Origin of the sequence: Erwinia sp. 198, from assembly GCF_003937915.1 — a bacterium.
Lineage (GTDB): Bacteria > Pseudomonadota > Gammaproteobacteria > Enterobacterales > Enterobacteriaceae > Erwinia > Erwinia aeris.
Genome location: NZ_RHUM01000011.1, coordinates 57,672 through 172,218 on the forward strand (window position 1 = coordinate 57,672; position 114,547 = coordinate 172,218).

The window sequence follows — 114,547 nt, forward strand, 5'->3', positions numbered from 1 at the left end:
CGTCGCACCCGGCCATGCGGTGATGACCGTCATCTGTTTAACGGTAAACGGCGGATCCTCGGCCCGACCCAGCTCAAAAAAAGACAGGATGCCCGCAACCGTGATCAGGATGATCAGGAACAACGTAATCGAGTGTTCACGGACGGCGAGCGCAGAGAGATTAAAACGGGGGTTACTCATGCGGCTGGCCTCCGGCAATGCTGCCATCGCCCTGGCGCGCCACGCGGACAGTTTCACCGTCATGCAGCAGATGAGCACCAAGCGCAACCACTTCCTCGCCGGCACTGAGTCCGCTGGTGACTTTAGCCTTGTCGTCACTGACGCCTTCTACCTGCACAGCCCGCCAGGCTACTCGTGCAGGCTGACCGGTAATCACCCATACCCCGGCGCCTTTACCCGGGTCAAAGAGTGCGGCTATCGGTACTTCCAACACTTTGCGGGTAGCTTTTCCGTCAGCGATGTGCAGCGTGACGGTAGCACCCAGTGGCGCACTGGCCAGATCGCCCTCCAGCACATATCGCGCTTCAAAAGTACGCGTCAAAGAATCGGCTGCATCAGAAAGCACGCGAAGCCGGACACTGACGGACTGGTTTTTATCGCCATACAACGTTGCTTCAGCCTGACTTCCGGGTGCCGGCCTGAGCGTTTCAGGCAGCTGAACAAGCGCCTCGCGCTGTCCAGCCCGGGCCAGCCTGATCACCGGCTGGCCTGCGCTGACCACCTGACCCGGCTCAGCGAGCGTTTCCATAACGACGCCATCAGCATCAGCCAGCAGGACAGCATAGCCTTTTGCATTCTGCGCCACGTCAGCCTGCGCCTGCGCAGCGCTGAGGTCGGCTTTTGCAGTATCCGCGGCGGCCTTGATCCCATCATAAGCCGAGGCTGAAACGGCGCCTGCTGCCACCAGACCCCGATAACGTGCCTCATCCAGAGAAGTTTGCCTGGCGCGGGCGCGCGCAGCACTAACAGCCTGCTGCTGAGCCTGGGCCTGGAGGCCAAGATCGACAGGATCGAGGCGCATCAGCGGCTGTCCACGTTTAACCGTCTGACCCGTATCTACGAGCCGCTCCAGGATTTTACCCTGCACCCTGAATCCAAGGTCGCTTTGTGTGCGTGCAACAACCACGCCGGTGAAGGAGCGTACAGCATTATCAGCATCGGCCACGTTTACAGCCCTTACCAGTGGCGGCTGCGTGCGCGGGTCATCGGTGCCGGAGTTATCGCCGCAGGCCACCAGAGCTAACGGCAACAGGCAGACAGCTATATTGACAGGTTTGATCCTGAGCATGGGTTACCTGATTACAGTGAAAAGAAAGTAACCGCATTCTTATACCTGTGACCAAAGTTGTCAATAGTCACAATGTCAGGGTGCCAGACTTCGTAATATGAGCGATGAAAGAAGAACTGCAGCGGACTCGGCTGTTTCAAGGTTGTACTGAAGCTGAACCGGGATGATGTAAGGCCTCATGACAAGAAACACCGCTTTTGTAGCCTCATCAAGAGGCGTTTTTCGTTCAAATTCTCCGGCGCTCCGCCCTTCAAGAATAATACTTTCAATGACTTGCCTGAGACGCTCCTCATGCTGAGCTGCCGATGGCCATTTATCCCGGGCTGCGACGAAAGCCATGTCATAAAGCTTGCGGTCGTGAAAGAACAGCTCGCTTCCGGACTGCGTCAACGCCTTCAGCATCTGCCTCATTTTTTCAGAAGCCGTCGGGGAACTGCCAATAGCTGAGTTGACAATGTCCATGATCATATGCAGGCGTTTAGAGCAGATCTCCTCGCCAATTGCCTGTTTAGAATGAAAAAATTTGTATATGTATGCCTTAGAGAACCCTATCGACTTTGCCAGATCGGATACGGTGGTTTTCTCATAACCAAAATGGGCAAAATGTTCTGTTGCGGCGGCAACCACCTGGTCACGGATAGTTTGTTCTGCAGACCCCCTGCCGGGGTAAGTGGTGATTTGTTTGTTCATATTTCCAGCTTAGCGTAGCAGTCGGCGATTGACAACGAGTGACCATTTGGTAATTTAGTCACACTTTAAGCGCGTCTCAAGGAATCTTCATGCTTCCCCTACGTCCCTTTGCTCTGATGATAAGCATTAGTTCGGTAGCGGGCTGTGCCGTCGGACCGGATTATCATCGACCGGATGCACCGCTTGCAGAACGCTACATCACAAATTCTGTCGTTTTGCAGAGAAGCGCTTTCCGCCCCGCCAGTTTTACAGTGTGGTGGGAAGGATTCAACGATCCGCTTTTAAGCAAGCTCGTGACAGACGCGCTGGCGCAGAATCTCGACCTCGCGCAGGCTACCGCCCGCATAACACAGTCAGGCGCCGGACTGGAGGCAGCCACAGCAGCACTTTTGCCATCAGCAAATGTCAGCGGCCAGGCGGGTCGGGCATATCAGTCAACCGAAACCCCGCTGGGACAGGTCCTTAGCACCACGCCGGATTTCAATCGATATGGCAACAGCTATGAAACCGATCTTAATGCGGGCTGGGAGATGGATATTTTTGGTGGCCTGCGTCGCGGCCGCGAGGCGGCTCTTGCTGACTATCAGGCTTCTGAAATGGGGATGATTGCTACCCGCCTTGCAGTGGCCGCCCGGACTGCCGATATCTATATCACCCTGCGCGGGTTACAAACCCGGCTGGACATTGCTGAGAAACAGATCCGGACGCAACAGGCGCTGCTGGAAAAGGTAGAACTTCTTCAGACAAAAGGGCTGGCTCGCGGGTATCAGGTCCGTCAGGCCGAAGGAGCTCTTGCGCAGGTGCAGGCAACCGTTCCTGTTCTCCATACAGGGCTTGATGCCGCAATGAATGCGTTAGACGTTATGCTTGGCACACCTCCGGGTACTCATCGTAAGCAATTAGCGTTGCCAGGAGCCATTCCTCAGGCCCCACCAATAGGCTCTACAGGAACGCCTGCCGATCTCTTACGCCGCAGACCGGACATTATCCTGGCAGAGCGCAATCTCGCGGCCGCAAATGCGCGTATCGGCGTAGCTGTGGGCGAGTTTTATCCGAAGTTTTCCCTCAGTGCCCTACTCGGCAGCGCAACGTCTGTATCGGGTGGAAACCTTTTCTCGGGCGGAGCCAGTCAGGCAGCAGGCGTGATGGGGCTGCGCTGGCGGCTGTTCGATTTCGGCCGTATTAACGCGCAGATAGATCAGGCTAAGGGGCAGGAAGCCGAAGCTCTTGCTGCTTATCGCCTGTCAGTATTGCGTGCGAGTGAGGACGTTGAAAACGCTTTTTCGACGTTAATCAACAGTGAAATACAGGCGGAAACGCTGACGAGTGAAGTTACCGCCCTGTCCGGTGCCCGTGAGTCGTCTTTTATCGCCTGGAAAAAGGGTGCTGCAAGCCTGATCGATGTTTTACACGATGATGAGAATCTTTTGCAGGCTGCAGACGCAAGAGCGCAGGCCCGGACCGAAAACGCGCGCGCAGCGGTAGCCGCTTTTCGCGCACTTGGCGGAGGCTGGCAGCCACCTGAGATTAGCGCTGATAAAACTTAATAGTTTCAGGGATCTTGATCCGGTTATGTCCGCCTTAAAGACACAACCTTTTGTCACCACTGAAGCAAAGCTGTTTGTGGCCTGAAGCCCGGAGGATATATGAGCAGGACAGGATTCATAGGACTCAATGGTTTGTCTGAAAGCATAATAACGGCAATTTTTCGTACCGTGCCTGAAATGCAGGTATTCCTTTACCCCTTTGACTGCGATCGGGTTCAAAAACTTGCAACGGCATATCCCTGCTGGACGCTGGATGACTGCCAGTCTGTTTCAGACGAATCAGAGATTATTATCCTCAGCACGCCTCTCATCGACCTGGATTCTATCGCGAAAAGCATGAAACTTCGTAATACGCATACCGTTGTTTCGCTGATCCCGGACGCGTCGGTTCAGCAATTACGTCTCTTTTTTCCTCATGCAGATTGCGTGAGAATGACGATGATTAGCCATGGAAAAAATATTAAACCGATGATGATTCTCACTGGCAACAATCAGAAACTTGAGCATTTTCTTTGTCAGGCAGAATTCCTTTTTACAGCAATAAGCGAAAATCAGTTCAATTTGATACTTACCTTGACGGGTTAAATCCGCAACAAATCTTAAGCAGTTAAATCAATTTAAAATCCTCAGGCAGAACATAGCCATCAGAGAGCTTCTGATTTGCCGGGGATTAACCGCTGTTGTATTAAAATCAATCCTGGAGACATTACTATGAAAAATACAGGTGCTGGATGGGTACTGATTACCGGAGCCTCCGGGGGATTTGGCGAAGAATTTGCCCGCCAGTTCGCAGCTCAGGGAAGGCCGACCATTCTGGTAGCAAGGCGGCTTGATAAACTTGACTCCCTGGCTCAGGAAATACGTGAGCGTTACAAAACTGACGTCATTGTTGAGCAGGTTGATCTTGCCGTCATGGACGCAGTCAGCGATCTTCACAGACGCCTGAAGGCACGGGATATTCAGGTTGAAACACTGGTAAATAATGCGGGCTACGGACTACAGGGGCCTTTTCTTGATCGTTCTCTCGCTGAAACGCTGGAAATGATTAATCTCGACATCGCCAGTCTGACCGCGGTCACCCGGCTTTTTGCAGAGGATATGAAGCACGCCGGGAAAGGCCGTATTCTTATGGTTGCAAGCCTGTTGTCTTATCAGGGCGTGAAAAATTTTTCAGTTTACTCAGCAGCAAAATCTTACGTGCTGAGATTCTCTGATGCCCTTCACCGCGAATTAAAATCTGAGGGCATAACCGTCACAGCCCTGTGTCCGGGTATGTCTGACACAGGGTTTGCTGAAGCCGCTCAGCAAAAGCTTACTCCCATGCTGAAAAGAGTCATGATGAAGCCAGCCCCCGTCGTTAAAGTGGGTATTCGTGCGCTAGAGAGCGGTAAGATGAGCGTTATCCCTGGCATCGGAAATAAGGCTATTGCTTTTATGACGTGGGCTACGCCACGATGGCTTCATCAGTCGGTCATGTCATATGTAATGGGTGTGTAAGATATATCAATCAAGAATTCGTTGCTGGCTTTTTATAAGTAAACAATACCCTCAGGATTTTTCCTGCAGCGGCAAGGCTGGACAGAGGGGGCGCTTTCACAATTTTTCCACCAGCGTTTTTAACCGGGCAATCACAGCCCCCTTCTCATCCTCGTTTTCCCGGCCGCAAGGCCAGGTTGACTGCCGGACAATTAAACGCGTTGGCAACAGCTCACGGATACGCATCTGTGGTGCGGACATCTTCTGCACTAACAGCTCGACGGCTTTTTTACCTAACTTATCGAAATCCTGCGCAACGGTTGTTAACGGCGGCTGGAAATAGAGGCTGTCCGCCGTATCGTCATAGCCGGTAACGGAGACCGCCCGGCTGCCGGTGCGATTGAGCTGTGCCAGTGCGCTCAGCACGCCGAGTGCCATTTGATCGTTCGCGACGACGATCGCGCTAATCCGCGGCTGCTGATGCAACAGCTCAAAGGCTTTGTGCCAGCCGCTGGCCGCACTCCAGTCGCCAAAAACCGTCACCGCGTTGCTCACCCCAAGCCGGTGCAAAGCTTCGCGCCAGCTGCTTAATCGCATTCGCGCCGAGACGGAACTCTCTGGCCCGGCAAGCAGACCGAACTCCCGATGCCCCAGCGTCCAGAGATGGTTGACGCAGGCACCACAGCCGTCCAGATGATTAAACCGCACCGAGCAAACATCGGTTTCCGGCGAAATATCTAAAAACAGACAGCTAATATCCGGGTTCTCACTGACCAACTTTTCCGCCAGGCTGCTCTCCAGAGGAAGGTTGATGATGGCACCACGGATATTCTGCGCGCGAAACTCATGCAGCCGCGCCTGAAGAGAAGCGTAATCGGCCGTTACCGGCATGGCGATAGCAACCTCCAGCTGATGTGCGCCCGCGTGACTCTTTATCGCGGCGGCGATTTGCGAAGGAGCATGCAGCGTTAACGACGCGGTAATCAGCCCGACCGACGGCGCCGATTTCCCCGCCAGCAACTGTGCCGAACGGTTAGGCACGTAGTGCAACGCCTGCATGGCGTGGATGACTTTATCGCGGGTTCGTTCAGAAACCACATCAGGCCTGTTCAACACGCGCGAAACCGTCTGTTGTGATACTCCGGCCTCACGAGCCACATCTTCCAGGGTTGCCATACGCCGCTGCATCGTCCTCTCCGTTGTCCTCATACCTGAATGTCGTACGCTAACATTTACTGTCTAAAATACGACAAGAAACAGCTGTTTTTATGCTGTTTCGTGATCGCCGATGAGTTTCAATCTCAGCAATATTGCGGCTACCAACAAAATATCTGATAACACACTCCATCTTGTCTGGCGAATGACATTTAATTTTAGCTATCAGGTAGGCCTATGCGCGATCACGATGACCATGTCCCCTCCAGCGTTTCGTTTCATGACGTGCTTGCACGTGAAGACTGGCAAAACCAGACCATTACGCACCTGAACCGTTTACCGGCCCATGCGCCTTTTGCCAGCTGGCGCGATCTTCGCGCTGCAAGGGAAAATCAGACCTCATCACACCGCCGTCAGCTGGATGGCAAGTGGCAATTCGCTTATGCACGCAGCCCGTTTGAGGTTGATGCCAGCTGGCTGGAAAGCGATCTGGCGGACAGCCGTCCTACGCCGGTGCCTTCAAACTGGCAAATGGAGGGTTACGACGCGCCAATCTATACCAACGTACGCTATCCCATCGACACCACGCCGCCGCGCGTGCCGGAAGAGAATCCGACCGGCTGCTACTCGCTGGCGTTTAACGTGGAGGAGAGCTGGCGGGACGAAGGTGAAACGCAGATTATTTTCGATGGCGTAAACTCTGCCTTCCATCTCTGGTGTAACGGCAAATGGATCGGTTACTCGCAGGACAGTCGCCTGCCTGCGGCCTTCGATCTCAGCGCCGCGCTACAGCCGGGTGAGAACCGCCTTTGCGTCATGGTGATGCGCTGGAGCGCGGGCACCTGGCTTGAAGATCAGGACATGTGGCGGATGAGCGGGATCTTCCGTTCAGTGTGGTTGCTCAACAAGCCGTCGCTGCACCTGAGTGATGTTCAGCTCACGCCGCAGCTTGATGCGCTTTATCGTGACGCAGAGCTGGAGGTCAGGGTCAGCGTCGCGGCTCCGGCACGGTTGCTTGAAAAACTGACGGTCAACGTGGAGCTGTGGCATGACGCGCAGCGGGTCGCCAGCCACCAGCAGCAGCCCGGATCGCCAGCTATTGATGAACGGGGCAACTATGCTGAACGCGCCATGATGCGCGTTCCCGTGGCGCGGCCAGCGCTGTGGAGCGCGGAAACGCCGAACTGCTATCGGGCCGTCGTCTCACTGTGGCACGGCGATAAGCTGATCGAGGCCGAAGCCTGGGATATTGGTTTTCGTCGGGTTGAAATCGACAATGGCCTGCTGAAGCTGAACGGTAAACCGCTTTTGATCCGTGGGGTTAACCGTCACGAGCATCATCCGCAGCGCGGCCAGGTGGTCACGGAAGAGGATATGGTGCAGGACATCCTGCTGATGAAGCAGAACAATTTCAACGCCGTTCGCTGCTCCCACTATCCTAACGCGTCGCGCTGGTATGAACTCTGTAACCGCTATGGCCTGTACGTGGTTGACGAGGCCAATATCGAGACCCACGGTATGGTGCCGATGAATCGCCTTTCCGACGATCCGGCTTGGTTAGCCGCCTGGAGCGCCCGCGTCACGCGGATGGTGCAAAGTAATCGTCACCACCCGTCGATCGTTATCTGGTCGCTGGGCAATGAATCCGGCGGCGGCGGCAATCACGAAGCCATGTATCACTGGCTCAAGCGTAACGATCCGTCACGCCCGGTACAGTATGAAGGCGGCGGCGCGGACAGTACGACCACCGATATTATCTGCCCGATGTATGCCCGCGTGGAAAACGATCAGCTCATTCCGGCCGTGCCGAAATGGGGCATCAAAAAGTGGATCGGTCTGCCCGGCGAGCAGCGCCCGTTAATCCTTTGCGAATACGCTCATGCCATGGGCAACAGCCTGGGCAACTATGCCGACTATTGGCAGGCGTTCCGTGATTATCCGCGCCTGCAGGGCGGTTTTGTCTGGGACTGGGCCGATCAGGCAATTACCAAAACTTTTGATGACGGCAGCATCGGCTGGGCCTACGGCGGTGATTTTGGCGATAAGCCCAACGATCGCCAGTTCTGCATGAACGGGCTGGTTTTCCCTGACCGCCGCCCTCACCCGTCATTAATTGAGGCCAGCCACGCGCAGCAATTCTTCCAGTTTGCCCTGCTGTCGCAACATCCGCTGCGCATCAGCATCGTCAGCGAGTATCTGTTCCGCCCGACGGATAACGAGGAGCTGCACTGGCAGGTTCAGGCAGCCGGTGAAACCATTAGCAAAGGCAGCACAACGCTTGCGCTGCAGCCTGAAGGTCAGAGCGAGCTGACGCTCCTGAAGGAACTAACGTTGCCCGCCGGGGCCGAAGAGGTCTGGCTGACGCTGGAGGTTATCCAGCCGCAGGCCACCGGCTGGTCCGCTGCCGGGCATCGCGTTGCCTGGCAGCAGTTTGCGCTCGCCGCTCCGCTGGTGTTGCGTGCGCCTGAGACAGGCGACGCGCCCGAGCTTGAGCGCAGCGACAGTGCCTGGACGGTGCGCAGCGGCTTACAGCAGTGGGTGATTGACCGTCAAAGCGGACTATTGACGCACTGGGAAGTGAATGGCATGGAGCAGCTGTTGACTCCGCTGCGCGACCAGTTCGTGCGCGCGCCTTTGGATAACGATATTGGCGTAAGCGAAGTGGAGCGTATCGATCCCAACGCCTGGGTTGAACGCTGGAAAAGCGCTGGTCTGTTCGATCTCACCGCTCGCTGCGTGCGCTGTGACGCGCAGCGTCTGGCCCATGAGGTGGTCATCGACAGCTGCTGGCACTATCTGAGTGGGGACGAGGTGGTGATTATCAGCCACTGGCGGATGACCTTTGATGCGCAGGGCAAGCTGCATCTGGCTATTGATGGCGAACGTGCCGCCACCCTGCCGCCGCTGCCGCGCGTCGGGCTGACTTTTCAGGTGCCGGATCAGGATAAACCGGTTTCATGGCTGGGATTCGGCCCGCATGAGAACTACCCGGATCGTCGTACCAGCGCCTGCTTCTCCCGCTGGGAGCTGCCGCTGGAAGAGATGAGCACGCCGTACATTTTCCCGACCGAAAACGGACTGCGCTGCGACACCAAAGCTCTGGACTGGGGGCGCTGGCATGTGGCGGGCGATTTTCACTTCTCCGTACAGCCCTACAGCACCGCGCAATTAATGAAGACCGATCACTGGCACCGGATGCAGCCCGAAAACGGCGTCTGGATAACCCTTGACGGCCGGCATATGGGCGTGGGCGGCGATGACTCCTGGACGCCCAGCGTACTGCAGCAGTGGCTGTTGCTTGAAACGAAATGGCACTACCAGTTAACGATGCATTTCCAATAATAATCGGGGGCGCATGCCCCCGGCTTATCGGCATAACCAGATGGAAAAGTCGCCATGAAACTCTCTGCACTCGCCCCAAGAGAACGCCATAATTTTATTTACTTTATGCTGTTCTTTTTCTTTTATTATTTCATTATGTCCGCGTATTTCCCGTTTTTTCCGGTCTGGCTGGCGGAAGTTAACCATCTGACCAAAACAGAAACGGGCATTGTTTTTTCCTCTATTTCACTGTTTTCGATCGTCTTCCAACCACTATTTGGGCTGATTTCCGATAAGCTGGGGTTGCGTAAACACCTGTTGTGGACGATCACGGTCCTACTGGTGTTGTTTGCGCCCTTCTTTATTTTTGTTTTGTCGCCTCTGCTGCAGATGAATATCTTCGCCGGCGCGCTGGCTGGCGGGATCTATTTGGGAGCCGTTTTCTCCAGTGGCTCCGGCGCGGTAGAAGCCTATATTGAACGCGTCAGCCGCGCTAACCGGTTCGAGTACGGTAAAGTTCGCGTTTCCGGCTGTATCGGCTGGGCGCTGTGCGCCTCTGTCACCGGCATTCTTTTTGGCATAGACCCCAATATAACTTTCTGGATCGCCTCCGGTTTTGCCCTGGTGCTTGGCATACTGCTCTGGGTGTCACGCCCGGAAGGCAGTAACAGCGAGCGGGTAATTGATGCCCTGGGCGCTAACCGTCAGGCCTTCTCGCTGCGCACCGCCGCCGAGCTACTGCGGATGCCGCGCTTCTGGGGTTTTATTGTTTACGTCGTTGGCGTCGCCAGCGTCTATGACGTTTTCGACCAGCAGTTCGCCAATTTTTTCAAAGGCTTTTTCTCCAGTCCCCAACGCGGCACCGAAGTGTTTGGCTTCGTTACTACCGGTGGAGAATTGCTCAACGCCTTGATTATGTTCTTCGCCCCCGCCATTGTGAACCGCATTGGCGCGAAGAATGCCCTGCTGATCGCAGGCGTTATTATGTCGGCACGTATTCTGGGATCGTCTTTTGCTTCATCGGCCGTGGAAGTTGTTATCTTAAAAATGCTGCATATGTTTGAACTGCCGTTCCTGCTGGTGGGCACCTTTAAATATATTTCCTCAGCATTTAACCCAAAGCTTTCGGCAACGCTGTTCCTGATAGGCTTTAATTTATCGAAACAGCTGTCGGGCGTGGTGCTGTCGGCATGGGTAGGCCGGATGTATGACACCGTTGGTTTCCATCAGGCTTACCTTGTGCTGGGCTGCCTCACCTTAAGTTTTACCGTCATTTCCCTGTTTACGCTGAAGGGAAGTAGAACCCTGCTCCCCTCCACCAGCTATAACAACGCCGCCTGACAGGAAGCGCCCGTGTTGTTTATCGGGCTTTTATTGGTTTGGCGCTGGCCCGGGCGATCCGTTTTCCGACGAAGCGCGTATGCTGATAAAACCCTGGCGTGCGTAACGAGGGTAATCGGCGCGCCGTTCGTTGGCAAACAATGGAGAAGACAAAATGGCTGATCGCTCTGGCGTTGCCCTGCTTGGCCCTGGCGCTATCGGTACTACTCTCGCGGCGGTGCTGCACGAGGCTGACCGCACGCCGGTACTTTGCGGCCGCAGCGCGCATGCGCAATTAATGCTGCGTGACGATGAAAGAGAAACTGTCGTACCGGGGCCGGTATTAACCGATCCCGCCTGCGTCCATCAACCGTTCGATTTGGTGTTCGTGGCGGTAAAAACTACCCAGGTAGCCGACTGTGCTGACTGGCTGGCCGCGCTCTGTGATAAAAACACGGTGGTGTGCGCATTGCAAAACGGTGTGGAACAGAAAACCCTTCTGGAGCCCTGGGTCAAAGGTGCCAGCGTGGTGCCTGCGGTAGTATGGTTCCCGGCCCAGCGAGAGCCGGACTTTTCCGTCTGGCTGCGAGCCAAACCGCGCCTGACGCTGCCGGACAGCCCACAGGCAAAAAAAGTAGCGGCCAGCCTGAGCGCAACGCGCTGCGCGGTTGATCTGTCGAACGATTTTATTTCCATCGCCTGGCGTAAGCTACTGCAGAACGCGGTAGCAGGTCTTATGGTGCTTGCTAATCGTCGTGCCGGGATGTTTTCGCGCGAAGATATCAGCGAACTGGCGCTGGCTTATCTGCATGAGTGTCTGAAGGTAGCTCGTGCGGAAGGGGTCATTCTGGATGACAGCGTTCCCCGGGAAATTGTGGACGGCTTTCAGCACGCTCCTGCGGATTTAGGCACCTCAATCCTTGCGGACCGACAGGCTAACCGCCCGCTGGAATGGGAAATCCGCAACGGCGTGATAACGCGCTATGGCCGCCGCCATGGTATTCCTACACCGATCGGCGACGTGCTGGTGCCGCTACTGGCAGCGGGAAGTGAGGGGCCGGGTTGAATTCGCTGCAGCATAAAGAGGAGATTCTGGCTGGTCGAACCAGAAAAGACAATAACGGTTGTTGCTGGCTTTCCGGCCCTGCCCTCTGTCCGTGCTGCTGATTGTGCCGCCCGGGCCAGTCAGGCCGTTGTGACATCGTTCTGTATTAATTAACGATGGGCACCGACCGCTGGCAGAAGAAAAAGCTGCAAACGGTCGTGACATTATCTGAAGAAAGAGGCTTTACCGGTAGGGTAATTATCTTGTTTCGGCAGCGCTAATTTTATCATCGGCTTTCCAGATACGATATTTAACCTCAATATTGTCTGGCGTATAAACCACGATGGGAAGTTGACTGTTATACCTCAACATGGCGACCGCCCCGAGGTTGGCGGTCACAAATTTCTTTTCTTTTTTACCTGCCGGACAGGCCATGCGGGTCGAGATGTGCATTGCGCCAGAGTCTGGCGATTTCGCTGCCTCAAAGACATAATAATCATAGCCCCAGCCATCAACTGTCTTGCTCTGCAGCTGGCCGAGGAGAAGATGCTGGTTACAGTCGACTTCCAGAGTCTGGCCAATCATCAGCTCTACTTTATATAACTCCTCATGTTTACGTTCTGGCAGCCGTATGGTTTGTTGGCTTATGCCCTTTTCCGGTTTGGGATAAGGGGCAAGATTTTTTGAAGGCGGATGCTGAGCGAAGGGGCCTGTTGAAAGGCAGCCGGCGGTTATTAGCACACATACAGCCAGCGTCGGGGTTCTGATCATTATACAAGTCCTTGGCAGCGTTTAATCCAGATTAATAATCTTACAATAAAACCAATTATTAGCATTAACAACTGCTATTTTATTTAATATCAGTATTTACTGTCACCTCTCGGCGAAAGATTGACGGGTAGATCCCGTAAAAAATAATTTACAACGCGTAGCCGCAGGCGCGCGTAAAAGGTGAACGTGGTCAAAATACCCCGTGGCTCCAGAGCAAAATATAAAATGATGCTATATTCCGATCAGCGCTCAATTAACACATTTTATGTATCCGGATAAGAAACAGCGCTTTTACCCCTCACATACCGCATCAGAGCAAACAAGCTCACCGTGGTTTGCGGACATGACGAATCCGCCAGCCGTAAAGAGTTTACGCTCACTGCCGAACGATTAGCGCGCCCGCACGTTCCGCACGTCGGCGTATCCAATCAGAGCGACCAGGACGCAGGCAAAGTGCCTGCCGACGACCGCTCCGCACTGCGCATCTATGAGTTATTTGTAGGCGAAGCGCCTGTTGCGGCCCAGCCTGAACTGGCTCAACAGCTTGACGCCGGGCTGGGCAAGCTGTTGCAGGACTACCGGAGCGGTGCCATCGCCCTCTGGTGCTGTCAGGCTTGTTCTGAACGACATCTCTGCCCGCATCAAAGCGGTGGAAGACGCCGACGCCCGCTATGCCTTAAACGTCAAGACGGCAGCCGTTAAAGCCCGGCTTAAATAGAAAGCCGCCTGAGACCGTACGCTGCTTCTGTTTTACGCCAGAAGCAGACGCTCGCGCCAGGGATAGCAGGTTTGCTTGACTATCAGCCCCGAAAAAGCGCCTTGTGCCCTGCGCCTGCCTGTCATGCAGATCCTGGTACATCATGACCGCGCCCTGTTCAAAAAGCCGCTATCATAACTGGCTTGATACATTCTCGCTTTTAGAAAGGAAACTGAAGTCGGGACTGTAAAGAAACAGGGCCGTCGGCTCTGTTGCGCCGTTCAGGGTTTTTCGATCCGGGATACTTTCATAAAGGCGTTATCCGCTCTGCCATAAACGCGACCGCTGACGCGAACCTTGTCATCAGCCTGATAGGTTTTGCCGAGAAAGGCATCGGCAGGAGCCTGTAGCCGAACCTCGTCGCTGGCGTCACGAAAAAGATAGCTGCCCGGCCTTTGCTCTCTGACAATATATCCCTCAAGCGTTGTATAGCCGCCCTGTCTGAAATCACGGATCAGGTTTGCTTTCGTGGCGCGCGTGTCCTCTGTGCCTTTCTGCGCCGCATCTTCTTTTTCAGGCGGCGGGGCCTTTTCTCCTGCCCTGAATCCGCCTTCAGCGGCCGCAACGCCGCTGCTTAGTGCGACAAGCAAAGCCGTGAGCATCAATTTTTTCTTCATCTGTTCTCTCCATTCAGGTGGATGGTTTCATCTTAAACGTGAGTTCATCTGGCTTATCAGCACCGCCCGGCGTGCGATAAGGGCAAAACCGGCAAAGATTAACTGTAGCGCGGATATTTTATTCTGCAACCGATTGACTTATATGCGTATTATTCGCAAACCCATTTTTAATGGTTAATACGGCATCTTCTGTTAACGGCTGAATGCGGGCATTGCCGGTGTTCGCGTGCCCTGCGCGCTCTGCTGCCGGGACATACGCCTGGGCCAGCCCCGGGCGGTCGCGGTGCGCCAGATGACAATATGGTCATCTTTCTGACAGGGAATAACGACAGCCACACAGGTATAACAGCAGGGTGATTAACACCGGAGAATTAACATGAAAAGGTCCGTCGCTGCCCTGCCCCTCGCCATGCCGCTGGCTGCCAATAAAAACCCGCTGAGCGATATCGGGGGAGCCGAGCACAAATGAAACATCTTATGATTGCCCTTGCGCTCGCTACGGCGCCGGGTATGGCCCTGGCTACCGGGCCAGCAGCCGTCTATGACATGACGCAGGAACTCAGCAATAAGCTGGCCACGGAAGCGCTGTCCGTGTGTCACGGCATGAACCGTCAGGGCGTGGTGGCCGTCGTGGATCGCGGCGGAAACCTGGTTTCGCTGATGAGGGATGACAACGTGGGGCCGCATAATACGCAGGCCGCCTGGCGCAAAGCCTTCACGGCGCTGTCTACCAAAACGCCAACGAAACAGTTTACCCGTAAGGCGCAATCCTCGCCGGATACCGTTAACCTGAATACCGTTAACGAGCTATTGCTGCTGGGCGGCGGCGTGCCGATAAAATATCGCGGCCAGTGGATTGGCGCTATCGGCATGGCGGGAACCGGCGGCGCCGAGTCCGACGATCGGTGTGGAACCGAAGCCATTAACAAAATCATTGGCGAAAGCGAACAGCAAAAATAATGTAAAGCATGAGCAGTCAGCAACGGCGGGGAAAAGTGCTTTCTTCCGTCGTTGCTGGCTGTTGTGATTTGCTGGTGGCCGCGCGTCGGGCCTGCCCCGCTTAACGGCACTACAGCATCCCTTTATTGCGCAAAGCAGACCGGCGTCGCGTATAGCGGCCGCCCTGGGCCAGAAGCGAGTATTTCTGGCGCTATTTTTTCTTGTTAAGCAACGATTTTAAATCGGCGAAAGGGCTATAGGTGGCTGTCCCCACATCGTCCTGCGCGTCTTCCCCCGCCACAACGCTGGTACCGTACTGGTCAGCCTCAGTGTATTTTGAGTGTTCGTGATCGTGACAATACAGGCACAATAATTCCCAGTTGCTGCCGTCTGCCGGATTATTGGTATGGTCATGATCGATATGGTGGACGGTGAGTTCACGCAGGTTTGAGTAAACAAATTCTCGCGAGCAGCGTCCACATACCCACGGATAAATTTTTAATGCTTTCTCGCGGTAGCCGCTTTCCAGCCGCGCGTAGTTTTTGGGGATCAAAGCCATTGTCGATATTACCTGTCATAAAAAGAGATTTATATTCGATGCAGGCAGGCTACCGCGCCTGGCAGGCTACTTCAAGCTGTCTGTTGCGGCCGTTTTCACTCTGCGCGAACGCGCTTAAAAGCGCGCGATAAGGCTCAGGAAGCCTGCGGTTCCAGCAAACTTTTCAGCAGCGCCAACACCTGCTGATTTTCGGCGGGCGTCAGCGCGCCCTCGCGGGCAAAACGTACCCGCCCCTCGCTGTCCAGCACTATGACAGCCGAACCGCCCGCTTTCAGCTGCCAGGCTCGCCTGACCGCGCCGTTAGCGTCAACAATAAACTGCGACCAGGGCGACGCCTCCTTCGCGGACTTCAGGCTGGCGCGCACAAATACCGCGCTGCCAGGAATGGCATCGTCGGTGTTAACAATGGTGGTGGTCTGGTAGCGGTCGTGCGGCAGGTTCGCCTTGCTCAGCGCGTCAATCAATGCGGCATTCTGATCTTTAGCCGAAATTCTTCCGGCCATATGCAGCAGCACCCGCACCTTGCCGCCGAGCTGGGCGCTGTTCCAGGGTCGCGCAGAAATTTGCTGCTGCTGCCAGATTAGCTCGCCCTGTACGGCCACGCCGGCAGCGGGAACTCGCTGATTGATTGCTATATTGCTGGCCGAGGCGCTGGCGGCGACAATCGTCAAAAGAGCAAACAGAACTGGCTTCATTTTTTCTCCGCAAAAAAGCGTATAAAGGAACGGATCGGCCTGCACCTGCGTTCTGTGACCTGCAGCCGGCGATCCAGACTGCTGACAAAGCTATGCTCAGCCATCAGTTCGCTACCCATTTGGTGATCAACGATCGTGTTGCTGTAAAAAACGGCAGTGTATCCGCAGGCTTTTATGTTTATCAACCACCCCGATCTACAGCCTGCGGCCAGGGATTTTAACCCTGGTCCGTTCTCAGCCAAGCGAATGCCTTAACGCCGCCAGAAAGGCGGTCACCCTGCGCGGCGTGTAGCGGCGCGTCGGCAGCAGCGCCCAGACGGCAAGCGCGGGCATCGCCATATCCTCAAGCATCAGCGGCACCAGCTCGCCTCGCGCCGCTTCTTGCCGAATGTCCAGCGCGGTCAGCTGCGCAATGCCCGCCCCGGCCATGCACATCTCCCTCACGCCTTCCACGCTGCTACAGCTGAAACGGGCATCCGGCGTGTAGCTGATCGCGCCACCCTGATTTTCAAACAGCCACCACGGCAGCGCGGACAGCCGGAGGCAGGCGTGGTTTTTCAGATCCGCCAGCAGCTTTGGCGCGCCTTTGCGCTGCAGGTAGGCCGGAGAGGCGCAAAGGACTCTGGGATTATCCGCCAGCCTGTGCGCCACCAGCCGGGAATCCCGCAGCGGCGCGATGCGGATGGCAATATCATAGCCCTGCGCCACGATATCGACGGCATCCTCGCTTAAATTCAGCTCGACCTTCATTTGCGGATTAGTGGCCATCAGATCGGGCAGCAGCGGCAAAACGTTACGCCTGCCAAAGCCGGACGGCGCGGTCACGCGCAGCAGCCCAAAGGCACCCGTCGCCCCGGCGCTGAACATATTTTTAGCTGTCTGCTCTGCTTCTACCATCGCCCGCGCATAGGGTAAAAACTCTTCGCCCTCGCTGGTCAACGAAACGGCGCGCGTGGTGCGTTGCAGCAGCCTGACGCCCAGCTCGCTTTCCAACAGCGCCAGGCGGCGGGAAACGGTCATGGCGGTCGATCCCAGCGTGCGGGCGGCCCTGGTCAGGTTGCCCGCTGCTACGATCGCGCAGAAAACCTCAACGTCTTTCAGGTTCATTATAACGGTTTCCGTTATTCATCCAGTCAATTTACGGCGGTTCTGCCGTGGCATCGCGTTCATTATACTGGATCCTGTATTCATTTATCTTCAGGAACTATCATGCATCCTTTACTGTTTAAAACGGGTCAGATCAACCGCATCGATTTTAAAAACCGGGTGCTGGTCGCGCCGATGACGCGTATCTCTGCTTCGGAAGCGGGCGTACCCGGCGAGATTGTACAGCGCTACTACGCCAGCTTCGCACAGGGCGGCTTCGGCGGCGTCATCACCGAAGGCCTCTATATCGATCGAGCCTGGTCGCAGACCTATGCTTACCAGCCCGGTATCGTCAGCGATGAGCAGGTAGCCGGATGGCGCAAGGTTACGGAGGCGGTAAAAGCAGCGGGTTCGGTGGTTATCGCTCAGCTGATCCACGGCGGCGCGCTTTCCCAGGCGAATATTCACCGCACCACCACCATCGGCCCTTCCGCCACCAAACCGCGCGGCCAGCAGCTGGCTTTTTATCACGGAAAAGGCGATTACGCCGTACCGGAAGCGATGACCGCACAGCAAATTGACGAGGTCATCGCCAGCTTTGCCGACAGCGCGGAACGTGCCATCACGCGGGCCGGCTTCGACGGCGTAGAAATTCATGCCGCCAACGGCTACCTGCTCGATCAGTTTTTTACCGACTATCAGAATCAGCGTGAAGATGCCTGGGGCGGTGCAATCGAAAACCGCCTGCGCCTGACGCTGGAAGTTATCCGCGCGGTACGCAACAAAATTGGCCGCGAGGCGATGCTGGGCGTGCGTATTTCTCAGGGAAAGGTCAACGACTTCCAGCACAAATGGCAGGAGGGCGAAGCAGGCGCGCTGAAAGTATTTGCCCTGTTGCAGGAGGCAGGCGTCGATTATATCCATATCACCGAATACCAGGCCTGGCTGCCTGCATTTGAAAACAACGATCGCTCGCTGGTTGAGCTGGCACGCGTCGGCGCACCGGATACGGTCATTATCGCCAACGGCGGGCTGGACGACGGCGAACGGGCTGAAGAGCAGCTGCTCGCTAATGCGGATTTTGTCGCCATTGGCAAGGCCGCGCTGGCTAACCACGACTGGCCGCAGCGCGTCCAGCAGGGCCAGGCGCTGCGGCCGCTGGCGGAAACGGTTCTGGCGCCCGTCGCCAATATCAAGGAAGACGAATACTAACGGTCGCCCTTTCCCATCAGGAAAGAGAAAGCTACACTCACCGACACCCTGCGCGTCGGTGAGTCCGGCCTGTCGCGCGCCCTCTTTTTTTGCCGAGCGACAAGCCGCCATGTCAGATAGCCTTCTGCAACACCCCGTTGTCCGCCAGCTGCAGACGCTGGAAGCCACCACCTGGTTTAATCCCCATCTTGCCCGCGTGGAAGAAGGCCTGAAGCAGGTCGGCCTGACCAGGCAGGATGCGCAAGAGGCCGAAGCTAGGCTCCAGCGCTTTGCGCCGCTTTTAGCGCAGGCCTTTCCGGAAACCGCTACGGCGGGCGGCATTATCGAATCGCCGGTCATCGCTATCCCCGCCATGCAGCAATGGCTGGCGGCCGAAAACGGCGCTATCCCTGGCGCACTGTGGCTGAAAAAAGACAGCCACCTGCCCGTTTCCGGCTCCATTAAGGCGCGCGGCGGTATTTATGAAGTGCTTGCCCACGCGGAACGGCTGGCGATAACCGCAGGCCTGCTGACAACAGAGGCGGATTACCGCATCCTGCTGTCGCCGCGCCTGCGGGCATTCTTCAGCCAGCAGCGTATTGCCGTAGGCTCAACCGGCAACCTCGGCCTTTCTATCGGCATTATCAGCGCCGCGCTGGGTTTTGACGTCACGGTGCATATGTCTGCCGACGCCCGCGCGTGGAAAAAAGAGAAGTTGCGCTCGCACGGCGTAAAAGTGGTGGAGTACGCGCAAGACTATGGCGTGGCCGTGGCGCAGGGACGTCGCGAGGCGGAACAGGATCCGCACTGTTTTTTTATCGATGATGAAAACTCCCGCACACTGTTTCTGGGCTACGCCGTGGCGGGGCTGCGCCTGCGCGCGCAGCTTGAGGCGGCAGACAGAACGGTGGATGCCGCGCACCCGCTGTTTGTTTATCTGCCCTGCGGCGTGGGCGGCGGGCCGGGCGGCGTGGCCTTTGGCCTGAAACTTGCCTTTGGCGATGACGTGCACTGCTTCTTTGCCGAACCGACGCATTCGCCCTGCATGTTGCTGGGGATGAGCACCGGGCTGCACGAGGCCGTCGCCGTCGCGGATATCGGGATTGATAATAAAACGGCGGCGGATGGCCTGGCGGTCGGCCGTCCTTCTGGTTTTGTCGGCCGGGCGATGGCGCAGCTGATCGACGGCTGCTATACGCTCAGCGATAAAAGGATGTATCAGCTGCTGGCCGCGCTGGCCGCCACGGAAAATCTTCGCCTTGAACCGTCCGCGCTGGCCGGAATAGCCGGGCCGCAACGCCTGAACGCCGACTATCTGGTACAGCATCGCCTTAATGCAGAGACGATGGCCTGCGCAACGCATCTGGCCTGGGCCACGGGCGGCGGCATGGTGCCGGAAGAAGAAATGCAGGCTTATCTGGCGGCGGGCCAGCGCGCGCTCAGCGCCGGATAGTTTTCAATAAGGCGATATCGGGCCAGCGCTGACCCGGAAAAAGCGACAGGCGAACGTTAAACAGATAAAACAGCGGCGCGAAGACGGCCTCGTCTTTGCCCGCCAGCGCTTCCAGCTTCAGCAACAGCAGATCCAACTCCTCCAGCAAATGCTGGTGCGGCTGCGTCTGTAACGATTTCATGCGCCGCTTTAAAAATAGCGCCAGCTCGTGAAACATCTGGCCGCTGTCAATGCGATAGCTTTCCAGCAGCTCGCGATGGCGGGCATAGTAGTCATAGCAGTTAGCGCCCAGCCAGGCTTCCGTCAGCAGATTACCGCCAGAAACCAGATCGGGATGCGGATCCAGACGCATACGCGGCAGGATAATATTGACCCGATCCAGCATCCGCACCACAAAGTGCTGCCGCGCCAGCAGCGAAGATCCGTTGCGCTCAATCTCTTTCACCAGCCGCAGCAAATCGCTCAACCCTTTGCGCAGCGTGCGTTTGGCGGTCCATGAAGGCCGCTTGTTGCGGATCATCGCCGTAATAGTCACCGCCACGATAATGCCGACCATCGAGGAGATGGCCGTATTGATCAGGCCGGTAAGATTTGGCGTAAAGTGGTGAGTCATGCCCAAAAACGCCGGGATCTGCGTCGCCACGCTGATGCCGATCAGATTGGTCGAGGGACGGGCAATAACCAGCCCCAGCAGCAGCAGCCCTGGCGTCAGGATCAGCAGCAGCGCCTCGAAGGTGGTTGCCTGCGGGATCAAAAAGGCCACGTAGAACAGGCTGATCGCCAGCGCGATAAACACGCCTTTGATAAACCTTTTCATCGGTACCAACGGCGTATCCATGCTGGCGAAGAACGAGGCTACAATTGCCGCCATCATCGGCGCCGTCGCGCCGTCGGCCCAGCCGCTGCCGATCCAGAACAGGCTGGAAATAAAGGTCGCCAGAAAAGCCGTGGCGGCCGAAAGCAGCAGCAGGCCGTTATCAATATGGCGCTCCGCTCGCGTCTCCTTCGCCAGGCTGGTGTCGCCGGAGAGATCGCTGACCAGCACGCTGACGCTCTGATAGGCGCCTGCGATGCGTACAAAATCCGCCAGCCGCTCCAGCAGGCCCATCAGCAAAATGCTCTCCTCCGTGGCGAGCGCCCCGCTCCGCCACTGCTGTTTCAGCGCCGTCTGGGTCGCGGCAAGCTGCTGCTGCATTTGCGCCGTCTCTGCAATCTCGCCACGATTAAGCCAGCCGACAAAATCGGCAAAGACGTCCGTGACCTCCTGCGGAAAGCGGATTTGCTGTTCGGCCAGAATGCTCAGCCGCGCTTCGATAGCGGTCAGCGTAGGGATCAGGTACGACAGGTGCTGGTACTGCACGCTGACCAGCCGGATTAGTTTGCGTGCCGCATCGCCTTCATAGACGCAATGTACAATCAGCGTTTCCACATTGGTCGGATAGTTTGCCATCTGGATCAGAATATCCTCCCGCTCCAGCGACTTATCTTTTGGCCTGACCGTAATCAGCTCGTGGCACAGCTTCTGCGCGTTCAGATACCAGACGCTGACGCTCTGCTCCAGCAGGCTGCGCATGGAAACCGGCAGGATCAGCTGGTGCACCAGGCTGCTACAGATAATCGCCAGCGTAATCTCCTCAATGCGCGAAATAACGATATCGCTGATGGAGAGCGGCGACACCACGCCGGGAAATCCCATAATGGCGGCGCTGTAGCCTGCCAGCATAAAGATATAGCTTTTTGGCGTGCGGTCGTGCAGCGAGAGATAGAGGCAGACGGCGACCCACAGCGAGACGCACAGGCTGAACAGCAGCGGATACTGCACGGTTTCCGGGTAAATCAGGAAAATAAACAGCCCGCCCAGCAGCGTGCCCAACAGGCGAAAGATCGACTTGGAGATAGTGGCAGCGGAATAGAGCTGTGAAGCCACAAAGACCGTCGTTAACGACCAGGCTGGTTTTTCAAAATTAAGTTCAAGCGAAATATAAAGTGCCAGAAAGGCGGCCAGACAGGTTTTAGCGGAGAAGAGTACCGCGTTTTGGGTAAACCACTTCATGGAAATTATTGAACCGGATGCACATTGCGTGGATGCGTATCCTGCCAGAAGGCGGATGCCGCTGCCCGTCAATTAGTACTACAAATTATTAATGACTTAACTAAATGATTTAGCAGGTAAACCTGTTAAAAAACAGCTTAAATTACCTGAAAAAAACGGGAAAGTGACGAAATTATCGCCGGATTAATTATCGCCTTTTGTGCGGTTTTACTGTTTGTGCGGTTACCCGGCAACCGCTTCGATAAGGATTGCGTCTTACTGCGGCCACCTTGCGCCGCGGCTGGCGTGGATGCTAGTTTACTCGCCTGAATTATTTAGCCGCTAAGCGGTGTACAGGCGAAAAAGCATCCATGTCAAACTCTCTTACCGGCGACTGGCTGACTTTGCGCCGGGATAATGAAACCGGCATCGAAAGCGTTCACGCCCATTTTTGCGGGCACGCCTACGATCCGCACGATCATGACGAGATGCTGGTCGGCGTAACGCATATGGGCGTACAGCGTTTTAACTGTCACCGCAGGCTGCATACCAGCACGCCGGGACAGATTATGCTGATTGAGCCGGGCGCGGTACATGACGGCCACGCCCCAAATCCGGAAGGCTTTACCTACAGCATGCTTTATCTGCCGCAAAGCTGGCTGAATACTCAGCTCCAGCGGCGCGGCCTGGGCGAGATTTCCGCGCTGGAAGCGGCTTTTCGCTCAACCCTGATGCAGGACGATCGGCTCAACCTGACGATCCAGCAGGCTTTCAGCACTATTCATGGCGCCGAAGGCAGGCTCGCCCGCGATCAAAATCTCGATCGGCTGGTGGATCTTCTGTCGCGTCATCTGCACGGCCGCCCTTCTGCGGCGCAGGATCTGTGCGGCATGCTGCGCGTCAGGGATTTTCTGCATGAGTCAATGACCAGCGATATTGGACTGGACGATGTAGCGCTTGCCGTTGGCCTGGATCGTTTTCGCCTGACGCGCCAGTTTAAGCAGGCGTTCGGCCAGTCGCCGCACGCTTATCTGGTCAGGCTACGGCTGAAAACCGCACGCGCGCTGCTGGCGCAGGGATGCCACCCGGCGCAGGCGGCCGCGCAGGTGGGCTTCGCCGATCAAAGTCATCTTGGCCGCTGGTTCCGTCGCGCTTACCGCATTACGCCTGCGGCTTACCAGCAGCAGTGCACAAATGTTCTATACCGCCAGTCCTCTCTCCGCTGAAGATAAAAGCTGACTTACTCAGCGGAGAGCAGCATGTTTGACAGTAAAATCGCACTGATTGTGCGCGAGGATCTTGCCATCTGGCAGCGACTGAACGTAACGGCCTTTTTAGCCAGCGGTATCGCTTACGCCGCGCCGGAAATTCGGGGCGAACCTTATATAGACGCTAAAGGCCAGCGCTACGGTTGTATGGCCGGGCAGCCGATGCTGGTGTTTGCCGCCGATCTCGCCGGTTTACAGGCTGCGCATTGCAAAGGACTGGCGCGCGAGCTGACGCTGATCCCTTACGTCCAGGCGATGTTTTCGACCGGTCACGACGAGGCCAACCGACAAGCTTTTCAGGCAGAAGACCCGGACAATCTTAATTTAGTGGGGCTGGCGATTCGCGGCCCTAAGAAAGCGGTCGATAAAGCGATTAAAGGCCTTGCGATGCATAGCTAAACGGCGTTTCTTGTTGGGCGGCATGGCGCAGGCTGTTCCGCCCTTGATGCCGCACTGTTTTAAGAAGAGCCTTTTTGCTTTGGCTTATTTTAAGCGAGGTACTGTTACCTTATAAACCTCTCATAATAAAGGATTATATGGCATCCCAATTTACGTTTTACCCTACAGACTATAGTAATGACAAAACGCTATAGGCCAGATCGCTGTAACGTACTAAAAAAGCCTCTTAATGGTTCAGCTGATGGAACATTTCTTGCGCTGTAGCAGGTTATTTTCTGCGTAGCGCTGAACACTTTGCCCAACGATTTTGATTATTCAGAGCATTTATTTATCCCACCCGTCAGCGTTTTTAAAAAATAATATTGAGGTTGGAAACCATAGTTACCTTTAACTTCTCGTGGCAAATAACTGCAAAAATCAGCATCTGGCTTTACGATAAAGATCAGGACAAGAATAAAGCCTTAATAATTAATTGATTATTTCTATTCATGAGCGCCACTCATTAGCTTATTCGGTTCAGTCAGCTTATTCTCGTCTTAGTTTTGCGCTACGCTTATCGTTAATTTCTTTTCGTCCGCCCTCTTCGATTCTACTGCGACGCAGTCGGACTTTTATCTGCAAGGAACAAATAATGACTGATATCTATCAATGCGGTTCTCAGGCTTCTTATGCAGGCCCTGAAGATTGGTTTACCGGCACCGTGCGCGTCGACCCGCTTTTCCCTGCCAACGAACCCACCCGCGCCAGCGGCGGCAGCGTCACCTTTGAACCGGGCGCCCGTACCGCCTGGCATACGCACCCGCTGGGCCAGACGCTGATTGTAACCGCAGGCTTTGGCTATGTGCAGACCTGGGGCGAACCGGCGCGTGAAATCCGTCCCGGCGACGTAGTATGGATCCCACCGTTTGAGAAGCACTGGCATGGCGCCAGCGCAAAAACCGCGCTGACCCATATCGCGATTCAGGAAGCGCAGGATGGTAAAGTTGTGGAGTGGCTCGAAAAAGTCACCGATGAGCAATATAACGGTCAGGCATAGATCATACGTGACCGCGTCTTACTCGCGAATAAATGCCTGAAAACGCGCTTTGTTGGCCACCAGCCAGTCCGGCAAATGCTCGTTATCGACCGGCACTATCTTCATTTTGCGCGGGCGGTTCCAGATGTCGATATTATTCTCGACGCAGCGACGAATATGGTCGGGATTATTAAATTCCGGCCGATCGTGCTCGGTATGAGAAATAGTCGACATCTTTTCGCTGATGCGTTCATCCGTCATCACCCAGGAGAAATGCCAGCCACCCTGTTGAACAATTTTGGTGCGTAATTTCAGCAGATTCCAGCGTAGCCAGCTGTCCCGAATCGGCGTACCTTTACGCTTCACGTTGCGCAGCAGCTCGGGCTGGCCGTGAAAAAAGCCTTTCAGGTTTTTATACGTTACCATTTTAGGCAGTTTGCACAGACGAGGCGTATCATCTTCGTTCATGACCTGCAAATTAAACTTAAAATTATAAAAGTGCTGATAGAGCGTGGTGCAAAGGTGCCTGTGGCTGAACTGCGCCAGCGCCTGAGGATGGGGGACCTCATCCACATCGGATATGATAATGATATCTTCATCCCGCGCGTCCGTCAGGCCTTGCATAATAGCATTACGCGCATGGCTTTCGTTTTGCCAGGGATCGGTCTCCCCTGCCTTGACCAGAGAACTGTTGGAATAAAAAGCCTGCTGATAAATAACCGGCACGCGATCGTTAACAACATAAATAATTTGATCCCTGAAGGCCGCAAATTTTTCGATATCAAAATGCAGGCGTTCACGTTTTTTGCCCGTAAACGTATAAAGCGACTCAACGACGACAAACTTATCTACGTGTTTATGGAGCGTATTGAGCCGGATTTCCAGCAGCATATCTTCGTCATAGTATAAAAAGCAGTCGTAAATCACGGTAATAATGCCTGTATCGTAAAAAGCAGTGTCACAAATTAACAGAAATCGACACGGTGCTACAGCATTTTGTCAGATTTGCGTAATTCCCTGTAAGCAGATGTACACCTGTCTTCTTCTTTACCCCGGCCCTCATCGCCCCACTCGTCAGTCCAGCGTTTTCGAGTGCCAGCCACCTGCCAACACAAACGACACGCTGTCGTCAGAGGCGATGGCCGATCCCGTATAAATTCCCAGCAGCTGCTGTTTTTCGGCGTTATAAAACAAAATTCCGGTCAGCGCCAGGCTGGCGGCCAGGTAAAAATGGGCCGTTTCCCGGAACAGTAAAGCATAGTCCGCGCTGCTGAGCGTGCCGGTGCTGGCAAGCTGCAAGGGAAAAATAGGCGGAGCGGCCTTGCCGGTGCAAATGTTGCTATAGCCTTCGATGATCTGACAGTGAACAAGATGCCCTTCACCCTGACCTGAAAGCGTGACCTCGGCATTGACCTCCTGAGGGGGCTCGGTGACCAAAATCGCGCTAACGCTGCTCTCCATATTCTCCGGCAGATCCGGAAAATGTTTGCGAAAAAGGGTAATAATCTCCTCAGCGTTGATATTTAACAGATTACTCATTTCCGCACTCCCGTTTCAAATTGTAAGCCCGCGTTATTTAATTTGAGTACAGCCTATGTTTTAGCTCAGAGCGAGAAAATTGTTTCATTATCGCGCAGGCTTTGCATGCTCTATAATTAAAAACAGCAGGTTAAGCCGCCTCCTTTTATTTTGTTTAAGAATTTCCTCAGGGCATTTATAAGCGAAGCGGCATATTACGGCCGCTGCGCTTAATAATCCCGGCAGTAAGCGGCGTTTTATTGCCGCTGCGCTTATTAAGCACGCGGGTAAATGTAAGATTGTTGGCCGTTAAAACGCCCGTTGCCGCTGTAGAGCAACGCTTTGCTGGCCTTTTGCACGCCATAAAAGCGTTTAAAAGGGCCTTTTTTGTGCTTTGTTGTAAAGATGTTAATAAAGCACCAGGCTGATAATGGGTCAGAAAACCAACAACATATTGATTACTATAGTAAAAACTTAAACTAATCTTAACAAAATTAATGATTGAGTCGGGGGCTGAAAAGTCCTATATTGGCCGCGCTTTTTTACAGCGCTCACACTTTTAATTTATTTTTCAACCACGGCGTTATTTATAACCCTGGTTGTAGGAGAGATATGATGACGGATAAAGTCCGTATTGATAATTTTGGTGCGAATTCATCAGGAAACAATGAAGCGTTTTTAGCCCGTCAGGCTGAATATGAATCGAACGTGCGGAGCTATCCGCGCAAGCTGCCGTTCGCCATTGCTAAAGCACAGGGAGTCTGGATTACAGATGTTGAGAATAATCAATATCTTGACTGTCTTGCCGGTGCAGGTACGCTGGCGCTTGGCCACAACCACCCTGATATGCTGCAGAGCATCCAAAATGTCATTACCAGTGGCTTGCCGTTACATACGCTTGATTTGACGACGCCGTTGAAAGATGAATTTTCTGCCTACCTGCTCTCTTTACTGCCGGGCCAGGGCAAAGAGTACTGCCTGCAGTTCACCGGCCCTTCCGGCGCTGACGCCGTAGAAGCCGCGCTGAAGCTGGCGAAAAAATACACCGGCCGTACCGGTGTGATCAGCTTCTCCGGCGGCTATCACGGCATGACCCACGGCGCGCTGGCGGTAACGGGCAACCTGTCGCCAAAAGAAGCCGTTAACGGCATGATGCCGGAAGTGCAGTTTATGCCTTATCCGCACCTGTACCGCTGCCCGCTGGGTATCGGCGGCAAGGCGGGCGAGCAGGCGCTGGCCTACTACTTTGAAAACCTGATTAACGACGTGGAAAGCGGCGTGCGTAAACCTGCGGCGGTGATCCTGGAAGCGGTTCAGGGCGAAGGCGGCGTGAACCCGGCTCCGGTCGAGTGGCTGCAGCGCATCCGTAAAGTGACCCAGGAACACGGCATTCTGCTGATCCTGGACGAAGTGCAGGCCGGCTTCGCGCGTACCGGTAAGTTCTTCGCCTTCGAGCACGCGGGCATCGAGCCGGACATCATCGTAATGTCCAAAGCCGTAGGCGGCGGTCTGCCGCTGGCCGTACTGGGCATCAAAAAGCAGTTCGACGCCTGGGCGCCGGGCCACCATACCGGTACCTTCCGCGGCAACCAGCTGGCGATGGCAACCGGTCTGACCACCCTGCGTCACCTGAAAGACAACAATATCGCTGATAAAGTTGCCGAACAGGGTGAATGGCTGAAAGCGAAACTGGCAGAGATGCAGAAGCGTTATCCGGTCATCGGCCACGTGCGCGGCCTGGGCCTGATGCTGGGCATTGAGATCGTCAAGCCGAACGAGCCTCAGGATCATATGGGTTGCTACCCAGCCGACGGCGAGCTTTCCGCGCTGTTGCAGAAAAAATGCTTTGAAGCCGGCCTGATTCTGGAGCGCGGCGGCCGTCACGGCTGCGTGCTGCGCCTGCTGCCTTCGCTGCTGATCAGCAATGAAGAGCTGGGTGTTTTCCTGGATAAATTTGAAGTCGCCCTGGTTGCCGCCGGCGTTAAACCTGTTTCTGCGGAGTGAAGTTAATGTCCCGGTCCAACCCTATTCTGGCAGCTTCGGCGCAGAGCACCGAAGCCTACCAGCAGGCTATTGCCCAGACCAGCCAGGCCGTCGTGCAGTGGCTGCAGCAGCCTGAGATGTATCAGGGCAAAAGCGTAGCCGAGCTGCGTGAGCGTATCGCGCTGGATTTCACTACGGAAGGCCTGGGCAACCAGGCCGCCATTGAGCGTGCGATCGAGTATTTTCTGAAAGACAGTTTGTCTGTGCATCATCCGCAGTGCGTGGCGCACCTGCACTGCCCTAGCCTGGTGATTAGCCAGGCGGCGGAAGTGCTGATCAACGCCACCAACCAGAGCATGGACTCCTGGGATCAAAGCCCTTCAGCCACCATTATTGAGATGAAGCTGATCGAATGGCTGCGCGCTCGGGTCGGCTATCAGGCCGGCGACGCGGGGGTCTTCACCAGCGGCGGCACCCAGAGCAACCTGATGGGGTTGATGCTGGCGCGCGACGCATTCTTTGCGCGTCTGGGCCACTCTGTCCAGCAGGATGGTCTGCCGGGCGATCTCAGCAAGATCAAAGTGTTTTGCTCTGAAAACGCCCACTTCTCCGTGCAGAAGAATATGGCGCTGATGGGTCTGGGCTATCGCTCCGTGACGCTGGTGAAAACCGATCGCTTTGCGCGTATGGATACGGCGGATCTGGCTGATAAACTGGCGCTGGCGAAAGCCAACGGCGAGAAAGTGCTGGCTATCGTCGCAACGGCGGGCACCACCGACGCGGGCGCTATCGATCCTTTGCGTGAAATCGCGCAGATCGCGGCAGAAAACGAAACCTGGCTGCACGTTGATGCGGCATGGGGCGGCGCGCTGCTGCTTTCTGAAAAGTATCGTCATTATCTGGACGGCATCGAGCTGGTGGACTCCATCACCCTGGACTTCCACAAGCAGTTCTTCCAGACTATCAGCTGCGGTGCGTTCCTGCTGAAAGAAGCGCGTCACTACGAGCTGATGCGTTACCAGGCGGCCTACCTGAACTCTGAGTTCGACGAAGCTCAGGGCGTACCGAACCTGGTTTCCAAATCTCTGCAAACCACGCGTCGTTTCGACGCGCTGAAAATGTGGATGGGTCTGGAAGCGCTGGGTCAGAAGCAGTATGCCGAAATCATCGATCACGGCGTAACGCTGGCGCAGCAGGTTGCGGCCTGGGTTGCCGAACAGCCTGCGCTGGAGCTGGTGATGGAGCCGCAGCTGGCCAGCGTGCTGTTCCGCTTCCGTCCGCAACAGGGCGACGATACGGCAATCGCCCTGCTTAATCAGAAAATCGGCGATGCGCTGCTGGATTCCGGACGCGCCAACGTAGGCGTGACCGAACACAATGGCGTAACCTGCCTGAAAATGACGCTGCTGAACCCAACCGTGACGCTGGAAGATATCAAGCTTCTGCTGGCGCTGGTAGAGCGCACTGCGGCTTCTCTCGCATAAGTCGTCCCGTACAGGTCAAAGCCGGTAACGCCCGTTACCGGCTTTTTTTTAACCTTGATTCATCCAGTCAGGCTGTTTTCAACAACAGGACAACGCACCCTCATGCGAACGGCTCTTTTCAGGCCATCAGCGTTTTCCGGTTAGCTGTTGCCGCTGGTCGCATCTGTTTCTGCTTTTATACCTTGAAGGCCATATATCTTCCGGGGACATTTCCACAGCCTTTGCAATCAGGCGCTCTCCTTTGGGCCAGGGCCGTCTTAAGGCATTAGCCAAAGTCGAGGCGGCCAGCCCCGCTTCTCGTGATACAGCGGACAGGTTGGTGCCCCTCTTTTTCAATAAGGCAATAATATCTGCCGGGTGCATATCATTTTTGTTCATCGGTTTCCCTTATAGTGAGCAAGCTGGATTACTTTCCCTGACGCTAAATGAGCCGTGTAATCTGGATTGCGTTACGGCTCAGGCTTTAAATTTTATCAATCGATGTTGTTAATAGTATTTCTACTATTGCCACTCCAGCCTGTTTTACGTTATTTATGCCAAGTGAAAAAAGGTCTGTTTGATGTAAGGTTTTTTTAATGTAGGGTTCTTTTTATGTAGGGTTCTTTTTATGTAGGGTTACCGCTATGAAAATTCACTCGCTTCCAGAAAAACTTATTAATATGTTTGAAAACGATCCAATTGTTGGATGGGCAGTAAAAGACATTGATTCCAACTTTGTTTACGTAAATAATGCTTTTAAGATATGGCAAACCATTTCCACCCGCTTCGATTACGAAGGGCTAAATATACGCGACGTCCCAGTCCCCGTAGCTGAATTTGCCGATATATTTGCCCGGCAGGAAAAAGAAATTGAGCAAACCGGAAAAGCGGTACGCGCTATTACCACGCATATTCAGGGTAAAGAGAAAATTCTGCAGCCCGCTTATAATATTCAGGAGCCGTTATTTAACGAACAGCATCAGTGCATCGGCACGGTGATCAGCGTCAGGCATATCAATATTATCACGCCAGGATCCCTGCTCAAGGGCAAACTCTGTCAGCATGCCACTCTTCAGCCGCCCTCGTCTGTCTTTACGGAAAAAGAGTGGGAAGTGGTTTATTTGTTACAGTGCAATTTAAGCCTGAAAGAAGTAGCCTGTGTGCTGGGCATCTCTATCCATGCCGTCAGTGGACGCCTGAGAAGCTGCTATCGTAAAGCGGAAGTGAGCTCATCTTCCATGCTGATTGAATTTTGTCGGGAGAAAAATATAGATAACTATGTTCCTGCCTTCTTTTTAAAAAAAGGGCACATTATCATTTCCGGATAATAATAATGGACTATTACTTTAACCGTTCTTTGTTTGGATGGGCGATAAAAGACGCCTTTTCACGCTACGTTTACGCCAACCATGAAGCCTGTCTTTATTTTAATATGCCTTCCGAAAAAATAAAAGGCCATACGGACAAGGACTTATTCCCCGACCTCGTTGATTTTTACGAAACAATCATAAAGGATGACAAAAAGATTATAAATACAGGCGCTATGAGCATAGTTTTGAAGATTTTTAATCAAGAAGGAAATAACAGAAAACAGGCTTATTTGGTTGAAAAGCGTCTTTGGCAACTGCCTGACGGCTCACCTGGCATAATTTGTAATTATATTGAGATTACAAACATCTACTTTTCAACATTTCTGTATCAGCGCTCTCGTCAACCTCTTACTTTTACTGCGCCTTCCCCACTTTTTACCGATCGGGAATGGGAGGTTATTCTGCTACTTTTATGTGGGATGAAAAAGGGGCGCATGTCCGCTATGCTCAACCTTAGCAAGCTGACGTTAAGAAACAGAATAGCCCGCTGCTGTGAAAAAGCTAACGTAATGAACGAAATTGCGCTTGCTCATTATTGCCAGCATAAAGGGTGGGATAATTATATTCCGCCGTTTTTTCTTAAAAAAGGATATATCACTTTTTCTGGCAAATTCGGCTGAGAAGTTATCAGGCGTGAAAGAAAGGCGTCCCGCAGGACGCCTTTACGCTTACATCTGCACCAGATTTTTGATTTTCACATCCGGGTTGACGTCGGCGTCGTAATCCACGCCGTCCAGGCCAAAGCCGAACAGGTGCATAAACTCTGTTTTGTAGCCAACGAAGTCGGTCAGTTCGTTCAGGTTTTCGTTAGTGACGGTCGGCCACAGCTTCACCACTTCATCCTGCACTTCTGGCTGCAGCTCTTTGTAGTCGGCGCGCAGGCGGCCAACATCATCAAGAATTGGCGAAGTGTTGTACAGACTGTCTTTGAACAGGCCGTAAACCTGCTCGATGCAGCCTTCGTGAGTGCCTTTTTCCTTCATCACCTTAAACAGCAGCGACAGGTAAAGCGGCATTACCGGAATAGCAGAGCTGGCCTGGGTAACCACGGCTTTCAGTACGGAAACGCGCGCATCGCCGCCCTTTTCCGCCAGCGTGTCGCGAATAGTCAGGACGCGCTTGTCCAGGTCTTTCTTGGCTTCGCCAATAGAGCCGTTCCAGTAGATATCGTGAGTGATCTGCTCGCCAAGATAGGTAAAGGCGGTGGTTTTCGCGCCTTCAGCCAACACGCCGGCCGCATTCAGATCGTCAATCCACATCTGCCAGTCTTCGCCGCCCATCACCGCTACGGTGCCGTCGATCTCTTCCTGAGAAGCCGGTTCCAGCGTGATATCGGTAATGGTTTCTTTATCGGTGTTCAGACCGCGCGTGTGCAGCGTTTTGCCAACCGGTTTCAGCGTAGAGTTAAAGACTTCGCCGGTTTTTGGATGGGTGCGACGCGGCGCAGCCAGGCTGTATACCACCAGATCGACCTGCCCCAGATCCTGTTTAATCAGTTCAATGGTCTTTTGCTTTACTTCGTCTGAGTAAGCGTCGCCGTTGATGCTTTTTGCATACAGGCCCTTCGCCTCCGCCAGCTCTTCAAAAGCCGCAGAGTTATACCAGCCAGCGGTAGCCGGTTTGTTTTCTTCGCCCGGACGCTCGAAGAACACGCCCAGCGTATCGGCTTCGCAGCCAAAGGCGGCAGAGATGCGGGCAGCAAGGCCATAACCCGTAGAAGCGCCGATCACCAGCACCTTTTTAGGGCCGTTGGCGATTTTGCCCTGGCGGGTCACGTAATCAATTTGTTTTTCAACGTTAGCTTTGCAACCCGCCGGATGGGCGGTAACACAGATGAAGCCACGAATGCGTGGTTTAATAATCATGTCGACCTCAATAACCGTCTCAGTAAATATGGCCCGTAGAATACCTGCTTGTGGCGTTTCAGGCAAAGTTGACGGTAGCTTATTGTCTACGGTCGCTTTTAACACGAGCGCTTTGCATATTATTTATTCAGTCTTTATACAACCGGTCGTGCCTGGGCTGGCGAAAAGCAGTAGCGGAACACGGAAACGCCGTGAACTCATTCGTAGGGGCTTGCTTATTGGTTCAGCCTCTGCCGCAGTGGAGCGATAGCGCTGCTGGCAAACACGCCAGCGTGCCGCCAGACCATTGAGTTTACCGTCAATCTCAAGGGAGGCCGCAGCCTCCCTTTACTTACCGCCTGACTCAGGGTACGCGACACCAGTTACGCAACTGATTAATTCCGCCGTCCGGCGAGGTAAAACCCGCGCAGCCTAACAGGCTGTCGTACAGCTTTTCATGGAATACCGGCGTTTTATCGCGCGCCATTTTTTTCAGCTGATTAAAGGCTGCAGCATGCTCGGGATGCTGTAAAAATTTGTCGGATGCCCAAACCATGATCGGCACGGTGCGCTGCGCCATCGGCGCCTGATTACGCGGCGTGCCGTGGAAATGCATATTTTGCGAAATCGACTCGCCGTGATCGGAAGCGTAAAACACAATAGCGTTACGATCGCGCAGCTGGTTAAAAACCTGCTCCAGCACGTAATCAGTATAAAGCAGGCTGTTATCGTAAGAGTTAACCATCTGCTGCGTGGTGCAGTCGTCGTCAATGCCCAGGCACTCCGGCTGGTAGCGTGCAAAGCTACGCGGATAACGCTCGGTATAAAGATAGTGCGACCCTTTGGTATGCAGAATAACCAGGTGTTTACCCTGCGGATGACGCTCGATAGAATCCTTCAGCTCGCTGACCAGCGCCATATCATCAATAGGCTTGCCGACGTTGCGCTTTTCGGACTGAATGGTTTCCCGCAGCGCATAGTCATCCGCCAGCGCTTTGTTGTAGAACCAGGCTTCGCTCTGCATGGCGAACAGCTCGGAGGAGAAGCCCTGCTTTTTCAACACGGAAAACACGTTCATCTCTTTTAGCGTGCGTTCTGGCGCTTCCGACGCCCCGCCCTCGCGCACAAACATGCAGCGCAGCGAGAGTTTGGTCGAAGTGTCGCAGGAGTAACCCTGTAGCGCAGCCAGATTAGGCTCTTTATCCAGATAAGGCGTGTTGTCGCGCTGGTAACCGTAAACCCCCATATGATCGCGCCGCGCGCTTTCGCCAATCACAAACACGATATAGAGGCTATCCGCATCTTTTGGCGGCGTATAGGTAAAGTGCGCGGCGGGATCGAACAGTTTGCGGCTGTCTTCTGCCTGGCTCCAGCTGCTGTAGGCCAGCAGGCCCATGCCTGATAGCCAGTTGGATGGCGAATAGGTGCCGGCAACCACGCCGCCGTAGCTGGCCATCATGCGGTTATGCTGGCGATCCAGATTGTCCTGGTGCTCGCCCATCACCTTCAGCGGCAGCCAGCAGCAGAGGCCGGCGGCCAGCATGACGCCGACGCGCCGGGCGATAGCGCCACCGTTACGCCGCCGCAGGGCCGCTTCCGGCAGCGGCGCGAGCCACAGGATCAGCAGCGGCAGCAGGCTTACCAGGCCCAACCAGACGCCAAAATCCCAGCCCACCGACTCTCTGGACAGATCGAAGCTGTCGGTGGTCATCACCGCCGCAATAATGCCGTAGCCAATATCGACGTTGAAAAAGATCATGTAATAGCTGGCGGCCACGGAAAACACCACCAGCAGCGAAGTCAGAATGCGGAACAGCAGTCGTCCGGCCAGCGAGGCCAGCAGCGTGGTAAACAGTACCAGCGTGAAAGCCGCGACCACTTCAATGGTGATCGACAGCAGAGCGTCGTAATGAAGCTGATGAAAGCGGCGGAGGAAAATCGGCAGGTTCAATAAAATGCCCGTGTAAAAGGCAATAAAGCAGCAGACCCTGTATTGAGTCAAAAAAAGCAATTTTTTCATCTGTCCCGTCATTGTTATGGCAGTGAATGGCATGACCAAAGCGGCTTTGGTATTGAAAACGTTATTATTCTAACGATACGGCGTAAGACAAGGTAAACGCAGGTGAGTTTACCGCTGGTACTGAAAAACTGAGTGTTATAATGTAACAAAAGATGTGACAGACGTTAACCTTTTCGTGCAGCGCGCGCGCCTTGCTGGCTTTTGATAAAGTTTGAAGCGGCTCAAAGTTCTGATAAATAAAGGCATAACGGACTACATGCACTGCATATGCATAATTATTCCCAAAGCCTGATATAAAGGCTGACTACGGGTGAATGCACTAATTAATTATTCGTCTGCCGCCAGGCGATCCACCTTTACCCGCCCTAATTAACATTAATTTAATGAATTAAAAACAACTCATTAATGTTAGATTATGCCGCGTTCAGGTCAGAAGCACTGGCTCCCTCATCATTTCGTAGCATTTATAACTGTCAGGAAAGCATTGTTATGGATAAGCTATCTTACGCGTCAGAAAACCCCAACACCGCCTGGTCTACCTACCTGCAGCAGATCGATCGCGTCGCGCCCTATCTGGGCGAGCTGAGTCGCTGGGTCGATACGCTACGCCATCCTAAACGCGCGCTGATCGTTGATATTCCTCTTCAGATGGACGATGGCTCCATTCGTCACTTTGAAGGCTTTCGCGTGCAGCACAATCTGTCGCGCGGGCCGGGCAAAGGCGGCGTTCGCTATCATCCCAACGTCGATTTAAATGAGGTCATGGCGCTTTCCGCCTGGATGACCATCAAGTGTGCCGCGGTGAATCTGCCTTACGGCGGTGCCAAAGGCGGTATCCGCGTCGATCCCTTTAAGCTTTCCGAAGGCGAACTGGAACGACTGACACGTCGCTATACCAGCGAAATCGGCCTGGTGATCGGCCCGCAAAAGGATATTCCGGCGCCGGACGTCGGCACCAATGCCAAAGTGATGGCGTGGATGATGGATACCTATTCCATGAACCAGGGCACCACCATTACCGGCGTGGTTACCGGCAAGCCGGTGCATCTCGGCGGATCGCTGGGACGTGAAAAGGCCACCGGCCGGGGCGTATTCGTTACCGGTCGTGAAGTCGCGCGTCGTCTGAATATTGAAACGGACGGCGCGCGTCTTGCCGTTCAGGGCTTCGGCAACGTTGGCAGCGAAGCGGCTCGTCTGTTTGTCGCCGCTGGCGCGCGGGTGGTGGCCGTTCAGGATCACTCCGCCACGCTTTACAATGCCGAAGGCATCGATCTGACCGCGCTGACCGACTGGCAGGCAACGCATAAAAACATCGCCGGGTTTAGCGGCGCGCAGACGATTGACGCCGAAGCGTTCTGGCAGCTGCCGATAGATATTCTGATCCCGGCGGCGCTGGAAGGGCAAATCACCCGCGAGCGCGCGGAAAAGCTGAGCTGCAAGCTGATTCTGGAAGGCGCTAACGGCCCGACCTACCCGGACGCAGACGATATGCTGGCGTCGCGCGGCATTACCGTAGTGCCGGACGTTATCTGTAATGCGGGCGGCGTAACGGTCAGTTACTTCGAGTGGGTGCAGGATATGGCCAGCTTCTTCTGGAGCGAGAGCGAGATCAACGAACGCATGGACAAAATCATGTCCGAAGCGATGATCCATATCTGGGACAAAGCGCGGGAAAAAGAGTGCAGTCTGCGTACTGCCGCCTATATCGTCGCCTGTGAGCGTATTTTGATGGCAAGGAAAGATCGCGGCATTTATCCGGGCTAAGCGACCTGCAAAAGCAGAGCGCCGCCCCTCGCGGGCGGCGTTCCATTTTACGGCTTACCCCAGCGGCTGCGCAGGTAGTTAACCGCCTGCTGCGTCTGCGGCTGGTCAAGAAAAGCGTCGCGAAACAGAATGGTTCCGGCCACGCCGGCTTGCGTCTCGTTCAGCTCAATCTGCCTTTTCAGCTCGGCCACGCCCTGCTCCTCGCCCCACTGCGGCTCGGTAGCCGTAGGTTTGCCGACTTTATACAGCGCCACGCCAATATAGAGTTTGACGGGGCCGCTGCCGACCACGTCAGCCCACCATTTCGCCAGCGTGGGATAACGCACGATTTTCCGATCGAACGGCCAGTAAAGCTGGGGCGCAATATAATCCAGCAGTCCTTCTTTAACCCACAGGCGGGTATCGGCAAAGGCCTGATCGTAAGCCTCGCCACCACGGGTATCGGAACCGCGGTCGTCTCTGTCCGCATTGCGCCAGACGCCTGCCGGACTGATGCCAAACGCCACCTCAGGCTTCAGGGACTTGATGGTCGCCGCCACCTCTTTAACCAGCAGCAGCGTATTGTTGCGCCGCCAGCTGGCCTTATCGGCAAAGCCTGTGCCGTAATGCTGCCAGCTGCGACTGTCATCCAGCGGCGACGAGGGCGTTTCATAATAGAAATAGTCATCGAACTGCACACCATCGATTGCATAGTTTTTTACCAGCTCGGCGACCACGCTGTTGATCCACTGGCGAACCTGCGGCAGCCCTGGATCCAGCACGTAACGATCGCTGGCGACACGTACCCAGTCGCGATGCAGCATGAAAACGCTGGCCGGCGACTGACGCAGCGTCTTTTGCAGCGCGCTGACCGTGGCTGGCGAAGTGTTCATCGTGATCCGGTAAGGATTAAGCCACGCGTGTACCTTGAGTCCTCTTTTATGCGCTTCGGTCAGCAAAAACTGCAGTGGATCGTAACCGGGATCCCGGCCGATTGTTCCGGTCAGCTCGGCAGACCAGGGCAAAATTGCGGAGCGATAAAGCGCGGTGCCATCAGGCTTCACCTGGAAAAAGACCGTATTGATACCCAACGCCACGTACTTATCCAGCCGCTGAACGAGCGCCTGCTGCTGCCGCGCGATGCGCAGCTCGGGATCGGCAAGCGTTAAGGAAGCGGGCGGCGGCCAGTCGAGGTGGTTCACCGTCGCCAGCCAGATGCCGCGCACAGGCTGAGGCTTTATCACGGGGCTGGTCGGCACATAAGGCGTGACCAGCGATTTGACCTCAGACTTATGGCTACAGCCTGTTATAAGCAGCACCAGCAGCGCCCCAGGCCAGCCTAATCCCCTTTTTTTTAACATCTTGCCTGCTCCCTGGTTATTGGCGTCAGATATTTCCCACCAGCGCTTAGGCAATGGCCTCCGTCTCTGCATCGGCCTTGCCGCTGATATCGGCCGGGCGGAAATGCATTTGAAAGGCGCTGATAGTCATTTGGGTTTCCTCATCCGGAACGCCCGTAAACGCTATTTTATCATAACCATACTGGTAAAGGGCCTGCTGTAAGCTCAACAGATCGGCAGGCGCGGAGGGGAAACGTCCCGCCAGATATTTATCGACAGTAACGGCATCGGGCCAGGCCCGTCTGTTTTCCGGCACCGGCTGCGTGATAACAGGTTTATGTCTTCGTACTCTGGGATGATCGATAACGAGGTAGCGTGCGCTGACTTTACCTGTCGCCAGCATTTTAAACGCGTTTTACTTGCTACCGTGTAGTGCACGATAACAAACCCGGCGCGGCAAGATCCTGCTACGTCTTCAACAAGAAGCGGCGGCAAATATTATTTCAGAGGGCGTCGCTCCAGGCAGGTATTTGCTATGAGTACCAGGTTTATTCACGGTACGGCACGATCGGCGGGATAAAGGGATGCGGTCCCCTTTTATCCCACCATGACCCCGTGCCTGCGCCTGCCGTTTTAGCCGCGTGCCGCCTGATAATGCGTTTTAAAAGCTTCGTTTTCTTCGCTCAGGCGAATAGCCGCTTCAATCAGCTCGTTCTGGTTCAGCGAGGTCGCGCCTTCGCTGGTGCGCCAGTGGATGTAGAGTACGCAAAGCGCGGCAACCTGCAGCATCTCGTTTTCCGCGCTGTCGCCGTCAAAGCCATATTCCTCGTCGCACCAGCGGTAAACGTCGCCGACAAAAGGCATATCGCCCTGCTCGTCCAGCGGCGGCAGGCTGGCGAACAGCTCGATCATTTCGGGTGTGGCGACGTAGCTGCTGCGGCCGACCGCATCCAGCTGTTTGCCACGCGCGCGGGCGTTGTTGGCCTGCCTGGCTTTGAGTTTGGCGCGCTTGCTGCGCTTGTCCTGCTTGCTCACCGGTTTCTCCTGGCGAAAAAAAAGAGCGCTATCATAGCAGAGAACGCTTTCTGCGGACGGCTACATTTTACCGATAAACAGCGAAACCAGTCCGGCGGCGATCAGCGGCCCGACCGGCACGCCGCGAAACAGCGACACGCCGATAATCGTGCCGATCAGCAGGCCGCCGACGATGGTAGGCTGCGATCCCATCAGGCTGACGCCGCGCCCGCCTACCCAGGAGACGAAAATACCTACCGCGATCGCCAGCAGGGATTTCCAGTTCAGAAAGGAGTGCATCAGCGTGCTGGTCGGCAGCGCGCCGCTGGCAATGGGCGCCATTACGCCAATGGTCAGGATCACAATCCCGACGGTGACGCCCTGTTTTTCAATCCACGGAAACAGCGCGTTCAGCGGCGTCATGCGCACCACGATCAGCACCAGCAAAGCGATAGCGACGGTCAGGTTGTGGCTGAAGTAGCTGAGCCCCGCCAGAAACAGCAGAATAAACAGCGTTAAATCGAACATAGTGGTTTCCTGTCAAAGCGTGGGGCTACACCTTAAAACGCTTTGCCGCTGCGCTCTAGCTCTTTTTAACGCCTTAAAAATTAAAGGATAGCTTCGAGCGCGGCCTGCAGACTGGTTTCCGGGCCCGTCAGCACCGCCAGCGTGGTATTGATCTGCCTGGCCGCGCCAGCCATCGAACTTTGCGCCAGCACGATACAGCCCAGCGCGCACTCATGGCGATCGCGAATATAGTGCGCGATCTCACGGTGGTAGCCATCCATATCCCCCTGGTTGAAAAAGGCCCAGGCGCGCGGGATCAGCTCTACGGCCAGACGGCTGCCGGGAATAAATGCCTCAAACAGCCACGTGGTGGCCGCAAGCGTAGAATGAGCGGTACAGAGCACCAGCACCGCGCCTTGATAGTGCGAGGCCGCCTTTGCCAGCGCCGCGTCCACGCGAATAACAGGCTTACTGAAACGTTTAGGATCCAGTGCCACAACGCCCAGCGTGGTACAGGTGACGATCACCGCATCGGCCTGCTGACACAGCTCGTCGAGAATATGGCTGACGGCCGCCTCGATGTCGGGGGTCACTTCGCCCGCCTCTGCCGCCTGAGTTAACAGCTCGCTTTGCACGCAGTGCAGTAGCTGAACCTCATCATAATCCAGCGCTTGCAGCGCCTCTTCAAACAGCGCGATGTTGCTTCTTGCCGCATGCAGACAGGCTATGGTTGCCATCTTGCTTTCTCCAAAAAAAGGTCTTTTGCCACTGTGGCAAATTCTGTAGCGCTTTGCCAACACTTCGGCCCTTTCCGCCACTTTTGTTTCACTGATGGATCACCATGCTGGTGCAATGCGCCAGCATGATGCGGGAATTTAACGAAACGATCGTTTCAATCCGCGCGCACACAGGGCGACATGCCTGGTACAAAAGTTGCAACGTCAGTGGCAAAGCCTGAAGGAGAAACAGATGAAAGCATTGATTATGGGCGCGGGGATCGGCGGCATGTGCACCGCAATTGCGCTGCGGCGTTTTGGTATCGAAACCGCAGTATTTGAAGCGGTAAAAGAAATTAAGCCCGTCGGCGCGGCTATCTCCGTCTGGCCCAACGGCGTAAAGTGCCTGAACTATCTGGGTATGAAAGAGCCGCTGCGGGCATTGGGCGGCATAATGCAGACCATGGCCTATCACGATGCGCTGTCAGGCAATCCTCTGACGCAGTTCAGCCTGGCGCCGCTGATTGCCGAATCCGGCGAGCGCCCTTACCCGGTCGCGCGCGCGGAATTACAGTCCATGCTGCTGGAACACTATGGCCTTAACCGGGTACAGTTTGGCAAACGCGTGGTCAGCGTGGAACAGCACGATCGCGGCGTAACGGCGTATTTTACCGACGGCAGCGAGGCGCAGGGCGATTTGCTGATTGCCTGCGATGGCGCGCACTCCGCCGTTCGTCCTTACGTGCTGGGACAAACCGTGCCGCGGCGCTACGCGGGCTATGTTAACTGGAACGGGCTGGTGGCGCTGGACGAAAGCATCGCGCCAGCCCGGCAGTGGACGACCTTTGTCGGCGAAGGCAAGCGCGTTTCGCTGATGCCGGTAGCGAACAACCGCTTTTACTTTTTCTTTGACGTGCCGCTGCCGCCGGGGCTGGCGGAAGATCGCAGCACGCTGCGCGCCGATTTGCAGCGCTATTTTCACGGCTGGGCCGCGCCGGTGCAGAAGCTGATCGCGCAGATCGATCCGGCCACCACCAACCGCGTGGAAATCCATGATATCGAACCGTTTCCTCAGCTGGTAAAAGGCCGCGTGGCATTGCTGGGCGATGCGGCGCACAGCACCACGCCCGATATTGGTCAGGGCGGCTGCGCGGCGATGGAGGATGCGGTGGTGCTGGCAAACTGTCTGCAAACCCATTCGATGGGTATTGAAGACGCGCTGCTGCGCTATCAGGCCCGGCGCGCCGGGCGGGTGAAGGATCTGGTATTGAAAGCCCGCAAACGCTGCGACGTTACGCACGGCAAGGATATGGCCGTCACGGAGCAGTGGTATCAGGAACTGCAAAGCGAAACCGGCGAGCGCATCCTTCAGGGCATGTGCGACACCATTCAGGGCGGGCCTTTCGCCTGACCTGAGCCAGCGCGACGGTGGCTACCGTCGCGCTGAAGACGCCGTCAGCCTTGCTCCTTTAATCCCCGGTTAATCAGCATCGCTTCGATTTCCGGCTCCCTGCCGCGCCACTGCGCATACAGCGCTTTCAGATCCCCGCTGTTACCGCGCGACAGAATGGCTTCGCGGAACCGCTGGCCGTTTTCCCGCGTCAGGCCACCGTGCTCGCTGAACCAGACAAAACCATCGTCGGCCAGCATCTGCGTCCACAGATAGGCATAGTAGCCTGCCGCATAGCCGCCGCCCCAGATGTGCTGAAAATAGCTGGAGCGATAGCGTGGCGGCACGGCGGCGAGCGCAACTTGCTCGGCTTCCAGCGCCTGCTGTTCAAAAGTGGCAACGTCCTGCTCCTGCTGGTCGGCGGCCAGGCTGTGCCAGTGCATATCCAGCAGCGCCGCGGCCAGCAGCTCGGTCATGTCGTAGCCTTTATTAAACTTGCTGGCGTTAATAATTTTCTCATGCAGCGCCGTGGGCATCGGCTCGCCCGTTTGATAGTGGCGGGCGAAATGGCTGAATACCTGCGGATCGCTGGCCCAGTGTTCGTTAAGCTGTGAGGGGAACTCAACGAAATCCCTGGGCGTGGCGGTGCCGGAAAGCGAGGGATAACGCTGCCTGGCGAAAAGACCGTGCAGCGTGTGGCCGAACTCGTGGAACAGCGTAATAACGTCATCCCAGGCGAGCAGCGCGGGCTGCCCTTCAAGCGGTTTCGGATAGTTGCAGACGTTATAAATAACGGGCTTAGTGCCGAGCAGCGTGGACTGATCGACAAAATTACCCATCCACGCGCCGCCGCCCTTGTTATCGCGCTTGAAATAGTCGGTATAGAACAGCGCCATTGGTTCGCCATCGACGTCCAGAATTTCATAGACGCGCACGTCGGGATGGTAAACCGGGATATCGCTGCGTGCCTTAAAGGTAATGCCATAGAGCCGGGTCGCTGCCCAAAATACGCCATTTTCCAGTACGTTATTCAGCTCAAGGTAAGGTTTGATCTGGTTTTCATCCAGATCGTAATTCGCCTTGCGCACCTGTTCGGCATAGAACAGCCAGTCCCAGGGCTGAAGGCGGAAACCGCCCTGCTGCTGGTCAATCACCGCCTGAATATCCGCCGCCTCGCGTTTAGCACGCGCGGTGGCGGCCGGCACGATTGCGCGCATAAAATCGAGTGCGGCCTGGGGACCTGAGGCCGTCTGATCCTGAAGCTTCCAGTCGGCATAGCTGGCAAACCCCAACAGCTGCGCCTGACGTGCGCGGATGCTTGCCAGGTTAGCGATCGGCGCGCGCGTATCGTTGCCGTCGCCTTTTTCAGCCCGTTGCCTGGCGGCCGAAAACAGCGCCTCGCGCGTGTCGCGGTTGCTGAGGCTTTGCAAAGCCGGCTGCTGCGTGGTGTTTTGCAGCACCAGCAGCCACTGCCGCTGCAATCCCTTCTCCTGCGCCGCTGCGGCGGCCGCGCTCAGTTCAGCCTCGCTTAACCCTGCCAGCGCCGCCGCATCGTTGACGGCAAGCCCGCCCGCTTTGGTCGCCGCCAGCAGCTTATTGGTGAACTGCGTGGTCAGCGTGGCCGCCTGCTGATTCAGCACCTTCAGCTGCGCTTTTCTGTCGTCGCTGAGGCTGGCCCCGGCGAGCTGAAACGCCTGCCAGGTCACTTCCACCAGGCGCAGCGATTCGCCGTCGAGTCCCAGCGTCTGGCGCTGCTGGTAGACGCGATCAAGACGCGCAAACAGCTGGCTGTTTAGCCGGATATCATCCTCCAGCGCCGTGAGCCGAGGCGACATCTCCTCGTCAAGCTGCTGTAGCAGATCGCTGGTATTGGCTGACGTCATGGCGTTAAACACGCTCTCCACCCGCCGCAGCAGCTGTCCGCACTGCTCCAGCGCCTGATAAGTATTGGCGAAGGTCGGCGGCTCGGCGCTGTTGGCGATACGCTCGACCTCTTCCCGTTTTTGCCGCATTCCCTCTTCCAGCGCCGGACGATAGTCGGCTTCGGTAATGCGATCGAAAGGCGGTGCCTGAAACGGCAGCGGGCTGGGCTGGCTGAACGGATTAGCTGGCATGGCATGACTCCTTATCGACTCTCCGGATAGGCGAAACGGGCGGCATCAGGCAGACGCGCTGAACAGCCTGGTCAGCGTCTGGATTTGCCGATCGTCGGATGATAAATCTTTAACAATCAGATGTAAGGGTGTAGCACGTCTGCTGCCGTGCGTCATGGGAAGAATTTTCAGCGTGCCGGCAGCCAGCTGCGGGGCGATGCGCTCTTCCGGCAGCCAGCCGTAGCCGACCTGCGCCATCACGGCCTCCGCTGCGGCATCAATGGTGGAGAAAGTCCAGCATTCGGCCGCATCGAGGCTGTCGTCCTGGCCGCCGGATCCCCGCTCCGCGATGCGAATAAGCGGGTAAGCCACCAGATCCTCGCCGCTCAGCGGAGGCGCCTGCTGATGCAGTGGATGATCGCGGTGCGCTACCGCGACAAAATCAATATTCATCAGCCATTCTCCCCGGCCCGTCAGATCCTGACGACGCGTCAGCACCATCACGTCCGCTTCCGGCCTTTCTGCCGCGTTGCTTTCCAGCACCTCTGTAAGGTTTACCTGCGTATGCGGATGCTGCTGCTGGAACTGCCGCAGAATGGTAAACAGGCGACCGCGCGGAAAAATGGCGTCCACCACTAAATCCAGGCGCGTCCGCACGCCCGTGGTTAACAGAGCGGCATGGGCTTCCACATAACAGAACGCTTTCAGCAACGGCCTGACCCGCGCCAGCAGCTGCTCGCCCGCCGCCGTCAGTACGGTTCGCCGCCCTTCAGGTCGCAGCAGCGCCACACCCAGTCTTTCCTGCAGCAGCGCGAGGTTATAGCTGACCGAAGACTGGCTGCGGCAGGTCGCTTCCGCCGCTTTCGCAAAGCTGCCCGACTCCACCACTTTCTCCAGCAGCGCCCACTGCTCCAGCGTCGTTTTATGCATGATTGATTCAATTATAAGATGAATTTAACTTAAAATTAGCGTTATTAATTCAGAAAATAAACCGATAAAGTGTCAAAAAACACAGGAGGATAAGATGAAATTCGATCGAAATGACCTGAGCGGCTTTATCGGTAAACACCTGGTTTATACCTACGACAACGGCTGGAATTACGAAATTTACGTCAAGAACGAGCAGACGCTGGATTATCGTATTCACAGCGGCATGGTCGGCAACCGCTGGGTGAAAGACCAGCGGGCTTATATCGTGCGTGTCGGCGAGGAGAGCTATAAAATTTCCTGGACGGAGCCGACCGGCACCGACGTCAGCCTGATAGCTAACCTGGGCGACCGCCTGTTTCACGGCACCATCTTCTTCCCGCGCTGGGTCATGAATGACCCGCAAAAAACCGTTTGTTTCCAGAACGAGCATATTGCGGAAATGGAACGCTATCGCGAAGCCGGCCCGGCTTATCCAACGGAAATTATCGATGAGTTCGCGACGATCACGTTTATCCGCGACTGCGGACCCGATAACGACAGCGTGATTGACTGTGCGGCCAGCGAGCTGCCTGCGAATTTTCCTGATAACCTCAAATAATCAGTCAATCAGATTTTATCGCGTGACCTGACGCGCTTCTCCTTTTCCCGGCCAGCCATGCTGGCCGTTTTATTGCCCATAGCAGGCAATAATCTCACCCGCTACCGCTACCGCAATCTCGGCGGGCAGCTTGCCTTTCACGTCAGGCAGGCCAATCGGGCAGCGCAGGGTATCCAGCTGCTGGCGACTGAAGCCCTTGCCCTCCAGCCGATAATCAAACCGCTGACGTTTGGTCGCCGAGCCAATCACCCCGAAGTAACGATAGTCGCCGCGCGTCAGGATCGCCTCGCAGAGCGCCAGATCGGTGGGATGATGGTGGGTCATCACCACGTAATAGCTTTCCGGCGGCATCTGTTTCACCGCGTCGCGCGGATCTTCCGGGCAGCAGATCGTCACCCCTTCCGGCACCTGAACGAACTGCTCTTTACGCTCGTCTACCCAACAGACATGACAGGGCAGCGTCGCCAGAATGGTGACCAGCGCCCGGCCTACGTGGCCTGCGCCAAACACCGCTATCTGCGGCTGCGGCTGGATCAACGGCTCAAACAGCACGGAGGTCATGCCGCCGCAGCACTGCCCAAGCCGGGCGCCCAGGTTGAAATGCTCGCTGCGCGGTTCGCTGCTGCGCGTCGTCAGCATCTCTCTGGCAAGGGCGATGCACTGATATTCCAGATGGCCGCCGCCGATGGTCAGAAAAGATTGCCCGGCGGTGACAATCATTTTGCTGCCGCTGTCGCGCGGCACCGAGCCTTTTTCCTCCAGCACCGTCAGCAGCACGCAGGGCTCACGCTTTTCGTGTAGCGAGGCCAGTATTTTAATCCAGTCGTCAGGTCGCATTATGTTCCCTCATTTTTTCTGCCCCCCAGAAGACCCTTTCCGGCGTGGCGGGCGCATCCAGCAGCGGGTGCTGACGGTAGTCGCCAACGCTGGCTACGGCATCCTGGAGCGCGCACCAGGCGGCAATCCCCAGCATAAACGGCGGCTCGCCCACCGCTTTGGAATGAAACACCGTGTCTTTGGGGTTTTTACGGTTTTCCACCAGCGTAACCCGCAGATCCGCAGGCACGTCGCCAATCGCCGGAATTTTGTAGCTGGCGGGGCCGTCGGTCATCAGGCGGCCCTGCTCGTTCCACACCAGCTCCTCGCTGGTCAGCCAGCCCACGCCCTGCACGAAGCCGCCCTCAACCTGGCCAATATCGATCGCCGGGTTCAGCGAGGCGCCGACGTCATGCAGAATATCCGCCCGCAGCAGCCGATATTCGCCGGTCAGCGTATCGACAATGACCTCCACGCAGGCCGCGCCAAAGGCGTAGTAGTAAAAAGGCGTGCCGCGCCCTGCTTCACGATCGTAATGAATGCCGGGCACTTTGTAGTAGCCGGTCGCGGCAAGCGGCACCTGGTTCAGCCAGGCCAGCTGCGCCACGTCCGCAAAGGTGAAATGTTTTTCGCCTGCCTTGACGATGCCGTTGCTGAAGCTGACCTGCTCAGCGCTACAGTTATGCAGGCTGCACAGCATAGCCGTTAATCGGTCGCGCAGGATCTGCGCCGCGTTCTGGGCGGCCTTACCGTTAAGATCGGTGCCGCTTGAGGCGGCCGTCGGCGAGGTATTAGGCACTTTGCCGGTATCCGTTGCGGTGATCTGGATGCGATCGACGTCGATTTGCAGCACTTCCGCCACGATCTGCGCAACTTTGGTATTAAGGCCCTGGCCCATTTCCGTGCCGCCGTGGTTAAGCTGTACGGTGCCGTCGGTGTAGATCAGGATCAGCGCGCCTGCCTGGTTAAGAAAACTGGAGGTAAAAGAGATGCCGAACTTCACCGGCGTCAGCGCCAGGCCACGTTTCAGATAAGCGCTGCCGTGATTAAAGGCGGTGATTTCGCGGCGGCGGGCCGCATAGTCCGCGCTGGCCTCCAGCTGCGCGGTCATCTCCTCCAGCAAATTGCCTTCCACCTGCTGGTGGTAGTGCGTGACGTTACGCGTTTCTTTGCCGTAATAATTGCGTTTGCGTACCTCAAGCGGATCGAGGTTCAGCTCGCGGGCGATATGATCCATGATCTGCTCAATCGCCACCATGCCCTGCGGGCCGCCAAAGCCGCGATAGGCCGTGTTGGACGCCGTATTGGTACGGCAGCGATAGCCGGTGATCAGCGCGTCGCCAAGATAGTAGGCGTTGTCGGCATGAAACATGGCGCGATCGACGATCGAACCAGAGAGATCCAGCGAATAGCCGCAGTTGCCGGCCAGATCGATTTTTACGCCGCAGAAGCGCCCATCGTTATCCACCCCTACGTCATAGCGCACGTAGAAGGGATGCCGCTTGCCGGTTATGTGCATATCGTCACGTCGCGCCAGCCGCATTTTCACCGGTCTGCCCGTCTGCCGCGCCGCTACCGCGCACAGGCAGGCGACGCCGGCGGCCTGCGTCTCTTTACCGCCAAAGCCGCCGCCCATCCGCCGCATATCTATCGTCACCTTGTTCATGGTGATCCCCATCACCGACGCTACCAGCTTCTGCACTTCCGTCGGATTTTGCGTGGAGGAAAAAACCTGGAGCGACTGGTCTTCGCCCGGCACCACCAGCGCAATCTGCGTTTCCAGGTAAAAATGCTCCTGGCCGCCGATGTGGAACTCGCCCTGAAGCCGATGGCTGGCGCGAGCGAGCGCGGCTTCCGCGTCGCCCCGCTGGTGCACATGCGGCTGCTGCACAAAATGCGCTTTCGCCAGCGCCTCTTTGACGTCCAGCACCGGCGTCAGCGGCTCGTACTCAATAATGGCCGCTTCCGCCGCCCGGCGGGCCGCCTGCGGGCTTGACGCCGCCACCGCCAGCACGATCTGTCCAGCATACTCTACGACGTCTTTTGCCAGCAGCGGATCGCCCGGCTCCAGCGGCCCGATATCCCCTTCGCCCGGCACGCTTTGCCAGGTCAGCACGCTGACCACGCCGGGAATGGCGTAGCAGGGATCGGTATCTATGCTGAGGATGCGGGCGTGCGCATGCTCGCTAAGGCGGGGACAGAGATGCAGCATGCCCGGCAGCTCCAGCCTGTCGTCGATGTAGATCGCCTCGCCGGAGACGTGCTTATCCGCGCTCTCGTGCTTATTGCTTTTACCGACGCCGCTCTGAATGCCTGCCTGATACTGCCGGGCGATAACGTCAGCCGCCACTAAGGGACGATTATTGGACATAGTCTGTTACCTCCAGCAGGGTTAGCTCTTCCGTAAGCGAAGCGTGGTAGCGACGCAGCAGGTTTTTCGCTACCTGTAAGCGGTAGGCCGCGCTGGCGCGAAAGTCGCTCAGCGGCGTAAAGTCCTGCTCCAGCGCGTGGCAGGCCAGCACCAGCGATTGCTGCGTCAGCGGTTTACCCACCAGCGCGCTTTCGCAATGCACGGCGCGTTTTGGCGTTGCCGCCATGCCGCCAAAGGCGATACGCGCGGCGGTCACCCGGCCGTCTGCGTCGCGCTCCAGCATAAATGCGCCGAACACGGCGGAAATATCATCCTCCAGCCGTTTTGACACCTTCCACGCGCGGAAATGTTGTGACGCGGTCACTTTTGGCACGCTGATTGACAGGATAAATTCGCCGGGCCGTAGCGCAGTTTTGCGATAGTCCACGAAAAATTCATCCAGCGGCAGCGTGCGGATTTGCGAGCCGCGCTGAAGCGTCAGCGTTGCGTTGAGCGCCAGCAGCATCGGCGGGGTATCGCCGATAGGAGAGCCGTTGGCTACATTGCCACCCAGCGTGCCGCGATTGCGGATCTGCAACGAAGCGAAACGCTCCAGCACCTGCGCGAAGGCAGGAATATGGGGCCGCAACAGCGTGGCGCAGGATTGAAGGGAAGCGCCCGCCCCCAGCACAATCGCCTGCTCCTCTTCCCGACAGGCTTTCAGTGCTGCTATCTGATCCAGGGCGATAACCAAAGGCAGCGGTTTATAGCTTTGCGTCACCTGGAGCGCTAAATCCGTACCGCCCGCCAGCAGCTTCGCCTCCGGATGCGCCAGCAGCAGTTCCGCCAGGCGATCGAGGCTTTTCGGCAGCAGGCAGCGGTTGCCGTTGAACGCCAGCTCCTGCTCTTCGCCGTTGTGGATCGCCATCAGTTTTGCCACCGTCTGCGCCTCGCGCTGCGCAAAGCTGTCCGGCTGCGGCCGTTCGCAGACCTGCCGCGCCGCATCAATAATCGGCCGATAGCCGGTGCAGCGGCACAGGTTGCCCGCCAGCGCCTGCTCCGCCTCTTGCCGCCGCCAGCCTTCACTGTTTTTTTGCAGCGTAAACAGCGACATCGCAAAACCCGGCGTGCAAAAGCCGCACTGCGAGGCGTGGCACGTCGCCAGCGCTTTTTGCACCTCGTGCAGCTCGTCGCCCTGGCGGAGATCCTCAACGGCGATCAGCTGTTTGCCCTGAAGGCTGCTGACAAAGGTGATGCAGCTGTTGACGGTTTCATACACCATTTTGCCCGCCTCGACGCGCCCCAACGTGACCGTACAGGCACCGCAGTCGCCCGAAGCGCAGCCCTCTTTGGTGCCGCAGCGGCGCTGGTTCTGGCGTAAATAGTTCAGTACGGTGGTTTCAGGATCGAGACTTTGCTCGGTGACCAGCGTCTGGTTCAGTAAAAACTGGATCATGCGGCTTTCTCCTCGCTCTGCGGCTGCCAGACCAGTTTGCCGTTGACCCAGGTACAGGCGATATTGCGATCGTCGCCCAGCGTCATCAGCACAAAAAGTTTCTCCCAGATATCGCGGCTGTTGGCGCAGCGCAGCTTTTGCAGCGCCGAGACGGCCGGATCGAGCACCACAAAGTCCGCCTCTTTGCCGGGCTGGAAGTTGCCGATCTTATGATGCAGATCCAGCGCCTGCGCGCCACCGAGCGTGGCGTGGTAGAACGCCTCGCAGGCGGCCATTTTATACTGCTGTAGCTGCCCGACCTTGTAGGCTTCACCCAGCGTTTGCAGCATATTAAAGGTAGTACCCGCGCCGACGTCCGTACCGATGCCCAGCCTGACGTTTTTTTGCCAGCAGGTTTGCAGCTTAAACAGGCCGCTGCCGAGAAACAGGTTGGAAGTAGGACAGAATGCGACCGCCGAATCAGTCTGATGCAGACAATCCCACTCGCTATCCTCCAGATGGATACAGTGCGCGAAAACGCTGCGGCGCCCCGTCAGCTGATAATGATGATACACATCCAGATAGCCGTCGCGCTCGGGGAAAAGCGCGTTGACCCAGGCGACTTCCTGCGGGTTTTCGCTCAGATGTGTGTGCAGCCAGATATCGGGATAGGCCTCCTTCAGCTGCCTGACCTTTTCCAGCAGCGCCGGCGAAGAGGTTGGCGCAAAGCGCGGCGTCAGCGCATAGCTCAGGCGCCCGCGATTGTGCCAGCGCTCAATCAGCTCGCGGGTTTGCCGGTAGCTCTGCTCGGGGGTTTCGGTAAGATAGTCCGGCGCATGACGATCCATCATGACTTTTCCGGCGATCAGACGCATTCCCAGCCCTTCGGCCGCGCTGAACAGCGCATCCACCGACTCCGGATGCACGGTGCCAAAAACCAGCGCCGTGGTGGTGCCGTTACTCAGCAGCTGGTGCAGAAAAAAGGCCGACATCTTCGCCGCGTGCTGCGGACAGTGATACTGGCTCTCTACCGGGAAAGTGTACTGTTGCAGCCACTCCAGCAGCTGCTCGCCGAAAGCACCGATCATTTCCGTTTGCGGATAGTGAATATGGCTGTCGACAAAACCTGGTACAATAAGCTTGCCGCGGTAGTCGGTTATTGGCTGCCCGGCGGCGAGCTGATGCCGCCCCGCTTCCCACGCCTGAAGCGAAAGAATTTCGCCTTCGCTCAGCAGCAGCAGGCCGTCTTCAATGTAGCGGGCGCAGGTCGGCAGCTCTTCAGGCTGGCTGACCGGTGCGGTGATATCAAAAAAACTGCCGCGAATGGCGGTGATGGATGACATAGCGCTTCCTTCTGAACAAGTCTTCGGCAATCAGTGACCGGCCTGCATTTGAGGTTGCAATTGCTGTGCCATATTAATAAAAGCAATTTATATTTTATTTATCAGTAACTTAAATACAGATACATCGGGAAACCCCACCTGAACCTGGGCAATCGTGTGCGCAACCGATTGCAGAAAGCAGCAAACGATTGCCTGTCTTTTTTTTTTCTTGTGCAGCGAGCCGTTCCCCCTGCGCCATTGCACCGTTTTCTGGCGTTTTCAGGCATAACGCACCTCAATTGTGCAGCATGGCTTATCAGCCATAACCAATCCTTCTTATCAGAATCGATCTGAAGTGTTATCGTGTTGAGAATCCAAAATGCGTTGAGGAACAGTCAGATGATCGTATTTGTTACGGGTGCCACTGCCGGATTCGGCGAAAGCATTACCCGACGCTTTATCCGTGAAGGACACAAGGTAATCGCCACCGGCCGTCGTCAGGAGCGTCTGCAAACCTTGAAACAGGAGCTGGGCGATAACCTTTATACGCTACAGCTTGACGTCCGCAACCGCGCGGCCATTGAACAGGCGCTGGAGCAGCTTCCTGCCGAATGGCGCAATATCGACGTGCTGGTCAATAATGCCGGGCTGGCATTAGGCATCGAACCTGCGCATAAAGCGAGCCTGGACGACTGGGAAGCAATGATTGACACCAACAACAAGGGGCTGGTCTATATGACCCGCGCCGTGCTGCCGGCGATGGTAGAACGCAACGTGGGCCATATTATCAATCTGGGCTCGATTGCCGGCAGCTGGCCTTATGCAGGCGGCAACGTTTATGGCGCAACTAAAGCTTTCGTGCGGCAGTTCAGCCTTAATCTGCGCACCGATCTGCACGGCACCGCCCTGCGCGTGACCGATATCGAGCCGGGACTGGTGGGCGGCACCGAGTTCTCCAACGTGCGCTTTAAGGGTGATGATGCCAAAGCCGACAGCGTCTACGACGGCACCGAGCCGCTGACTGCCGAAGACGTGACCGAAGCGGTCTGGTGGGTCGCCACGCTGCCGAAGCATGTCAATATCAACACGCTGGAAATGATGCCGGTCGCGCAAACCCTGGCCGGACTGAAAGTGCATAAAGCGTAATGCGCTATCTGGCCTGGCGGCTAACTTCTGCCGGGCCTGTTCTGGTTAACTACCCTTTACCCCAACCAGCCACGATAATCAGCATCCCGCCCAGGGCAATTGCCGCGCCCGCCCAGTCGTAATGACTGAGCTTTACGCCATCCACAAAACGCAGCCACAGCAGTGCCGTCGCCACATATACGCCACCGTAGGCTGCATAGACGCGCCCGCTCGCCGCCGGATGCAGCGTCAGCAGCCAGACAAACAGCGCCAGGCTGGCTGCCGCAGGCAGCAATAGCCAGACGGCGCCCCCCCTGCGCAGCCATAGCCAGGGCAGAAAGCAGCCGACGATTTCGGCCAGCGCGGTCAGAAAAAAAAGCAGGACGGTTTTCAGCAGCATGTTTCCTCACTACAGGCTAAACGGATGCGCAAGTCGGCTGGTTAGCCTGCGCGCGCAGATGATATACTATCCGCAGCGTTCGATGCAGCCGCGCGGCTGTAAAACAGGAATAAGGAATTGATGATGACAAAAATGACTTTCTGGCAATTTACGCTGGCCCGGGCTGTGCTGCCGCTGGTTCTGTTTGGCGCGCTGGCCTCTTTTCAGCAGACAGCGGAAGCAAGAACGGACAGGCTGATTATTCAGGACGGCGACAGCTCGCTGACTAAAGAGCAGGCTCGCCAGGAGAAGGAGCAGTGGGATGAAACTCATCGGCTGCGCAGCAAAGTGAATCAGCGTGTGGAAAAGAATTTTGATAAGGCTGACCGCGCCATTGATACTCGCGACGCCTGCGAGCAGAGCCTGAACGTCAATGCTTACTGGGAGCCGAGCACATTGCGCTGCCTGGATCGCCGCAGCGGACGTCCCGTCGCGCCCTGATAGCGGATTGCTGCTATAGTTAGCGTAATTTTCAGGCAAAAGGAAAGGACGATGAAAGCGATAAAATGGCTGTTACCGGCGCTGATGATCGCCGCTCCGCTGGCTGTACAGGCTTCCTGTGAGACGGTTAAAGCGGACATTAATCAGAAAATTATCAATAACGGCGTGCCTGCTTCCGGCTTTACGCTGGACGTGGTGCCCAGCGACCAGGCCGATCAGGCTGGCGGTCAGGTGGTAGGCCATTGTGAAAACGATTCGCAAAAAATAGTCTACAAGCGTGAACGCAACGGCGATAGCGACGCCGCCGTGCCGGCCAGCGCCGGCACCTCTCAGGATGCCCCTTCTTCCTGATTGATAAGGGCCGCCTGCGCGGCCCTTTCTTTATTCCGGTTTCTTTGCCGGGATAAACCGCGCTACTGCGAGACTGGCGAAGGCGATCGCCAACGAAACGGCAAACACCCAGTGCAGCGAGCTGGCCACCTCGCCAATAACGTGCTGCAAACTCCCTTGCGATAAAGCTTCTCTCTGCGCCTGCGCCATAATCTGCTGCACCGGATCGTCGTGCTGCGGGAGCCGCTGCGCCAGGTTATAGTTCAGTACCGCACCCATAACCGCCGTGCCTGCCGCCGATCCCAGCAGGCGACTGAACATCACCGAGGCGGTACAAATGCCGCGCACTGAAAACTCCGCGCTGTTTTGCACGGCGATCAGGAAGGTGGTGCTGGTCATGCCCATACCGGTGCCAATAACGAACGCGGCGAACCCCGCGTAGCTCATGCCGCCGTCCACGTGCAGCGTCAGCAGCAGCGCCGTACCGGCAATCAGCAGCAGCGAGCCAAGCTGCGCGGTAAAACGGTAAGAGGTGCGCAGCATCAGCCTGCCGCTGAGCGTACTGGCCAGCGGCCAGCCGATCGACATCATTGCCAGCGCGCTGCCAGCCTGTAGCGGGGTGCCGCCGTTAACGCCCTGGATCCACGTGGGCAAAAATGCGCTGATGCCCATCATTGCCGCGCCGATAATCAGGTTGCCAAGGTTGCCCGCCACGATTGTCCGGCTGCGCCATATTACCAACGGGAATAGCGGCGCTGACGCCCTTTTTTCATGCCGTACCAGCATAAAAGCCGACAGTACGGCGACGCCAGACAACACAAAGGCCCAGTTGCCGAGCAGCTGTGCCTGCAGCAGCGCCGTCAGCAGCGCGCTGACCGTCAGCATCAGCCAGCCGCTGCCCGCCAGGTTAAGCTTCTGTCGTGTTTCGCCTCGCGATTCCGGAAACCAGCGCGCCAGCATCAGCATCGAAACGATCCCTACCGGCACGTTAACCCAGAACACCAGCGACCAGCTGAAATGCGCCACTATCCAGGCACCGGTCAGCGGCCCAACCACCGCCGCCACGCCCCAGACGCTGGAGAGCCAGCCCTGGATACCCGCCCGCTCTTTTGGCGAGTAGACGTCGGCGATAATAGTCGCGGTCAGCGGCATAATTGCGCCCGCGCCCAGCCCCTGGACGGCACGAAACAGGATCAGCCAGCTCATGGCAGGTGCAAAACCACACAGCACCGAGCCGAGAAGAAACAACGACGTGCCGATAAAGAAGACGCGTTTCCTTCCCCACAGATCGGCAAGCCTGCCGTAAAGGGGCACGCTGACTGCCTGAGTCAGCAGATAAACGGAAAAAACCCAGCCAAATTGTGAAAATCCGCCCAGCTCCGCCACGATGGTGGGCATGGCCGTGGCGACGATGGTCACCTCAATGGCCGCCATAAACATCGCCAGCATCGCGGCGATCAGTATCCAGTGGCGATGGCTCACCCCGGTGTGTGCTGTTTCAGTCATACCGCTCCTTAGTGTTATCCGTTCTTATTCTGGCCTGGATTGCCGCCGGATGTTTCCTGTTTGTGCGCTGGCGCGATAAAAAAACCGCCACAGCGGATGCTGCAGCGGCAGGCAGAAAAGAAAACGTAAGGGGAACGGCGGCTGTTGCTACGGCTGACGTAGCACGCTCAAATCCAGATAGCGGGCCAGCTCACGCTGTTCCGGTTTCGGCAGGTAAGGCAGCTCGCCCAGCAGCGGCGCCTGAATTTTTTGGCTCAGCACGTCGATAATTTCCGCATAGTGCGCCAGACCGGGATTGATACGGTTGGCGACCCAGCCCAACAGCGGCAGACCGTCATTCGCTATCGCCTGCGCCGTCAGCAGCGCATGGCTGATGCAGCCCAGCTTGATGCCGACCACCATCACTACCGGCAGCCGCTCGTCAACCGCCCAGGCGGAAAGCGGACGCAGATCGTTCATCAGGCTGTGCCAGCCGCCGGTGCCTTCCACGACTACGGAATCAACCTGGGCTGACAGCGCGTGCAGGCTTTCGCTCAGCTTCTGGTAATTGATAACGGCATCGCGGCTGGTGCTGATCTCATCATCCAGCAGGGTCAGCGGATTAATGGCGGAATAAGGAAGCGTAACGGAGGAGGAAGCCTGTAGCACGAGCGCATCCTTGTTGCGCGGCCCCTCACCGGTTTGCTGACTGCCTTTGGCGACGGGCTTGTAGCCAGCCACCCGCCGGCCCCCTTCGGACAGCGTCTGCAAGAGTGCGCGGCTGACCACTGTTTTACCCACTTCTGTATCGGTGCCAGTGACAAATAAACGCTTTAACATGCTCTCTCTATGCTCCGATCCTGTCGATAATTTATAAACAATAATTAACAATTAAGACGCAACATCTTAGGGTAGCGAACAGGAGTGAGGCTTGCGTTAGCGCAATCTTTTGCGTAATAAAAGGCGCGGCGTCAGCCCTGAAGAAGTTTCACCAGCAGCGTGCCGTTATAGAGCGCATCCTTAACCAGCGCGGCCCCTGGCATGGTGCCCTGGTTGTAAAACTGAGTGGGTTCGATGGCGATATGCTGGCCGTAAACCGGCAGGGACTGACGGCGTACGCAATCAGCGATGGCGGGATAAAGAATTTCGCTGGCGCGATTAAGCGGCGATCCTATTACTATTTTTTCAGGGTTAAAGAGGTTGACCATAATTGCCAGGATACGACCTACGTGGTGCCCGACGCCGGTAACAATCCCTTTCGCCAGCGGATCGCCTGCCAGCGCGGCATCGCAAAGCGACGCGGCGGTCAGCGGCTGCTGATGCAGCAGGCAGTCCGGCGCGGCCTGCATTTTTTGCGCGGCCAGCTCCAGCACGCTTTCCAGACTCGCGACCGTTTCCAGACAGCCATGATTGCCGCAGTAACACTGTTTGCCCCAGGGCTCGACCTGGGTATGACCTATCTCTACCAGCGTGCTGCTGCCGCTGTGCAGAAGGCGGCCACCGGTAATCACGCCCGCGCCGACGTTGTGATCGATAACGACCTGGATAACGTTATTAAGATCGCGTGAGGCGCCAAACAGCGCTTCCGCCATGGTCCAGGCGCAGATATCATGCTGGATATAAACCGGCAGGCCGGTACGCGCCGACAGCGCCTCGCCCAGCGGCATATCACTGACGCGGTAAAAAGGCATGCGATGCACGATGCCCTTTTGCGCATTGAGAATGCCCGGCAGCGTGATGGCGATAGCGGTTAGCCTTTCCAGTTTCTGCTGGTGGCGAATAAAGAAGGCGTCGATTTCATTAATAATACGTGACAGCAGCGGCTGCGGATCGTCAACGGGCAGCGGCCGCACCTCTTCCACCACCAGCAGGCTGCTTAAATCCCGCAGCGCCAACGTAAACTCGCCGTTGCCGATGCGGGCGGAAAGATAGTGCCAGGCCGGCGTGTCCACCACCAGGCCCACAGCCGGGCGACCGCGGCTGCCCGCTTCCTGAAACTCCGTTTCCTGCACCAGATGCGCTTCCAGCATCTCGCGCACGATTTTTGTGATGCTTGCCGGCGCCAGCTGCGCTTTTTTTGACAGGGCAATACGTGATATCGGGCCGTAGCGGTCGATCAGGCGATACACCACGCCCGCATTGGTTTGCTTGATCTGATCGATATGGCCAGGCTGACTATCGGCTATCACTTTATTTTCGCGCCTCAAAATAAATCTCTGCTCATGGTGAAACAGTTCCGCTGACTCGTCAACGCTTTGATTTTTATTGTGATTAACAGCACAAAATAATGCTTAGCCACTTGATCATTACAAATCATCGTTTCTCAACATCAGGCTCAGCATATGCTGCGTAGCGGCACTGACTTCGCCCTGCTTTTGCCACACCAGCCAGACCTCCGACAGCGCATCTTCCTCTTGCAGCTTCAGCCAGCTGAGCTGCTCCAGCCGCGCCCGGCGAAACGACGCGGGCAGGATCGAGACGCCCAGTCCGGTGGCGACCAGCCCGAGAATGGTCATCGCTTCGCCCACTTCCTGGGCAATATTGGGCCGAACGGCATAGCGCTCCAGCAGCGTCAGGGTTTCGCTGTACAGCGCTGTGCCTACCTGAGGATCAAAAAATACAAAGGGTTCAGCCGCCAGTTCGCGCAGCGAGACAGTGCCGCACCCGGCCAGACGATGCGCACAATGCACTACGGCGCAAAGCGGTTCCCGCAGCAGCAGCCGATGCTCCAGCGTGTCCGGCAGCGGCGTATTGCGCATCACGCCCAGATCCAGCCGTCCTTCATGCAGCGGGGCCAGCTGCTGGCGTGTATTAATCTCCTGCATCTGTAAATGCACGTCCGGGTAGCGCTGGCGAAAGCTGAACAGCGCGTCGGAAACCGCAGAAATAAACGGCGCGGATGAGGTAAAGCCGATCCGCAGCGTGCCCTCTTCTCCGCGATGCAGCCTGGCGGCCTTATCGGCAGCAACGGTCACGTTTTGCAGGATTTGCCGGGCGCTGACCAGAAACTGGGCGCCAGCAGGCGTAAGCCGTACGCTACGGTTGGTGCGGGCCAGCAGCCTGGCGCCAATCTGCTGCTCCAGCTGCTGGATCTGCTGGCTGAGCGGCGGCTGGGAAAGAGCAAGCCGCTGAGCGGCGCGACCGAAATGCAGCTCCTCCGCGACGGCAATAAAATAGCGTAGGTGACGAAGCTCAATATTCATATTTTAAACGTATCAATCGAGAGGATTAATAGATTATACAACCTGCTCAATGTTACATAAAATTAACATCAACTTTTCTACGTTTAAGGACAGGCAGTGAATGTTATGACCCGGCTCGTTACCGCAGAAAAAAACGTTACCCGACCCGCCGAAATTTATATTAAACGGGGCACGCCGCAGTTTATGCACGTAACGCTGGCGCTGTTTTCAGCGGGTTTAGCCACGTTTGCGCTGCTGTATTGCGTGCAGCCCATCTTGCCCATTCTGTCGCAGGCATTCGGCGTTTCGCCTGCCGCCAGCAGTATTTCCTTGTCTGTTTCTACCGGTCTGCTGGCGCTTGGCCTGCTGGTTACCGGCCCGCTTTCCGATGCGATCGGCCGTAAAAACGTTATGGTGACGGCGCTGATGCTGGCCGCGCTGTTTACGCTGCTTTCGGCAACCATGGCCAGCTGGCACGGCATTCTGCTGATGCGCGCGCTGACGGGCCTGGCGCTGAGCGGCGTGGCGGCGGTGGGAATGACCTATTTGAGCGAAGAAATCCACCCCAGCGCCATCGCCTTTTCGATGGGCCTGTATATTAGCGGTAACTCCATCGGCGGCATGAGCGGCCGCCTGTTAAGCGGCGTGATCGCCGATTTTACCAGTTGGCGGGTCGCGGTCGCGGCTATCGGCTGCTTTGCGCTGGTGGCAGCGCTGATGTTCTGGAAAATTCTGCCGCCCTCGCGCCATTTCCGCCCCGCCTCGCTAAGGCCGCGCAGCCTGCTGATCAATTTTCGGCTGCACTGGCGCGACAGTGGCCTGCCGCTGCTGTTTGCGGAAGGTTTTTTGCTGATGGGCGCGTTCGTCACGCTGTTTAACTATATCGGCTACCGGCTGCTGTCACCGCCGTGGTCGCTGAGCCAGGCGGTGGTAGGATTGCTTTCCGTGGTCTATCTCACCGGCTCCTGGAGCTCGCCGAAAGCGGGCGCAATGACCGCTAAATACGGCCGGGCCATGGTGCTGCTGGCGTCGGTGGCCATGATGCTGGCTGGCGTGCTGATTACCCTGGCGAATACCTTATGGCTGATTTTTCCTGGCATGATGCTGTTTACGGCCGGCTTTTTTGCGGCGCATTCCGTCGCCAGCGGCTGGATAGGCCCGCGCGCCAGGCGTGCCAAAGGCCAGGCCTCTTCGCTTTATCTTTTTAGCTACTACCTGGGATCGAGCCTGGCGGGTACGCTCGGCGGCGTATTCTGGCATCATTTCGGTTGGCCGGGCATTGCCGGTTTTATCACGCTGCTGCTGCTGCTGGCGCTGATAACCGGTTTCCGTCTGCACCGTAAAAAGCTGTAAAAAAAAGCGGGCTGGCTGCCCGCTTTCAGAAGTAACGCCTTATTTATTCTGGCTGGCGTAGTGCTTGCGCAGCTTCTGCAGTTTTGGCGGGATCACGGCCAGGCAATAACGGTTTTCCTGCCCTTCGCCTTCCCAATAGTTCTGATGATAATCTTCCGCCGGATACCATTCGCTGGCGCCCTCGATGGTCGTTACCACCGGCTCGGCCAGCTCCGCCTGCGCGCGCGCGATAGCCGCTTTGGCCTCCACCGCCTGAGTTTCATTCAGCGGGAAAATCGCCGAGCGGTATTGGGTTCCGATATCGTTACCCTGGCGGTTTAGCTGGGTTGGATCGTGGGTAGCGAAGCTAATATCCAGCAGCTCGCCGTAGCTGATTTTTTCCGGATCGAACCCCAGACGGATAGCTTCCGCATGGCCGGTTTCGCCCGTGCAGACCTGCTTGTATGTCGGGTTGGCAACGTGGCCGCCAATATAGCCGCTCTCTACCGATTCCACGCCGTTAATCTGTTTAAATACGGCTTCGGTACACCAGAAACAGCCACCCGCGATAATTGCATATTCAGTCATCATAATTCCTTATTTGCTCTTGCAAGCCTCGTTGATCATTGCAGCATAAGTTTTTAATTATTGCTACGCACTTCCATGCGGTCATGGTTATTAGAGTAAAAGTCAAAACCAATAACGCACAGAAACTATAAGGTCTGACGCAGTGAATTTACCGCTCGGTTATTTTTAATTGAATGCTCAATCAATAAAAACTATCATGTGGAGCTTACTTTTTAACAATTGAAGGAAGGAGACGTGGCAAACAGCTAAATAATCCAAGAAGATCAACCTGATAAACTACCTCCCCGGGCGGTTCCCCAGTGTAATTAGCGGATATGCGGCGGATGTTTCCCAGTATGCGCTAAGGCACGCTTTGTGAAAACCGGGTTTATTCTTGAGCATTTTTTCGGAGAATCTATGCCGACGACTGAAATACCCAGGAAAGATCAGCAAGACCGCATTAACCCCGTGGTCTTTTATACCTCAGCAGCGTTAATTTTGCTGTTCTCGCTTGCCACTATCTTTTTCACCGATTTATCCGATCGCTGGATAAATAATACCCTGCAGTGGGTCTCCAATACGTTCGGCTGGTATTACCTGCTGGCGGCCACCGTTTATATCGTCTTTGTGGTGCTGATCGCCGCTTCCCGTTTTGGTTCTATCAAGCTCGGCCCGGAACAGTCCAAGCCGGAATTCAGCCTGATGAGCTGGGCGGCGATGCTGTTTGCCGCCGGCATTGGTATCGATCTGATGTTCTTCTCCGTAGCGGAACCGGTCACGCAATATATGATGCCGCCGGAAGGCCAGGGGCAGACGCTGGAGGCGGCGCGACAGGCGATGGTCTGGACGCTGTTCCACTATGGTTTAACCGGTTGGGCGATGTATGCGCTGATGGGCATCGCGCTGGGCTACTTCAGCTATCGTTACGGCCTGCCGCTGACTATCCGCTCTGCGCTCTATCCTATCTTCGGTAAGCGGATCAATGGCCCTATCGGCCATTCGGTCGATATCGCGGCGGTTATCGGGACTATTTTCGGTATCGCCACCACGTTGGGGATTGGCGTGGTGCAGCTCAACTACGGTCTGAAGGTGCTGTTTGACGTGCCGGAAGGGCTGACCGCCCAGGCAGCGCTGATTGCGCTATCGGTAATTATGGCGACTATTTCCGTCACTTCCGGCGTGAATAAAGGCATCCGTTTGCTGTCGGAACTTAACGTGCTGCTGGCGCTTGGTCTGATCCTGTTCGTGCTGTGCATGGGGAACACCAGCTTCCTGCTTAATGCGCTGGTGCTCAACGTTGGCGACTACATCAACCGCTTTATGGGTATGACGCTGAACAGTTTTGCCTTCGACCGCCCTACCGAATGGATGAACAACTGGACGCTGTTCTTCTGGGCGTGGTGGGTTGCCTGGTCGCCGTTTGTCGGCCTGTTCCTGGCGCGAATTTCACGCGGCCGTACCATCCGTCAGTTTGTGGTGGGCACGCTGACCATTCCGTTTATCTTTACCCTGCTGTGGCTGTCGATTTTCGGCAACAGCGCGCTGTATGAAATTATTCACGGCAACGCCGCGCTGGCGCAGGAAACGCTGGCTCACCCGGAACGCGGCTTCTACAGCCTGCTGGCACAGTATCCTGCCTTTACCTTCAGCGCCTCTGTAGCCACCATCACTGGCCTGCTCTTTTACGTCACCTCGGCGGACTCCGGCTCGCTGGTGCTGGGCAACTTCACCTCGAAGCTGAGCGACATCAATAACGATGCGCCTAACTGGCTGCGTATTTTCTGGTCGCTGGCGATTGGCCTGTTGACGCTGGGCATGCTGATGGTTAACGGCGTGACCGCGCTACAGAAAACCACGGTGATTATGGGTCTGCCCTTCAGCTTTGTGATTTTCTTTGTGATGGCCGGTCTCTATAAGTCGCTGCGCGTGGAAGATCACCGCCGCGCCAGTACTATCGTCAGCACGCCGCCAGCGCCGGTTTCTCGCGAGGATCGCCTGAACTGGAAACAGCGTATCTCACGCGTAATGAACTATCCAGGCAGTACGCATACTAAAAAGATGCTGGATAACGTCTGTCGACCGGCGATGGAAGAAGTCGCGCTGGAGCTGGAGCGACGCGGCGCTAAGGTGCAGGTCAACGAGCTGCCGCCGCTGGAGGATGAACGCCTCAATCATCTGGAAATGGTGGTCAACCTGGGCGACGAGCAGAGCTTCCTGTATCAGATCTGGCCGCAGCGCTACTCGGTGCCGGCGTTTACCTATCGTGCCCGCAGCGGCAAGTCGGACTATTTCCGTCTGGAAACCTTCCTGCTTGAGGGGACCCAGGGCAACGATCTGATGGACTATACCAAAGAGCAGATCATCAATGACATTCTCGACCAGTACGAGCGTCATCTGACCTTCCTGCATATTCATCGGGAAGCGCCGGGCAGCACCATGCCTTTCCCGGAAGCCTGATAAAAGACCAGGGCCGGACTTTTAGTCCGGCTTTTTTTTGCCCGTCATTTGCCGCGCACCTGCCCGCTTCGCTAACCATTTAGCTAAAAGCGGCCCGGTAAGCAGCACCACCATAAAACGCCCGGTTTGCATGGCCATAACAAAGGAAAGATCGACATGGCTGGACGCGGCAATAATGGCTACGGAGTCGGCGCCGCCGGGACTGGTTGCCAGGTAAGCGGTTAAAGGATCGATACCGGCGAAACGTACCAGTAAAAAAGCCAGCCCGCAGCAAACGGCCACCAGGCTAAATATCGCCAGCAGCAGACGCGGCAGCGCCTTCGCCGCATAGATAAGGATAGCGCGATTGAAGCGCAGACCGATGCTCCAGCCAATCAAAGCATATGCCGTCATCAGTAAAACAGGCGGTAATTCCAGTTTTACCCAGTGGGTATTTTGCACCAGTAATCCGCCAGCCAGCGAAATTAATAAAGCGCCCGCTGGCAGTTTTAACAGGCGGCTAATTCCCACGCAGGCCGCAATCACTAATAAAGTGGCGCCGAACGCGGGCCATTCCACTGGTTGAATAATGGTAAACGCTGAACCTGATGACGCTGTTGGCGAAGGCGCCCAGATACGTGCGATCAAGGTAGCCAGCACCGCGACAATAACCACACGCAGATATTGCATAAAAGCGACCAGCCGCACATCGGCATCATAATTTTCCGCCATCAGCGTCATTGCTGCAGCGGCGCCGGGCGACGATCCCCATATTGCCGTTGATCCTGGCAACACCTGCCAGCGGGTTAACAGCCATCCCGACAACGCGCTGGCGATAATAACGGAGAAAATAGTCGCGCCGAACAGCGGCCAGTTTGCGGCTATTTCTGTAAATATTGAGGGCGGCATGGCGCGGGCGATCATACACCCCACCACGCCCTGCGCTAAATAAAAAAGCGGTCTGGCAATGATCACCGGTTTATCGCGAGCGGCAAAGACAATCGCCACCAGCATGGGGCCAAGCAGCAGCGCGGCCGGCAGCCGTAGCTGCTCAAGAAGGCTTACGACAAGCGCAGACAACAAAATCAGAGCGGGCCAGCGAAAAAAAGAGGCGTGCATTAATTTATCCTGCTGAAACAGATAATTTTATCCTGGCACATCAAAACAAACCCTACCAGCACCGCTGGTTATTACCTGCGCGGCCTATAAAGCTTTAATCCTTTGTTTTAAAGCTACGGGGTAGCTGCGTGTAATAGCGGACTTAACGCAACCTTTAAACGCATGGCTAATAGTATGTTGTAACTACAAAGATAAGTAGAATGGACGAATTTGGCGATAAATAGGGAAACGCGCAGGGCGAACCAGGCCAGTTTTGTATCCTGATATTTTTATCTTTGCCGCTTTCATTATAAGCGACTGCTTTACTCATTTTACCTGGCGACAGAGTTCAGAGCCGTGCAACATAACGGGTAGATAAACAAGCCTGCTGACAGCTTGCAAAAATTTCTTACGATGTCGTTACAGCAGATTAAATCCGCTCTCTTTCCCCGTGCGCGCCGACGCTGTAATTGTAGTCTTGTTTGATAAGCCTGACGTGCCTTTTTATTGTCACACTTCTGTATGGCGTTAAGAATTTTCCCATTCATAAAAAAATATAGCGTCATTCTGCCGGTGCTATTTTGTAAAAATATGGAAAAGTCGCGCAATTAAGGATTTTTTTTGAGATTTAGTGTTTTTAACTGCGGCAATTCTATGTACACTGTCCTACGATACATACACCGATTATGTTTTTTAACTAACTTAACGCTACGGATTCCTTTATGAGCGAAACTCTGAAAGTACTAAATAACATTCGAACTCTTCGTGCACAGGCTCGTGAAGTTTCTTTATCTGAACTGGAAGAGATGCTGGAAAAACTCGAAGCAGTTGTTAACGAACGTCGTGATGCAGAAGCGGCTATCGCTTCTGAAATCAAAGAAAAAGAAGAGAAGCTGGCGAAATATCGTCAGATGCTTCTGGACGACGGTATCGATTTAAGCGAGCTGACCGCAGCTGAAACTAATTCAGGTAAATCTCGCGCCAAGCGCGCACCACGTCCTGCTAAATATCAATATACCGATGAAAATGGCGAAACCAAATCATGGACCGGCCAGGGCCGTACGCCAGCAGTGATTAAGCAGGCGCTGGATCAGGGTAAAAAGCTGGAAGATTTTCTGATTTAAATCTTCAGCCACGCTGATCGTTCAGCGTGGCAGCTTTTATTCCCTTTCCAGCCGGTTTCTTTATTCCCTCGCTTGCGTAGTCAATCTTTGATCTCTACCATCTTATAAGTATGTTGTAACTAAGGACATATGATGAGTCGATACGACGCCGTTGAAAATCTGCACCGCTGCGCCACGGATTTACAGGCCGCTTTAGGCGAGCTTACGCAGCGGCTTTCGGCGCAGCGCCTGCTGGCCGCCCGCGTGTTTGAACTGCCGCCAATCCAAAAAGGTCAGGAACACGATCCCGTCACGGAAATCGCCGTCGTGCAGCATCTGGCGCAGCCCGCCTTCGCTATGGCCCTCGCCCACTATGGCCGCCTTTATATGCAGCACCAGTCGGAAACGGTCAGCACCAAGGCCGCCGTTCGCCTGCCCGGTGCCATTTGCCTTGAGGCTTCATCGGAACAGGCTGATGCTTTACGACAGCAGGTAGAGACCGTTAATAAACTAAAAAAACGGCTGGAGGAAATTATTACGGTAGAATCGGGCGTGCCCAGCGAAGATCGTTTTGAATTTGTGCACAGCCATTTGCGGGGGTTAATAACGCTTAACGCTTATCGCTCCATCTCTTTACTCGACGCGCCCGATTCCGTGCGTTTCGGCTGGGCAAATAAACATATAATTAAAAACGTTAGCCGCGAAGAGATAGTGGAAAAACTGAAAAAAAGCCTGCGCTCCGGTCGTGCCATGGCGCCCTGGACGCGCGAACAGTGGGGGGAAAAATTACAGGATGAGATCGCCATGCTTAATTCCCTGCCCGCTACGGCAAAGCTGAAGATAAAAAGGCCGGTCAAGGTGCAGCCCATTGCCCGCGTATGGAATAAGGAACAGCAAAAACAAACGCAGCTCGCCTGCCCTTCTCCCTTGCTGGTGCTCTGCCCCGATGCCTTATCCGTCCCTAAGCTGGGTGAATTATTAAATTACGATGCCGGTAAGATCGTGCATCGATTTAAACCGGAAGCAAAAAAACTCTTTTCGCTGATCCCTCGTTTACACCTTTACAGTGACCGCCTTGCATGAAAAAAGAGCGGAAACATTTCCGCTCTTATTCAACTATTACGCTTTCATGCTGCCGACCATCTCTTCCGGCCTGACCCAAAGGTCAAACTCTTCTTCCGTCAGATAGCCGAGCTTCAGCGCGGACGCTTTCAGCGTCAGTCCTTCTTTGTGCGCTTTTTTAGCAATTTCTGCCGCTTTGTCGTAACCAATATGGGTATTCAACGCCGTTACCAGCATCAGCGATTCATTCAGCAATTGTGAAATACGATCGCGGTTCGGCTCAATGCCTACGGCGCAATGGTGATTAAAGCTGTCCATACCGTCCGCCAGCATCCGCACCGACTGCAGGAAATTATGAATAATCATTGGGCGATAAACGTTAAGCTCAAAATTACCGGACGCGCCGCCCATATTGACCGCAACGTCGTTGCCCATCACCTGACAGCAAAGCATGGTCATCGCTTCACACTGCGTCGGATTCACTTTACCTGGCATGATAGAGCTGCCCGGTTCGTTTTCCGGGATGGCAATCTCGCCGATACCGCAGCGAGGACCGGAAGAGAGCCAGCGCACGTCGTTAGCGATCTTCATTAACGAGGCAGCCAGCCCTTTCAGCGAACCGTGCGCATGTACCAGCGCGTCGCAGGTCGCCAGCGCTTCAAATTTGTTTGGCGCGGTGACGAAAGGCTGTTTCGTCAGCTCCGCCAGCTCTTTGGCTACGCGTACCGCATATTCCGGGTGCGTATTCAGCCCGGTACCAACCGCCGTGCCGCCCAGCGCCAGCTCCGCCACGTGCGGAATGCTCTGCTCAATATGCGTCAGATTATGCTTCAGCATGGCTACCCAGCCGGAAATCTCCTGGCCCAGCGTCAGCGGCGTGGCGTCCTGAAGATGGGTACGACCGATCTTCACGATGTCCTTGTAGGCCTGTGCTTTTTCATCCAGCGTTTTTTGCAGCACTTTCAGCTGAGGGATCAGGTGCTCTTTCAGTGCGATAACCGCAGCAACGTGCATGGCGGTAGGAAAAACGTCGTTAGAGCTTTGGCTCTTGTTAACGTCGTCGTTTGGGTGCACCAGACGCGACATGCCGCGCTCGCCGCCCAGGATCTCGCTGGCGCGGTTGGCCAGGACTTCATTCATATTCATATTGGTCTGGGTACCGGAACCGGTCTGCCAGATAGCCAGCGGAAACTCGGCTGCGTGCTGGTTAGCCAGAACCTCGTCGGCAGCCTGCACTATCGCCTGCGAGCGCTCTGCGGGCAGCAGGCCCAGATCGCTGTTCACCTTCGCCGCTGCGCGTTTGGTCAACGCCAGCGCGTGCACCAGTTCAACAGGCATTTTTTCGCTGGAGATGCGAAAATGCTCCAGAGAACGCTGCGTCTGCGCGCCCCAAAGTTTATCTGCCGGCACTTCGATGGAACCCATTGAATCTTTTTCAATGCGGTTGGCGGCCATGTCTCTCTCCTTTACTGGTTATGATGAAACCCAACTTGCCCGTCCGGGCGTTTTGCGCGGGCCATAGTATGACATACAATAATTTAACATTTTGCGAGCCGGTCGTCCTTATCGCATTTCGCCGCCGTCGAAAATTTCTTTCATATAACACAGAGTTAATACTTTTTTTTCTTTCTGCCTCGCCCGTCAGTATTCTGGCGGCCTGCCGCGATCTTTTTACATTACGCACGGAAGCCAGATTGCGGCTGACGCCGCGAGCCACAGTTGCTATCATAATTAACCTGTTATACAGAAACGTTTTTCTTGCCGGATTACGCCGGATGCGATTGTCGGCATCGGTGACTTAAAAAAGGACGATTTTACAGATGAAAAAAACAAAAGTAGCGGTGGGCGTGATTGTCGCTCTTGGCGTGATTTGGACCGGTACGGCGTGGTTTACCGGTAAACAGCTGGAAAAGAACAGGGATGAACTGGTGCAGGAGGCCAACGCTCGCCTGAATGCGCTGGCACCGAACAGCCGCCTGAAGGTAAGCTATCAGGACTGGCAGCGCGGCATTTTCAGCAGCTCGCTACGCCTGGTGGTACAGTCTGACTCACAGACCGAAGATACTTCGCCGCTGAAGCCGGGCCAGAGCGTGGTATTTGATGAGAAAATCGATCACGGCCCCTTCCCTTTCGCCCAGCTAAAAAAATTCAATCTGATCCCCAGCATGGCTTCGGTACATACCCAGCTTGAAAATACCGACGCGGTGAAAAAGCTGTTTGAGATGGCTAAAGGCAAGTCCGCGTTGCAGGCGGAAACCCGCGTAGGCTACGGCGGCGCGACCGCTTCCGTTATTAAGCTGCTGCCGCTGGACTATACCAATGCCCAGACCGGTGAGCGCTTTGCCTCTAACGGCGGCACCATCAACCTCAGCGCCGATAAAAAGGGCGATAAGGTCGATTACGACGGCAAGCTGGAAAGCCTGGTGCTGACCATGCGCAATCAGCTTAATATGCCGGTGATGTTTACCCTGAACGGCCTGACCCTGGACGGCAAAACGCACCTTAACGCCCAGGGCCTGCGCATTGGCGATCAGAAGAGCAGCCTGGATAAGCTCAGCTCGGCCGTAAACGGCCAGCCCTCTTTTGAACTGCACGGCGTTAAGCTGGACTCCGCTTACGATAGCGTGAACAATCAGGTTTCCGGTACCACCGACCTTGCGCTGGACGCAATGAAAATCCGCGATCGGGACTTCGGTCAGATCAAACTGTCGCTCAAGCTCTCCCAGTTTGACGCAGACGGCCTTAAGGCCTTCAGCGATAACTATCAAAGCCAGGTGCAGGCGCTGATGAACGAACCGGGCATGAGCGATAATTTCGCGCTTTATCAGCAGCGTGTTGGTGAAATCCTTAACGCCAACCTGCCGCTGCTGCTGAAAGGTAACCCGGTCATCACTATTGCGCCGCTGAGCTGGAAAAACGATAAAGGCGAAAGTAATTTTAACCTTTCCGTGCACTTTAAAGATCGCGTCGCCGGCGCGCCGCAGCCGCAAACCCTGAGCCAGGCGCTGGATAACGTGCTGAAAACGCTGGACGGCAAGCTCTCTGTCTCAATGGATATGGCAACGGAGATGATGACGCAGGTTGCTATGGCGGAAGGCTATAAGCAGGAAGAAGCCGCTAAGCTGGCCGATCAGCAGGTAAAAGGCGTGGCCGCCATGGGCCAGATGTTCCGTCTGACCAAACAGCAGGACAACAATATCGTCACCAGCCTGCAGTATGCGAGCGGTCAGGTCACGATGAACGGTGAGAAAATGACGCTTGACCAGTTCTTTGCCCGCTATATGCTGGGCGGCGAACCGGCAGCGATGCCGCAGCAGTAGCCCCATCGTTAAGCTGCCAACCGTACCGCCCGCAAGGCCGGTACGGTTTTTTTATGGTGCCAGCGGGTAATTAATCGGCAGTTGGCCCGACAATCGCGCAATTCGCTGGTACAGCAGCGCGGAATGTTTTTATACTGTTATGCACTTTTATCACTACAGAGTGCACCGCCATGATTGATTCCCGTATTCCCCTTACCGATATCCATCGCCATCTTGACGGCAATATCCGTGCACAAACCATTCTTGATTTAGGCCGTGAATTTAACCTTACGCTGCCCGCCACCACGCTGGAAACGCTGCGCCCACACGTGCAGGTAATGAAAAACGAACCGGATCTGGTCAGCTTTCTGCAAAAGCTGGACTGGGGCGTCAAGGTGCTTGGCTCGCTGGAAGCCTGCCGCCGTATCGCGATGGAGAACGTTGAAGACGCTGCCCGCGCCGGTATCCACTATGCGGAACTGCGTTTTTCTCCCGGCTATATGGCGATGACCCATAACCTGCCGATTGCGGGCGTGGTGGAAGCCGTTATCGATGGCGTACGTGCGGGCTGCAAAAAGCACAACATTACCGTGCGCCTGATCGGCATTATGAGCCGTACCTTTGGCGAAGAAGCCTGTCTGCTGGAGCTGGAGGCGCTGCTGGCGCACCGTGACGGCATTACCGCGTTGGATCTGGCTGGCGACGAGCTGGGCTTCCCCGGCAGCCAGTTTTTAAGCCACTTTACCCGCGCGCGCGACGCTGGCCTGCGTATTACCGTTCACGCCGGTGAAGCGGCGGGGCCGGAAAGCATCTGGCAGGCGATTAACGAGCTGGGCGCAGAGCGTATCGGACACGGCGTGAAAGCGGTAGAAGATGCGAAGCTGATGGATTACCTGGCGGAAAAAGGGATTGGCATTGAGTCCTGCCTGACCTCCAATATTCAGACCAGCACCGTCTCTTCGCTGCTGCATCATCCGCTGGCGACGTTCCTGGATCACGGTATTCTGGCAACGATCAATACTGACGATCCCGCCGTGCAGGGTATTGAAATTGGGCACGAATACAAAATTGCCGCGCCGCAGGCAGGCCTGAGCCAGCAGCAGATCCGTACCGCTCAGGAAAACGGCCTGAAGATCGCTTTCTTAAGCGAAGCGGAAAAAGAGGCAATTCGCGCCAGCGTAGCAGCCTGACCGATTAAACTGCCCGGCAGCGCGCCGGGACAGTGCTTGCTACATTGATCCGGGACTACTTCAGCGACAGGGTCTGACGCTTCTCGGCGGATTGCAGACCCAGTTCGATCAGCTCCATCACCTGGATGGCTTCCTGCGCCGTCACCGGATTCGCGCCGTCGCCGTTGATGGCGTCGCGAATGCCGGCGTAATAGGCCGGGTAGTTGCCCGGCGTGGTCAGCAGCGTCTCTTCCGCCATCATTTCGCCGTTAGCCAGCGTGACCACGCCGTCGCGCATATCGTAGCCCCATTCTTCCTGCGGCGGACGCGCGCCTGCTCTAAGGCTGTCCTCCTGCGGATCCAGACCATATTTCACATAGCTGCCGCGCGTGCCGTGTACCTGATAGCGCGGCGATTCCGCCGCCGCCAGCATGCTGGCATGCAGCACCACCCGACGCTTTGGATAGGTGAGTACCGCGTGGAAATAGTCGGTAGTCTGCGCGCCCGTGCGTAGCTCCGCCAGATCCACATTAATCGCCACCGGCGAACCGAACAGCTGAAGTGCCTGATCGATCAGGTGCGGCCCTAAATCGTACCAGATGCCGCTGCCCGCGCCCTTCTGCTCGCGCCAGCGGTTGCGCACTTCCGGTCGGAAACGATCAAAATGAGATTCAAAATAGCGCACTTCGCCCAGCGTGCCTTCTGCCAGCAGCGTTTTCAGGGTCAGAAAATCGCTGTCCCAGCGGCGGTTATGAAACACCGACAGCAGCAGGCCTTTAGCCGCCGCCAGCGCTTCCAGCTCGCGCGCCTGTGACAGCGTCACGGTAAAGGGCTTGTCCACCACCACGTGCTTGCCTGCGTTAAGCGCGGCTTTCGCCAGCGGGAAGTGCGTGTCGTTAGGGGTGGGAATAACAATCAGCTTGATGGATGGGTCATCGAACAGTGCCTGCGGTTCGGCCACAACCGTGGCGGTGGGCCAGTCGGCGTGTACTTTAGCGGCGTCGCTGCTGGACACGGCGGCCAGTTCCATGCCGGAAGTGCCGCTGATTAGGGGCGCGTGAAACGTCTTGCTGGCAAAGCCGTAGCCCACCAGGCCGACGCGAATAGTGTCGTTCATGTCAGTTCCTCTTGTCGCTTACCCGAATGATTTAAGACTATCGTTCGGGCAAGGACAAGATGGATTAGGCTGAATGTTATAAGAAAGTTACTGACTGGCGCTCAGCAGATCCCAGCTTTCGCGCGTCACCAGCGTGTCGGCATCCAGCGAGCGACGACGAAAATCGCTGGGGCTGACGCCGACGCGTTTGCGAAACACGCGGGAAAAATAGAGCTGATCGTCATAGCCCACAATGCGCCCCACGGTGGCGATAGGCTCCTGAGTAGTCTGCAACAGCAGTCTGGCACGAATGATGCGCTGATCCTCTCGCCAGCGCAGCAGATTGATGCCCATCTGCTCGCGGAACAGGTGCGCCAGCCGCGACGGCGACAGGCACACGTGATTAGCGACCTCGTCGATCTTCAGCTCGCCCGCCAGGTTGTTGGTCACGTACTGGCAGGCTTCGATGATACGCGGGTCGCGGATCTGCTGATGGCTGCGCGGATCTTCTTCCACCGCGCGCAGCAGCAGCCTTTCCAGCAGGTTCATCGCCAGCTCTTCCGCAAAACGTTTACCGGAGGTGTGCGTCTGCTCAATGGTGGTGAACAGCCGTTCGAACTCGCCCCACAGCCGTTCGGGCAGCCGCAGCCTGCCGACGCCGCGCTTCTCATCCTGCCAAACCAGCCAGCTGCTCCAGTAGGCGCGCGGGCGGAAGTAGATCCAGCGATGGTGCCAGCAGTCGCTCTCAGGCGAGCGGCCGTAGTAGTGCGAAGTTTTTGGCTGAAACAGCAGCAGGTCGCCCGGCTCGCACTCAAAAGCCTCTTCGCCGCTGAAGACCTGTCCACGCCCCTTGATGGTCAGGTTGATGATATAGCCTTTCATCCCGGAGGGCCGATCGATAAAGAAGTCGAGCGGATCGCCCGCGCCGATCGGCGTCAGGCCCGCCACCAGCCAGGCGTTAAAAGGATAGCCAGGCAGTAGCGGATTGGATTGCGCCACCGGCGCCAGACGATGATACATAACGCCTCCTCAGGCCGTTTTGGCTTTTTGTTTGTAACGGTCGAAAATCACCGCTGCCAGCAGGATCAGGCCGCGCACGACATACTGCGAGAACGGCGAGATATTCAGCAGGTTCATCGCATTTTCCACCGTGCCCAGGATCAGCACGCCCGCCACTACGTAAGAGATTTTGCCAATGCCACCTTTCAGCGAGACGCCGCCCAGCACGCAGGCGGAGATAACGATCAGCTCATAGCCCAGCGAGGTCATCGGCTGGCCGCTGGTCATACGCGAGGCGAGGATAATGCCCGCCGCGGCGGAAACCAGCCCGGAAAGGATAAAAATGATGATACGCGTGCGCACTACCGGTACGCCAGCCAGGCGAGCCGCTTCTTCGTTGCCGCCGATCGCCAGCGTGTTGCGGCCAAAAGTGGTTTTGTTCAGCAGAAAGCCAAAGACGATCAGCGTGCCGATGGTCAGCCAGACCGGCGCCGGAACGCCCAGCCAGCTGGCATAGCCCAGCGCGAAGAAACGTTCGTCTTCAATGCCTACAGCCTTGCCGTCAGAAAAAATATAGGCCAGGCCGCGCACGATCTGCATCGTTGCCAGCGTGGTGATCAGCGCATTAATTTTAAGTTTGGCGATCACGAAGCCGTTGACGAACCCGCAGAGCACGCCCAGCAGCAGGCCCGCCGCGATGCCGATCCACAGGCTTTCCGTCATATTGATCACCACGGCGGCGGTGACGCCGGCGCAGGCGATAACCGAGGCGACCGAGAGATCGAAATCGCCGGACGCCAGGCAGAATAACATGCCGCAGGCAACCATGCCGGACATCGACATCGCCAGGCCCAGCCCTTTCATATTAATCAGCGTGCCGAAATTGGGCACAAAGATGGTACAGCCGATAAAGAGCACGGCAAACACCACCAGCATGCCAAAGTTATCCCAAATGCGGCTCAGATTGGCGCGCTGCGCTGGCGGCGTGGCGGAAGAGGTAGTTAAAGACATGATTGACTCCTTAAGTCAGGCTACGCGCTGCGTGGTTTTCGGCATGGCAAGCGCCAGCGTCAGGGCTTCAGTGGCTTCCTGATGGCTTAGCTCGCCCGCGATGGCGCCCTCGCGCATCACGAGAATGCGATCGGCCAGCCCCATCACTTCCGGTAAATCGCTGGAGGCGAAGAGCACGGCGATGCCCTCTTCCGCCAGCGCGTAAATCAAACGGTAAATTTCATTCTTGGCACCGACGTCGATGCCTCGGGTCGGCTCATCCAGCAGGATCACCTTCATCTCTTCCGACAGCCAGCGCCCCAGGATCGCCTTTTGCTGGTTGCCGCCGGAAAGATTCATGATCAGCTGGTCGGCGCCGGGGGTTTTGATATTCAGCGAGCGAATATGGCTGGCGGCGTTTTTACTTTCCCACTGGTTGTCGATCAGACAGCCGGCGGTCAGGTTATTACGCCGCGCGCTGATATTGATGTTATCGCGGACGGAATGCACCGCGATGATGCCGTCCGCCTTACGATCCTCTGGACAGAGCAGGATCCCGGCGCGGATAGCGTCGGACGGCTCGCGAATGGTTAACGCTTTGCCGTCAAGCTGCACTTCGCCACCGCTGATGCGCGTGCCGCCGAACAACCCTTTCAGCAACTCGCTGCGGCCCGCGCCCACCAGACCAAACAGACCGACGATTTCGCCCGCGCGCACCTCCAGCGAGATCGGCGTCCGCACGCCTTTGGCCTGCACGTTATCCAGCTTCAGGCGCACCTCGCCGGTTTTACGCGGCGCGTAGCCGTATATATCGCCAATTTCGCGGCCAACCATCGCCTGCACCAGTTCATCATGGCTGGTGGCACCGACATCCTGAAAGGTTCGTACGTAGCGGCCGTCTTTAAAGACGGTAATGGCGTCGCTGAGCGCGAAAATTTCCTCCATACGGTGCGAAACATACAGCACCACTTTCCCCTCGTCGCGCAGCTGGCGGATCACGCGGAACAGCTGCTCGATTTCACGGGCGGAGAGCGAACTGGTCGGCTCGTCAAAAGCGATGACTTTGGCATTTCTCGCCAGCGCTTTGGCAATCTCCACCATCTGCCACTGGCCAAGCGACAGCGACTTCAGCGGCGTATCGGGATCGATATCCATCCCTAAGTTTTTTAGCTGTAATCCCGCTTCGTAACGCAGCAGCGAGCGGTTAACAAAGCCCGCGCGCTGCGGTAGCTGGCCCAGATAAATGTTCTCCGCTACCGACATTTCCGGCACCAGATGCAGCTCCTGATAGATAATCGCCACGCCCGCGTTAAGCGCGTCGAGCGTATTGGCAAAATTAACCGGTTGGCCTTTCAGGCGGATCTCGCCGCTGGACGGTTGATAGCTGCCGCTCAGGATCTTCAACAGCGTCGATTTGCCCGCGCCGTTTTCGCCCATCAGGGCGTGCACCTGACCCGCCGCGCAGTCGAAGCTGATATCCGTCAGCGCCTTAACGCCGGGAAAGGTTTTGCCGATATTGTGAAAGCTCAGATACGGGGATGCCATGGTCATTCCTCGTTATAAGGTGCACCGGGGGCCGCAGCGCGGCCCCCGTCCGATTACATCAGGCCTTTTTTAGCCAGCTCGGTTTTAAAGTTGTCGCGGGTGATCAGCACCACATCGGTGACTTCGGTAAACTTCGGCGGCTCGGCGTCTTTGGTCACCCAGTCGTGGAGCATCTGAATGCTTTTATAACCGTGTACGTCCGGGCTTGGCAGCAGCGAACCGAAGAAACCGGTCGCCTTGCCTTTGGAGAGTTCGCTGATGGCGTCCACGCCGTTAATGCCGATGCCGATCACGTCCGGTGCCTTAAAGCCCTGGCCTTCGGTTGCGCGCACGCCGCCGAGGACGGTGTTGTCATTCATGCCGACAATCAGCCAGTGTTTCACTTCCGGATGCTGCACCAGCAGCGAGTTGCCCGCGTCGAAAGCGCCGGGGATATCGTTGGATTTGGTGGGGACTTTATAAATCTGCGCTTCCGGGAAGCCTTCCGCCTTCAGCGCGTCCACTGACCCACTGGTGCGGCGACGCGCCGTATCCAGCTCGTCCGCCGTAATCGCCATCACGCCCGTTTCTTTCGCGTCCCAGCCGCGCTTTTTCATCTCCTTATACAGTTCCTGCCCCTGACGCTCGCCAATTTTGGTCGCCGCCATCATCACCAGCGGCACCGTATCCATCGGCTTGCCTTTGGCCGTAACAAACTGATCGTCAACGGCAATCACTTTCAGATCGTAACTGCGGGCCTTCGCCACGATGGCGGAACCGAGTTTAGGATCGGGCGTGCAGATCACGAAGCCCTTCGCGCCGCTTGCGGCCAGGCTGTCGATAGCGTTCAGCGTTTTTTCACCGTCCGGCACGGCGATTTTGATCACCTCAAAGCCTAAATCTTTGCCCGCCTTATCGGCGAACTTCCATTCGGTCTGAAACCAGGGTTCTTCCGGCTGCTTGACTAAAAAACCCAGCTTCATGGTGTCAGCGATAGCTGAATGTGACATAACGGCGGCGAGGCCAGCGATGGCTAACGCCTGAGTAAATTTGTGCATGAGGCTCTCCGGCTCAGTGCCCGCTTTTGGCGGTTTAATGTAAACGGTATCATTCGGTCCTGGCACGCTGTAACGCCAGCATATTCGGCATTAGCGTAGACGCCGATAAGCGCTAGTTGTAATGGTAAAGATGCGTAGAAAGGGAGAGCGCTATCACACCCTGAGCTTTTAGCTGTTTAATCCATATATTTAGCAAAATTAACACAAATCAAACATTTGAAGTCGGTCACAAAACGCTGTGCGACGACAGAAAAGTGCATATTTGCAGCGCCCTTCAGCCTAACCGCCTGGCGCGCGATTTCTTAGGGTAGTCATATCGTATTCATTGACCGCCCGGAGAGAAAAATGCAGTTGGACGCCATCACAATCGGTCTGGACTTTGGCAGTGATTCCGTACGCGCGTTGGCAGTAGAGTGCGCAAGCGGTAAAGAGCTGCAAACCGGAGTCGTCGCCTATCCGCGCTGGCAGGCGGGTCTGTATAGCCAGAGCCGCATTAATCAGTTTCGTCATCATCCGCAGGACTATATCGACGCCTTTGAGCAGGCTATACGTGACGTTGTCACTAAATTAACGCCCGCTCAGCGTCAGAACATCGTGGGGATCGGCGTTGATTCCACTGGCTCCACGCCAGCGCCCATCGATCGCGACGGCAACGTTCTGGCGCTGCGCCCGGAATTCGCCGAAAACCCCAACGCTATGTTTGTGCTGTGGAAAGATCATACGGCCATTAAAGAGGCGGAAGAAATTACCGCGCTGTGCCACAGCGGGCGTTTCGAGGACTATGCGCGCTTTATTGGCGGTACCTACTCCTCGGAGTGGTTCTGGGCAAAAATCCTGCACGTCAGCCGTGAGGATAAAGCGGTGCGCGAAGCGGCGGTCGCCTGGGTGGAGCTGTGCGACTGGGTGCCCGCCCTGCTCAGCGGCACTACGGCGCCAGAAGCGATCCGCCGTGGACGCTGCGCTGCCGGGCATAAATCGCTGTGGCATCCTGCCTGGGGCGGCCTGCCGGGCGCGGATTTCTTTAACGCGCTGGATCCGCTGCTGACGGAACGCCTGGACACGCCGATGTTCAGCGAAACCTGGACGGCCGAACAGCCCGTAGGACAGATTACGGCGGAATGGGCGACGCGGCTTGGCGTGCCGACTGGCGTGATGATTTCCGGCGGTGAGTTCGACTGCCATATGGGCGCCGTCGGCGCAGGCGCCACGCCTTACACGCTGGTAAAAGTGATCGGCACCTCAACCTGCGACATCCTGATCGCCGATGTTGACCGCGTCGGTGAGCGCGCCATTGACGGTATCTGCGGCCAGGTCAACGGCAGCGTGGTGCCGAATATGATCGGGCTGGAAGCGGGCCAGTCGGCGTTTGGCGATATGTACGCCTGGTTCAGCCGCCTGCTCAGCTGGCCGTTAATTCAGGCCGCCGAAAAGCATCCGCATCTTCAGGCGGAGCTGGCGCAGGTGCAGAAAAATCTGCTCAATGAATTAACTCAGGCCTGGGCTGCCGATCCGCAGCTGGATCATCTGCCGGTGGTGCTGGACTGGTTTAACGGCCGCCGCACACCTTTTGCCAACCAGCGCCTGAAAGGCGTCATTACCGATCTCAACCTGGGCACCGACGCGGCCACGCTGTTCGGCGGTTTTATCGCCGCCACCGCCTTTGGCGCACGCGCCATTATGGAATGTTTCGAGCGTCAGGATATTCCGGTGGAAAACATCCTGACCCTGGGCGGTATCGCCCGTAAATCCCCGGCTATTATGCAGGTCTGCTGCGACGTGATGAACCGACCGCTGGATATCGTTGCGTCGGACGAATGCTGTGCGCTGGGCGCGGCGATTTTTGCCGCCGTGGCCGCCGGCGTCTATCCCGACGTACCTGCCGCCCAGCAGAAAATGGCCAGCCCAATCGCTACCACGCTGCAGCCCGACGCCAGCCGCGTCGACCGCTATCAGCAGCTTTATCAGCGTTACCTTCAATGGTGCGACGTGGCCGAACCCCTGTTCGCCCCGCGCCAGCTCAACAGTTAAGGAGAAAGTATGGCTCAGCTCAATGCGCTCAGCGTCTGGTTTGTTATTGGCACACAGCACCTTTACGGCAGTGAGACGCTGCGTCAGGTGGAGCATCATGCCCAGCAGGTGGTGGACGGGCTTAACCGCAACGGCAATCTGCCGTTTCGTCTTCAGCTTAAGCCGCTGGTGAAAAGCCCCGATGAGGCGCTGGCGCTCTGCCGCGAGGCGAACTATGCCGATGAGTGTTTAGGCATCATCACCTGGCTGCATACCTTTTCGCCCGCCAAAATGTGGATTGGCGGCCTGTCGGTGCTTAACAAGCCGCTGTTGCAGTTCCATACCCAGTTCAACGCGGAGATCCCGTGGGACAGCATGGATATGGACTTTATGAACCTGAACCAGACCGCACACGGCGGCCGTGAGTTCGGCTTTATCGGCGCGCGGATGCGGCTACCGCACAGCGTGATCACCGGCCACTGGCAGGATAAAGCCGCCCAGGAGCGCATCGGCAAGTGGATGCGTGCCGCTGCCGCTAAACAGGCCAGCGCGCAGCTTAAGGTCGCGCGCTTTGGCGACAATATGCGTGAAGTAGCGGTAACGGAAGGCGATAAGGTAGCGGCGCAGATCCAGTTCGGCTACTCGGTTAACGGCTGGGGCGTGGGCGACCTGGTGGAGGTGATTAACGGCGTCAGCGATGGCGACGTCAACGCGCTGATCGACGAATACGAGAGCCTGTATGACTTTACGCCAGCGGCGGCAGCCAACGGCGAGAAGCGACAGAACGTGCTGGATGCGGCCCGCATCGAGCTGGGGATCAAAAGCTTTTTGCAGGCCGAAGGCTGCATGGCGTTCACCACCAACTTCCAGACCCTGCACGGCATGACTCAGCTGCCGGGTCTGGCGGTACAGCGACTGATGGGCCAGGGCTACGGTTTTGCCGGCGAAGGCGACTGGAAAACCGCCGCGCTGCTGCACATCTTTAAAGTGATGGCGACCGGTCTGCCGGGCGGCACCTCCTTTATGGAGGATTATACCTATCACTTCTCGCCGGGCAACGAGCTGGTACTGGGTTCGCATATGCTGGAAGTCTGCCCTTCCATCGCCAAAGAAAGCCGTCCGCTGATTGACGTGCAGTATCTGGGCATTGGCGGCAAGGCCGATCCGGCACGGATGATTTTCTCCACGCCGGCCGGACGCGCCGTGAACGCCAGCGTGATCGATATGGGCGACCGCTTCCGCCTGCTGGTTAACGTCGTCGACGCCGTGGAACAGCCAAAGCCGCTGCCAAAACTGCCGGTAGCCCGCGCCCTGTGGCGCGCGCAGCCTTCGCTGGCAACGGCCTCGGAAACCTGGATCCTCGGCGGCGGCGCGCACCATACGGTGTTCAGCCAGGCGCTGACGGTTGAGGATATGCGTCAGTACGGCGAGATGCACGGTATTGAGGTGTTGGTGATTGACGAAGAAACCACGCTGCACGGTTTTAAAGACGCGCTGCGCTGGAACGAGGCGTACTACCGGCTGAATCAGCGTTAAGCCTGCCGGTCTGACAAGTATATAAAGCCCCAACGGAGACGTCGGGGCTTTTCTTTTACCTGACGCTGGGATTCCCCGCTTTATCGGGCTGACTACTGGAGCAGTGGGTGGATCAGCGTCTCCGTTTTTTCAAAGTAGGCGAACACCTGCTCGCCTACTTTCTTTTTCTGATACAGCTCCCGGCAGCACGCCGTTATATTTATCCCGCGGTATGCTTCGCATGCGGATCTTTGGCGATATCGTACAGCTTTTCTTTATCCCGGATACCGCAGTACTGAATATTTTTATACTGCGGCGTGCGGACGGCAAAAGTAGTCGGCGCATTTTATCGATCAGGCCACGCTCGCCGGACATAAAGCCGTTATCGCCCATGGCGATGGCGATAGTGTTGGCCAGCAGGATATAAACGATATTGGGTTTTGCCGACGCGCCTGCCACAGGCAGAGGAGCCGCCGTAGCGGGTTGATACCCTACCGTGCAGCAGAGCGCCAGCGCGGTTTTCTTTATGACTGATCCTCCGCGATCGTAACAGGACAGCGGCGACCTGTGCGCTCGTTTGTTTGGTTGCGGGGCGCAGCTCCCGGTAAAATCGCCTGTTGCTTTTTTGCAGCTGCGCCACGCTTTTTCCCTGCTGCGCCAGCGGGAGTCTCTGCTGCACTATCGGCAGCACGTGCCGGTAATGCACCGGTCCCGCGCAGGGATAGTTTTGCGGCCGATCTCCTTTAGCGTAAAGAAAGCGGTGTTTGGGGCAGCCGCCGTGAAAAAGCGATCTGACGTCCCAGCGCAGGCAGGCCTGGTTCAGCCAGGTCAGCTCAAGCGTTTCACCGGCGCATTTTGCTGGCGATCCCAGACTGCCGTCAGCAGCCTTTGCAGCGCGATAAAAGTAAACAGCAGGATGCCGATGGCGATTTTGGTCCACCATGAGCTGAGCGAACCGTCAAAGTTAATCCAGGTCTGGATCAATCCCTGGATCAGCACGCCAAACAGCGTGCCGAGCACCGTGCCGACGCCGCCGGAAAGCAGCGTCCCGCCGATCACCACCGACGCGATGGCGTCCAGCTCTACGCCCATGCCGGCCAGCGCGTAACCGGCCGAGGTATAGACAGAAAACACGATGCCCGCCAGCGTCGCCAGCGCTGAAGAGAGCATATAGATACGCACGGTAGCGCTGCGCGTGCCGATCCCCATCAGGCGAGCAGAAGTTATATTGCCGCCGATAGCATAGACTTCGTTGCCAAAGCGCGTACGGTGCGCCAGCAGGATCCCCGCCGCGACCACCACCAGCATAACCAGCGCCAGCAGGCTGAGCCTCCCGCCGCCGGGAATTTTCCAGGCCAGCGAAGAGAGCGTGCCGTACAGCGGATGATCGATGGGGATCGAGCTTTCCGACACCAGGTAGCTGCTGCCGCGCAGAAAAAACATGCCTGCCAGCGTGATAATAAAAGCAGGCATTTTCAGCGCGTCGATTAGCCAGCCCATTAGCGCGCCGAACGCCGAGCCGAGCGCCATCACCAGCGCAAACGCCAGCCAGGGATCGAGATGAAAATCCCCAATGGCCCGCGCCAGGAAAACGCCGGTAAAAGCGATCACCGCGCCCGGCGACAGATCGATGCCGCCGGAGAGGATCACAAAAGTCATGCCGACGGCGATAATCCCCAGAAAGGCGTTATCGGTCAGGATATTAGCGATAACGCGAGTGGAAGCGAAGCCGGGATACTGCGCCAGGCAGAACAGGTAGCCCGCCACAAAAACCAGCAGCGTAATCATTAGCGGCAAATAGCGTTTAATCACGGCGACCTCTTTTTAAACAGTTGCAGAAACGCGGGCGACTGGAGCAGCAGCACCGCCATCACCACGACGGCTTTCACCACCTGGTTCAGCTCCGGCGGAAAGCCGGAAAGCAGAATGCCGGTATTCATGGCCTGAATAGTCAGCGCGCCCAGCAGCGACAGCAGCAGGTTAAAGCGTCCGCCCAGCAGCGAAGCACCGCCGATAACCACCGCGAGGATAGCGTCCAGCTCCAGCCACAGTCCGGCATTATTGGCATCCGCGCCGCGAATATCAGCCGCGACAATCAGCCCCGCCACGGCGGCACACAGCCCGCTGATGATATAGGTTGTCATTACCACCGCCCAGCCGTTGACCCCGGCGTTGCGCGCGGCGCGCAGGTTAATCCCTACCGCTTCGATAAACATGCCCAGTGCGGTTTTTCTTGCCAGCAGCCACACCAGCAGAGCCACCGCCAGGGTTATCCATACCGGCACCGGCAGCAGCAACAGCGTGCCGCTGCCCAGCTGCGCCAGCGAGTCGCTGTTAAAAGTGACGATTTGTCCCTGGGTAATCAGCTGGGCGACGCCACGCCCGGCCACCATTAAAATCAGCGTTGCCACAAAAGGCTGGATTTTTAACAGCGCCACCAGCACGCCGTTCCACAAGCCGCACAGCAGCCCGCTGCCCAGCGAGGCGAGCACGATTACCGGCAGGCTGTGTCCGGAAACGGTTAGCGTGGCCGCCGTGGCCCCGGCAATCGCCATCACCGCGCCTACCGACAGGTCGATGCCGCCGGTGGCAATCACCAGCGTCATCCCGATCGCAAGCAGCGCTACCGGCGCGGCCCGATTAAGAATATCAATCGGGCTGCCGAACAGCCGCCCGTCCTGAAGATGCACGGCAAAGAAATTATTTGCCACCAGGCTGTCCGCAAGCAGCACCAGGATCAGCGCGGCGAGCTGCGGCATCCCCGGCGGGAGTTTCCGTGCCGAAGCGTTTTTTTTCATCAGCCGTGTCTCAAGCATGGGTTCCTCCGGCGGCTATTGCCTTAACCACAGAGGTGACAGAGAGATCCTCCAGCGGGATCTCCGCAACCTGTCGGCGATCCCGCAGGATAATCACCCTGTCCGCATAGCCGACCAGTTCCTCCAGTTCAGAAGAGATCACCAGCAGCGCCAGGCCATCCGCGCAAAGCGTTTCGATTAGCCGGATAATCTCCGCGTGCGCGCCAACGTCAATGCCGCGCGTCGGCTCGTCCAGGATCAGAAACTGCGGTTTTGTCACCAGCCAGCGGGAGAGCAGTACCTTTTGCTGATTGCCGCCGGACAGCAGCTCCACCGGCTGTTCGGCATGCGGCGTGCGAATACCTAAGCTTTTGATATAGCGTTCGGCTATTTGCTGCTGCTCGCGTTTGGCGATCGGTCTGAGCCAGCCGCGCTGGGCCTGTAGCGCCAGAATAATATTTTCCCGCACGGAGGCCGCGCCGATAATGCCGTCGGTTTTACGATCCTCGGGACAGAAGCCGATCCCCGCGCGCGAGGCCTGCGCGGGGGTGCGGATAGCGCGAGGTTTTCCCCTGATGAAGGCGCTGCCGCTGTCGGCGCTTTTAATGCCGAACAGCAGCTCTGCGGTTTCCGTGCGTCCGGAGCCCAGCAGACCGGCAAGACCAACGGCCTCGCCGGGACGAACGCTAAGGCTGAAGGGCTCTATCGTCCCTTTCCTGCCGTAATCTTTGAATTCCACCACCGGCTGATGGCTTTTTAAGGTGCTGCCCGCGCGCTGAAGGGCGGTTTCCAGCAGTTCGCGCCCCAGCATCAGCTTAATCAGCTCGATTTGCGGCAGCGCGTGCGTTTCTCGCGTAGCGACAAACTGGCCGTTGCGCAGCACGGTGATGCGATCGCAAATTTTGTAAACCTGATCCAGAAAATGGGTAACAAAAATCAACCCCATACCGCGCGCGCGCAGCTGGTTCATCAGCGTAAACAGCATCGTCACTTCGCTGGCGTCCAGGCTGGCCGTTGGCTCATCAAGGATCAGCACCTGGGCGGAGAGATCGACCGCGCGGCAGATAGCAATAATCTGCTGCATCGCGACTGAATAGTGTCCAAGCGGGCGCGTCACGTCCAGCTCAAAGCCGTAATTGTGCAGCAGCATTCGCGCTTCTTTATTCATGCGGCGACGATCGATCATGCCCAGTCGTCGCGGTTCGCGCCCGATAAACAGGTTGTCCGCCACCGACATATTGGGCAACAGATTGACCTCCTGATAGACGGTACCGATCCCCGCCTGCTGGGCCTCCGCCGTGCTGCGCGGATCGATAGCCTGGCCTGCCAGCTTAACGGTGCCCGCATCGCGCCGGTAAACGCCGGTCAATACTTTAATCAGGGTAGATTTACCCGCGCCGTTCTCGCCCAGCAGCGCCATGATTTCGCCGCCCTGTAGATCGAAAGAAACGCCTGCCAGCGCTTTGACGCCGGGAAAACTTTTACTCAGTCCGCTGATGCTGAGCAGCGGCAGTGTTTGCGATGAGCTGGTCATGGCTGGCCTCGAAAGCAGCGCCGTCCGCCAGGCGGACGGCAAAGGTGTCAGTAACCCATTCCTTTTTTCTTATCCAGCTGGGCTTGGGCGTCGGCTGGCAAAAAGAGCCTCGATTCGGTTTTGATAATTTTGGGCGGCTGGGTGCCGTTCTTGCGGAATTTCTCCAGCGCGTCGAATGCCGGGCCTGCCATATCAGGCGTCAGCTCGACGTTAGCATTAGCCTCGCCTGCCAGCATCGCCTTGTAAATATCCGGCACGCCATCAATCGAGCCGGTCAGAATATCTTTGCCCGGCTTAAGGCCGGCTTCTTTAATGGCCTGAATGGCACCAATCGCCATATCGTCATTGTGGGCGTAAACCATGCAAATGTTCTTGCCGTTGTTTTCCGCTTTAATAAAGCTCTCCATAACTTCTTTACCTTTGCTGCGGGTAAAGTCGCCGGACTGCGAGCGCACAATTTTAATGCCGGGCGCGTTGGCAATGGCCTCGGCAAAGCCTTTTTTGCGATCTATCGCCACGCTGGCGCCGACGGTGCCCTGTAGCTCAACAACATTACAGGGTTTACCGGCCAGCTCTTTGACCAGCCAGTCGCCAATCAGCTTGCCTTCCAGCACGTTATCCGCCGTGACGACTGACATATAAAGCGATTTATCCTTCACCACGATAGCGCGATCCAGCAGGAACACGGGGATTTTGGCGTCTTTAGCTTCCTCAAGCACTGGTTCCCACCCCGTTTGTACCACGGGCGCGATAAAGATAGCGTCCACGCCCTGAGCAATAAACGAGCGCACCGCCTTGATTTGATTTTCCTGCTTTTGCTGTCCATCGGCAATTTTCAGCGTGATGCCGCGCTTTTGCGCTTCGCTTTTGGCCATGCTGGTTTCCGCCGCTCGCCAGCCCGATTCGGAGCCAACCTGAGAAAAGCCAACCGTTAGGTTTTCTGCCAGCGCGTTACCGCTCAGCGCCGCGCCAATCAGCGTGGTTAAAAGTAAACGTTTCCACATAGGGTCTGTTCCTCTGACGGGGGTCATTATCCGGGTGTTATTGCCGCTTAAGGGTGGCTCAGTCAGAAAAAAACATTTACGACAATGCTCACAAAATTCAGCAATTAAGGCGGGGCAAAACGGCGGGGATTTTCAGTAAAAAAAGGAATATGGATAAAATATGCGTCAACGCGGAAAAGGCATTGTTAAATAAGTGTAATAAAGATAAGCGCTTATCCATCTGCTTCGTGAAAACGATTACAAAGAGAAGCACCGTATCTGCCGCCTTACGTTAATAGCCTGTAGCAAGAGCAAAACGTTAATTTGTGAGCAGTACCACATCCTGTTGGATCCGGTTATTAACACTGATAACATTTATTAACAAGAGCCGGGTAAATGCTAATTAAAGTCGACAATCACGGCGGCAGGAATGCGGAAATGCCTTACTCTTTATTCTGAATTTACAGTGAATGTGCATTTTCTACTATAGACAGCGCCTTGCCTGGTCATATACTTAAAACTCCTCATTTCTTATCATAACGGCAACCATGACAGTTCAAGACTATCTGTTAAAATTTCGTAAAGTCAGCTCTCCGGATACCCTGGAGAAGCTGTTTGATCATCTCAACTATTCTCTGACCGATAATAAAGAGATTATGGATATGTATCGCGCTGCCGATCATCGTCGTGCTGAACTGGCTTCGGGTGGACGTTTGTTCGATCTCGGCTGCGTACCCAAATCCGTCTGGCATTATGTCGTTTAGGTTTTCCGTTTCGATCCTGTTACCTTCTTTAGTCTGCAGCTCTTCCCCCCGCGGGCGCGCTGTGCCACCTTCAGCGTTTTTATAACCTGAACCTGTATCAAGGCGGGCTGCCGTTGCCGCTCGCCTGAGCAACGCCCGAATTTTTTATCTCTGACAGGCTACGTTGGCGGTTGGCCTGCCACCTTCCGCTATACTGCACGCTTTGATCGCGTTTTCTGGCGCATTCGGCGTCGAAAAAACAGGCGATAATTTAATTCTCCGTGCGGTCATTGCCGCTCCACGGCGCGCTGATGTTGTTGTCCGGCCGCGAATGACCGATAATAAGCCGCTTTTATTTTTTCTCAGGCGTAAAAATGACCGACTACCTGCTTCTTTTTATTGGCACAGTGCTGGTGAACAACTTCGTCCTGGTGAAGTTTCTCGGCCTCTGTCCCTTTATGGGCGTTTCCAAAAAACTGGAAACGGCGATTGGCATGGGACTCGCCACGACTTTTGTGATCACCCTGGCCTCGATCTGCGCATGGCTGGTGAATCATCTGATCCTGCTGCCGCTGGATCTGGTTTATCTGCGCACCATGGCCTATATCCTGGTGATCGCGGTGGTGGTGCAGTTCACCGAAATGGTGGTGCGTAAAACCAGCCCGGATCTCTACAGGCTGCTGGGCATTTTTCTGCCGCTAATTACCACTAACTGCGCGGTGCTTGGCGTGCCGTTGCTGAGCGTTAACCTGAACCATACCTTTTTGCAGGCCGCGCTGTACGGTTTCAGCGCCTCCCTCGGCTTTTCGCTGGTGATGGTGCTGTTTGCCGGTATCCGCGAGCGGCTGGTACTGGCCGACGTGCCTGCGCCTTTTAAAGGCTCCTCTATCGCGCTGGTGACTGCGGGCCTGATGGCGCTGGCATTTATGGGCTTTAGCGGTCTGGTGAAATTCTGATGAGTGCAGTATGGATTGCGGTGGCGGTATTAAGCGTGCTGGGCCTGATTTTCGGCGGCCTGCTGGGCTATGCCTCACGCCGATTTAAAGTTGAAGAAGATCCTATCGTCGAGCAGATCGACGCAATTTTGCCGCAGAGCCAGTGCGGACAGTGCGGCTATCCCGGCTGTCGCCCCTATGCCGACGCAGTGGGCAACAACGGCGAGCAGATCAACAAGTGCGCGCCCGGCGGCGAACAGACCATGCTCAAGCTGGCCGCGCTGCTGAACGTCGAGCCACAGCCGCTGGGTGATGAAGCGGCGCGAGAACCCGAGCGCAAAGTCGCGTGGATTGACGAAGCAAACTGTATCGGCTGCACCAAATGCATTCAGGCCTGCCCTGTCGATGCCATCGTCGGCGCCACGCGCGCCATGCATACCGTGCTGAGCGATGTCTGTACAGGCTGCGATCTCTGCGTCGCGCCCTGCCCGACTGACTGCATCGAGATGCGTCCGGTCGCCACCACAACGGCGAACTGGAAGTGGGATCTGCAAACCATCCCGGTCAAAGTCATTTCTGTGGAAAGCCATGCGTAACCTGTTCAAGCTGTTTAAAAAAGAGAAGCTGTGGGATTTTCAGGGCGGCATCCATCCGCCGGAAATGAAAACCCAGTCCAGCCGCACGCCGCTGCGCCAGCTGCCGCTGCCTTCCCACTTTATTATTCCTCTTAAGCAGCATATCGGCCACGAAGGCGAAATGCTGGTAAAGCCGGGTGATAAAGTTCTGCGCGGTCAGCCGTTGACGTTTGGCCGCGGCAGGATGCTGCCGGTACACGCGCCGACTTCCGGCACCGTGGACGATATAGCGCCTCATATGACGGCGCACCCCTCCGCGCTGGCAGAAATGTGTATTTTTATCACGCCGGACGGCGAAGATCGCTGGATTGAAAAACATCCGCTGGCCGACTATCGCCAGCATGAGCGCGCGGCGATAGTTGAGCGTATTCATCAGGCCGGCGTGGCCGGGCTTGGCGGCGCGGGCTTTCCTACCGCTACCAAGCTGAGAGGCGGGCTGCGCGGCGTAAAAACGTTGATTATTAATGCGGCCGAGTGTGAACCTTACATCACTGCCGACGATCGTCTGATGCAGGACTGCGCGGACGAGGTCATCGAAGGCAGCCGTATTCTGGGCTGGGTCTTGCACGCCGAGCGCGTGCTGATCGGCATCGAGGACAACAAGCCGGAAGCGATCGCCGCGCTGAAAAAAGCGCTGGGCGGCGCGACGGATATGCAGATCCGGGTTATCCCGACCAAGTATCCTTCCGGCGGGGCTAAGCAGCTCACTAAAATCCTTACCGGGCTGGAAGTGCCGCACGGCGGCCGCTCCACCGATATCGGCGTGCTGATGCAGAACGTTGGCACCGCCTGGGCGGTCAAACGCGCCATTATCGACGGCGAACCGCTGACCGAGCGCGTGGTGACCCTGACCGGCGAAGCAGTTAAGCGCCCAGGCAACGTCTGGGGACGTATCGGCACGCCTATCAGCCATCTGTTACAGCAGGCCGACTTTACGCCAGGCCCCGGCCAGATGGTGGTAATGGGCGGCCCGCTGATGGGCTTTACGCTGCCGACGCTGGACGTGCCGGTAGTGAAAATCACCAACTGTATCCTGGCCCCTTCCGCCAGCGAGATGGGCGATAGCGAAGAGGAAAAATCCTGCATTCGCTGTAGCGCCTGTGCGGACGCCTGCCCGGCGGCCCTGCTGCCGCAGCAGCTTTACTGGTACAGCCGGGGCGGCGACCACGATAAGGCGCGCGAGCACAATATTGACGACTGCATTGAGTGCGGCGCCTGCGCCTATGTCTGCCCCAGCAATATTCCGCTGGTGCAATATTACCGCCAGGAAAAAGCGGAGATCCGCGCTATCGATCTGGAAGCGGAGCGCACCGCGCAGGCAAAAGCGCGCTTTGAAGCGCGCCAGGCTCGTCTGGAACGTGAAAAGCTGGCGCGTGAAAACCGTCATCAGCAGGCAAAACGCAGCGTCAGCCAGCGCGATCGTGGCGAGGTCGACGCGGCGCTGGAGCGGGTGAAAGCGAAACAGACGACAACCAGCGAAGACGCGCTGGCTGCGGAAAACGCGGCGGCTGTAGCGCAGCGTGAAGCGCGAAAAGCGCAGGCGCGCGCGCAGCAGGCCGAAACGCAGTCCGAAACGGAACCGGCAACGCGTCAGGCAGGCGATCCGCGTAAGGCAGCAGTTGAAGCGGCTATCGCGCGTGCCAAAGCGAAAAAAGCGACGACGGAAGGCGAAGCGGCCGCCGCAGCGCAACCCGTGCAGACAGACGCGCCGGTCGATCCGCGCAAGGCCGCCGTCGAGGCCGCAGTCGCTCGCGCCAAAGCGAAGAAAGCCGCCGCCGCAAAAGCGTCTGCTGCCGACGCGACGCAGACGACAGAAAGCCAGCCCGTGCAGGCTGTTGAAGCGCCATCCGTGCAGGCAAACGACCAGCCGGAAGACGCGCCGGTCGATCCACGCAAGGCCGCCGTCGAGGCCGCGATTGCCCGCGCCAAAGCGAAGAAAGCCGCCGCCGCAAAAGCAGCCGCGACGGACGATATCGAGCAGACAGTTGAAGAGCAGCAGGCGGCCGCAACGGCTGAACCGGTCGCGCAGGCGACGACTACACCTTCGTCAGAACATGACGATCCCCGCAAAGCGGCAGTGGCGGCGGCCATCGCTCGCGTTAAAGCGCGTAAGGCGCAGCATTCTACGCAAGAGGATTAAATGGCTTTTCGCATCGCTAGTTCGCCTTACACCCATAATCGCCGCAGCACCAGCACCATTATGCTGCTGGTGCTGGTGGCTACCCTGCCCGGCATCGCGGCTCAGTGCTGGTTTTTCGGCTGGGGCACCCTCATTCAAATCGCGATTGCCGCCGCGGCGGGCATCGGTGCCGAGGCCGCCATCCTTAAGCTGCGCAAGCAGCCGACAGGCAAAACGCTGGGCGATAATTCCGCACTGCTGACCGCGCTGCTGCTGGCGATCAGTATTCCGCCGCTGGCGCCGTGGTGGGTAATAATTATCGGCACCCTCTTCGCCGTGGTGATCTCTAAACAGCTGTATGGCGGCCTGGGACAGAATCCTTTCAACCCCGCCATGGTGGGCTACGTGGTGCTGCTGATCTCCTTTCCGGTGCAGATGACCAGCTGGCTGCCGCCGGACGCTTTGCAGTCGGTCACGCCCACCTTCCGGGACACGCTGCAGATGATTTTTCACGGGTCGACGCTTGATGGCCACACTATGCAGCAGCTGCAAATCGGCGTAGACGGCGTCAGCCAGGCGACGCCGCTGGATACCTTTAAAACCGGCCTGCGCGCCGGGCACAGCGCGGAGCAGCTGCATGCCCTACCCATTTACAGCGGCGTTATTGCCGGCCTGGGCTGGCAGTGGGTAAATATCGGCTATCTGGTCGGCGGTCTGTTTCTGCTGCTCACCAACAGCATTCGCTGGCATATCCCGGCCAGTATGCTGCTGTCGCTGGCGCTCTTCTCCACGCTCGGCTGGTTCTTTTCGCCTGAAAGCCTGGTGTCGCCTGCGATCCACCTTTTCTCAGGTGCAACCATGCTCGGCGCCTTTTTTATCGCCACCGACCCGGTCACGGCCTCGACCACCAATAAAGGCCGCCTGCTTTACGGCGTGCTGATTGGCCTGCTGGTGTGGCTTATCCGCAGCTTTGGCGGCTATCCTGACGGCGTGGCGTTTGCCGTGCTGCTGGCGAATATCACCGTGCCGCTGATCGACTATTACACGCAGCCGCGCGTTTACGGCCATCGTAAGGAAAAGTAATGCTGGATGCGATTCGTAAAAATGGCGTGACGCTGGCGCTGTTCGCCGCCGTCACTACCGGTCTGACCGCAGTGATCAACAGCGTGACCAAACCAACTATTGACCACCAGACCACGCTACAGCAAAAAAGCCTGCTGGATCAGGTGGTGCCGCCGGAGCTGTATAATAATCCGATTCAGCAGGAGTGTTACAGCGTCACTAATCCGGCGCTGGGCAGCGATGTACACCGCCTGTACCTGGCGCGCAAAGATGACCGGCCGGTGGCGGCAGCGGTTGAGACTACCGCGCCCGACGGTTATTCTGGTGCCATTCAGATGCTGGTCGGTGCGGACTTCAACGGAAAAGTACTGGGCGTGCGCGTGGTGGAACACCATGAAACGCCGGGCCTGGGTGATAAAATAGAGCTGCGCATCTCCAACTGGATTGAAAGCTTCAGCGGCGTCAGGCTGAGCGGTAAAGATGATAAGCATTTTGCGGTGAAAAAAGACGGCGGCGATTTCGATCAGTTTACCGGCGCCACCATCACGCCGCGCGCGGTAGTGAACGCGACAAAACGCGCTACGCTATTTGTTGAAACGTTGCCGGGGCAGCTTGCCTCGCTGCCAACCTGTGGAGACTCCAATGAGTGAAGCCAAAACCCTGCTGATCGGCGGGCTGTGGAAAAATAACTCGGCGCTGGTTCAGCTGCTGGGCCTGTGTCCGCTGCTGGCGGTTACCTCTACCGCCACCAATGCGCTGGGCCTCGGCCTGGCTACCACGCTGGTGCTGACCTGCACCAACAGCGCGATTTCCGCCTCGCGCCGCTGGGTGCCGTCCGATATCCGTATTCCGATTTACGTGATGATTATCGCTGCGGTGGTGAGCTGCGTGCAGATGCTGATCAACGCCTATGCCTACGGGCTTTATCAGTCATTAGGCATCTTTATCCCGCTGATCGTCACCAACTGTATCGTGGTGGGCCGCGCCGAAGCGGTCGCCTCGCGCAGCAGCGTGCCGCTGGCCGCGCTGGACGGCATGGCCATAGGCCTGGGCGCCACCAGCGTGATGTTCGTGCTGGGCTCACTGCGTGAAATTATCGGTAACGGCACCATTTTTAACGGCGCCGATCAGCTGCTTGGCCCGTGGGCAAAAGTGCTGCGCGTGCAGGTTGTGCATTTTGATTCACCCATGCTGCTGGCGATGCTGCCGCCGGGCGCGTTTATTGGCCTGGGGATGCTGCTGGCCGCGAAGTACCTGATTGATAATAAGATGAAGGCCCGCGCGGCGCGCAGGGCGGCAGAAGTCAGCCTGCCGAAAGGAGCACCGGGCACGCTGTGAACAAGGATAAACGTCAACAAATTTTAGTGCGGCTGCGCGATAACAATCCACATCCCACTACGGAACTGGTTTTCACTACGCCTTTTGAACTGCTGATCGCCGTGCTGCTCTCGGCGCAGGCCACCGATGTCAGCGTTAACAAGGCGACCGCAAAGCTCTATCCGGTTGCCAATACGCCCGCCGCCATGCTGGAGCTGGGCGTCGACGGCATAAAAGCCTATATCAAGACCATCGGCCTGTTTAACAGCAAGGCGGAGAACGTCATTAAAACCTGCCGTATATTGCTGGATCAGCACGGCGGCGAAGTACCGGAAAGCCGCGAGGCGCTGGAAGCGCTGCCGGGTGTGGGCCGTAAAACGGCGAACGTGGTGCTGAATACCGCTTTCGGCTGGCCGACCATCGCCGTGGATACCCATATTTTCCGCGTCTGCAACCGCACGAAATTCGCGCCGGGGAAGAACGTTGAGCAGGTAGAAGAAAAGCTGCTAAAAGTGGTGCCAAAAGAGTTTAGAGTAGACTGCCACCACTGGCTGATCCTGCACGGCCGCTACACCTGCATTGCCCGCAAACCGCGCTGCGGCTCCTGTTTGATTGAAGATCTTTGCGAGTACGGCGAGAAAACCGATATCTGATCCTTTTGGCGGATAAAGTACCCGGCAATTTACTGGGTTAAGGAGAAAAGGATATGCTGTTTAAAGTGGAAATGACCATTGCAATCCCCGACTCGCTGCCAACCGGGCGCGTTACGGAAATCAAAGCGCAGGAAAAAGCCTATGCGCAGCAGCTACAGCGTTCTGGTAAATGGCGCCACGTCTGGCGCGTGGCCGGCCAGTTTAAAAACGTCAGCATTTTCGATGTGGAAAGCCATGACGAGCTGCACGAGCTGCTTACCGGCCTGCCGCTCTACCCTTATATGACCATGACTATTGAGCCGCTGTGCCGCCATCCGTCCTCCATTCGGGACGACGACAGCTAATCATCCCGCGTCGTCAGGGAAGACGATCGCCAAATCCGCAATCATAATCCCCTGCAGCCTGTCAGCCAGCACGGCTGCCAATGTGCTACATAACAAGACAGCCTCTTGCTGCCGACGAATAAGATGGCCACCCAGGCCGTGATTTCGTCTCCGATCGTCCTCTTGCCACCTGTTTTAGCGCCTCTCCTCATTTGCCCTATTTCTGCTCTCTGACGGTTCGGCAGTTGTTATTATCGCTAAAGCGGTTTAGCTTTAAGCTTACATTTACAGGAGGCGTAATGAACAGAGTCTGGGTTTTAGGCGATGCGGTAGTCGATCTGCTGCCGGAGGAAAATAATCATTTGCAACAGTGTCCTGGCGGCGCGCCCGCCAACGTGGCGGTAGGCGTGGCTCGCCTGGGCGGCGACAGCGGCTTTATCGGCCGCGTAGGCGACGATCCTTTTGGCGCATTTTTGCAGGACGTTCTGCGTCAGGAAAAGGTCAACACGGATTTTATGCGCCGGCTGCCGCAACAGCGTACCTCCACCGTGGTGGTAGGCCTGGATAATCAGGGCGAACGAACCTTCACTTTTATGGTGCGCCCGGCGGCCGATCTTTTCTTAACGCCGGACGACCTGCCCGATTTTGCGGCAGGTCAGGCGCTACACTTCTGCTCGATAGCCCTCAGCGCCGAACCGTCACGCAGCGCGGTGTTCGCCGCCGTTGAGCGCATTCACGCCGCCGGTGGCTGGGTCAGCTTCGATCCCAATCTGCGGGAAGATTTCTGGCAGGACCATCAGGAAATGTGTCGGGTGGTCGATCGGGCTTTCGCGCTGGCGGATGTGGTTAAACTGTCGCTGGATGAGCTACAGCTGCTGACCGGCGAGCAGGAAACCGGGGCCGCGCTGGCCTTGTTCACCGCCCGCTTCCGTCCCGCCCTGCTACTGATTACCCTGGGCGAGGAAGGCGTTATCGTCTGGCATGAAGGTGAACAGCGTCGGTTCAGCGCTTCAAAGGTGCAGCCTGTTGATACTACGGGCGCAGGCGACGCTTTTGTTGCAGGTTTGCTGGCAGGACTGATGCGCGAGACGGATCCTTTACGCCCTCGCGATCTTGAGGCGGCCGTCGGGCTGGCTCAACAGTGTGGCGCGCTGGCTACCACGGCCAAAGGGGCCATGACCGCGCTACCCTATGCAAGTCAGCTGCAAAATGCCAGGCCCGTCACAATAACGAAATCGTAACAACAAAATCCTTTGTCACGCTCGTCGCTGTTCTCTACTCTCCTCATCGAACCGGTTTAGCTAAACGGCAGACCCTCTGGAGAATGGCGGATGATAAAAATAAACCCTGTTGCGCTGGCGGTCACGGCAGCGCTGTTTCTTCCTCAAACAAGCCTGGCCGACAGCGATCTCAGCGCCGTTGAAAGACGCCTTAACCAACTGGAGGCGAGGCTGCAAAAAGCGGAGCGGCGTGCCGATGAGGCCGAACGCCGTGCCCGCCTGGCCGAACAGCGCCTGGCGCAGAACGCTCCGGCAGCCGCCATCCCCGCGACGGCATCCGACGCGCGCGCGGCTGAGGATCCCCCTGCTATTCGTCAAGGCTCGGCACAGGCGCCTGCCGTCGTAGCCGGCCCGCAGCCGCCGGTTGCGCCGTTGCCTGCCGACCAGCCGCAGGCGGCCAGGCCTGCGGAAAAAACCCTGGCGGACGGCTTCGAGTTTCATGCCTATGCCCGCTCCGGCCTGATTATGAATGATTCGGCTTCCTCGACCAAAAGCGGCCCCTACTTGACGCCAGCAGGCGAGACCGGCGGTGCGGTCGGCCGTCTGGGCAACGAAAATAACACCTATGTTGAAATTAACATGGAGCACAAAACGCAGCTGGCTAACGGCGCGACCACCCGCTTTAAGGTGATGCTGGCGGATGGCCAGAGCGACTATAACGACTGGACGGCGGACAGCAGCGATCTCAATATCCGTCAGGCCTTTGTCGAACTGGGCAGCCTGCCGACCTTTACCGGCATGTTTGCTGAAAGCACGCTGTGGGCCGGGAAACGCTTCGATCGCGACAATTTCGATATTCACTGGCTGGATTCCGACGTGGTGTTCCTGGCCGGAACGGGCGGCGGGATCTATGACGTGCGCTGGGCGGACGGCGTGAAAAGCAACCTTTCCGTCTACGGCCGCAACTTTGGCGATATCGAAACCATCGATAACACCATTCAGAACTACATTGTGACCGCCAACACTTTCAGCGGGCCGTTGCAGTTTATGCTCAGCGGCCTGCGCGCTAAAGATAACGATGAGCGCGTCAACGCCGCCGTGCGTAGCGATAACGCCGGCGACAGCGGCGTCCACGCTATGCTCGCCTGGCACGGCGACAGCTTTTACGGCCTGCGCGACGGCCAGTCGAAAACGGCGCTGCTTTACGGGCACGGCTTAGGCGCTGAGGTAAAAGGCGTCGGCTCCGACGGCAACCTGACCGACAGCGCCAGCACCTGGCGCCTGGCCTCTTACGGCATGACCCCGCTAAACCAAACCTGGAGCCTGGCCCCGGCCCTGCTCGCGCAGCAGAGCAAAGATCGTTACGTTGCCGGCGACAGCTACCGCTGGGTGACCGCTAACGCCCGCCTGCTGCAGAGCATTAACGAAAACTTCATGCTGGCTTACGAGGGCAGCTATCAGTACATGGATCTCGATCCTCAGGGTTTCAAAAGCCGTCAGAACGTTAGCGGCGGCTTCTACAAGCTGACTTTCGCGCCCACCTTTAAGCCTGGCGATATCGGCAACTTCCTCAGCCGTCCGGAAATTCGCTTCTTCGCCAGCTGGATGGACTGGGATAACGCGTTAGATCGCTACGCCAGCGACGACGCTTTTGGTACCAGCGGCTTTACCGCTGGCGGTGAATGGAACTTCGGTGTCCAGATGGAAACCTGGTTCTGATCGACCACTTTCAGGGGAAACACATGAATTTTGAACAGATTGCCCACCAGCTGCTGCCGCTGCTCGGCGGACGGGAAAACATCGCTTCTGCCGCCCACTGCGCCACCCGCTTAAGGCTGGTGCTGGTAGACGACAGCCTGGCGGATAAAAAAGCGATCGGCGAGCTGGAAGGCGTCAAAGGCTGCTTCCAGAACGCCGGACAGATGCAGGTGATTTTCGGCAGCGGCATTGTGAATAAGGTGCACACCGCTTTTATCCAGGCCGCCGGGATTGGCGAATCAAGCAAAAGCGAGGCGGCTTCCGTCGCGGCCCGCAAGCTCAATCCCGCCCAGCGCATCGCGCGGCTGCTTTCCAATATTTTTGTGCCGATTATCCCGGCCATCGTCGCCTCCGGCGTGCTGATGGGCCTGCTCGGCATGATGAAAACCTACGGCTGGGTTGATGCGGGCAGCGCCCTGTTCGTTATGCTTGATATGTTCAGCTCCGCCGCGTTTATTATTCTGCCGATCCTGATTGGCTTTACCGCCGCCCGCGAATTCGGCGGCAACCCTTACCTGGGCGCGACGCTCGGCGGTATTCTTACCCATCCGGCGCTAACCAACGCCTGGGGCGTAGCGGGCGGCGTGCAGACCATGAATTTCTTTGGCCTGGATATCGCGATGGTTGGCTACCAGGGTACGGTGTTCCCGGTGCTGCTGGCGGTATGGTTTATGAGCCTGGTCGAGAAACGGCTGCGTAACATCATTCCCAACGCGCTGGATATTATCCTGACGCCGTTTTTAACGGTGATTATCGCCGGTTTCGTCGCCATGCTGGTGATTGGTCCGGCAGGCCGCGCGCTGGGCGACGGCATTTCGCTGGTGCTGAGCACGCTGATCGCCCACGCGGGCTGGCTGGCAGGGCTGCTGTTCGGCGGGCTTTATTCGGTGATTGTTATTTCCGGCGTGCATCACAGCTTCCACGCTATCGAAGCGGGCCTGCTGGGCAATCCCGCCATCGGCGTCAACTTTTTGCTGCCGATCTGGTCGATGGCTAATATTGCGCAGGCGGGCGCCTGCCTGGCCGTGTGGTTTAAAACCCGCGACGTGAAGATCCGCAGCATCGTGCTTCCTTCCGCGCTCTCCGGGCTGCTGGGCATTACGGAAGCGGCTATTTTTGGTGTGAACCTGCGCTTTATGAAGCCGTTTATCGCCGGGATCGTCGGCGGCGCGGTCGGCGGCGCTTTTGTGGTGCTGATGCACGTGGGCATGACCGCCGTCGGCCTGACCGCCCTGCCTGGCATGGCCATCGTGCAGGCCAGCTCGCTGGTTTCTTATATCATCGGCATGGCGCTGGCCTTCGGTACCGCTTTTATCCTTTCCCTGCTGCTGAAATACAACGTTGAGGAGAAAGCATGAGCGAAGCACAGCTGATCAATCGCGCGCTTAAGGCGGTGTTGAACAGGGATACAGGTGAAGATCCGCATCGTCCCGCCTGGCACCTTTCGCCGCAGACCGGCCTGATGAACGATCCCAACGGCTTTATCCAGTTTCAGGGCGAATGGCATCTTTTTTATCAGTGGAATCCGCTGGCCTGCGCGCACGGTGCCAAATATTGGGGCCACTGGCGCTCGGCTAACCTGCTGGACTGGCAGCATGAGCCGCTGGCGCTGGCCCCGGCCGAAACGTATGAAAGCCACGGCTGCTATTCCGGTTCGGCTGTCGATCGTGACGGTACGCTGACCCTGTTTTATACCGGCAACGTGAAATTTGCCGGGGGCCGCACCGCCTGGCAGTGCATGGCAACGGTGAATGAGGCGGGCGACGTGGCTAAAGCCGGCCCGGTTATCGGGCTGCCGCCGGGCTACACCGGCCACGTGCGCGACCCGAAAGTTTGGCACCATCAGGACAGCTGGTATATGGTGCTGGGCGCGCAGGATCTGACAGAACAGGGAAAAGTACTGCTTTATCGCAGCCAATCGCTGCATGAATGGACACTGCTGGGTGAAATTGCCGGATCGCAGCTCAACGGCCTGGGCGACTTTGGTTATATGTGGGAATGCCCTGACCTGTTCGCGCTGGACGATCGCGATGTGCTGCTGGTTTGCCCGCAGGGCCTGCCCGCGCAGCAGAAAAAATGGCTCAACGCCCATCAGAGCGGCTATTTTATCGGCAGGCTCGATTACGCGGCCGCCCGCTTTCCGCACGGCGAGTTCTGCGAGCTGGATCATGGCTTTGAATTTTATGCGCCGCAGACCACGCTCAGCGACGACGGACGCAGAGTGCTTATCGGCTGGATGGGCGTGCCGGACGCCGAAGAACTGTTGCAGCCGACCGTAGCCCGCGGTTGGATACATATTATGACCTGCCCGCGCGAGCTGACGCTGGAGCATGACCGGCTGCGGCAGCGTCCGGCGCGCGAACTACAGCAGCTGCGCCAGCAGCAGTCGCGCTATCAGCAGCGGGCCGCTTCTATGCCAACGCTGCAGGTTGAACGTGCCGAGCTGGCTATTGCTTCGACGGGTAGCTGGTCGGCCTGCTTCGGCAAGGCGCTGACGCTGGTCTGCGACGAGGACGGCCTGACGCTAAGCCGCCGCAATCTACGCAGCGGCGAGACGGAACATCGCTACTGGTTGGGCGCGGTTTCTCAGCTGCAAATTCTCTGCGATCGCTCCAGCATTGAGATTTTTATCAACGACGGCGAAGGTGTGATGTCGGCGCGCTATTTCCCGAATGCCACGCCGGAAGTAGTGTGGCAGGGCGAAGCCAACCTGACCGTCGATTACTGGCAACTCCGTTCAGGCATGGTAGTATAATGCGCTGACTCCCCTGATACGAATGCCTGTGAACAAGCCGAAACGCGTAACCATCAACGATATCGCCAGCCTGGCTGGCGTGTCCAAATCCACCGCCAGCCTGGTGCTGAACGGCCGTGGCAAAGAGCTGCGCGTGGCCGAAGCGACCCGCCAGCGGGTGATGGAAATCGCACAGATGACGCACTATCAGCCCAGTATTCACGCACGGGCGCTGAACAATTCGCGCAGCCATACCATCGGGCTGGTAGTACCGGAAATGACCAACCACGGCTTCGCCACCTTTTCTCATGCGCTGGAAACGCTGTGTCGCGACGCCGGTTTACAGCTCTTAATCGCCTGCACCGACGAAAACAGCAGTCAGGAAACGCTGGCGGTCAACAATCTGATCCAGCGTCAGGTTGACGGGCTGATCGTCGCCTCCAGTCAGCTGAACGACAGCGAGTATCAGCAGCTCAGCCGCCAGCTGCCGGTGCTGCTGTTTGACCGTCATCTGGGCGAATCCACGCTGCCGCTGGTGATCTCTGAGTCGATTATCTCTACGGCGACGCTGGTTGAGCCGATCGCCAGGGAAGTTGAGGAATTTTACTTTTTTGGCGGCCAGCCGCGCATTTCACCGACCCGCGATCGCCTGGCCGGTTTTCGTCAGGGGCTGGAACAGGCCGGCCTGGCGGTGCAGCCGGAATGGATCCTGCACGGTCATTACAACGCCAGCTCGGGCTACGAGATGTTCGCCGAGCTGGTTATGCGGCTGGGCCGCGTGCCGCAGGCGCTGTTCTGCGCCGCGTGCGGGCTGCAGGAAGGCGTGCTGCGCTACCTGAGCCAGCATCATTTACTGTCGGCGCCCGTCAGGCTGTGCAGCTTTGACGATCACTACCTTTACGACGCGCTGTCGGTAAACATCGATACCGTGATGCAGGATAACCGCCAGCTGGCCTGGCGCTGTTTTGAAACGCTGACCGGCCTGATTGACGGCAGGCTGACGGAAACGCCGCAAATTTATCTGCCCGCGCGGGTAAGAAGGCGAACGTCCCAGACGCGGCTCCGCGATGCTCAGATAAATGCCCCAGACAGATAGCCTTTTCTCCTGCAGACGCTGCTTCGCGATAGTCAGGCGAGCTACGGATGCACCAGTCCGATATTTTTTTCCCTGAAGGCCGCCAGCGTCTCCGCAGGAATATCCGCCTCGACTACCAGCTGCGTTAGCGCCTCGCAGGCTGTCACGGTATAACGCGCCACGCCGGGGATCTTTTCTCTGGTCATGGCAACGATAATTTCATCGCTGCGGCTCGTTAGCGCTTTTTTAAACTCCACGTCTTCATAGTCAAATCCCGTCAGGCCCTCTTCGCTGTCCAGCGCGCAGGCGCCCAAAAAAAGCTGATCGAAACGAATGTCGCGGATTTGGGAGAAGGCGGTGATGCCCAGGCTGCCGCCCGTTGCCGTGTGCAGCCGACCGCCGATGACGATCGTCTCGCAGCGCGGCAGCTTCATCAGCTCCACCGCAATCATGGGCGAATGGGTGACCACCGTCAGGGCCATTTCCGGCGGCAGCGCGCGGGCAAAAGCCAGGTTGGTGGAGCCAGCGTCGATAAATATCACGCTCTGCGGCTTAACCAGGCGGCTACACGCCAGCCCCAGACGCGCTTTTTCCGCACCGTTTTTTTCCGTCCTCGCCAGCAGATCGCCCTGCGAGGCAAGCACGCTGACCGCGCCGCCATAAACCTTTTTGCAAATCCCTTCGCGCGCCAGCTCCTGCAGATCCCGGCGTACGGTATGTTCGGAAACGCCCAGCTGTTCGGCCAGCGTCGCGCAGACTACCCGTCCTTTTTCCCGGAGCTGTTGCCGGATCAAAGCCTGCCGCTGTTGCGGAAAAGCTGCATAATCGAGCATAAAACCTCATTATCAAGCTTTAAAAAGAGCATAATAAGTCATACACTATCATCCGTTCAGAGGTTGTCAACGTTCCCTCGCCCCGCAGGAGTCGCCGCATGAAGCTACCTGATATCGCTTTTCTGCATGAACTGGCCGACGCAGCCGACCAGCAAACGCTGCCGCGCTTTCGCAGCAGTGAAAATCTTGCCATCAGCACCAAGCCCAAAGAAGGTTTTCGCTTCGATCCGGTTACTCTTGCCGATCGCGAAGCGGAAAAAGCCATGCGGGATCTTATCGCACAGCGCTATCCCACTCATGCCGTGATGGGTGAAGAATTTGGCCTCAAAGCGGGCGACAAGCGCGCGCCCTGTTGGGTGCTGGATCCCATAGACGGCACGCGCCCTTTTCTTTGTGGTCTGCCGGTATGGGGCACATTAATCGGCCTGCTGCATCACGATCGCGCGGTGATGGGAATGATGAGCCAGCCCTTTACCGGCGAACGCTTTTATGCCGACGGCTCGCAGTCATGGGCTGAAGGCCTTTATGGCAAAGTTCGCCTGCAAACCCGCCGGGATATCCCGCTGGATCAGGCTATTTTACATACCACCTCGCCGGAATCGCTGGGCCAGACGTCGCTGAATTTTGACGCGCTGGATAAGGCCGTGCTGATGACCCGTTACGGCGGCGAGTGTTACGCCATGGCGATGCTGGCCGCCGGTAAAATCGATGTTTGCGTTGAGTTCGCCCTTCAGCCTTATGACATTGTGGCGCTGATCCCGCTGATTGAGCAGGCGGGCGGTATAGTGACTACCCCGGATGGCGGGCGGCCTGAACAGGGCGGCCAGATTATCGCCAGCGGCTGCCCTCGCCTGCACTCACAAATTTTGTCTATCTTAAACTGACGCTTAATTTAACCCGGAGTATCACCGCTCATGCCTGACCATGTCGACACGCTGCGCCAGTCCGCCGCAGAAACGCCCGCAAAACGCGAGCAGAACGCCACGCGAGCCATGTTTTTTGTGGCGGGTTTCGCCACCGCTGGCTGGTCCGCGCTGGTGCCCTTCGCCAAAATGAATACCGGCGTCAACGACGGCACGCTGGGAATGCTGCTGCTCTGTTTGGGCGTGGGCGCGCTGGTGGCGATGCCGCTGACAGGCCATCTCACCACGCGGTTTGGCTGCCGGGCGGTAATGACCGTTGCCACGCTGGCCTTCTGCCTGATGCTGCCCTTGCTCTCGGTGATCCCCAGCCCTGTCCTGCTGGCGCTGGCGCTGCTGGTGTTCGGCATGGGCGTGGGCACTACCGACTGCGCGATGAACGTACAGGCGATTCTGGTGGAAAAAGCGGCGCCTAAGCCGATGATGTCCGGCTTTCACGGCTTTTACAGCCTGGGCGGCATTGCGGGCGCGGGCGCGGTCAGCGGCCTGATGGCAGGCGGACTGTCGCCGTTCGCCGCCAGCCTGGCGGCCGCCGTGTTCTCGCTGCTGCTGCTGGGCTACAGCTTTCGCGGCCTGCTGACCTACGCTAACCCGCCGGAAGGCCCGGCCTTCGCCCTGCCGCACGGCGCCGTGCTGACCATTGGCGCGATCTGTTTTGCCGTATTCCTGGCCGAAGGCACGGTGCTGGACTGGAGTGCGGTATTCCTGACCGAACACCGCGATATGCCGGATACGCTGGGCGGCCTGGGCTTTGCCTGCTTCGCTACTGCGATGACCGTGGGCAGGCTGACCGGGGACCGCATCGTGGCGCGTTTCGGCCGCGAAAAAGTGGTGCTCCTGGGCGCGCTGACCGCCGCCGTCGGGCTGGCGCTGCCGGTGATCGTCCCCTCCTGGCACGTTGCGCTGGTGGGCTATATGCTGATCGGCATCGGCTGCGCCAATATCGTGCCGGTGATGTTTACCGCTATCGGCAGACAGAAAAGCATGCCGCAGGCCGCCGCCGTCCCGGCCGTCACCACCCTGGGCTATATCGGCGTGCTGGCCGGGCCTGCCACCATTGGCTTTGTCGCTCACCTTAGCTCGCTGCCGGTAGCCTTTATCATGGTTACGGTGCTGATGCTGCTGGTGGTGGCGCTTTCCCGCCGCGTTCGCATGTAGCAACCATGCCGTCTGTTTCTCTCGCTCAGCCCACGCCGATAAAGCGCGGTCGCGAGGGGAACAGCGTTAACGGTGCCTGCCGTTCAGCCCGCGACGGTGAAACGCAGCCCGTCACGGCGTTAACGGCGCGGCGCCAACCAGCTGACGGGCCACCGCTTCGGCATGTTCCGCCACCTGCGGCAGGCCCATCAGTTCGCCAAAGCGTCCACGCGCCGCTGGCCCAACCACGAGCAGGTGCGCATTAGCCGTGCCCTGACGATTCAGGGTGCGCGACTGCACGTCGACCAGGATGCCAAGCGCCAGCGGATCTGCCTGGATCATGCCCTCTTCCGCCAGCTGGCTAAGCAGCCTGTCGCTGGTCAGCAGCGCATTATGCGCCGGGCCAGTGGTGACGATCAGTTTGTCTGCGATAAGACAGACCTCCGCGCCTTTGCGCAGCCCCAACCTCAGTGCGATTTGTTCTCCCTGCACCCCAACCCCGGCCAGCCTTGCGGCCAGCACGCGCAGCCGGCCGCTGCGTTGCCAGATTTGCAAGGCCTGGCTGACCTGCGGCGCAATGCGGTAGCGATGCACATCCCACCAGGATCGTAAATGTCGCAGAAAGCGGCGCTGCTCCCTTAGCGGCAGCTGCTGCCAGATCTGCTGCGCGTGCGCGCGAACATCGTCCAGCACCAGCTGCCAGGGCTGGCCTTCCACCGCCGCCTGAGCCACTTCCTGACGAACCCACCGCAGCCAGCCGCGCGCGGTGGCGGGCGCCTGCCGATAGTCAGGCAACCGGGGCGCATAGTCGCCGCTGACGTTGTCGCGCGGCAGCTGGCCCCGCCTTGAAAAGGCCGTGATCGGGCCACGGTGCCCCCGCGCGGCAAGCGAAGCCACCATATCGGCCATGGTCAGGCCCGTGCCCATAATGACCACCCGCTCGTTTACGCCGACCGCTGCCAACGCCTGCGGATGCCAGGGATTAGCGATCAGCCCCGGATGCCCGCCCAGCGCCTGCTGTACGCTTTGCGGCACGGCGGGCGGTGGATGGCTGATGGCCAGCACCACGTCATCAGCCCGAAATGTTTTGCCGGAAGCCGTAGTGACCAGCCCGTCACGCAGCGCCACGGCCCGATCCTGACAGTGCGTCAGCCTGACGCGGGATTGGGCCGCCAGGCGAAACTGTTCCGCCACGTAAGCGCCGAACCAGCCACGCTGCGGATAAACTTTGCCGTCATGCCAGCGAGCGGCAGGATCCTGTCGCTCAGCGCCGCACTGCTGATACCAGCGCGCAAAATCCCCTTCTTCCGCTGCGGATAGCTGCATTCGGGCGGCAGGGACATTGATTCGGTGCGCCGGATCCGGGGTGCTGTAGGCGACGCCCTGTCCTGGCTGCGCGCGCGGTTCAATCACCGTGACCGCTAAGCCCGCCTCGCCCAGGCGGGCAAGATGGATAGCCAGAGTCGTGCCGGTAAAGCCGCCGCCAATAATTACAATATGTCGCTCAGCCATGCGCTGTCCCGATCAAAGAGGTTTCAGGGGCCGCCTTCGCTAACGTGATGGCTTTGCCCGCCAGTACGGGAAAGCCTTGTCGATATAAGAAGAAAAGGCCTGCATGGAGCACACTATAGACAGGATAAACAACCACGACCAGAAAGCATGCGGCGCGGCGGTCGCCTGGTTTTATATTAAAAAAGCAGAAAGCGAGGCCGCGCAAACGGCTACGGGGTCAGGGTCGTCAGGTAATTATAAGGAGGGCTGGCTGATACAAAAATGCACATAACGGGCTGTACAGCCGTTACGTGCATTTTTTATTAAGGTACAAAAGGCAGCGCCCCCGAGACGGGTTTGCCAACCTTCGGGACGCGGCGGCTATCAGGCCACGCCTTCTTCCTGCGCCTGCTCCGCCTCGGCTTTTTCACGCGCCAGGCGATAGTAATCCGCGGTGGAAGCGGCCAGCGGCGTGCGGCCCCGGATCAGATCGGCCATCTTCTCGGCGATCATCACGGTTGGCGCATTCAGGTTGCCGGTAGTGATCTGCGGCATAATCGAGGCATCCACCACGCGCAGCTTCTGCATCCCGTGCACGCGCCCTTGCGCATCCACTACCGCCATCTCGTCATTGCCCATCGCGCAGCTGCCGCAGGGGTGATAGGCCGTTTCGGCATGATCGCGGATAAAGGCATCAATCTGCTCGTCGGTCTGCACCGCCGCGCCCGGCTGGATCTCTTCACCGCAGTATTCAGCCAGCGCAGGCTGACGCATGATTTCACGCGTGTGGCGCACCGCGCTGCGGAACTCTTCCCAGTCGCGATCTTCCGACATGTAGTTAAAGAAGATCGACGGCGCGGCGTAAGGATGTTTCGAGGTCAGCTTGACGCGACCACGGCTCATCGAACGCATCGGGCCAACGTGTGCCTGAAAGCCGTGCTCTTTCACCGGGCTGCTGCCGTTGTAGTTAATGGCGACCGGCAGGAAGTGATACTGCAAATCCGGCCAGTCCGGCTGGTCGTCGCTGCGGATAAAGCCGCCGGCTTCAAACTGGTTGCTGGCGCCGATGCCCGTGCCGCTGAACAGCCATTCCGCGCCGATTGCCGGCTGGTTCCACCATTGCAGCGACGGATAGAGGCTGACCGGCTTTTTGCAGCGGAACTGCATATAAACTTCCAGATGATCCTGCAGGTTGCGGCCTACGCCCGGCAGCGCGTGAACAACAGGGATATCCAGCTCGCGCAGCCACTCTTCCGGGCCGACGCCGGAACGCTGCAGGATCTGCGGCGAAGCAATAGCGCCCGCGCACAGCAGCACTTCACGCGTGGCGGTAGCCTGCTCTGCTTTACCATTGCGCAGCCAGCAAACGCCAACGGCGGTTTTGCCCTCAAACAGAATACGATCGGTCTGCGCATGGGTGACAATCGTCAGGTTTGAACGCTGCTTAGCCACGTCCAGATAGCCGCGTGCGGTACTGGAGCGACGGCCCTGCGGCGTAACGGTGCGATCCATCGGGCCGAAGCCGTCCTGACGGTAGCCGTTCATATCATCGGTTTCATGATGGCCGGCCTGCACGGCGGCATCGATAAAGGCACGGAACAGCGGATTATTGCCTTTTTTCGGCGTGGTGACGCTCAGGTAGCCTTCGCCGCCGTGGTAGTCGTTTTCACCAATATCGCGCTTCTCCGCCTTACGGAAGTAAGGCAGGCAGTTCAGATAGGACCAGTCCTCCAGACCCTTTTTGCTGGCCCAGTTGTCGTAATCCATCGCGTTGCCGCGCACGTAGCACATGCCGTTGATTAGCGAGGAGCCGCCAAGCCCTTTGCCACGTCCGCACTCCATGCGGCGATTGTTCATTTTCGGCTCAGGATCGGTTTCATAAGCCCAGTTGTAGCGTTTTCCCTGCAGCGGATAAGCCAAAGCGGCTGGCATTTGGGTACGGAAATCCCAGCGGTGATCCTTGCCGCCTGCTTCCAGTAAAAGTACCGATACGTCAGCATCCTCAGTCAGTCGCGTGGCCAGGACATTGCCAGCCGAGCCGGCGCCGATAATGATATAGTCAAATTTCTGCATTAAACCTCCAAAACGCTGCGGCCTGCGCCGCAGCAAAAAAGTGTTATAAGCGCAAAACCGCCATCAAAACGCGGACGGATAGTCGCCCATTTCAATCAGTACGGATTTGGTGCGGGTATAGTGATGCAGCGTTTCCAGACCGTTTTCACGCCCCACGCCAGACTGCTTATAGCCGCCGACCGGCATTGGCGCTGGCGATTCGCCCCAGCTGTTTACCCAGCAGATGCCCGCTTCCAGCTGATGAATAACCCGGTGCGCGCGATTCAGCGAGGTGGTAAACACGCCAGCGGCCAGGCCGTATTCGGTGTTATTAGCGCGATCGATAACTTCCTGCTCGTCATCAAAAACCAGCACGCTCATGACCGGCCCGAAGATCTCTTCCTGCACGATACGCATTTCGTCGGTGCAGTCGGTGAATACGGTAGGCTCCACGTAGTAGCCTTTCGCCAGATCGCCTTCGGTGATACGGGAACCGCCTGCCAGCACGCGCGCGCCTTCCTGTTTGCCGATGTCCATATAGCTAACCACTTTCTGGCAGTGCTCTTCGCTGACCAGCGGGCCGAAGTTGGTGTCCGGCTTAGTCGGATCGCCGCACTTGATGCCGCGCATTTTTTCCAGCAGACGCTTTTCAAACTCCGCTTTTAAAGAGCGATGAATAAACACACGCGTGCCGTTGGTGCAGACCTGGCCGGTGCTGTAGAAGTTGGCCATCATGGCACCGTCTACGGCACGTTCCAGCTCGGCATCTTCAAAAATAATCAGCGGTGATTTACCGCCCAGCTCCATCGTGACCGACTTAAGGTTAGCCAGCGCCGCATCCGCCATCACGCGTTTGCCGGTGTTGACTTCGCCGGTAAAGGAGACTTTGGCGATTTTCGGATGCTGGCTCAGGCCCTGGCCGACGCTTCCGGCGCCCTGCACCACGTTAAAGACGCCGTCCGGCAGACCCGCTTCGGTAAAGATTTTCGCCAGCTCCAGCGCGGTAAGCGGCGTTACTTCGCTGGGTTTAAAAATCATGGCGTTGCCGGTGGCGAGCGCGGGCGCGCTTTTCCACATGGCGATCTGGATCGGATAGTTCCAGGCGCCGATGCCCGCGCAGACGCCCAGCGGCTCGCGGCGGGTATAGACCAGCGCGCTGTCGCGCAGCGGAATGGACTCCCCTTCGACCGCTACGGCCAGACCCGCGTAGTATTCCAGCACGTCCGCGCCGGTTACGATGTCCACCGCTTCCGTTTCGCTCAGCGGTTTACCGGTGTCGGCCGTTTCCAGCGCGGCCAGCTCGTCGTTACGCTCGCGCAAGAGCGCCACGGCTTTTAACAGTACGCGGCTACGTTCAACCGGCGTATAGCTGCGCCAGATGCGCTGGCCGGCTTCGGCGGAGGCGACCGCGCGATCGATATCCTGCTGGCTGGCCGAGGTGATTTCCGCCAGCACTTCGCCATTAGCGGGGTTGATGGTGGTAAATGTTTCGCCTTGACCCGCTTCTTCGCGGCCATTGATGTAAAGTCCACGGCGTTGCATATCGGCCATGTCTCCTCCTTTAAGGGTTAGGTTGCCGGGCCGGAAAGCCACAGCGCAAGATTTTGGTAGCAAAGCTGACGCGCATCGAGCAGGCCCTGGGCCATCGGCTGGGGCGCCAGCGTCATGCGCAGCCACAGGCCGTCGATCAGCGCCGCCATGCTGGCGCCTGCCGCTCGCGCCGCGTCAATCGGCAACGCTCTGGCGAACTGCGCCGTCAGGTTGGAATGCAGTCGGCGGTCGTTAATACGCTGCAAACGCTGCAGGTCAGGCTGATGCAGGCTGCTGCTCCAGAACGCCAGCCAGGTTTTCAGCACCGGCCCGGCAATCTGCGAATCGTCGAAGTTGCCGTCGATAATCGCGCGGATCTGCGCCTGCGGATCGTTAACCGCGACGCGGCGGTGATGCTCCACCGCCCTGTAGAGATCCAGCAGGATCTGGCGCATACAGGCGTCCAGCAGGCCGTTTTTGTCGCCGAAGTAGTGGCTGACTATCCCCGTGGAGACGCCCGCCTCTCTGGCGATCAGCGCCAGGCTGGCATCGGCCAGGCCGACCCGGTCTATTACCGTCAGCGTCGCATGAATTAACTGCGCCTGGCGGATGGCTTTCATTCCAACTTTTGGCATCGCTTAATCGGTTTCAGCTATTGAATGAGAAAGATTATAGACTTTTTATATTGAACGTTCAATCAAGAAAAAATCTACAGGCGTGGAAACGTGATGAAAATTAACGAAGCAGCAACGTGAGGTTTTCAATTAACCAGCTGTATTTATGGGATTTATTTGCGGCAGGCGTTACTTTTAATGTTAATAAATGAGCGAGCCGCAACGGGCGTAAATGCGCTGTAAAGAAGCCTTTTTCACAGCCTGCCGAACGGGCCAGCCAGGGTTTTAGCGCGGCCACACGGGCTGGTGTTCAGCCCGGCGAACCCTCTGCCGGGCCGTGTGCAGTTTTTAATCAGGAGCAGGTATTGGTGCAGCTGGCGGGCTGGCCGGGGCGAACATGTCCCTGGCGCGATGGCTAACCCGCCGTCCGTGCCGGTCGCTAATCTGCACAAACCGCTTCTGGGTCACCTTTCTGCCTACACTCGCCAGTCTTGGCGTTTATACCTTCATTGCGCGCATACTTAAGGAAGCGTTCATGTGAATGTTATTACGCCTTACTTTTGGGCGTGGGGCATTAGCGAAATGATAGCAAGCTTCAGTGTGGGCCATGCGATCGACTGGTGTAAAAAACCCGCCATTTTGCTGTTAATAGCCAAAACAGAGGATCCACACAGGCCCCTCTGTTTTACAGCGTTTGCTGCCATAGCGATCGATCTGTTCAAACCATATTGGCTCTGGACTCTCTATACAGGCGCTTACATCCTGCCGTTATTTTTAAGCTTTTACAGAGTAATAACAATTTTGCCGGTGTGGTTTTTCTCCTGCATAAAGCGCCAGGCTTCTACCGTATCGTCAAACGTAAAAATCCGACTGATTAAAGGACGAAGTTGCGCCCGGGAGATAGCCCGATTCATGTCTTCAAAGTCTTCACGCGAGCCCACACTCATCGGCATAAGCACTGCACCACTTGCATAGATGTCCATAAAGTTCAGCATGCTGTTGCCTTCGGAAGCAAAGCCAAGCAGGATAATTTCGCCTCCTGGCTTACAGGACTTTATGGAGTTAGCTATGGTTCCTGGCCCCCCAACTTCCACAATACGATCCACGCCTCTGCCTTCCGTCAATTCTCTGACCTGGTGATACCAGTCGCTATGCTGTGTGTAATTAATAATATGGTCAGCGCCCTGCTCACGCAGTAGCTGCTCTTTCTCCTGAGTTGAGGTCAGGGCAATCACTTTTACGCCCAGTAGCTTTGCGAATTGCAAGGCGAACAACGATACCCCGCCCGTGCCCTGAATAAGAACCGTCTGGCCTGCTTTAAGCTGTCGCGGTTTCATCAGGCTGTTCCACGCAGTGACTGCCGCACAGGGCAAGGTGGAAGCCTCTTCGAAAGAGAGATGTTGCGGAATGGAGACCAGCGCTTCCTCGCTAATAACTTTATACTGCGTCAGCCATCCATCTTCTTCCAGCCCCCATGCCCCTCTTCCGGTATCCTGAGTTAAGGTGCCAGCCTGCCAGTTAGGGAAAAATATGCCTGCGACCCTGTCCCCCTTATGGAATCTGCTCACATCACCACCCGTCTCGACGATTTCACCAGCCCCGTCAGATAACGGGATCAGTCCTTTGCGTGGAGAAAGCGTTCCTTTGCCAAAGAGCATTGAGAGATCGCGGTAGTTAAGGCTACAGGCTCTGACTTTGACCAGCACTTCTCTTCGGGATGGTTTCGGCTCGTTTTCAATACGCATATTAAGGGCGTCCAGACTACCAAAGCTGTTGATGCGAAAACATTTCATAATAAAATCCTGTGCTTAATATTTGCAGCATTAACTTTAGACGACTCAGTGAAGAAGATGATGTGTATTTTATATGTTGAAGATACCATCAGCGCTGATAGAGCAATTATCATTTGCGAAAGCCTTTCGCACTGGAAAAGCAGGAAACACAGCATCTATTCAGCCTGACCACTGAGCGAAGCCTTTTTATAATGGAAGCCCGGAAGGTGGTATTTGTTCCTGTTACGGACGCTATAAAGAGCATTCTGAAAAGGACGCCCTGCTCGTGTTCGTCTGCCAGGCCTGACCAGCTCATGCAAGGCGACCTACAACAACTGGTTGGCCCTGCCTGAAACTGGCAGAGGATGCCTGTATGGAAACGCAGGTTATACCGTTCAGATGCTTACCTGCCTGTTGGATGAAATGCCGTACGGGCGCTGCCATTTTTCACCATCAGGTGTGGACGCCCAATGCGTCATTAATCTCACCACGCAGAAAGGCACCCTGAGCGTCAGCAAAAGCATATTTTTACCTGACCACCGATGAGTCCTGACATGGCAATAAAGACTATCTCAATGCTGGAATAGATACATAAAGAGCGGTCAGGACACCCTCAGCAAACAGAGAAATCTGCGTCCTGCTTTAAGGCCTACTTTTCGTTCACCAATATTTGCATACGTGTCCGCTATCTGCCGGAAGCGGGCATATGCGAAGGGCAAGGAATTAAACGCCAGAAGGTTTATCTTACAGCACCTCAATTACCTCAAATTCTTCTGCGACCAGCGCCATATCGTCAGAAAAATGCCCTTCGCGGGTGAAAAAGCGCTGATGCTCTTTCTGCCAGTATTCAAGGCTTAAATCGCCCTCACCTTCTTTGCGGGCAAACGCCTCAGTAACGTCACAAAAACGCACCAGCCGCATTGAAACCAGTCTGGTCACGCAGACCGGGACGTTCTGACCATCAAGGATGATGTTATAGCCCCCAATCTTCGGGGCAGGCTCTTCCTGCTGGTAAGAGGTAAGCGATCCGCAGGAGGCCGTTTTGATCCCTTTTTTAATCAGGTCAGCAAGCTGGCTGGCCAGTTCCGGACTGTCGCCCATTTGCCAGGCATCTGCGCCTGGATACTTCGCTTTTAATACCTCAACTGTAGCCATTAGCAGCCCTTTTTAAACGTCGATGAAAATTGTCATACAGGGTTTTAGCATGAACTGTCCGGACATTAACAGTGAGGCTTTTCCTTTGGTATTGCGATCCGCTGTTCGCTCACGGTAGACGTTAGCCTACATATAGTCAGCTATGTACCGGATACGAACGTTGCAGAGTCTGTATTCCATTAATCATGGGGAGCAGTTCACAGTCAGCAGTCTGGATACTGAAAGTAAAAATGCACGCCTTTAATGAACCGGTTGGTTCTGTTAATATAAGCCTGTTTAAGGGAGAAACCACATGCGAACACTGACTGAAAAGAAACGTACTGACATCCTTAACGCCGCCACGACCGTCTTTCTCGGGCAGGGGTACGAACGCGCATCTATGGAGGCCGTGGCCAAAGCAGCAGAGTGCTCCAAAGCCACACTCTATAACTATTTCTCCTCCAAGGAGAGCCTTCTTGACGCCGTCGTCAGGGCCTACGGCACCAATTTTTTGACGCGCGCGGCGGACGATATTCACACTAAGGACAGCCGTCATCTGCCCCTGGCTGACAGGCTGCAGCGCTTTGGTGAGGGTATGCTGGGTGCAATGACATCGGACTGGAAGGGGCTACAGCTGTATCGTATGGTTATCGGCGAGGCTGGACATTCTGATATCGGCGATATTTTTTATGAGTCCGGCGTCCGTGAAAGCATGAACGCGCTGGCAGAGCTGATGAAACAGCATATCGAGGCTGGTGACCTCGCTCCCGCCCGCCCCGACCTGAGGGCGAAACAGTTTTCTGCGCTGGTGAAGGCCGAGGCTGATGAGCTTTTTCTCCGCTACAGTATGCCCGTTTATACCCCCGAAGATATCAGCGCTATGGTGAAAAGCGCCGTAGCGGTATTTATATCGGGCGCATCCCCACGCTGAGCTGGCGGGCAGAGACGGATTATTCACCATATGCGGTTGACTAATCTCCGGATATATATAAACTGATACGTACAGTTTAATTATAGGGGTTACGTTAATGCTTAATCGTTTCATTATGATAGCGGGTCTGGCCGTGGGTTCGCTTATGCTGAGCGGCTGCGTTTCTTTATTCTGAGGGGATGACATGCGTTTTGTTTACAGCCTCGTTACTGGCATGACCATACTGCTGCTTAGCGGATGTCTTGCAATCGGCAGCCACATCTGAACCTTACAAGCCCGCCTTACGGCGGGCTTTTTTTTGAAGCTGCCCGCGCACGGCTAAAATGATAACTCCGACAGCATGAGCACATTCAGGGTACTGATGGCCAAAGCCACCAGAATTTCTGCAACGAGCAGAGCCATCAGCAAGTTCTGTGAACTCCCCGGGCCCCCTCCGCGTATTCGCCCCCGGCGGGCTTTCAGGCGCCGGATATTGACGATTTCTGTTATATTAATGATGATATGCCACCACACAATCATGACCGTCACGACGAGAGCGCCAAATAAAACCACAAGGCTTGGCATGCTCCAGTCCGTTTCTGAACCAGCCTCCCGCAATCCCTGACAGCTTTTCCATCATTATATTCTTCTGCATGTAAAGTCTTCGCTTATGGGTTCTGAAAACGCGTGTCCCTACGAACCAGGCCAGATGCTGCGGGAAGTTTCACCAGAGGGTGACGTCGCCGAGCGCCAGCAGCAGCAGCACAGATAGCGCATCAACAATGAGGCATTCCACTACCAGAAATATTCGCACCAGTCCTGATGAGGCCCCCCACACCCTGACTGCATAGTATCCTGCGCGACGCTGCCCGAACCGGCGCAGACGACGCATTTCCCTGAGATTGCCGACGGTTCTGAGCAGGGCAAATGCCAGGGTTAGCAGCATGGCCCCATATACGACCCATTGCCCCGGCGAGGTATTTTCCAGCCCATTGGCTATCAGCCAGCCGTTCATCAGCTGACCCGGACGTCAAATGCGGTAAGAATGACGCCGGTAATAAAAACAAGCCCCGGAACGGCCCGGATAAGCAGCACCTTCATACTCCTGCACCCGCCGCATAACGCCGCAGAAAATCAGTTGTTCTGCGCCTTACTTCTTTACGGAGCAGCGCCTTATTCTGCTGAAGGCCAGCCATCAGGCTCCGCAGCTCCTCCGTAAGCTTCAGGTAGTCATGAGCCATTTCGGCAGAGGGCCGGCAGCGCAACTCTCCGCGCAGCATTGCCGTATCAATAACGCTGCGCGCATAGTCCGCTGCCGGTGTAAAGGCGTCTCGTCCCGGACCATCAAGGCTGCTGCTGCCTTGATCATATTTTTGCAGCGTCAGCATCATTCTTATCAGCCTGCGCCGCACCGGCAGACCGGAATAACGGAGCGGCAGACTCAGGATAAAACAGGCGCGCTCAGCACTCACTTCCCGCATGGGCTCCGGCATGCCCTCCCCCCTTAATACCGGCGTAATGGCCAGCCGGGAACGGAGCCAGCCTGCGATGCCTGACGACGAAACTTCCGGGTTCAAATAAAGCATTCCGCACTCCTCATGTAAAAGTTACCGACACGCCCTGAAACATTTTCTTGACAGAGTCAGGATAAACCATATTAACTATACCGTACAGTTTATTTATATCAAAAAGTAACCGGAGAATATTTATGGTTTGCCTTACAAAAAAGCTGTCCCGTACGCTTATCCTGACCGTCGCCATTGCCGCCGCAGGGTGTTCGTCCACGTCACCGGTAAAATATTCCGGCATTGAGGCCACGTCGCGGATGACGCCTAACACGGCTGATGACAGCGACCGGATCCCCTTCCGCTACGCCACCCCGGTTGACTGGAGCAAATACCGCAGCGTCACCATCGATCCCGTTGAAATCTATGGCGGCAGCGACGCACAGTTTAATGACCTGTCTCAGGAAGACCGGCGCAATCTGGCAGGCTACATGCAAAAGAAGTTTGCCGACGTGCTGCGCGAGAAATTTACCGTTAACGCCAGCGGCGGGAACGGGCCTTCTCTCCGGCTTAAGCTGACGCTGACCGGCGCGGACACGACGCCACAGGTCGTGGGGACCTTTACCAAATTCGACCTGGCAGGCGGCCCTTATAATATCGTTCAGTCTGTGCGAGGCGGGCGCGGGCTGATGAGCGGTTACGTCAACTATGCAGTGGAAGTGAAAGATGCCGCGACCGGTGAACTCCTGCTGGCCTACGTGGCGGAACAGTATCCTGATGCTATGAACGTGGGTGCAACATTTGGCTCAATGAGCGCGGCAGAAACAGGGGTGGACAAAGGCGCAGAGCAGCTGCTGGAAAAACTGCGCCAGGGCAGCCGATAACCCGAACATGACTGCTCGTGGGCATGGGCTCCTGTCAGCATAGCTATCGCTGCAATGACAGGAGATGGTTTCAGGCATAAAGCTATCCTCGCGTCAAAAAGGGCTGTGTTATGAATTCCCAGGATCCGCTTTTCGTTCATAGCGGATCTTACGCCCAAACCGGTCCGCTTTGTGCCAGGAGCGGACATTTCCCCGAGTGAGCCAGTGCACAAACCAGTACAAAAATCCTCGGCGTAAATTTACCTAACCTCATGAAATTTAGAAACAGCCCGTCATTTGCCTAATCGTTACAGGGCAAAAGCACATATCTGCTAACCGATTCTGCTGCGTATACCTATAACGGTGTTTTTCTTACTCTATAAGTGACGTATGGCAACACAAGAGCATGAGTTATCAGCCGATCGCAAGGCGCATTCATTGCTTGCTCATGCCAGCGGGAAAGAGGACTGTGTCGGCAATGCAGATATTGGCCTTGTGCTTCACGGAAGCGGAGAAATCATTGCTAAAAGCGGGGACGCTTAAGAAGGTGAGTGAAGTTTCTGTCTG

Annotated in this window: 102 protein-coding genes and 1 pseudogene (1 of these 103 running past the window's edge); 49 read left to right on the plus strand and 54 right to left on the minus strand. The window is 56.8% G+C overall.

Annotated elements, in window-relative coordinates:
* From EGK14_RS15720 to EGK14_RS15730, 3 genes are all read right to left on the minus strand, one after another.
* Positions 1-180, minus strand: the start of a protein-coding gene (locus EGK14_RS15720) for an efflux RND transporter permease subunit (RefSeq protein ID WP_125290040.1). Its footprint begins 2,910 nt before the window's first position; the window shows 180 of its 3,090 coding nt (coding positions 1-180); the start codon lies at positions 178-180; the stop codon falls past the left edge of the window.
* The gene (locus tag EGK14_RS15725; protein WP_125290041.1) at positions 173-1,288 is read right to left on the minus strand and encodes an efflux RND transporter periplasmic adaptor subunit; all 1,116 of its coding nucleotides are present in this window, start codon (positions 1,286-1,288) and stop codon (positions 173-175) included. The genes EGK14_RS15720 and EGK14_RS15725 overlap by 8 nt, the downstream gene beginning before the upstream one ends.
* Before the next feature lie 75 nt (positions 1,289-1,363).
* Positions 1,364-1,978, minus strand: a complete 615-nt coding sequence (locus EGK14_RS15730; protein ID WP_125290042.1) for a TetR/AcrR family transcriptional regulator — start codon at positions 1,976-1,978, stop codon at positions 1,364-1,366.
* A gap of 89 nt (positions 1,979-2,067) precedes the next feature.
* Here EGK14_RS15730 and EGK14_RS15735 point away from each other — a divergent pair, with 89 nt between their 5' ends.
* The 3 genes from EGK14_RS15735 to EGK14_RS15745 all read left to right on the plus strand — a co-directional run bounded on the left by EGK14_RS15735 (position 2,068) and on the right by EGK14_RS15745 (position 5,022).
* Entirely contained in the window at positions 2,068-3,525 is a 1,458-nt protein-coding gene (locus EGK14_RS15735; RefSeq protein WP_125290043.1) for an efflux transporter outer membrane subunit, read from the plus strand.
* A gap of 99 nt (positions 3,526-3,624) precedes the next feature.
* Complete coding sequence (locus tag EGK14_RS15740) at positions 3,625-4,110, plus strand: hypothetical protein (protein WP_125290044.1); 486 nt, start codon at positions 3,625-3,627, stop codon at positions 4,108-4,110.
* Positions 4,111-4,236: 126 nt separating this feature from the next.
* Positions 4,237-5,022, plus strand: coding sequence for an SDR family oxidoreductase (locus tag EGK14_RS15745; protein ID WP_125290045.1), 786 nt, complete (start codon positions 4,237-4,239; stop codon positions 5,020-5,022).
* A gap of 96 nt (positions 5,023-5,118) precedes the next feature.
* On the opposite strand, the gene EGK14_RS15750 is transcribed toward EGK14_RS15745, so the two are convergent.
* Positions 5,119-6,189 (minus strand): LacI family DNA-binding transcriptional regulator, encoded by a 1,071-nt coding sequence (locus tag EGK14_RS15750; protein WP_125290046.1) that lies wholly within the window; start codon positions 6,187-6,189, stop codon positions 5,119-5,121.
* A 204-nt stretch (positions 6,190-6,393) separates the two neighbouring features.
* Between EGK14_RS15750 and EGK14_RS15755 the strand changes: the two genes are divergently transcribed.
* The 3 genes from EGK14_RS15755 to EGK14_RS15765 all read left to right on the plus strand — a co-directional run bounded on the left by EGK14_RS15755 (position 6,394) and on the right by EGK14_RS15765 (position 11,863).
* Positions 6,394-9,498, plus strand: a complete 3,105-nt coding sequence (locus EGK14_RS15755; RefSeq protein WP_125290047.1) for a beta-galactosidase — start codon at positions 6,394-6,396, stop codon at positions 9,496-9,498.
* Between the two features lie 54 nt (positions 9,499-9,552).
* Positions 9,553-10,818: an MFS transporter gene (locus EGK14_RS15760; RefSeq protein ID WP_125290048.1), complete on the plus strand. Its 1,266-nt coding sequence runs from the start codon at positions 9,553-9,555 to the stop codon at positions 10,816-10,818.
* Between the two features lie 154 nt (positions 10,819-10,972).
* Entirely contained in the window at positions 10,973-11,863 is an 891-nt protein-coding gene (locus EGK14_RS15765) for an oxidoreductase (RefSeq protein WP_125290049.1), read from the plus strand.
* Between the two features lie 237 nt (positions 11,864-12,100).
* Here the strand turns inward: EGK14_RS15765 and eco are convergent, their stop codons facing one another.
* Positions 12,101-12,613: a serine protease inhibitor ecotin gene (gene eco, locus EGK14_RS15770; RefSeq protein WP_125290050.1), complete on the minus strand. Its 513-nt coding sequence runs from the start codon at positions 12,611-12,613 to the stop codon at positions 12,101-12,103.
* 330 nt (positions 12,614-12,943) lie between these two features.
* On the opposite strand from eco, the gene EGK14_RS15775 reads away from it, so the two are divergent.
* A complete protein-coding gene (locus EGK14_RS15775; RefSeq protein WP_125290051.1) occupies positions 12,944-13,315 on the plus strand; it encodes a hypothetical protein in 372 nt (123 codons plus the stop codon).
* A 276-nt stretch (positions 13,316-13,591) separates the two neighbouring features.
* Here the strand turns inward: EGK14_RS15775 and EGK14_RS15780 are convergent, their stop codons facing one another.
* Positions 13,592-13,987, minus strand: coding sequence for a YgiW/YdeI family stress tolerance OB fold protein (locus tag EGK14_RS15780; protein WP_125290052.1), 396 nt, complete (start codon positions 13,985-13,987; stop codon positions 13,592-13,594).
* A 465-nt stretch (positions 13,988-14,452) separates the two neighbouring features.
* On the opposite strand from EGK14_RS15780, the gene EGK14_RS15785 reads away from it, so the two are divergent.
* A complete protein-coding gene (locus tag EGK14_RS15785; protein WP_125290053.1) occupies positions 14,453-14,947 on the plus strand; it encodes a heme-binding protein in 495 nt (164 codons plus the stop codon).
* A gap of 190 nt (positions 14,948-15,137) precedes the next feature.
* Here EGK14_RS15785 and yajD read toward each other — a convergent pair whose 3' ends face one another.
* The 3 genes from yajD to EGK14_RS15800 form a co-directional block, all read right to left on the minus strand.
* Positions 15,138-15,485, minus strand: a complete 348-nt coding sequence (gene yajD, locus EGK14_RS15790) for an HNH nuclease YajD (RefSeq protein WP_125290054.1) — start codon at positions 15,483-15,485, stop codon at positions 15,138-15,140.
* Positions 15,486-15,619: 134 nt separating this feature from the next.
* Positions 15,620-16,180, minus strand: coding sequence for a YtfJ family protein (locus tag EGK14_RS15795; RefSeq protein ID WP_125290055.1), 561 nt, complete (start codon positions 16,178-16,180; stop codon positions 15,620-15,622).
* Positions 16,181-16,414: 234 nt separating this feature from the next.
* A complete protein-coding gene (locus EGK14_RS15800; protein ID WP_125290056.1) occupies positions 16,415-17,287 on the minus strand; it encodes a LysR family transcriptional regulator in 873 nt (290 codons plus the stop codon).
* A 102-nt stretch (positions 17,288-17,389) separates the two neighbouring features.
* On the opposite strand from EGK14_RS15800, the gene EGK14_RS15805 reads away from it, so the two are divergent.
* Positions 17,390-18,478, plus strand: a complete 1,089-nt coding sequence (locus tag EGK14_RS15805) for an NADH:flavin oxidoreductase (protein WP_125290057.1) — start codon at positions 17,390-17,392, stop codon at positions 18,476-18,478.
* A gap of 109 nt (positions 18,479-18,587) precedes the next feature.
* Positions 18,588-19,910, plus strand: coding sequence for a D-serine ammonia-lyase (locus EGK14_RS15810; protein ID WP_125290058.1), 1,323 nt, complete (start codon positions 18,588-18,590; stop codon positions 19,908-19,910).
* On the opposite strand, the gene EGK14_RS15815 is transcribed toward EGK14_RS15810, so the two are convergent.
* Positions 19,897-21,963 carry an FUSC family protein gene (locus EGK14_RS15815; RefSeq protein WP_125290059.1) on the minus strand — a complete coding sequence of 689 codons (2,067 nt, stop codon included), beginning with the start codon at positions 21,961-21,963 and terminating at the stop codon, positions 19,897-19,899. The two genes, EGK14_RS15810 and EGK14_RS15815, sit on opposite strands and share 14 nt — an antisense overlap.
* Positions 21,964-22,313: 350 nt before the next feature.
* Between EGK14_RS15815 and EGK14_RS15820 the strand changes: the two genes are divergently transcribed.
* The 3 genes from EGK14_RS15820 to EGK14_RS15830 all read left to right on the plus strand — a co-directional run bounded on the left by EGK14_RS15820 (position 22,314) and on the right by EGK14_RS15830 (position 24,645).
* On the plus strand, positions 22,314-23,168 hold the full coding sequence (locus tag EGK14_RS15820; protein ID WP_125290060.1) for an AraC family transcriptional regulator: 855 nt from the start codon (positions 22,314-22,316) through the stop codon (positions 23,166-23,168).
* Positions 23,169-23,201: 33 nt separating this feature from the next.
* Positions 23,202-23,609 carry a DUF2000 family protein gene (locus EGK14_RS15825; RefSeq protein WP_125290061.1) on the plus strand — a complete coding sequence of 136 codons (408 nt, stop codon included), beginning with the start codon at positions 23,202-23,204 and terminating at the stop codon, positions 23,607-23,609.
* A gap of 631 nt (positions 23,610-24,240) precedes the next feature.
* Positions 24,241-24,645, plus strand: coding sequence for a cupin domain-containing protein (locus EGK14_RS15830; RefSeq protein WP_125290062.1), 405 nt, complete (start codon positions 24,241-24,243; stop codon positions 24,643-24,645).
* An 18-nt stretch (positions 24,646-24,663) separates the two neighbouring features.
* Here the strand turns inward: EGK14_RS15830 and EGK14_RS15835 are convergent, their stop codons facing one another.
* Together EGK14_RS15835 and EGK14_RS15840 are read right to left on the minus strand one after the other, a co-directional pair.
* Positions 24,664-25,551 (minus strand): benzoate transporter, encoded by an 888-nt coding sequence (locus EGK14_RS15835; RefSeq protein WP_125290063.1) that lies wholly within the window; start codon positions 25,549-25,551, stop codon positions 24,664-24,666.
* A gap of 147 nt (positions 25,552-25,698) precedes the next feature.
* Positions 25,699-26,163 carry a hypothetical protein gene (locus tag EGK14_RS15840; protein ID WP_125290064.1) on the minus strand — a complete coding sequence of 155 codons (465 nt, stop codon included), beginning with the start codon at positions 26,161-26,163 and terminating at the stop codon, positions 25,699-25,701.
* Positions 26,164-26,754: 591 nt separating this feature from the next.
* Here EGK14_RS15840 and EGK14_RS15845 point away from each other — a divergent pair.
* Both EGK14_RS15845 and EGK14_RS15850 read left to right on the plus strand, forming a co-directional pair.
* Entirely contained in the window at positions 26,755-28,146 is a 1,392-nt protein-coding gene (locus EGK14_RS15845; RefSeq protein WP_125290065.1) for a diaminobutyrate--2-oxoglutarate transaminase, read from the plus strand.
* Positions 28,147-28,151: 5 nt separating this feature from the next.
* The gene (locus tag EGK14_RS15850; protein WP_125290066.1) at positions 28,152-29,609 is read left to right on the plus strand and encodes an aspartate aminotransferase family protein; all 1,458 of its coding nucleotides are present in this window, start codon (positions 28,152-28,154) and stop codon (positions 29,607-29,609) included.
* 126 nt (positions 29,610-29,735) lie between these two features.
* On the opposite strand, the gene EGK14_RS15855 is transcribed toward EGK14_RS15850, so the two are convergent.
* Positions 29,736-29,987 carry a helix-turn-helix transcriptional regulator gene (locus EGK14_RS15855; protein WP_125290067.1) on the minus strand — a complete coding sequence of 84 codons (252 nt, stop codon included), beginning with the start codon at positions 29,985-29,987 and terminating at the stop codon, positions 29,736-29,738.
* Between the two features lie 245 nt (positions 29,988-30,232).
* Between EGK14_RS15855 and EGK14_RS15860 the strand changes: the two genes are divergently transcribed.
* Both EGK14_RS15860 and EGK14_RS15865 read left to right on the plus strand, forming a co-directional pair.
* Positions 30,233-30,916 carry a helix-turn-helix transcriptional regulator gene (locus tag EGK14_RS15860; protein ID WP_125290068.1) on the plus strand — a complete coding sequence of 228 codons (684 nt, stop codon included), beginning with the start codon at positions 30,233-30,235 and terminating at the stop codon, positions 30,914-30,916.
* Positions 30,917-30,921: 5 nt separating this feature from the next.
* Entirely contained in the window at positions 30,922-31,578 is a 657-nt protein-coding gene (locus EGK14_RS15865; RefSeq protein WP_125290069.1) for a PAS domain-containing protein, read from the plus strand.
* Between the two features lie 48 nt (positions 31,579-31,626).
* Here the strand turns inward: EGK14_RS15865 and fabV are convergent, their stop codons facing one another.
* Together fabV and eptB are read right to left on the minus strand one after the other, a co-directional pair.
* Positions 31,627-32,823: an enoyl-ACP reductase FabV gene (gene fabV, locus EGK14_RS15870; RefSeq protein WP_125290070.1), complete on the minus strand. Its 1,197-nt coding sequence runs from the start codon at positions 32,821-32,823 to the stop codon at positions 31,627-31,629.
* Between the two features lie 343 nt (positions 32,824-33,166).
* A complete protein-coding gene (gene eptB / locus EGK14_RS15875; protein WP_125290071.1) occupies positions 33,167-34,822 on the minus strand; it encodes a kdo(2)-lipid A phosphoethanolamine 7''-transferase in 1,656 nt (551 codons plus the stop codon).
* Between the two features lie 489 nt (positions 34,823-35,311).
* On the opposite strand from eptB, the gene EGK14_RS15880 reads away from it, so the two are divergent.
* On the plus strand, positions 35,312-36,586 hold the full coding sequence (locus EGK14_RS15880; protein WP_125290072.1) for a Glu/Leu/Phe/Val dehydrogenase: 1,275 nt from the start codon (positions 35,312-35,314) through the stop codon (positions 36,584-36,586).
* Between the two features lie 47 nt (positions 36,587-36,633).
* Here the strand turns inward: EGK14_RS15880 and EGK14_RS15885 are convergent, their stop codons facing one another.
* From EGK14_RS15885 to EGK14_RS15905, 5 genes and pseudogenes are all read right to left on the minus strand, one after another.
* Positions 36,634-37,926, minus strand: coding sequence for a glycoside hydrolase family 10 protein (locus EGK14_RS15885; RefSeq protein ID WP_125290073.1), 1,293 nt, complete (start codon positions 37,924-37,926; stop codon positions 36,634-36,636).
* Positions 37,927-37,972: 46 nt separating this feature from the next.
* Positions 37,973-38,203 (minus strand): annotated as a pseudogene (locus EGK14_RS15890) (peptidoglycan-binding domain-containing protein); the annotation flags it as partial.
* A gap of 335 nt (positions 38,204-38,538) precedes the next feature.
* Positions 38,539-38,940, minus strand: coding sequence for a hypothetical protein (locus EGK14_RS15895; protein WP_125290075.1), 402 nt, complete (start codon positions 38,938-38,940; stop codon positions 38,539-38,541).
* Positions 38,941-39,000: 60 nt separating this feature from the next.
* Complete coding sequence (locus tag EGK14_RS15900) at positions 39,001-39,447, minus strand: DUF441 domain-containing protein (RefSeq protein WP_125290076.1); 447 nt, start codon at positions 39,445-39,447, stop codon at positions 39,001-39,003.
* A gap of 80 nt (positions 39,448-39,527) precedes the next feature.
* Positions 39,528-40,163, minus strand: a complete 636-nt coding sequence (locus tag EGK14_RS15905; RefSeq protein WP_125290077.1) for a hypothetical protein — start codon at positions 40,161-40,163, stop codon at positions 39,528-39,530.
* 232 nt (positions 40,164-40,395) lie between these two features.
* On the opposite strand from EGK14_RS15905, the gene hpxO reads away from it, so the two are divergent.
* Positions 40,396-41,553, plus strand: coding sequence for an FAD-dependent urate hydroxylase HpxO (hpxO, locus tag EGK14_RS15910; protein WP_125290078.1), 1,158 nt, complete (start codon positions 40,396-40,398; stop codon positions 41,551-41,553).
* Between the two features lie 44 nt (positions 41,554-41,597).
* Here hpxO and dcp read toward each other — a convergent pair whose 3' ends face one another.
* Entirely contained in the window at positions 41,598-43,646 is a 2,049-nt protein-coding gene (gene dcp / locus EGK14_RS15915; protein WP_125290079.1) for a peptidyl-dipeptidase Dcp, read from the minus strand.
* A gap of 45 nt (positions 43,647-43,691) precedes the next feature.
* Positions 43,692-44,555 carry a LysR family transcriptional regulator gene (locus EGK14_RS15920; RefSeq protein ID WP_125290080.1) on the minus strand — a complete coding sequence of 288 codons (864 nt, stop codon included), beginning with the start codon at positions 44,553-44,555 and terminating at the stop codon, positions 43,692-43,694.
* Positions 44,556-44,649: 94 nt separating this feature from the next.
* Here EGK14_RS15920 and EGK14_RS15925 point away from each other — a divergent pair, with 94 nt between their 5' ends.
* Positions 44,650-45,153, plus strand: a complete 504-nt coding sequence (locus EGK14_RS15925; protein ID WP_125290081.1) for a phenolic acid decarboxylase — start codon at positions 44,650-44,652, stop codon at positions 45,151-45,153.
* A 69-nt stretch (positions 45,154-45,222) separates the two neighbouring features.
* On the opposite strand, the gene xdhC is transcribed toward EGK14_RS15925, so the two are convergent.
* The 4 genes from xdhC to guaD are packed head-to-tail and all read right to left on the minus strand — an operon-like array spanning position 45,223 to position 51,097.
* Positions 45,223-45,990: a xanthine dehydrogenase accessory protein XdhC gene (xdhC, locus tag EGK14_RS15930; RefSeq protein ID WP_125290082.1), complete on the minus strand. Its 768-nt coding sequence runs from the start codon at positions 45,988-45,990 to the stop codon at positions 45,223-45,225.
* Positions 45,980-48,340: a xanthine dehydrogenase molybdopterin binding subunit gene (gene xdhB, locus EGK14_RS15935; protein WP_125290083.1), complete on the minus strand. Its 2,361-nt coding sequence runs from the start codon at positions 48,338-48,340 to the stop codon at positions 45,980-45,982. The genes xdhC and xdhB overlap by 11 nt, the downstream gene beginning before the upstream one ends.
* A complete protein-coding gene (xdhA, locus tag EGK14_RS15940) occupies positions 48,330-49,775 on the minus strand; it encodes a xanthine dehydrogenase small subunit (RefSeq protein WP_125290084.1) in 1,446 nt (481 codons plus the stop codon). Before xdhA ends, xdhB begins: the two co-directional genes overlap by 11 nt.
* Positions 49,772-51,097, minus strand: a complete 1,326-nt coding sequence (guaD, locus tag EGK14_RS15945) for a guanine deaminase (RefSeq protein ID WP_125290085.1) — start codon at positions 51,095-51,097, stop codon at positions 49,772-49,774. The genes xdhA and guaD overlap by 4 nt, the downstream gene beginning before the upstream one ends.
* A 378-nt stretch (positions 51,098-51,475) precedes the next feature.
* Here guaD and ydfG point away from each other — a divergent pair, with 378 nt between their 5' ends.
* Positions 51,476-52,222 (plus strand): bifunctional NADP-dependent 3-hydroxy acid dehydrogenase/3-hydroxypropionate dehydrogenase YdfG, encoded by a 747-nt coding sequence (gene ydfG, locus EGK14_RS15950; protein ID WP_125290086.1) that lies wholly within the window; start codon positions 51,476-51,478, stop codon positions 52,220-52,222.
* A gap of 49 nt (positions 52,223-52,271) precedes the next feature.
* On the opposite strand, the gene EGK14_RS15955 is transcribed toward ydfG, so the two are convergent.
* Positions 52,272-52,598: a YnfA family protein gene (locus EGK14_RS15955; RefSeq protein WP_199746452.1), complete on the minus strand. Its 327-nt coding sequence runs from the start codon at positions 52,596-52,598 to the stop codon at positions 52,272-52,274.
* Positions 52,599-52,733: 135 nt separating this feature from the next.
* Between EGK14_RS15955 and EGK14_RS15960 the strand changes: the two genes are divergently transcribed.
* Together EGK14_RS15960 and EGK14_RS15965 are read left to right on the plus strand one after the other, a co-directional pair.
* Entirely contained in the window at positions 52,734-53,081 is a 348-nt protein-coding gene (locus tag EGK14_RS15960) for a DUF1283 family protein (protein WP_125290143.1), read from the plus strand.
* A 51-nt stretch (positions 53,082-53,132) separates the two neighbouring features.
* On the plus strand, positions 53,133-53,432 hold the full coding sequence (locus EGK14_RS15965; protein ID WP_125290088.1) for a DUF1161 domain-containing protein: 300 nt from the start codon (positions 53,133-53,135) through the stop codon (positions 53,430-53,432).
* A 30-nt stretch (positions 53,433-53,462) separates the two neighbouring features.
* Here the strand turns inward: EGK14_RS15965 and EGK14_RS15970 are convergent, their stop codons facing one another.
* From EGK14_RS15970 to EGK14_RS15985, 4 genes are all read right to left on the minus strand, one after another.
* Positions 53,463-54,917: an MDR family MFS transporter gene (locus EGK14_RS15970; RefSeq protein WP_125290089.1), complete on the minus strand. Its 1,455-nt coding sequence runs from the start codon at positions 54,915-54,917 to the stop codon at positions 53,463-53,465.
* A 147-nt stretch (positions 54,918-55,064) separates the two neighbouring features.
* On the minus strand, positions 55,065-55,736 hold the full coding sequence (bioD, locus tag EGK14_RS15975; RefSeq protein ID WP_125290090.1) for a dethiobiotin synthase: 672 nt from the start codon (positions 55,734-55,736) through the stop codon (positions 55,065-55,067).
* 131 nt (positions 55,737-55,867) lie between these two features.
* On the minus strand, positions 55,868-57,085 hold the full coding sequence (locus tag EGK14_RS15980) for an ROK family protein (RefSeq protein ID WP_125290144.1): 1,218 nt from the start codon (positions 57,083-57,085) through the stop codon (positions 55,868-55,870).
* Positions 57,086-57,202: 117 nt separating this feature from the next.
* A complete protein-coding gene (locus EGK14_RS15985; protein WP_125290091.1) occupies positions 57,203-58,099 on the minus strand; it encodes a LysR family transcriptional regulator in 897 nt (298 codons plus the stop codon).
* A gap of 105 nt (positions 58,100-58,204) precedes the next feature.
* Here EGK14_RS15985 and EGK14_RS15990 point away from each other — a divergent pair, with 105 nt between their 5' ends.
* Positions 58,205-59,431: an MFS transporter gene (locus EGK14_RS15990; RefSeq protein ID WP_125290145.1), complete on the plus strand. Its 1,227-nt coding sequence runs from the start codon at positions 58,205-58,207 to the stop codon at positions 59,429-59,431.
* Positions 59,432-59,470: 39 nt separating this feature from the next.
* On the opposite strand, the gene msrA is transcribed toward EGK14_RS15990, so the two are convergent.
* Positions 59,471-60,001: a peptide-methionine (S)-S-oxide reductase MsrA gene (gene msrA, locus EGK14_RS15995; RefSeq protein ID WP_125290092.1), complete on the minus strand. Its 531-nt coding sequence runs from the start codon at positions 59,999-60,001 to the stop codon at positions 59,471-59,473.
* Positions 60,002-60,394: 393 nt separating this feature from the next.
* Between msrA and EGK14_RS16000 the strand changes: the two genes are divergently transcribed.
* The gene (locus tag EGK14_RS16000; protein WP_125290093.1) at positions 60,395-62,434 is read left to right on the plus strand and encodes a choline transporter; all 2,040 of its coding nucleotides are present in this window, start codon (positions 60,395-60,397) and stop codon (positions 62,432-62,434) included.
* Positions 62,435-62,455: 21 nt separating this feature from the next.
* Here EGK14_RS16000 and EGK14_RS16005 read toward each other — a convergent pair whose 3' ends face one another.
* Complete coding sequence (locus tag EGK14_RS16005) at positions 62,456-63,532, minus strand: AbrB family transcriptional regulator (protein ID WP_125290094.1); 1,077 nt, start codon at positions 63,530-63,532, stop codon at positions 62,456-62,458.
* Between the two features lie 701 nt (positions 63,533-64,233).
* Between EGK14_RS16005 and EGK14_RS16010 the strand changes: the two genes are divergently transcribed.
* The gene (locus tag EGK14_RS16010) at positions 64,234-64,635 is read left to right on the plus strand and encodes an H-NS family nucleoid-associated regulatory protein (RefSeq protein WP_125290095.1); all 402 of its coding nucleotides are present in this window, start codon (positions 64,234-64,236) and stop codon (positions 64,633-64,635) included.
* Between the two features lie 132 nt (positions 64,636-64,767).
* Positions 64,768-65,697 carry a DNA replication terminus site-binding protein gene (gene tus, locus EGK14_RS16015; protein ID WP_125290096.1) on the plus strand — a complete coding sequence of 310 codons (930 nt, stop codon included), beginning with the start codon at positions 64,768-64,770 and terminating at the stop codon, positions 65,695-65,697.
* A 36-nt stretch (positions 65,698-65,733) separates the two neighbouring features.
* Here the strand turns inward: tus and fumC are convergent, their stop codons facing one another.
* Entirely contained in the window at positions 65,734-67,131 is a 1,398-nt protein-coding gene (fumC, locus tag EGK14_RS16020; RefSeq protein ID WP_125290097.1) for a class II fumarate hydratase, read from the minus strand.
* 365 nt (positions 67,132-67,496) lie between these two features.
* On the opposite strand from fumC, the gene EGK14_RS16025 reads away from it, so the two are divergent.
* Both EGK14_RS16025 and add read left to right on the plus strand, forming a co-directional pair.
* Positions 67,497-68,996, plus strand: a complete 1,500-nt coding sequence (locus EGK14_RS16025) for a YdgA family protein (RefSeq protein WP_125290098.1) — start codon at positions 67,497-67,499, stop codon at positions 68,994-68,996.
* Between the two features lie 170 nt (positions 68,997-69,166).
* Positions 69,167-70,165, plus strand: a complete 999-nt coding sequence (gene add / locus EGK14_RS16030; RefSeq protein ID WP_125290099.1) for an adenosine deaminase — start codon at positions 69,167-69,169, stop codon at positions 70,163-70,165.
* 55 nt (positions 70,166-70,220) lie between these two features.
* On the opposite strand, the gene EGK14_RS16035 is transcribed toward add, so the two are convergent.
* The 5 genes from EGK14_RS16035 to EGK14_RS16055 all read right to left on the minus strand — a co-directional run bounded on the left by EGK14_RS16035 (position 70,221) and on the right by EGK14_RS16055 (position 75,811).
* Positions 70,221-71,261: an oxidoreductase gene (locus EGK14_RS16035; protein WP_125290100.1), complete on the minus strand. Its 1,041-nt coding sequence runs from the start codon at positions 71,259-71,261 to the stop codon at positions 70,221-70,223.
* A gap of 87 nt (positions 71,262-71,348) precedes the next feature.
* A complete protein-coding gene (gene araC, locus EGK14_RS16040; RefSeq protein WP_125290101.1) occupies positions 71,349-72,260 on the minus strand; it encodes an arabinose operon transcriptional regulator AraC in 912 nt (303 codons plus the stop codon).
* Between the two features lie 9 nt (positions 72,261-72,269).
* Complete coding sequence (gene araH, locus EGK14_RS16045) at positions 72,270-73,250, minus strand: L-arabinose ABC transporter permease AraH (RefSeq protein WP_125290102.1); 981 nt, start codon at positions 73,248-73,250, stop codon at positions 72,270-72,272.
* 15 nt (positions 73,251-73,265) lie between these two features.
* Positions 73,266-74,780 (minus strand): L-arabinose ABC transporter ATP-binding protein AraG, encoded by a 1,515-nt coding sequence (araG, locus tag EGK14_RS16050; protein WP_125290103.1) that lies wholly within the window; start codon positions 74,778-74,780, stop codon positions 73,266-73,268.
* Positions 74,781-74,827: 47 nt separating this feature from the next.
* Positions 74,828-75,811: an arabinose ABC transporter substrate-binding protein gene (locus tag EGK14_RS16055; RefSeq protein ID WP_125290104.1), complete on the minus strand. Its 984-nt coding sequence runs from the start codon at positions 75,809-75,811 to the stop codon at positions 74,828-74,830.
* A 345-nt stretch (positions 75,812-76,156) separates the two neighbouring features.
* On the opposite strand from EGK14_RS16055, the gene EGK14_RS16060 reads away from it, so the two are divergent.
* A complete protein-coding gene (locus EGK14_RS16060) occupies positions 76,157-77,839 on the plus strand; it encodes a ribulokinase (RefSeq protein WP_125290105.1) in 1,683 nt (560 codons plus the stop codon).
* Positions 77,840-77,848: 9 nt separating this feature from the next.
* Complete coding sequence (araA, locus tag EGK14_RS16065) at positions 77,849-79,354, plus strand: L-arabinose isomerase (protein WP_125290106.1); 1,506 nt, start codon at positions 77,849-77,851, stop codon at positions 79,352-79,354.
* A gap of 129 nt (positions 79,355-79,483) precedes the next feature.
* Here araA and EGK14_RS16070 read toward each other — a convergent pair whose 3' ends face one another.
* From EGK14_RS16070 to ytfQ, 5 genes are all read right to left on the minus strand, one after another.
* Positions 79,484-79,792 carry a hypothetical protein gene (locus EGK14_RS16070; RefSeq protein WP_125290107.1) on the minus strand — a complete coding sequence of 103 codons (309 nt, stop codon included), beginning with the start codon at positions 79,790-79,792 and terminating at the stop codon, positions 79,484-79,486.
* A gap of 369 nt (positions 79,793-80,161) precedes the next feature.
* The gene (gene yjfF, locus EGK14_RS16075) at positions 80,162-81,145 is read right to left on the minus strand and encodes a galactofuranose ABC transporter, permease protein YjfF (RefSeq protein ID WP_125290108.1); all 984 of its coding nucleotides are present in this window, start codon (positions 81,143-81,145) and stop codon (positions 80,162-80,164) included.
* Positions 81,142-82,149, minus strand: coding sequence for a galactofuranose ABC transporter, ATP-binding protein YtfT (gene ytfT / locus EGK14_RS16080; RefSeq protein ID WP_125290109.1), 1,008 nt, complete (start codon positions 82,147-82,149; stop codon positions 81,142-81,144). The genes yjfF and ytfT overlap by 4 nt, the downstream gene beginning before the upstream one ends.
* Positions 82,142-83,662 carry a galactofuranose ABC transporter, ATP-binding protein YtfR gene (gene ytfR / locus EGK14_RS16085; RefSeq protein ID WP_125290110.1) on the minus strand — a complete coding sequence of 507 codons (1,521 nt, stop codon included), beginning with the start codon at positions 83,660-83,662 and terminating at the stop codon, positions 82,142-82,144. The genes ytfT and ytfR overlap by 8 nt, the downstream gene beginning before the upstream one ends.
* Before the next feature lie 47 nt (positions 83,663-83,709).
* Entirely contained in the window at positions 83,710-84,666 is a 957-nt protein-coding gene (gene ytfQ / locus EGK14_RS16090) for a galactofuranose ABC transporter, galactofuranose-binding protein YtfQ (protein ID WP_125290111.1), read from the minus strand.
* A 527-nt stretch (positions 84,667-85,193) separates the two neighbouring features.
* On the opposite strand from ytfQ, the gene ydgT reads away from it, so the two are divergent.
* From ydgT to EGK14_RS16160, 14 genes are all read left to right on the plus strand, one after another.
* Positions 85,194-85,409 (plus strand): transcription modulator YdgT, encoded by a 216-nt coding sequence (gene ydgT, locus EGK14_RS16095; RefSeq protein ID WP_125290112.1) that lies wholly within the window; start codon positions 85,194-85,196, stop codon positions 85,407-85,409.
* A gap of 353 nt (positions 85,410-85,762) precedes the next feature.
* Positions 85,763-86,344, plus strand: coding sequence for an electron transport complex subunit RsxA (gene rsxA, locus EGK14_RS16100; RefSeq protein WP_067710437.1), 582 nt, complete (start codon positions 85,763-85,765; stop codon positions 86,342-86,344).
* The gene (gene rsxB / locus EGK14_RS16105) at positions 86,344-86,919 is read left to right on the plus strand and encodes an electron transport complex subunit RsxB (protein ID WP_125290113.1); all 576 of its coding nucleotides are present in this window, start codon (positions 86,344-86,346) and stop codon (positions 86,917-86,919) included. Before rsxA ends, rsxB begins: the two co-directional genes overlap by 1 nt.
* The gene (rsxC, locus tag EGK14_RS16110) at positions 86,912-89,098 is read left to right on the plus strand and encodes an electron transport complex subunit RsxC (RefSeq protein ID WP_125290114.1); all 2,187 of its coding nucleotides are present in this window, start codon (positions 86,912-86,914) and stop codon (positions 89,096-89,098) included. The genes rsxB and rsxC overlap by 8 nt, the downstream gene beginning before the upstream one ends.
* Positions 89,099-90,160, plus strand: coding sequence for an electron transport complex subunit RsxD (gene rsxD, locus EGK14_RS16115; protein WP_125290115.1), 1,062 nt, complete (start codon positions 89,099-89,101; stop codon positions 90,158-90,160).
* Positions 90,160-90,789, plus strand: a complete 630-nt coding sequence (gene rsxG / locus EGK14_RS16120; RefSeq protein ID WP_125290116.1) for an electron transport complex subunit RsxG — start codon at positions 90,160-90,162, stop codon at positions 90,787-90,789. Before rsxD ends, rsxG begins: the two co-directional genes overlap by 1 nt.
* Positions 90,782-91,477, plus strand: coding sequence for an electron transport complex subunit E (locus EGK14_RS16125; protein WP_125290117.1), 696 nt, complete (start codon positions 90,782-90,784; stop codon positions 91,475-91,477). Before rsxG ends, EGK14_RS16125 begins: the two co-directional genes overlap by 8 nt.
* Positions 91,474-92,109 (plus strand): endonuclease III, encoded by a 636-nt coding sequence (gene nth / locus EGK14_RS16130; RefSeq protein WP_125290118.1) that lies wholly within the window; start codon positions 91,474-91,476, stop codon positions 92,107-92,109. The genes EGK14_RS16125 and nth overlap by 4 nt, the downstream gene beginning before the upstream one ends.
* Before the next feature lie 53 nt (positions 92,110-92,162).
* The gene (gene catC / locus EGK14_RS16135) at positions 92,163-92,453 is read left to right on the plus strand and encodes a muconolactone Delta-isomerase (protein WP_125290119.1); all 291 of its coding nucleotides are present in this window, start codon (positions 92,163-92,165) and stop codon (positions 92,451-92,453) included.
* Between the two features lie 278 nt (positions 92,454-92,731).
* On the plus strand, positions 92,732-93,673 hold the full coding sequence (locus tag EGK14_RS16140) for an aminoimidazole riboside kinase (protein WP_125290120.1): 942 nt from the start codon (positions 92,732-92,734) through the stop codon (positions 93,671-93,673).
* A 90-nt stretch (positions 93,674-93,763) separates the two neighbouring features.
* On the plus strand, positions 93,764-95,371 hold the full coding sequence (locus EGK14_RS16145) for a carbohydrate porin (protein WP_125290121.1): 1,608 nt from the start codon (positions 93,764-93,766) through the stop codon (positions 95,369-95,371).
* Positions 95,372-95,394: 23 nt separating this feature from the next.
* Positions 95,395-96,768 carry a sucrose-specific PTS transporter subunit IIBC gene (locus EGK14_RS16150; RefSeq protein WP_125290122.1) on the plus strand — a complete coding sequence of 458 codons (1,374 nt, stop codon included), beginning with the start codon at positions 95,395-95,397 and terminating at the stop codon, positions 96,766-96,768.
* Entirely contained in the window at positions 96,765-98,165 is a 1,401-nt protein-coding gene (locus EGK14_RS16155; RefSeq protein WP_125290123.1) for a sucrose-6-phosphate hydrolase, read from the plus strand. Before EGK14_RS16150 ends, EGK14_RS16155 begins: the two co-directional genes overlap by 4 nt.
* A 28-nt stretch (positions 98,166-98,193) precedes the next feature.
* The gene (locus EGK14_RS16160; protein ID WP_125290124.1) at positions 98,194-99,240 is read left to right on the plus strand and encodes a LacI family DNA-binding transcriptional regulator; all 1,047 of its coding nucleotides are present in this window, start codon (positions 98,194-98,196) and stop codon (positions 99,238-99,240) included.
* Between the two features lie 41 nt (positions 99,241-99,281).
* Here EGK14_RS16160 and EGK14_RS16165 read toward each other — a convergent pair whose 3' ends face one another.
* Complete coding sequence (locus tag EGK14_RS16165; protein WP_125290125.1) at positions 99,282-100,052, minus strand: DeoR/GlpR family DNA-binding transcription regulator; 771 nt, start codon at positions 100,050-100,052, stop codon at positions 99,282-99,284.
* A gap of 98 nt (positions 100,053-100,150) precedes the next feature.
* On the opposite strand from EGK14_RS16165, the gene hisN reads away from it, so the two are divergent.
* Both hisN and EGK14_RS16175 read left to right on the plus strand, forming a co-directional pair.
* Positions 100,151-100,936 carry a histidinol-phosphatase gene (gene hisN / locus EGK14_RS16170; protein WP_125290126.1) on the plus strand — a complete coding sequence of 262 codons (786 nt, stop codon included), beginning with the start codon at positions 100,151-100,153 and terminating at the stop codon, positions 100,934-100,936.
* A gap of 30 nt (positions 100,937-100,966) precedes the next feature.
* Positions 100,967-102,130: an MFS transporter gene (locus EGK14_RS16175; protein ID WP_125290127.1), complete on the plus strand. Its 1,164-nt coding sequence runs from the start codon at positions 100,967-100,969 to the stop codon at positions 102,128-102,130.
* A 111-nt stretch (positions 102,131-102,241) separates the two neighbouring features.
* On the opposite strand, the gene EGK14_RS16180 is transcribed toward EGK14_RS16175, so the two are convergent.
* The 6 genes from EGK14_RS16180 to EGK14_RS16205 form a co-directional block, all read right to left on the minus strand.
* Entirely contained in the window at positions 102,242-103,621 is a 1,380-nt protein-coding gene (locus EGK14_RS16180) for an FAD/NAD(P)-binding protein (protein WP_125290128.1), read from the minus strand.
* A gap of 363 nt (positions 103,622-103,984) precedes the next feature.
* Complete coding sequence (gene betA / locus EGK14_RS16185; protein ID WP_125290129.1) at positions 103,985-105,673, minus strand: choline dehydrogenase; 1,689 nt, start codon at positions 105,671-105,673, stop codon at positions 103,985-103,987.
* Between the two features lie 63 nt (positions 105,674-105,736).
* Positions 105,737-107,194 (minus strand): betaine-aldehyde dehydrogenase, encoded by a 1,458-nt coding sequence (gene betB / locus EGK14_RS16190; RefSeq protein ID WP_125290146.1) that lies wholly within the window; start codon positions 107,192-107,194, stop codon positions 105,737-105,739.
* Between the two features lie 26 nt (positions 107,195-107,220).
* Entirely contained in the window at positions 107,221-107,817 is a 597-nt protein-coding gene (gene betI / locus EGK14_RS16195; RefSeq protein WP_125290130.1) for a transcriptional regulator BetI, read from the minus strand.
* A 761-nt stretch (positions 107,818-108,578) separates the two neighbouring features.
* The gene (locus EGK14_RS16200; protein WP_125290131.1) at positions 108,579-109,589 is read right to left on the minus strand and encodes an NAD(P)-dependent alcohol dehydrogenase; all 1,011 of its coding nucleotides are present in this window, start codon (positions 109,587-109,589) and stop codon (positions 108,579-108,581) included.
* 723 nt (positions 109,590-110,312) lie between these two features.
* Positions 110,313-110,723 carry an ASCH domain-containing protein gene (locus EGK14_RS16205; protein ID WP_125290132.1) on the minus strand — a complete coding sequence of 137 codons (411 nt, stop codon included), beginning with the start codon at positions 110,721-110,723 and terminating at the stop codon, positions 110,313-110,315.
* A 292-nt stretch (positions 110,724-111,015) separates the two neighbouring features.
* Between EGK14_RS16205 and EGK14_RS16210 the strand changes: the two genes are divergently transcribed.
* Positions 111,016-111,633 (plus strand): TetR/AcrR family transcriptional regulator, encoded by a 618-nt coding sequence (locus EGK14_RS16210; RefSeq protein WP_125290133.1) that lies wholly within the window; start codon positions 111,016-111,018, stop codon positions 111,631-111,633.
* Positions 111,634-111,951: 318 nt separating this feature from the next.
* Here the strand turns inward: EGK14_RS16210 and EGK14_RS16215 are convergent, their stop codons facing one another.
* The 3 genes from EGK14_RS16215 to EGK14_RS16225 form a co-directional block, all read right to left on the minus strand.
* The gene (locus tag EGK14_RS16215; RefSeq protein WP_125290134.1) at positions 111,952-112,197 is read right to left on the minus strand and encodes a hypothetical protein; all 246 of its coding nucleotides are present in this window, start codon (positions 112,195-112,197) and stop codon (positions 111,952-111,954) included.
* A 139-nt stretch (positions 112,198-112,336) separates the two neighbouring features.
* On the minus strand, positions 112,337-112,627 hold the full coding sequence (locus EGK14_RS16220) for a hypothetical protein (protein ID WP_125290135.1): 291 nt from the start codon (positions 112,625-112,627) through the stop codon (positions 112,337-112,339).
* A gap of 82 nt (positions 112,628-112,709) precedes the next feature.
* Complete coding sequence (locus EGK14_RS16225; RefSeq protein WP_233598516.1) at positions 112,710-113,189, minus strand: hypothetical protein; 480 nt, start codon at positions 113,187-113,189, stop codon at positions 112,710-112,712.
* Between the two features lie 131 nt (positions 113,190-113,320).
* On the opposite strand from EGK14_RS16225, the gene EGK14_RS16230 reads away from it, so the two are divergent.
* On the plus strand, positions 113,321-114,001 hold the full coding sequence (locus tag EGK14_RS16230) for a DUF3313 domain-containing protein (protein ID WP_125290136.1): 681 nt from the start codon (positions 113,321-113,323) through the stop codon (positions 113,999-114,001).
* Positions 114,002-114,547 lie beyond the last annotated feature (546 nt).

What these genes read in the sequence shown, in the direction of transcription:
- EGK14_RS15810 (WP_125290058.1), top strand. Translation starts at nt 18,588, where the DNA reads ATGTCAGATAGCCTTCTGCAACACCCCGTTGTCCGCCAGCTGCAGACG.
- EGK14_RS15860 (WP_125290068.1), top strand. Translation starts at nt 30,233, where the DNA reads ATGAAAATTCACTCGCTTCCAGAAAAACTTATTAATATGTTTGAAAAC.
- rsxA (WP_067710437.1), top strand. Translation starts at nt 85,763, where the DNA reads ATGACCGACTACCTGCTTCTTTTTATTGGCACAGTGCTGGTGAACAAC.
- EGK14_RS15965 (WP_125290088.1), top strand. Translation starts at nt 53,133, where the DNA reads ATGAAAGCGATAAAATGGCTGTTACCGGCGCTGATGATCGCCGCTCCG.
- tus (WP_125290096.1), top strand. Translation starts at nt 64,768, where the DNA reads ATGAGTCGATACGACGCCGTTGAAAATCTGCACCGCTGCGCCACGGAT.
- EGK14_RS16035 (WP_125290100.1), bottom strand. Translation starts at nt 71,261, where the DNA reads ATGAACGACACTATTCGCGTCGGCCTGGTGGGCTACGGCTTTGCCAGC.
- EGK14_RS16025 (WP_125290098.1), top strand. Translation starts at nt 67,497, where the DNA reads ATGAAAAAAACAAAAGTAGCGGTGGGCGTGATTGTCGCTCTTGGCGTG.
- EGK14_RS16005 (WP_125290094.1), bottom strand. Translation starts at nt 63,532, where the DNA reads ATGCACGCCTCTTTTTTTCGCTGGCCCGCTCTGATTTTGTTGTCTGCG.
- fabV (WP_125290070.1), bottom strand. Translation starts at nt 32,823, where the DNA reads ATGATTATTAAACCACGCATTCGTGGCTTCATCTGTGTTACCGCCCAT.
- EGK14_RS16140 (WP_125290120.1), top strand. Translation starts at nt 92,732, where the DNA reads ATGAACAGAGTCTGGGTTTTAGGCGATGCGGTAGTCGATCTGCTGCCG.
- xdhC (WP_125290082.1), bottom strand. Translation starts at nt 45,990, where the DNA reads ATGCGACCTGACGACTGGATTAAAATACTGGCCTCGCTACACGAAAAG.
- bioD (WP_125290090.1), bottom strand. Translation starts at nt 55,736, where the DNA reads ATGTTAAAGCGTTTATTTGTCACTGGCACCGATACAGAAGTGGGTAAA.
- EGK14_RS16165 (WP_125290125.1), bottom strand. Translation starts at nt 100,052, where the DNA reads ATGCTCGATTATGCAGCTTTTCCGCAACAGCGGCAGGCTTTGATCCGG.
- EGK14_RS15755 (WP_125290047.1), top strand. Translation starts at nt 6,394, where the DNA reads ATGCGCGATCACGATGACCATGTCCCCTCCAGCGTTTCGTTTCATGAC.
- betI (WP_125290130.1), bottom strand. Translation starts at nt 107,817, where the DNA reads ATGCCAAAAGTTGGAATGAAAGCCATCCGCCAGGCGCAGTTAATTCAT.
- EGK14_RS15845 (WP_125290065.1), top strand. Translation starts at nt 26,755, where the DNA reads ATGATGACGGATAAAGTCCGTATTGATAATTTTGGTGCGAATTCATCA.
- EGK14_RS15960 (WP_125290143.1), top strand. Translation starts at nt 52,734, where the DNA reads ATGACTTTCTGGCAATTTACGCTGGCCCGGGCTGTGCTGCCGCTGGTT.
- ytfQ (WP_125290111.1), bottom strand. Translation starts at nt 84,666, where the DNA reads ATGTGGAAACGTTTACTTTTAACCACGCTGATTGGCGCGGCGCTGAGC.
- EGK14_RS15880 (WP_125290072.1), top strand. Translation starts at nt 35,312, where the DNA reads ATGGATAAGCTATCTTACGCGTCAGAAAACCCCAACACCGCCTGGTCT.
- EGK14_RS15725 (WP_125290041.1), bottom strand. Translation starts at nt 1,288, where the DNA reads ATGCTCAGGATCAAACCTGTCAATATAGCTGTCTGCCTGTTGCCGTTA.
- EGK14_RS15920 (WP_125290080.1), bottom strand. Translation starts at nt 44,555, where the DNA reads ATGCATAAAACGACGCTGGAGCAGTGGGCGCTGCTGGAGAAAGTGGTG.
- catC (WP_125290119.1), top strand. Translation starts at nt 92,163, where the DNA reads ATGCTGTTTAAAGTGGAAATGACCATTGCAATCCCCGACTCGCTGCCA.
- EGK14_RS15925 (WP_125290081.1), top strand. Translation starts at nt 44,650, where the DNA reads ATGAAATTCGATCGAAATGACCTGAGCGGCTTTATCGGTAAACACCTG.
- EGK14_RS16230 (WP_125290136.1), top strand. Translation starts at nt 113,321, where the DNA reads ATGGTTTGCCTTACAAAAAAGCTGTCCCGTACGCTTATCCTGACCGTC.
- hisN (WP_125290126.1), top strand. Translation starts at nt 100,151, where the DNA reads ATGAAGCTACCTGATATCGCTTTTCTGCATGAACTGGCCGACGCAGCC.
- EGK14_RS16175 (WP_125290127.1), top strand. Translation starts at nt 100,967, where the DNA reads ATGCCTGACCATGTCGACACGCTGCGCCAGTCCGCCGCAGAAACGCCC.
- EGK14_RS15885 (WP_125290073.1), bottom strand. Translation starts at nt 37,926, where the DNA reads ATGTTAAAAAAAAGGGGATTAGGCTGGCCTGGGGCGCTGCTGGTGCTG.
- guaD (WP_125290085.1), bottom strand. Translation starts at nt 51,097, where the DNA reads ATGTCATCCATCACCGCCATTCGCGGCAGTTTTTTTGATATCACCGCA.
- EGK14_RS15990 (WP_125290145.1), top strand. Translation starts at nt 58,205, where the DNA reads ATGACCCGGCTCGTTACCGCAGAAAAAAACGTTACCCGACCCGCCGAA.
- EGK14_RS16220 (WP_125290135.1), bottom strand. Translation starts at nt 112,627, where the DNA reads ATGAACGGCTGGCTGATAGCCAATGGGCTGGAAAATACCTCGCCGGGG.
- araH (WP_125290102.1), bottom strand. Translation starts at nt 73,250, where the DNA reads ATGTCTTTAACTACCTCTTCCGCCACGCCGCCAGCGCAGCGCGCCAAT.
- araA (WP_125290106.1), top strand. Translation starts at nt 77,849, where the DNA reads ATGGCTCAGCTCAATGCGCTCAGCGTCTGGTTTGTTATTGGCACACAG.
- EGK14_RS16180 (WP_125290128.1), bottom strand. Translation starts at nt 103,621, where the DNA reads ATGGCTGAGCGACATATTGTAATTATTGGCGGCGGCTTTACCGGCACG.
- add (WP_125290099.1), top strand. Translation starts at nt 69,167, where the DNA reads ATGATTGATTCCCGTATTCCCCTTACCGATATCCATCGCCATCTTGAC.
- EGK14_RS15765 (WP_125290049.1), top strand. Translation starts at nt 10,973, where the DNA reads ATGGCTGATCGCTCTGGCGTTGCCCTGCTTGGCCCTGGCGCTATCGGT.
- EGK14_RS16145 (WP_125290121.1), top strand. Translation starts at nt 93,764, where the DNA reads ATGATAAAAATAAACCCTGTTGCGCTGGCGGTCACGGCAGCGCTGTTT.
- EGK14_RS15900 (WP_125290076.1), bottom strand. Translation starts at nt 39,447, where the DNA reads ATGTTCGATTTAACGCTGTTTATTCTGCTGTTTCTGGCGGGGCTCAGC.
- yajD (WP_125290054.1), bottom strand. Translation starts at nt 15,485, where the DNA reads ATGGCTTTGATCCCCAAAAACTACGCGCGGCTGGAAAGCGGCTACCGC.
- hpxO (WP_125290078.1), top strand. Translation starts at nt 40,396, where the DNA reads ATGAAAGCATTGATTATGGGCGCGGGGATCGGCGGCATGTGCACCGCA.
- araG (WP_125290103.1), bottom strand. Translation starts at nt 74,780, where the DNA reads ATGACCATGGCATCCCCGTATCTGAGCTTTCACAATATCGGCAAAACC.
- EGK14_RS15855 (WP_125290067.1), bottom strand. Translation starts at nt 29,987, where the DNA reads ATGAACAAAAATGATATGCACCCGGCAGATATTATTGCCTTATTGAAA.
- fumC (WP_125290097.1), bottom strand. Translation starts at nt 67,131, where the DNA reads ATGGCCGCCAACCGCATTGAAAAAGATTCAATGGGTTCCATCGAAGTG.
- EGK14_RS15800 (WP_125290056.1), bottom strand. Translation starts at nt 17,287, where the DNA reads ATGAACCTGAAAGACGTTGAGGTTTTCTGCGCGATCGTAGCAGCGGGC.
- EGK14_RS16060 (WP_125290105.1), top strand. Translation starts at nt 76,157, where the DNA reads ATGCAGTTGGACGCCATCACAATCGGTCTGGACTTTGGCAGTGATTCC.
- betA (WP_125290129.1), bottom strand. Translation starts at nt 105,673, where the DNA reads ATGCAGAAATTTGACTATATCATTATCGGCGCCGGCTCGGCTGGCAAT.
- EGK14_RS15905 (WP_125290077.1), bottom strand. Translation starts at nt 40,163, where the DNA reads ATGGCAACCATAGCCTGTCTGCATGCGGCAAGAAGCAACATCGCGCTG.
- EGK14_RS16215 (WP_125290134.1), bottom strand. Translation starts at nt 112,197, where the DNA reads ATGCCAAGCCTTGTGGTTTTATTTGGCGCTCTCGTCGTGACGGTCATG.
- EGK14_RS15795 (WP_125290055.1), bottom strand. Translation starts at nt 16,180, where the DNA reads ATGAAGCCAGTTCTGTTTGCTCTTTTGACGATTGTCGCCGCCAGCGCC.
- dcp (WP_125290079.1), bottom strand. Translation starts at nt 43,646, where the DNA reads ATGCCAGCTAATCCGTTCAGCCAGCCCAGCCCGCTGCCGTTTCAGGCA.
- rsxB (WP_125290113.1), top strand. Translation starts at nt 86,344, where the DNA reads ATGAGTGCAGTATGGATTGCGGTGGCGGTATTAAGCGTGCTGGGCCTG.
- eptB (WP_125290071.1), bottom strand. Translation starts at nt 34,822, where the DNA reads ATGAAAAAATTGCTTTTTTTGACTCAATACAGGGTCTGCTGCTTTATT.
- EGK14_RS16055 (WP_125290104.1), bottom strand. Translation starts at nt 75,811, where the DNA reads ATGCACAAATTTACTCAGGCGTTAGCCATCGCTGGCCTCGCCGCCGTT.
- ytfR (WP_125290110.1), bottom strand. Translation starts at nt 83,662, where the DNA reads ATGACCAGCTCATCGCAAACACTGCCGCTGCTCAGCATCAGCGGACTG.
- EGK14_RS15760 (WP_125290048.1), top strand. Translation starts at nt 9,553, where the DNA reads ATGAAACTCTCTGCACTCGCCCCAAGAGAACGCCATAATTTTATTTAC.
- EGK14_RS15730 (WP_125290042.1), bottom strand. Translation starts at nt 1,978, where the DNA reads ATGAACAAACAAATCACCACTTACCCCGGCAGGGGGTCTGCAGAACAA.
- xdhA (WP_125290084.1), bottom strand. Translation starts at nt 49,775, where the DNA reads ATGATCCAGTTTTTACTGAACCAGACGCTGGTCACCGAGCAAAGTCTC.
- EGK14_RS15850 (WP_125290066.1), top strand. Translation starts at nt 28,152, where the DNA reads ATGTCCCGGTCCAACCCTATTCTGGCAGCTTCGGCGCAGAGCACCGAA.
- ydgT (WP_125290112.1), top strand. Translation starts at nt 85,194, where the DNA reads ATGACAGTTCAAGACTATCTGTTAAAATTTCGTAAAGTCAGCTCTCCG.
- EGK14_RS15985 (WP_125290091.1), bottom strand. Translation starts at nt 58,099, where the DNA reads ATGAATATTGAGCTTCGTCACCTACGCTATTTTATTGCCGTCGCGGAG.
- EGK14_RS16000 (WP_125290093.1), top strand. Translation starts at nt 60,395, where the DNA reads ATGCCGACGACTGAAATACCCAGGAAAGATCAGCAAGACCGCATTAAC.
- EGK14_RS16150 (WP_125290122.1), top strand. Translation starts at nt 95,395, where the DNA reads ATGAATTTTGAACAGATTGCCCACCAGCTGCTGCCGCTGCTCGGCGGA.
- EGK14_RS15740 (WP_125290044.1), top strand. Translation starts at nt 3,625, where the DNA reads ATGAGCAGGACAGGATTCATAGGACTCAATGGTTTGTCTGAAAGCATA.
- EGK14_RS15780 (WP_125290052.1), bottom strand. Translation starts at nt 13,987, where the DNA reads ATGAAGAAAAAATTGATGCTCACGGCTTTGCTTGTCGCACTAAGCAGC.
- EGK14_RS16200 (WP_125290131.1), bottom strand. Translation starts at nt 109,589, where the DNA reads ATGAAATGTTTTCGCATCAACAGCTTTGGTAGTCTGGACGCCCTTAAT.
- EGK14_RS15840 (WP_125290064.1), bottom strand. Translation starts at nt 26,163, where the DNA reads ATGAGTAATCTGTTAAATATCAACGCTGAGGAGATTATTACCCTTTTT.
- msrA (WP_125290092.1), bottom strand. Translation starts at nt 60,001, where the DNA reads ATGATGACTGAATATGCAATTATCGCGGGTGGCTGTTTCTGGTGTACC.
- rsxC (WP_125290114.1), top strand. Translation starts at nt 86,912, where the DNA reads ATGCGTAACCTGTTCAAGCTGTTTAAAAAAGAGAAGCTGTGGGATTTT.
- betB (WP_125290146.1), bottom strand. Translation starts at nt 107,194, where the DNA reads ATGCAACGCCGTGGACTTTACATCAATGGCCGCGAAGAAGCGGGTCAA.
- EGK14_RS15785 (WP_125290053.1), top strand. Translation starts at nt 14,453, where the DNA reads ATGAAACATCTTATGATTGCCCTTGCGCTCGCTACGGCGCCGGGTATG.
- EGK14_RS16210 (WP_125290133.1), top strand. Translation starts at nt 111,016, where the DNA reads ATGCGAACACTGACTGAAAAGAAACGTACTGACATCCTTAACGCCGCC.
- EGK14_RS15820 (WP_125290060.1), top strand. Translation starts at nt 22,314, where the DNA reads ATGTCAAACTCTCTTACCGGCGACTGGCTGACTTTGCGCCGGGATAAT.
- EGK14_RS15970 (WP_125290089.1), bottom strand. Translation starts at nt 54,917, where the DNA reads ATGACTGAAACAGCACACACCGGGGTGAGCCATCGCCACTGGATACTG.
- EGK14_RS16010 (WP_125290095.1), top strand. Translation starts at nt 64,234, where the DNA reads ATGAGCGAAACTCTGAAAGTACTAAATAACATTCGAACTCTTCGTGCA.
- EGK14_RS15815 (WP_125290059.1), bottom strand. Translation starts at nt 21,963, where the DNA reads ATGAAGTGGTTTACCCAAAACGCGGTACTCTTCTCCGCTAAAACCTGT.
- EGK14_RS15830 (WP_125290062.1), top strand. Translation starts at nt 24,241, where the DNA reads ATGACTGATATCTATCAATGCGGTTCTCAGGCTTCTTATGCAGGCCCT.
- rsxD (WP_125290115.1), top strand. Translation starts at nt 89,099, where the DNA reads ATGGCTTTTCGCATCGCTAGTTCGCCTTACACCCATAATCGCCGCAGC.
- EGK14_RS15750 (WP_125290046.1), bottom strand. Translation starts at nt 6,189, where the DNA reads ATGCAGCGGCGTATGGCAACCCTGGAAGATGTGGCTCGTGAGGCCGGA.
- EGK14_RS15825 (WP_125290061.1), top strand. Translation starts at nt 23,202, where the DNA reads ATGTTTGACAGTAAAATCGCACTGATTGTGCGCGAGGATCTTGCCATC.
- EGK14_RS15745 (WP_125290045.1), top strand. Translation starts at nt 4,237, where the DNA reads ATGAAAAATACAGGTGCTGGATGGGTACTGATTACCGGAGCCTCCGGG.
- EGK14_RS15865 (WP_125290069.1), top strand. Translation starts at nt 30,922, where the DNA reads ATGGACTATTACTTTAACCGTTCTTTGTTTGGATGGGCGATAAAAGAC.
- araC (WP_125290101.1), bottom strand. Translation starts at nt 72,260, where the DNA reads ATGTATCATCGTCTGGCGCCGGTGGCGCAATCCAATCCGCTACTGCCT.
- ytfT (WP_125290109.1), bottom strand. Translation starts at nt 82,149, where the DNA reads ATGCTTGAGACACGGCTGATGAAAAAAAACGCTTCGGCACGGAAACTC.
- EGK14_RS16155 (WP_125290123.1), top strand. Translation starts at nt 96,765, where the DNA reads ATGAGCGAAGCACAGCTGATCAATCGCGCGCTTAAGGCGGTGTTGAAC.
- ydfG (WP_125290086.1), top strand. Translation starts at nt 51,476, where the DNA reads ATGATCGTATTTGTTACGGGTGCCACTGCCGGATTCGGCGAAAGCATT.
- EGK14_RS15735 (WP_125290043.1), top strand. Translation starts at nt 2,068, where the DNA reads ATGCTTCCCCTACGTCCCTTTGCTCTGATGATAAGCATTAGTTCGGTA.
- EGK14_RS16125 (WP_125290117.1), top strand. Translation starts at nt 90,782, where the DNA reads ATGAGTGAAGCCAAAACCCTGCTGATCGGCGGGCTGTGGAAAAATAAC.
- EGK14_RS15805 (WP_125290057.1), top strand. Translation starts at nt 17,390, where the DNA reads ATGCATCCTTTACTGTTTAAAACGGGTCAGATCAACCGCATCGATTTT.
- eco (WP_125290050.1), bottom strand. Translation starts at nt 12,613, where the DNA reads ATGATCAGAACCCCGACGCTGGCTGTATGTGTGCTAATAACCGCCGGC.
- rsxG (WP_125290116.1), top strand. Translation starts at nt 90,160, where the DNA reads ATGCTGGATGCGATTCGTAAAAATGGCGTGACGCTGGCGCTGTTCGCC.
- EGK14_RS16205 (WP_125290132.1), bottom strand. Translation starts at nt 110,723, where the DNA reads ATGGCTACAGTTGAGGTATTAAAAGCGAAGTATCCAGGCGCAGATGCC.
- xdhB (WP_125290083.1), bottom strand. Translation starts at nt 48,340, where the DNA reads ATGTCCAATAATCGTCCCTTAGTGGCGGCTGACGTTATCGCCCGGCAG.